The following is a 111,788-nucleotide window of genomic DNA, read 5'->3' as shown; positions in this document are numbered from 1 at the left end:
ACGTGGGAGAAGTAGTTCTTCTCCAGTTCCGGCGGCGTTACGAACAGTTCGCGCACGTGAACCTGGTGCGGATTACGCGCCTTCACCTTGTAGGAGCAGAGGATGAACAAGGGCACCATCACGGTGCGCGACCAGTAGGACACCTTGTCCAGATGAAAGGGGAACCACTTGGGCAGCAGCATGATCTCCACCGGAATGAAGGGCACGCCGCGCCAGGGAATCTGCTCGAACATGGCCAGCATGATGCGGGTGAACACGTTGGCCTTGGCGGCGCCGCCCTGGGCCAGGATCCACTCGCGCGCCTTCTGCATGTGCGGCGCGTCGATGGAATCGCCCGCCATCTTCAGGGCGTAGTAGGCCTTGATGGTGCAGGAAATGTCGCCGGCCCCGCCCTGGAACAGCGGATAGCTGCCGTCCTGGCTCTGCCAGCGGCGCAGATAGTTGGCGATCTTGGCCTGCAGCGACTCGTCGATGTCGGCCATGTAGTGCATCATCAGGATGTACTCGGAGGGGATGGTGCAGTCTGCCTCCAGTTCGAACACCCAGTGCCCGTCGCCCTGCTGCAGGGACAGTAGGTGGTCCTTGGCGCGGCTGATGGCGCCGTCCAAAGGCGCCTGCTTGAATTGTTGGTACATGCCCGCGAAGGCGGAATCCAGGCCAGCAAATGTGCTTGTGTCTTTCAGCATGGGTAAGGTCCTCTTAATGGCTGGAATGGCTTCTCAAAGATTGATCTGATTTGGCGAGGGCCAGGACCTGCGGGTCCGGCGCCGGCAATCCGGAGGCCGCCACGGCAAAGGCGGCTCGCAGCAGCAAATCGCTGCGCCGGGTCAGGCGGCTGACGATGATGGTGGTTTTCACGCTGCGCCGCGTGATCTTCACCTGGGCCGACTCGCTGAAATGGATGTTCTGGTTGATCTTGCGCAGGGTCAGCACCGCCATGCCCAGTGCCCACAGGCAGAATTCCCGCAGGCCGGTCTCGTGACTGGGGATCAGCAGGGTGTATTCCAGGGCGTTGTGCAAATGCGCGTGGGCGATGCCGATCAGGTCGCGGAAGCCGGCGCAGAAACGCGCGTCGCCGTGGCCGGGCCGAAGCGTGGACAGATCGAAGCCGTGGGCCTGGAATATCTCCCGCGGCAGCCAGCACACCTCGCGGCCGTGGTCGTCCCAGAGGTCCTTGAGGATGTTGGTCATCTGCAGGCCTTGGCCGAAGGACACGGCCAGACGCATGAGCAGTTCGCGATGGACGGCGATCTCCGGGGAATAGTGGCAGAACAGCCGGGTCAGCATCTCGCCCACCACGCCGGCGACGTAATAGCAGTAGTCGCTCATCTCGTCCATGGTGGCGAGGCCGTGGCGCAGGTCGCGATCCTGGAATTCCGCCATGCCCTTGCCCATAATGCGCACGCAAAGGGTCAGGGCGTCGCGCTGGGCCGCTTCGAACTGGTGGGTGATGGCGATGACGCGGGGAATCAGCCGGATCAGCTCGTGCTCGGCGGGAATGGTCTGCTCCGAGAGCAGGGGCGCGAGATCAGCGGCCAGCGCCGCCGGATGGGCATCGCCCGCCACCACGGCGATGAAGCGCTGGCAGAACTCGCGCTTCTGCTGAGAGCTGAGCGCCACCTCATCCTCGATGGTGTCGACGATGCGGCACAAGAGATAGGCATTGGACACTGGCTTGGCCAGGCCTTCCGGCAACTGCGGAATGGTCAGGGCGAAGGTGCGCGAGACGCCTTCAAGCAACTCGGCTTGCAAGGCATCGTCCGGCAGCGCGTCCAGGCGCGCGGGGTCCTGATTCAAGGTCTGGCTTCCGTTCATGCGGCTCCGATCGTCTTCGCGCGCCCGAGCGGCGCGCCGCTCATGCCAGCCCGGCGGGCCCGCGGCGTGCTGTTGCGGAAACACCCAATCCGCTTTACGAAGGTCTGAAATGTCTGGGTCGCCATAAAAGTCAGAAAATTCTATCGTTTTCCGCTAAGGGATCAAGTTGTGTTGTATTTTAGCGAATAAATTTGGAGTAAAATACAACTAATCGAGGTTTTTTTGTTCTATCATATGGCCAGGCGTGGAAACTGGGTCCCGAAGGCGCTGATTCTCCTTTATAAAATAAGGGTTTATCAGAGAGGCTAAAATTTCGGGATGCTGCCAGCGAACCGAACCAGGGCGGGGAGCAGCATGGCCACAATGGTAAGACCACGCGCAATCGAATCAGGTCTAAACAGGAGATAACACAAATGAGCGTTCCATTACGTCAACAGATCAGCGTCGCCAGCTATCTGCTCAAGCAGAAACTGAAGGGCGTGCGCCGCTATCCTTTGGTGCTCATGCTGGAGCCGTTGTTTAGATGCAACCTGGCCTGCGCCGGCTGCGGCAAGATCGACTACCCCGACGAGATCCTGAATCGCCGCTTGAGCGTGGAGGACTGCCTGGCGGCAGTGGACGAGTGCGGCGCGCCCATCGTCTCCATCGCCGGTGGCGAGCCGCTGCTGCACAAGGAATTGCCCCAGGTGGTGGAGGGCATCATCGCCCGCAAGAAGTATGTGTATCTGTGCACCAATGCGCTCCTTCTGAAGAAGCGCATGGACGACTACAAGCCGTCGCCCTACCTGACCTTCTCCATCCATCTGGATGGCAACCAGGAACGCCACGATGCCTCGGTGTGCCAGAGCGGTGTTTTCGACCGCGCGGTGGAGGTCATCAAGCTGGCCATCGAGAAAGGCTTCCGCGTCACCGTCAACTGCACCCTGTTCCAGGGCGAGTCGGCGGAAGAAGTGGCGGAATTCCTGGATTACACCAAGCAGCTGGGTGTCGAGGGCGTGACCATTGCCCCGGGCTTCAGCTACGAGCATGCCCCGCTGCAGAACATCTTCATCAAGATGCGCGAGAGCAAGGAACTGTTCCGCAAGGTGTTCAAATTGGGCAAGGGCCGCGACTGGAAGCTGAACCACTCCAGCCTCTATCTGGACTTCCTGGCCGGCAACCAGAGCTACAACTGCACCCCGTGGGGCAACCCGACCCGCAACATCTTCGGTTGGCAGAAGCCCTGCTACCTGCTGGTGGATGAGGGCTACGCGCCCAGCTTCAAGGCCCTGATGGACGAGACGCCCTGGCACAAGTACGGCAACTCCAAGAACCCCAAGTGCGCCAACTGCATGGCCCACTGCGGTTTCGAAGCGACGGCGGCGGAAGACTCCATTCGCAACCCGCTCAAGGCGGCCTGGGCGGCCATCCGCGGCCCGCGCACCGAGGGTCCTATGGCGCCGGAGCCGGTGCCGGAATGGGAGGTCAAGCAGCCCGAAGGTGAGGCGGTTCCGCGCCCGGTGATCCCGATCCGCGCGATCGATTAAACAGGACGATGCCTCCGGCCCGCTTCCCGTTTTTCGGGGGCGGGCCGTTTTTTTGACTGACCTGTCCCGGCTTTCAATGGCGCCCTCCCTCCTGCCGTCCGCCGCGGCGGCCCTGATCTGGACCGCAACCCTGCTTTTGCCCTGGCGTCCTTGGCGCAACGGGGAGATTCTGGAGCCATCGCCAGACGCCCCGGCGTCTTCCGATGAAATCACCGTGCTGATTCCAGCGCGAGACGAGGCCGAAGTCATCCAGTCCACCCTGGAAGGCCTCGCCCAGCAAGGAGGGTCGCCGCGGGTCATTCTGGTGGATGACGGTTCCAGCGACGGCACTGCCGACCTTGCCAGCCAGGTGCCGGGCCTGGACCTGAGCGTGCTGGCCGGCGCGCCGCTGCCGGAAGGCTGGAGCGGCAAGCTGTGGGCTCTGGAGCAGGGCTTGCGCAAGGTGGAGACGCCTTACACTCTGCTGCTGGATGCGGATATCCACCTCGCCCCCGGCATGCTGGCCGCCCTGTTGGAGCGCATGCGGGTCGGCCCTGTTTTCGTGTCCCTGATGGCCAGTCTGCGCATGGAGACATTCTGGGAAAAGCTCCTGATGCCGGCGTTCATCTATTTCTTCAAACAGTTATATCCCTTCCGCCTGGCCAATTCCGCCAATCCACGCTTCGCCTCGGCAGCGGGGGGGTGCATTCTGGTGGAAACCGGCGTGTTGCGCGAACTCGGCGGCTTCGACGCGATCCGCGGCGCCATCATCGACGACTGCACCCTGGCCGCCAAGGTCAAGCAGGCGGGCTACCGTACCTGGACAGGGCAGTCTCACGGCGTGGTCAGCCTGCGCGGCTACGGTGACCTCGAGCCGATTTGGGAAATGGTGGCGCGCACCGCCTTCACTCAGTTGCGCTACTCGATCACCCTGTTGGCAACCTGCACCTTTCTGATGGTGTTGATGTTCTGGGGGCCGGTTGCTGGCTTGGCCGCCGCAGACCCCATGGCGCGAAGTCTCTCCGCATTGGGGCTGGCGGGCATGCTGGTCGCGTATCTACCCACGCTGAATTTCTACCGGCGCAACCCCCTTTGGGCGCTCGCCATGCCGGTGATCGCCAGCCTCTACCTGGCCATGACCTGGACATCGGCCCTGCGCTATTGGCGGGGCGAGCGCAGCCGTTGGAAGAACCGGGTTTATTCCCGCGAGGCTTGAGGGCACAATCGCAATCGGGCGGGCCGCTGCCCGGTTGGCTGCGGCCCTTCTCCAACACCAGTCCGAAATGAGTCCTGCCCATGGCCGCTCAGTACCGATTTCCTGACAACTTCTTTTGGGGCGCCGCCACTTCCGCCCATCAGATCGAGGGCTCGCCCCTGGCCGATGGGGCAGGCCCAAGCCACTGGCATGTGTTTGCCCAGGAGCCGGGCCGCATCGCCAACGGCGACACCGCCGAGATCGCCTGTGACCACTATCGCCGCTACGGGGAGGACGTGGAACTGATGCGGCGCATGGGGCTGAAGGCCTACCGCTTCAGCGTGGCCTGGGGCCGCGTGTTTCCCGAGGGGCGCGGCCGGCTCAACCAGAAGGGGCTGGATTTCTATTTGAAGCTGGTGGACGCCCTGCTCGATGTGGGGATCGAGCCCTTCCTCACCCTTTATCACTGGGATCTGCCGGCGGCGCTCGAGACTCAAGGCGGCTGGGCGAACCGCGACTGCGCCGACTGGTTCGCGGATTACGCCCAGACCTTGTACCGCGCGCTGGAAGGACGGGTGCGTTACTGGACCACCCTCAACGAGCCCTGGGTGGTGGTGCACGAGGGCTATGTGAAGGGGACTCATGCGCCGGGAAAGGTTTCCCTGCGCGAGGCGCCGCAAGCCACCCACAACCTGCTGCGTGGGCACGCCCTGGCAGTGCAGGCCTTCCGAGCCGACGGCAAGGGGGAGATCGGGCTGGTGGTGAACCTGGAACCCAAGTATTCGGCTTCGGAGGAAAGGGCCGACCGCGAGGCCGCCAACCGCGCCCATGTCTACATGAACCAGCAGTATCTGGACCCGGTGCTTCTGGGTTCCTATCCGGAGGAAATGGCCGAACTGTTCGGGAGCCACTGGCCGCAATTTCCGCCTGAAGACCTGCGCCTGCTCCGGGAGCCATTCGACTTCCTTGGCATCAATTACTACAGCCGCTCGGTCAACCGGGCTGAACCGGCGGAGGCGCTGACCGGCGCCGCGCCGGTGCGGCAGGCCGCCGAATACACCGAAATGGGCTGGGAAGTGTACCCCGATGGGCTGCGGGAAGTCCTGGCCTGGGTGAAGCGCCGCTACGGGGAAATTCCGCTCTATGTCACGGAAAACGGCGCGGCGTTCGCCGATCCGCGCCCAGTTGGTGGCCGTATTGACGATCCACGCCGTATTGATTATTTGCGTACCCATCTGCGCGCCGCCCATGCCGCCATTGCGGCCGGCGTGGACCTGCGCGGCTATTTCGCCTGGTCCTTGCTGGACAATTTCGAGTGGAGCTTCGGCTATTCCAAGCGCTTCGGGTTGGTGCACGTGGACCCCGATACCCTCGTCCGTACCCCCAAGTCCAGCGCCGACTTTTACCGGGAGGTCATTCAGTCGGCGGGAGAAGTTTTGCAAAAGGACTGATCATTTCTTTCTTTGACTTGTCTAAGTAATGGGGCGTATGCGCTAGTCGCAGAACCGCACTACAGTTCAAATGCAGCCGGAAGCCACAGAGCGCGCCCGGTTGCATCCGCTGAAGGAGGACCCAGTCATGTTCCTTAAGCTAAAGAAAGATGGTCATCTGGTGGAAGTGTTGAGCCTCAACGACCTAGTCAATCCGACCCATACGACGGTGGTGGGGCGTCTGCATTATGGCGAAGAAATGCAGGACCCCGACAAGTTCACCAAGTCCGACCTGCAATTCCAGTCGGGCGAGGAACTGCCCCGTTGCTGGTTCGATGTTCACTACCGTGACCAGGAGCTGCGCAAGTAAGCGCGGACCTCTCCCGCGCGCCGGCGCTGGCGGGAGCGGGCTCCGATGAATGCCGGCCCACGGGCGGTTGATCCGCCAAAGCGGCCTGAACACAGGCCCACGCTAGCCGGAAGGCTAGCTCCTGCAGCCATGAACTAGCCGGAAGCCAGACGATGCGCTTGCCGCGTCGTCTCCGGCAGCCGGTAGCGGGGCGTGCAACGCAATACCCAGTCGATCGCAGATTCCAGGCCCACGCGGTGCCCGGGGGAAACGAACAGGGGCCGGGTGCCCCTACGTGTTCTCAGCACCGCGCCAATGATTTCCTCCTTGTCCAGCAAGTAGGTCCAGTTCCCTCTCTCAATGCCCGGATCCTCGAAGGTGCCGGTCAGCCGTGATTTGGCCGCGCCGATGGTGGGGATGCCCACGAGGACGCCCAGATGGCAGGCGATGCCGAAGCGTCGGGGGTGAGCAAGGCCCTGGCCGTCCACTAGGATCAGGTCGGGCGCATTGTTCAGCATGTCGAGGGCCGCGAGCAGGGCGGGGATCTCCCGAAAGGACAGCAGGCCCGGAATGTAGGGGAACTGGGTGGGCAGGCGCGTCACCGCCTGATCGACCAGTCGGAGGGAGGGAAATTCCAGCATCGCCACCGCCGCGCGGATGATGTTCCCATTCTCCTCGAAGCCGCAATCTACCCCAGCTACGCGGGTCACCTCGCCGAAATCGTCGCGGGCGACCACGGTATCTCTCAGCTGCTTCTGAAGTGCAATGGCCTCGCTCGGCGTCAGGTTCCAGGGGTGCTGGATGCTCATGGGCATTTGAGGTGTGGAAACAGACTAGCTTCGATCGTCTGGTGGTTATTAATTTGAACAAAGGGATTGTACAGCCCACGACGCCTATCATCCGCGGCGGTCCTCGATTTCCCTCCAAGAAAACTTTTTCGGCGCTCAAAGGTCGAAAAAAGTGAGGCCGCGGAGTAGCCTAAAGTCATGATTTAATGAGAGCTTCTCGGCCGGCATCGCCTGTTGTCCGACTGGAGGCCTTTCATGCAATCGCCCAGACCGCTCGTGTACACCCTGCCATGCCGCTTCCTGATAGGTGCCCTGGTGCTGGTTTTGGCGCTCGCCGATGCTGCCGAACCCGCCGGATCAAGACAGGATGCTCTACTGGACCCGGACTCTCCGGATTATCGAACGCCACGCGCGGGGGAGGGCTTCCGGACGAGCGTGTTCGGCGAGGAGATCACGGTGCCGGAGCGCGACCTGCGCCACATCAACGCCTGGAAACTGGGCGTGCAGATCGAGACTCCGCAACCGGACGACCGCTTGGCGCTTCCGGCGGGGGCGCTTTACTTCTGGCGCCAGCCCGATAGCCAGCACCTGTACCGCGCTGAAATCACTGGCGTCTACAACAACGTGTTCTGGGGCGTGAAGCCGGAGGATTGGGGCAACTTTGAGGCTGGCCTGACCTTCAACAGCTTCACCCTGCCCTCGGCCTGGAACGAGGTCTATGACGGCATCAAGGACAGCCAGCAGGAAATCTACTGGGGCTATGTGCGCCCAGGCCTGAGTCTGGGCCTGCGCGAACAGTTGGACGAGGAGCACCCGGATAACATGTGGCAACTGAGCTACATCCTGGAGCCCGGCTATTTCTACTCCGGCCGCAGCGGTTCCACCAGCCCCGACATGGTGCTGCCAAAGAGTACTTTTGAATTGCGCAATCGGCTGAGCTTCCGCTACGACGCGATCGAGCGCAATATCCTGTCCCTGCCGCACGCGGGCTCCGCATTCGGCGCCGACTTCGTGTACGGATACCGCGCCAACTGGGCCGATTGGGGAACGCCAGGGCTCTCTTTCAATGGCGGCGAAGGGCAGAATTACGTCAACTTCAACGCCTATTGGGTGGGTGCGGGCGGCGTGCCTTTCGTCGACAGCGACCGTCATCGTCTCGTCAGTTGGGTGCACGCGGGAGTCGGGCACAATCTCGACCGTTTCAGTGCCACACGGGTGGGCGGCGGCCCCAGCGCCATGGGCATGGAGTTCGGCTCGTCCGCCATGCCGGTGCTGCCGGGAACATCCATCTGGGAGTTCTATCCCGAACATTACGCGATCGGGGCGCTGGAGTACCGTTATGAGCTCACATGGTTCAGCTATCTGACCGCCCACGGCGGGGTCGGCTATCTCGATCCCTACCGCCCCAGTTCCACCGGCACACTGGCACGTTCCGAGGAATTGCTGCCCTGGATGGGCGCGCGGCTCAGCACCGGCTTCCTTGGAGACAGCATGCTCATGCTGGATTACGCCCACAGCTTCAATCTGGTCAACGAGGGCACGCGGGGTGGCAATGAAATCATGCTGTGGCTCAGCGGGGAGTTCTAAGGGAGTTTGAATGAAGTTAGCCTTCTCAATTTGACGTTTCAGATCCCCAAGAGATAGGTACTGGCGACAAGAGGCGTATCTTTCGTGAATATGCGCTTCGCTTCGTTCAGCACATCCTCGGTGGTTTGGGTAGCTTGGGATGCGTTTGCGAGTCCCCGCGTAAGGCCATGAAAAATCGCGCTGGGCCAATCGGCGTCAAACAAACCTCTGCCGACCGATCAGCCAAACAAGCAGCCGTATAAGTCCCAATTTCCGACATCAAGCATCCCGGCAAGGCCTCGCATCACAGGGTTCGGTTCATAGCCGTGCCACTTCAAGTCATTCCTTATCCAGAAAAGCCCGCACGTGTTTGTCGTGCGAACGAAGACCGTTTCGGTAAGTGGGCTGTCAAGGGTTTTTCTCGATTCACAGGGCTTACGCAATTCGGTAAATGCCTCTGGCCTCTCCTCCGTCGCAACTTGGTTGAGTTGGATGATGCCATTAGGTCGTGCGGACGGCAGGACGCGAATCGGTTGCGGTGAACAGACCCAGTTGATGCGATTTACTTCGTGTAGCGCATCCTATGCCGTCTTCTTCGACGCTGAAGCCTCTTGAGACGGATACCACTCGCCATTTCAGATCACGGCTTACCTAAATATTGCGGGGTTAGCCGCCGCTATCCAAACCGATTTGTGTGCCTCGAAACGGCCTAAAAAATAAAAAGCCTTCTACGTAAATTTACTCGTGTGGGACTTATGCTTTTTATAGATCCTTCTAAAACTTCGCTCCTACCTTACCTATGGGCGAAAATACTAATCTTAATTATTATACTTCGAATTTGATTGAAATGACTATGGTTGATATCAACTCATCTGATCCTAAGCCAAGAATAATTTGCATGACGCCGGTCAGGAATGAGTCATGGATACTGGAGAAATTCCTGGGCGCCGCCAGTCTGTGGGCTGACGACATCATTGTAGCCGATCAGTTTTCGGATGATGGTTCACGCGAGATCGCCTCAAAATTTCCGAAAGTTACCCTATTGGAAAATCCTTCCAAGGAATTCAATGAGCCTGCGCGTCAGAAACTGTTGATCGATGCTGCAAGAAAAATCGAAGGGCCAAGATTACTGATTGCACTGGACGCCGATGAGTTTCTCACTGCAAATTTTCATGAGAGCAAAGAATGGAAGTTCATCACGCGAGTTCCGCCGGGAACCGTTATCAGGTTGAAATTGATAAACCTGAAGCCTGATTTGGAAAGATATTGGTCGCCAAGAGTCTATTATGCGCGGGGCTTCATGGATGATGGTAGTGATCATGTTGGTACGATAATTCATAGCCCTCGTATTCCGATACCCTCAGATTCGATGAAAATAGACCTAGAAGAGATCAAGGTTTTGCATTACCAGTATACCGACTGGGAACGCATGGCCAGCAAACACAGGTGGTATCAATGCTGGGAACTCCTGAATCAGCCGGAGAGAAGTGCGTTCGAAATTTATTGCCAATACCATCATATGTACGAAGTGAAGGAATCCAATGTGTTGCCTGTCAAGGATATATGGACCAGATACTACTTGGAGCGGGATATTGATATAAATAACATCAATAAGGAAGGCGTGTACTGGTGGGACCGCGAAGTGTTGAGGTACTTCAAGGAATACGGGACCAGAAAATTCAAGAAACTCGATATCTGGGATGCAGACTGGCAAAGGGTGGTTGAACACTTCAAGATCGAAGGCGTTGCGCCTATCGTTGATCCGCGAAGCATGCTTGATAGACTAATTCATGCCTGGCTGAAATCGGGTAAATACAAAAAGCCAGGGCTATTTAATTTAATCGTTAGGAAAGTGCTGAGGGTCTTGCGCTGGTAGTGCAAGCCTGTACCTTTATGGTGGTGACGACGAAGCTCACTGCCGTATAAACCTTCCACCGGGTCTTGTTCCAGAAATCCGGATCAAAGGCCGCAATCACGAAAACCGTTGGATTGGCAAAGCCACCAATTGCCACGCACCAGCAAGCGATGATCGGAAGCTCGATGCCGACTCCATAAAATCCAAGGTTGAACAAGGCCATCAAGGCATAATCGATATGCGCCCTGATCATGGTCTTGTAATCGACCAGGAATTCCTGATCTATGCCTTTAATCGGAAACCATCGGGCAAAGGGCATGAGCCATGCCGACGCGAGTAGAGCGGTAATGCAGAAAACTGAGCCAACCAGCAATATTTCCATTATCCACCCTTACAAAAAAACAACATAGGATGTGCGGACGCCAGGACGCGCTTCGTGCGCGCCGATCAATTCAATCGGTGCGCATCACTTCGTTCAGCACATCCTATGAAATCTGCCTAGCTTTCCAAAACCTTGGCCTCGTCCCACAAGGCATCCATTTCCGACAAGCTGGCGTCGGCGAGGGAGCGGCCCTGGCTGGCGAGGCGGGATTCGACGTGCTGGAAGCGGCGCAGGAACTTGCGGTTGCCGGCCTGCAGGGCCGATTCCGCGTCCACTTTCAGGTGGCGCGCGAGGTTGACGGCCGCGAACAGCAGGTCGCCGATTTCTTCCTCGACATGCTCCCGTGTACCACCGGCACAGGCGGCGCGCAGTTCCGCCAGTTCCTCCTCGATCTTGGCGAAGACGCCTTCCGGGTCCGGCCAATCGAAACCGACGCGCGATGCGCGCTTCTGCAGTTTCTGGGCGCGCATCAGGGCGGGCAGGGCGGCGGCGACGCCGTCCAGCACGCTCTCGGGGTGTTCGCCAGTCTTATCCTTGTGCTCGTCGCGCTTGCTGTTTTCCCAGTAGTGCAGGCGTTCCTCATCGCTGGCGAACTCCATGCCGGCGAACACGTGGGGATGACGGCGCACCAGCTTGTCGGCGATGGCCCCGGCGACGGCGTCGAAGTCGAACAGACCTTGTTCTTCCCCGAGCCGCGAGTGGAATACCACCTGCAGCAGCAGGTCGCCCAGCTCGCTTTTCAGGTCGTGCAGGTCGCCGCGCTCGATGGCGTCGGCGACCTCATAGGCTTCCTCCAGGGTGTAGGGCACCAGACTGGCGAAATCCTGCTGCAGGTCCCAGGGGCAGCCGTCTTCCGGGTCGCGCAGGCGCGCCATGATGGCCAGCAGGCGCCGGGTGTTTTCCATGACTGCGCTCAGAAGCTGTGGCCGAAGTTCTCGTGGTAGCGTTCGCGGAAGGCCGCCAGGGTGAAGGAGTGGTTCTGGGTGCCGGCGGTTTCCACCTTCACCGCGCCCATCAGAGAGGCGATGCGGCCGGTGGTGGCCCAGTCCATGTCCTGCAGCAGGCCGAAGAGCAGGCCCGCCCGGTAGGCGTCGCCGCAGCCGGTGGGGTCCAGCACGGCCTTGGGCTTGGCCGCGGGAATTTCCAGGCATTGGCCGTCGGTGTAGATGAGGGAGCCGTTGGCGCCTCGGGTGATGACCAAGGCCTTCACCTTCTTGGCCAGTTCTTCCGGCTTAAGCCCGGTACGCTCCTGCATCAGCTGCGACTCGTAGTCGTTGAGGGTGACCCAGGTGGCCAGTTCCACGAATTCCAGCAGTTCCTCGCCATTGAACATGGGCATGCCCTGGCCCGGGTCGAAGATGAAGGGAATGCCGGCGGCGGCGAACTGCTGGGCGTGGGCGACCATGCCGTCCTTGCCGTCCGGGGCGACGATGCCCAGCTTGATGCCACGGTCGGTGGGCACGGTGTTCAGGTGCGAGTGGGACATGGCGCCGGGGTGGAAGGCGGTGATCTGGTTGTCGTCCATGTCCGTGGTGATGTACGCCTGGGCGGTGAAGCTCTCCTCCACGGTCCGAATGAATTCCTGGTTGATGCCGCAATAGGACATCCACTGGGCGTAGGGCTGGAAGTCCTTGCCCACGGTGGCCATGGGCAGCGGTTCGGACCCCAGCAGCTTCAGGTTGTAGGCGATGTTGCCGGCGCAGCCGCCGTATTCGCGGCGAAGGTCGGGCACCAGGAAGGAGACGTTGAGGATATGCACCTGCTCCGGCAGGATGTGGTTCTTGAAGCGGTCATGAAAAACCATGATGGTGTCATAGGCCATGGAACCGCAGATCAAAGCACTCATTGGAGAAATTCCCTTGGTTTGGGGGGCGAAGCCGCCTGATGGAGGAGAGGAAGTCCTTGGGCCGGGCCCGGGGAGGCACGGATCTGGTCTTCTCGATGGTTTTTGTAGTCTATTGAATTGTAATTTCTTTTTGACTCGCGGGAAATGGGCCTGAGCCGGCGTGACCGAGGCCTCAGGCCTGTGGCGGACGGTAGACCAGGTTCAGCCGTCGCGCCGCGCCTACTTCGTCCAGCCGTCGCACGGGCGTGGCATGGGGCGCCGACTTCAGCACTTCCGGCTGCGTGCGGGCTTCGGCCAGAATGGCGGCCATGGCCTCGGCGAAGCGGTCCAGGGTCTCCCGGCTCTCCGTCTCCGTGGGTTCGATCAGCATGCATTCGGGGATGAGCTTGGGGAAGTAGACCGTGGGCGCGTGCAATCCCAGGTCGAGCAGGCGTTTGGCGAAATCGTAGGCGCTGACGTGCAGTTCCTTGGCCACCTGTTTCAGGCTGATGATGAACTCGTGGGTGGCGCGGCGCTTTGGGAAGGCGGGCGTGAAGCCGGCGGCGGCGAGGCGCGCCATCAGGTAATTGGCATTGAGGGTGGCCAGTTCCGCCACCTGGCGCATGCCGTTGCCGCCCAGCATCAGGGCGTAGACATAGGCCCGCAACTGGACGCCGACATTGCCGCCGAAGGCGGTGAGCCGGCCGATGCTCTGCGGGCGGTCCGCCTCGTTCAGCCAGCGGTAGCTCCCGCCGTCGCGCAGCACATAAGGCAGGGGCAGGAAAGGTTCGAGCTTGTCGCCCACGCCCACCGGGCCGGAACCGGGTCCGCCGCCGCCGTGGGGGGTGGAGAAGGTCTTGTGCAGGTTGAGGTGGATGACGTCGAAGCCCATGTCGCCCGGACGGACTCGCCCCAGGATGGCGTTGAGGTTGGCGCCGTCGTAGTAAAGCAGGCCGCCGGCGCCGTGCACCAGCTCGGCGATGGCCTCGATGTGCCGCTCGAACACGCCCAGGGTGGAGGGATTGGTGAGCATGATGCCGGCGGTCTCCGGCCCCAGGGCGGCACGCAGGGCGTCCAGGTCCACGTCGCCCTCCGCATCGGTGGGAATCTCGCGCACGCGAAAGCCCGCCATCACCGCCGAGGCCGGATTGGTGCCGTGGGCCGCATCCGGCACCAGCATTTCCACTCGCCCGAAATCGCCGCGGCTGTCGTGATAGGCGCGGATCATGGAGACACCGGCGAATTCGCCTTGCGCGCCCGCGGCGGGCGCCAGCGAGACGGCCCGCATGCCGGTGACTTCCGCCAAAATGGACTGCAGATCGTGCAGGCAGGCCAGGGTGCCCTGGCCACCGGCTTCCAGCCCCAGCGGGTGGGCCGCCGCGAAGGCGGCGTCGCGCACCAGGGTGTGGCAGGCCTTGGGGTTGTACTTCATGGTGCACGAACCCAAGGGGTAGAAATGGGTGTCGATGGAGAAATTGCGCTGTGACAAACGGGTGTAATGGCGCACCGCGTCCAGTTCGGACACTTCCGGCAGCAGGGGCGCTTGCTTGCGCAGGAACTGCGCCGGGATGCCATCGGGCTCCGGGGCGGCGGCGGGCACTTGGGCGCCACCGCGCCCAGGCCGCGAAATCTCGAATATCAGCATGGGTTCCCTTTCCTAAAGCGTGTCTGTCAGGGCCTGCGCGTAAGCCTCGATGTCCTCGTCGCTGCGCATCTCGGTGACGCACACCAGCAGGCCGTTACCCAGTTCCGGGTAATCGCCGGAAAGATCGCAGCCGCCGAGGATGCCCCGCTCCGCAAGACCCGCCAGCACTTCGCCCGCAGGCCGAGGCAGGCGCAGCGCGGTTTCGTGGAAGAATGGCCCCTGGAACACGGCTTCCACGCCGGGCACGGCGCAGAGCCGGTCTCTCAGCTTGCGGGTGTTCTCATGGCATTGCAGCGCCACCCGCCGCAGGCCGTCCGGCCCCAGCAGCGCCATGTGGATGGTGGCGGCGGTGGCCATCAGGCCCTGGTTGGTGCAGATGTTGGACGTGGCCTTGCCGCGGCGGATGTGCTGCTCGCGGGCCTGCAGGGTGAGGGTAAAGCCCGGCTTGCCCTCCAGGTCCGTGGTGGCGCCCACCAAGCGCCCTGGCAGGTGATGCACCCATTGCTGGCGGCAGCAGAGGAAACCGAAATAGGGGCCACCGCCGGAGAGGGGCGCTCCCAGCGGCTGGCCGTCGCCGCAGGCGATGTCGGCGCCTTGCTCACCCCAGGTCCCGGGCGGCTGCAGCAAGGCCGTGGCAACGGGGGTGACCAGGCCGATGACCAGGGCGCCCAGGCGATGGCTGGCATCGGTCAGCGCGTCCGCATCTTCCAGCAGTCCGAAATAATTGGGCTGGGGTATCACAACCGCGCCCACGGAGCCGGGCTCGAAGCCGTCAAGTGTTTCAGGGGCCATGCGCCCAGTTGCCGGGTCCAGGGGCAGTTCCTGGAGTTCGATGCCCTGGCGTCCGATGAGGGTGGCCGCGACGCGCCGGTAGATCGGATTGACGGTCTTCGGGATCAGCACCCGCCGCGTCTTGGGGTTGGCGCGCAAGGCCATGAGTATGGCTTCCGCCAGGGCCGATGCGCCGTCGTAGAGGGAGGCGTTGGACACGTCCAGGCCCATGAGGCTGGCCATCATGGTCTGGAATTCATACAGCACCTGCAGGGTGCCCTGGGACGCTTCCGGCTGGTAGGGCGTGTAGGCGCTGTAGAACTCGCCGCGCTGGGCGATCTCCCACACTGCCGCGGGGATGTAGTGTTCGTAGGCGCCGGCGCCGGCAAAGCAGGTCAGCGGCCGGTTTTGCGCCGCGCGCCCGCGCAGGTGACGCACGGTTTCCATTTCGCTGAGCCCATCCGCCAGTTGCAGCGGCCCGGCGCGCAGGTTCTCGGGGATTTCGTCGAACAGTTCGTTCAGGGACGCGGCGCCGATGGCCGCCAGCATCTCGCGGACATCGCTCTCGGTATGCGGGGTGAAGGCCATCAGTCGGCGGCTTCCGCCACGGCCTGGTAGCCGGCCGCGTCCAGTAGCGCGTCCAGTTCGGAAAGGTCGGCGGGGCGTACCCGGAACAGCCAGGCGGCGTAGGCGTCCTGGTTCACTGCTTCCGGTGCGTCCTTCAGGGCGGCATTGGCCTCGATGATCTCGCCGGAAACCGGGCTGTAGATGTCCGAGGCCGCCTTCACCGACTCCACCACGGCGCAGGCGGAACCCGCCTTCACCTGGGCGCCGACCGCGGGCAGTTCCACGTAGACCAGATCCCCCAACTGCTGCTGCGCGAAATCGGTGATGCCGACCCGCACGGTGCCGTCGTTTTCGGCCAGAGCCCATTCGTGCGATTTCGCGTATTTCAGATTGCTCGGTAAGTTGCTCATGTGTCCTCGGCCAGGGCAGTGGATGCCTGAAACCTCCCGTGTTCCCTGGGTTTAGGGAGGCAGGCAGTTTGGTTGCGCTTCACGGTAAGTGAAAAAGCGCTTGAGGTAAAGCGCGCCAGGGAAAATCTCGATTGCCTTGCGGTTTCCGCCGGCACACTTCCAAGACGGCGTCTTGACTGTTGGGAGATTCGTCTATGCTTTTGGGTCAATAATATTGTGGGAATTGCGTTAGTCAATGAAGCAGTTGCTGCCTTCGAGCAAGCCTCTCATAGAGCCCGTTGCCGGGTCTTTGCCAGACGCAACACCGGTTGCCGCCGAGCTGGCTTTCTTGGTGGATGGTGAGAGTCGCTGGAACCTGCATCTGAAAGGGCCGGTCAATGGCAGTTTCGATGCTCTTGCTCAGGCGGTGGCGGCCCAGCCGGCCGCTCTGGAGTGGCATCTGCGGCGCATTCATTATTGCTACAGCCTGCGTGACGGCGATGAATTGTACGGGGCGCTGTTGGACCTTTTTATCTTTCTGGAAGGGCGTGGTCACGCTTTGCGGCGCCGCCTCCTGACGGGGGCCCGCGATCTGCTGCGGCCAGAAGATTTCTCCACGCTTGAGCGCAGCCTCATCGCGGGGCGGGTGCCGCCGGAGACCGAGCGTCCCTGTTCGCCTTTCTCGTTATTGTCCGAGGGTTTGCAGGGAAGGCTGGAGTTGGTGACGCCGCTGAGTCCGACAGGCTCAGGCGCCGTTCGCGACGCCTTGGTGGAGGCGCGTGAACATATCGAGTTCAGCCAATTGGAACAGGCGCGAGATGTGCTCGAAGCCGCCTTGCTCAGACAGCCACTGCGCGAAGACTTGCGGCAGGAGCTGCTGGCCTTGTACCGGGCGACCCGCGATGAGGAACGTTTTGTCAGGATGCGAGAGAACCTGCGGGAGGCGTTGGGAACGGTTCCGGTGGACTGGGACTGTCTAGACCGACCTAAAGGGGGAGATCAGCTGTCATGAGTACAAAGCAGGCACAGCCGCTGCACTTGCGGGTCCTGGGTTTCGACGATCGGGCCGTCAACATGTTTCGGCTGTTTTTGAAGGGGCCTTGCCACAACAAAGCGGTCATCGTCGAGGACGATCAAGGAGCCGATGCATTTCTGATCGATGTGGACGGTCAGCAAGGCGTTGCGAGCCTTTCGGAACAGCGCAAGAACCATCCTGATTCCGCGTTTATCGTGCTGTCCATGAAGCGTTACGCGGCCGCCGAAGGCCTCATCTTCGTGCAGAAGCCGGCCAGAACCCGGGAAATGCTGGAGGCCATCGAACAGGTTCACCAACTCGTGGCGGCACGCCGGCTGGTTGAGCAGAGCGCCGGCCTTACCGGTCCCGATCCGGCGATGAAGGTCATCAGGGGCGCTGACCGTTCGGGCCAGGCCGCCACGCACCGGGTCGCCATGATGTTGGACGAGCAGTCCTTTGGCAGTTACCTGGGCCATATGGATGACGTGGACCCCAATGCAAGATGGCAATGGCGAGGACTGTTCATTGATCCGAATCACTACCTGCAGACGCATATCGAGCATGCCGTGAGACAGGCCCTGGAGCACGGCAAGCCGACCCGGGTGGAAACGCGCTGGAAGCCAGTCTACGTCTTTCCCGAACAGCGGCTGATCACGGTCAATGCGGAGGAGGCGCAGATCCGTTCCGCCTGCGGCATTCCCTTCGAACGTATCGTCATCGCCGACGCCTCTGATCCGGAAAGCGGCGCCGAGCTGCAAGTCACCGAACTGGGAGATGCTCAGGCATTGGAGATTCTGAAGGAGGGAAAAGCGGTGCCGATTGAGGCGTTTATTTGGAAGATGGCGCTTTGGACTTCGAAAGGCAGATTGCCCACGGGAATAGACCCCCATCATCCCGTTATCCTTCGCCGCTGGCCAAACTTCACACGCATCCTGATGACACCCCATGCCATGCGAATCGCCGCCATGCTGTGGCAGCGTCCGGCCAGCTTGTTCGAGGTCGCGGCGGCCCTGGACATTCGTCAGCAGTTTGTCTTTGCCTTCTTCTACGCGGCCCAGGCTCTGAACCTTGCCGAAACCCGCGAGGCGACTGCCGTCGAAGTGGCCGCTGCGCCGGCCGTGGCGGCTGAGGAGAAGGCAGAGCGTGCCTCGTTGTTTGGCAAATTACTGAAGCGCCTCAGATTGTCTTAACCAGGGGGACACGGCTGCCATGACCCAGTACAACAAGATCATCTTTACCGGCCCGGTGGGGGCCGGAAAGTCCACCGCGATCGCCTCGCTCAGCGATATTCCCCCGGTGAGCACGGATCAGGCGGCTAGCGATATGACCAAGGAGCGCAAGGCATCCACCACGGTCGCCATGGACTACGGGATCATGAACCTGGCGGGCGGCGAAAAGATCCATCTTTACGGAACCCCGGGTCAGGAGCGCTTCGACTTCATGTGGGACATCCTCACCACCGGGGGCATCGGCCTGGTGCTGCTGCTGGACAACACCCGCGCCGACCCGTTCGATGACCTCAAGTTCTTTACCGGCAAGTTCCGTGACTTCATCCGTGACACCAGCCTGGTCGTGGGTGTTACCCAGATGGATCTGAGCCCAAGGCCTTATCTTGAAAATTACCATGATCATCTGCAGCAGATCGGACTGAAGGCGCCAGTGTTCGAGGTGGATGCCCGCCGCAAACGGGATGTTTCCCTGCTGGTTCAAACCCTGCTTTACGTGATTGACCCGGGACTGGAGGATTGAGGTGGGGCAATTCATCCTGAGCGACGGCTTGTACGTCTATCCCACGCCGGCGGGTACCTATTACGCATTTTCCAGCGCCGCCCGGCAGCCTGCGCAGGAACTGCTACGCGCACTGCTGGCAGAGCCCGTGACGCCGATGTTGACCTTGGACGGGTTGCAGCGCTGGTCGACTTTAGAGGACCCGGATCAGGCGATGTCGCTCCTGCACCACGCTCAGCAGGCTCGCTGGGTGCAAGGCTTCGAAGCGCCATTGCGCTGTCCGAGTCAGGCGGTTGAGGAGAGCGTGCCGCCCCTGCTGGCAGCGCTGTCCAGCCAGGGCAGGGGACTTCTGGCCGATAGTCAGGGTTTCCATCTTGCCTCCGCAGGCTTCCCTCACGAGGTTGCCGAGGAACTGTCGGGCCTGAGCGCAGAACTTGCCAGCATGAACGAGCGACGCTCCGGTCTGCTGCTGAACAACATGGGACTGGCCTCCAGCGCTTGGTCTGTTGCGGATGCCGCCGGGACTTCGCGCCTGGGTTTTTGGCCCATCTACGTGGGGGGCTTGCGCTTTGTCCTCGTCATCCAAGGCGCGCCACGCCTGAACCAGCCCGAATACGTCAGGCTGGTATGGATACTGAACCAGCGATTCAATTCGGCCCTGCCAGTTTCGCAAAGCCATCATTAGATGCGACGCGGCCTTCAGGGTCGGACCTTCCGGTGCCGGGAGCGCACCGGCGCGGCCTTGCTGCCGCAGTAGCCGCGACAGGGCGAATTCCTGGGCGGCGCAAGCCCAAAGACGCCGGAGAGTGTTTTCGGGCTGTTTCAAGGAAGAGTCAAGTTGTTCATTCCTCTGATAATCATCTGAATAGGAATCTTGCCATGCGCGCTGACATGCTCACTTCAATCTTGAACGAACTCAATGGCACCTCTGCCGACATCGAAGCGTCCGGGATCATATCCACCGACGGTCTCGTCATGGCCGCGGTGCTGCCCCAGTCCATGGACGAGGACCGTGTCGGCGCCATGAGCGCCGCCATGCTCTCCCTGGGCGATCGGACCTCGCAGGAGCTGGCGCGCGGAACGCTGGAGCAGGTGCTGATCAAGGGCGACAAGGGATACGTGCTGATGACCTATGCAGGCAAGGAGGCGGTATTGACCGTGATGGCCAAGCCCAACGCCAAGCTGGGGTTGATCTTTCTCGACGTGAAGAGGGCCGCCGAGAACATTGCCACCTTCATCTAGGCCGTTGCCGACCATGCTTGCAGAGAGGAGGTCCTCATGAAGGACATGAACCCCGCCGATATCGTCGGCGAATATCGCGAACAGACCTTGACGTACCACGACGGGACCAGCCGCAAGGTGCTGGTGACGGATATTGAAACGCCCTATCCGGAGGGTCGTCTTATTGTTTCCTGCACCGATCCCGACGGCATCATCACCCAGTGCAATCAGTCCTTTGTGGAGATGTCCGGTTACACCCGGGAGGAGCTGATCGGCATGCCCCACTGTATCCTGCGCCACCCGGACATGCCGCCGGCCGCTTACAAGGACCTGTGGAGCACCGTGCAGCGCGGGGAGAAATGGCAGGGTTTTGTGAAAAACCTGCGTAAGGACGGCGGCTATTACTGGGTCAAAGCAACGGTGGTGCCCAATGTCCGCCAAGGCAAGTTGGTGGGCTTTACCTCTGTGCGCCGCAAGCCCTCGCGCCGCAAGGTGGAGGAATGCATCGCCCTTTATCCCACCCTATTCTGACAACACGGCTGCAACGCCCGGGAGCCCGGCCATGACCTCAATTTTCACCGTCAGTCCAGACTTCACGCCGGATCACCTCTCCGGCTGGTTCATTTTCAACACCTGGCTGCAGAAAGCCATGGACATGCATCTGCACCTGCAGCTTTATGACGATTTCGACAGCTTGCACCGCGCTGTTGCGTCGGACGAGATCGACCTCATTTACGCGAACCCATATGATGCCGCCATGCTGGTGCGTGACAAGGGCTTCAAGCCGTTGGTCAAGCCGGAAGGCAAAGCGGACGAGGCACTGATCGCGGTGAGCGAATCCAGTCCCTTCCAGAGCGTGGAGGACTTGCCGCCGGGAACTCGCATCGCTACCACCGGCGATCCGGATGTGCATCTGATGGGTATGATCATGCTGGAGCCCGCCGATTTGGACGCCGGGTCCGTCAGCCTGAAACACTGCGAGTCGTATGTGCTGGTCGCCAAGGAATTGATCAAAGGGACCGCAGATGCCGGGATTTTCTTGCTGGAGGCCTTTCAGGACATGACGTCCGTCACCCGCAGCCGGCTTCGGGTTCTGGTGAAAAGCCAGATACATGTCGTCCACCACGCCCTGATGATAGGGCCGCGCTTGGCCGCGCACCGAGAGCGCATGGCGAAGGCGTTGACGGAGATGCACACCTGCGAGAAAGGCGCTGGCGTTTTGGCGGAACTCGCATTTCCGCGCTGGGAAGCGGTGGAGGATGAGGACATGGAGTTCATGATCGATCTGATGGATGCCCTCAACACCTGACAGTCGCGGTTGCTCCGCGCCTCGCGGGTCAGCGCCACCCTTCCAGCCCTGCCTTAACCCTGCCGCTTCACCGGGCCGATGTCAGTGCGGTCATCGCAGGGTGCCCGGAGTGGCCTCACCGTGTCGCCTCGGGCCAGCGCTGCGGCATCGTCTGGATCTGATCTTCGCTGTAGCCCAGGTCCGTGGCCCGTTTCACCAGGCTCTGGTAGGTGGCCTCGGGTAGCTGCGGGCTGCGGGCCATGATCCAGACATAATCCCGGGCCGAGCGGCCGATGATGGTGACGGAATAGTCATCGGCCAGGTAGACCACGCGATACTCGGCCTTGAACGGCCACAAAAAGCGCATGCCCCACACCGCATCGCCGCTACCCTCCTCGACAAAACCGGTAGGGTGATAGACCTTGAGGGGGCCGTCGAAGGCGCCCTGGCGGAAGCGGTAGGTGGTCGCGATGCTGCCGTCCGGGTTGCGGGCGTAGGATTCGACGGCGTTGTGGGCGTCGCCGTCGAGGAAGGTCGGGGTGTAGCCGATGACGTACCAGTCACCCATGAAGCGGTCCAGATCGACAGACTTCACGGTGGCGATGGGGGCATTGCCCGCGCAGCCGGAGAGGGCGAGCAGAGCGGGAAGCAAAAGCGAGGCGAGGCGGCGCATGAGTCTGGCTCCGGATGGCAAGGACGCTTGTGAGACAAAGGCCGCGCCAATTGGTTGCGCCAGTGTCTCGCCCTCAGCGGCGGGTATAGCGGTGCTTGATGCCGGCCGGGAAATACTCGGGGTCGGCGAAGGCGCGCAGTTCCACCTGGGGCGTTTGCCGCGCAGCCGGGACATAGTTGGCGAATTCGCTGTTGAGGCGCAGAACCTCGCGCCGGATCGAGTCGGCGATGGCGTCGCCGTTTACCTGGCCCGGCTCCTGGCCCGGCAGCAGTTCCACCACGATGTGCAGCAAGGCCGAGCCGTCGGCGTCGCTGTGGGTCTGCATCACGAACTTGCCGCTGACCGAGCGGCAGATCTCCGGCTGCTCCAGCCCCACCACCACATTCTCGGGGTAGATGTTCGCGCCATAGAAGGAGACGGTGAAATCCGCCCGACCGAACACCCAGGCAAAGGGCAGGGGGTAGCCGTTGTCGCCGGGCCGAAGGCCATATTCCTCCAGGGCGTCGCAGCCGTGTTCGCGGAGGAAGGCCAGCATGGCTTCGTAACTTGCGATGCCGCCCCGGTCGGCGATGTGATAGCGCACCAGGGGCACGCCATTGTCGCAGGTGACCGCCAGGGTGCCGTCGATGACTTCGAGGTAACGGCTCATGGGGTCGTATTGCACCAGCGTAGGCAGGCGGGATTCGCCGAACAGTTCGCGTGCCGCCTCCGGGTGTTGGGCCAGGAAGCGGCGGATGGCGATGCTCAGCGGCGTCTCGTGGCCGAGCACGCCGCCGTCGGCGGTGCCGTAAAGCGAGACGGAGTCGTAGCAGGGATCGGTGGAGCCGATGCGTTCGCCTATGAGGGCGCGCCATTCCTCGCTGAACACCTCGCCGGCAAATACCAGCTTGATGCGGTAGGCAGACCAGTCCACTCCCTGGCTGAGGCCGCTGTCGATGACATCTTTCACGTAAGGCGGATAGCCCAGCAGCACGGTCTGATCGAATTCCGGGGCGAGTTCGCGCACCACCCGCAGGATCTCGTCGGTCTTGTTGCCCGGCGTGGCGACCAGGAGAGGGTAGCCCTTGGTTGCCAGATGCCAGCAGCTGGAGGCGGTATACATGCCGCCCACCCAATTGCCCAGCGGAAAACACACCACCGCCAGGGTGCGCCGCTTGTGGCCGCTGAAACTGTGGCGGAACACCTGCTCGAAGCGCTGCGCCACCTCCAGCTCGTGCACCACCGAACGGGGCCAGAAGGTGGGTGTGCCGGTGGAGCCTGAAGATACCGCGAGGCGGTTGCAGCGACTCAGGTCACCGCGGGAGCAGCGCTCGGGCAGCGAATAGACCTGCATGTAATTGGCCTTGTTCATCAGCGGCAGACGCGCGAAATCAGCCGGCAACTTCACCGATTCCACGGCGAATCCTTGATCGCTGAGGAAGCGGGGGTAGGCGGGCACATCCTTGAGAGTGTGCAGGAAAAGACCGAAAGCGTTGGCGCGCGGATCGCCGTCCCGGTGCTGCGCCATGACGTCGTCCAGCGGGCGGGTGAGGAAGGTGGTGAGGGTGTTGAGCAGTTTACGGGGATGATCGGAATGCATGCGGGTCTCTTGGCTTCCAGCCGGGTTGGGCGGGGCCGGCCTCGAAGGCCCCGCCGTAGCCTAGTTTACGGGGTGGTGAAGTGTTGTTCTTCCTCTTTCAGGACCGTGCGCGCCGCGCCGACCAGCAGCGGGTCGGGCGGGCTCGCCACCTTGGGATTCTTGTCCGGATAGGGCAGCTCATAGAGGAAATGGCGCATGCAGTTGATGCGCGCGCGCTTCTTGTCGTCGGACTTGATGACCGTCCAGGGCGCGTCGGCGGTGTCGGTATTGAAGAACATCACCTGCTTGGCCTCGGTGTACTCGTCCCAGCGGTCCAGGGACTTGATGTCGATGGGGCTGAGCTTCCAGTGCTTGAGCGGGTCGTCGCGCCGTGAGACGAAGCGCCGCAGCTGCTCCTCGCGGCTGACGGAGAACCAGTATTTGAACAGCAGGATCCCGCTGTTCACTAGCATGCGTTCAAACTGTGGCGTCTGGCGCAGGAATTCAAGGTACTCCAAGGGCTTGCAGAATCCCATTACGCGTTCCACGCCGGCCCGGTTGTACCAGGAGCGGTCGAAGAACACCATTTCCCCGGCGGTGGGAAAGTGGGAGATGTAGCGTTGGAAATACCATTGACCCCGTTCCACCTCGGTGGGTTTTTCCAGGGCCACGACGCGCGCGCCGCGGGGGTTCAGGTGCTCCATGAAACGCTTGATGGTGCCGCCCTTGCCCGCGGCGTCCCGGCCCTCGAACAGCACGATGACCCGTTGCCCGGTGGCTTTCACCCAGCTTTGCACCTTGAGCAGCTCGATCTGCAGGTCTTTTTTGTGGCGCTCGTATTCCCGGCGCCGCATGCGCCCCGGGTAGGGATAACCCGCCGGCAGCGGGGCGACTTCGCTGTCCTCGTCGCTACCATGGGGGGCGGTGGCGATCAGATGGGCCGTGGGCTCGTGGCTGATGGCCTCGATTTCCTCGGCGGCTTCCGGATTAGGCGGAATGGGTTCGGCGGGCGCAGCGGATGCTGCCTCGATATCTTCGCCGGTCGCTGCCGCCAGGGGGGGCGGCGCCTTCTCTAGTTTTCTGACTTTGTTAGTGCTCACGAGAGGCTCCACGTTGGTTTCGCTGCCAAGCCTGCTGCTGGCCTGGACCTTCCGCGTTGCATGCGGCGTGGTCCTGACCTTTCCACGGTCGACAGTTTAGCGCGGCTTAAAGCCTGCGGCCAATGTGGACAATCCCCCCGCAGTTGCGTGATAGTTATCGCCGACAACGGCCGCCCTCACGCGGCGCTCCCTTGGACCTGAATATCAGATCCCGCCATGACAGACCACACCACGGAAAGCCTCCGCAACATCGCCCTGATCGGCCAGGCCGGCAGCGGCAAAACCACGCTCACACAGGCGCTGCTCGGCCGCGCGGGCGTCTCCGCCGCCAGCGACAATGATCCTTTGGAGAAGCAACTGGGACATACGTTGGAGGCCGCTCTCTATCATTTCGAACACGGCGGCGCGCGGGTCAACCTGCTGGATACACCCGGCTCGCCGGACCTTTTGGGACGCGCCCTGGCCGCGCTGCCAGCGGTGGAGACGGCGGCCATAGTGATCAACGCCCAGTCGGGTCTGGAGGTCGTCGCCCATCGGGGCATGGAGGCGGCGGCGCGCCAGCGCCTGTGCCGGCTGCTGGTGGTGAACAAGATCGATGCCGGCGAGATCGACCTGGCGGCGCTGCTGGAGGAAATCCGCGAGGTGTTCGGCAAGGAGTGCCTGCCCATCAACCTGCCGGCGGGCGGCGGGGCGCGGGTCGTGGATTGTTTCTTCGCGCCGGGCGGGGAGGAAACCGATTTCTCCTCGGTGGCCAAGGCCCATGGGGAGATCATCGACCAGGTCGTGGAGGTGGATGAGACGCTCATGGCCTTGTATCTGGAGCAGGGGGAGGAATTGCAGCCGGAGCAGTTGCACGACCCTTTCGAAAAGGCGCTGCGCGAGGGCCATCTGATTCCCGTTTGCTTCGTCTCGGCCCGCACGGGCGCGGGGGTAACCGAACTGCTGGATATTCTTGAGCGGCTGATGCCTCACCCGGGCGAGGGCAACCCGCCGCAGTTCCTCAAGGGCGAAGGGCCCGGTGCCGAACCGGTGCGGGTCGCGCCGGATCCGAGCCTGCATGCGGTGGGGCATGTATTCAGGCTGAAGATCGACCCCTTCCTGGGGCGGGTGGGCTTCTGCCGCATGCACCAGGGCAGCCTGTCGGTCAACGGCCAGTATTTCGTCGGCGATGGGCGCAAACCCTTCAAGCTGGCCCATCTGTTCCAGGTGCAGGGCAAGGAGCATCAGCCCTTGACCCACGCCATTCCCGGCGACATCTGCGCGATCGCGAAGGTGGACGAGTTGCATCATGACGCGGTGATCCACGATTCCCACGAGGAAGACCATTACCACCTGCGCTCCGTGGATTTCCCCAGGCCCATGGCGGGCGTCGCCATCGCGCCGGTGCGCCGCGGCGACGAGCAGAAACTCTCCGACGCCCTGCACAAGCTGGTGGCCGAGGACCCCAGCCTGCAGGTGGAGAGCACCGCCGGCGAGACCGTCATCCGCGGCCAGGGGGATTTGCACCTGCGGGTGGCCCTGGACGGCATGAAAGAGCGTTACCACGTGGAGGTGGAAACGCGGCCGCCCAGCGTACCCTACCGGGAAACCATCACCCAGGCGGCGGAAGGCCACCACCGGCACAAGAAGCAGACCGGCGGCGCCGGGCAGTTCGGCGAGGTGTATCTGCGCGTGGAACCCCTGGAGCGGGGGGCCGGTTTCGAGTTCGTGGACGCGGTGGTGGGCGGGGCCATACCCTCCCAGTTCCTTCCCGCGGTGGAAAAAGGCGTGCGCCAGGTGGTCGCCAGCGGGGCCATCGCGGGCTTTCCCATCGAGGACATCCGAGTCACCGTGTACGACGGCAAGCACCATTCCGTCGATTCCAAGGAGGTGGCCTTCGTCGCCGCCGGCAAGAAGGCCTTGCTGGACGCCATCGCCCAGGCCAGACCCATCGTGCTGGAGCCGGTGGTGGAGATCCGGGTCACCGCGCCCAGTTCCGCCGCGGGCGATCTCAGCGGCGACCTTCTTGCTCGGCGTGGCCATGTGAACGGCACCCGCACCTTGGCCGGGGGGCGTGTCCGCCTGTCCGGCCAGGTGCCCCTGGGCGAGATGCAGAACTACCCCTCGCGGCTGAAGTCGCTCACGGCGGGCGAGGGTACCTATGACATGGAATTCCATCATTACGCCCAGGTGCCGGAACAGGTCCAGCATGCCCTGATGAAGGATTTCAGGCCGTCGGAAGACTGATGGGCATGATGCCGCTCCGCCTGCCGTATTTCGATACCCTGCTGACGCTGCTGGATGAGGGTGACGAGGCCGTGACGCAGTGCTTCGGCCGCCATGTGCACTGGGGCTACTGGCCTGAGCCAGCGCTGGCGGACCGAACCTTGCCAGGTTTTGCGGCGGCGGCCGAGGCCTTGTCCCGGCGCGTGGCGGACGCCGCCAAGGTCGCTCCCGGCATGTCCATGCTGGACGCGGGCTGCGGCTTCGGTGGCACATCCCTTGGTATTGCAGAACGCTGCGAGGGAGCGGAGGTGACAGGGCTCAATATCGATGGCCGCCAACTGGTACGCGCGCAGTCCATGCTCTGCGCTTCGGCGCGGGCTCCGGCTTGGGTGCAGGGCGATGCCTGCAACTTGCCATTCGCCGATGGCAGCCTGGATGCCGTGGTGGCGGTGGAGTGCATCTTCCACTTCGGCAGCCGCGCGCGGTTTTTTCAGGAAGCCTTTCGTGTCCTGAAGCCGGGAGGACGCCTGGCGCTCTCGGACTTTCTGCCACGGCCGGCGATGCGTCCGCTGATTCGCGTGGTAGCCTTGTGGCCCGCCCACGCCGGTTTCTATGGCCGCTGCGATCTGGGGCATACCCTGGCCGATTACCGCAAGCTGGCCCTCGATTCGGGTTTCGTGCTTGATACGGTCGAGGACATCACCGACAACACCCTGCCGACCTATCCGGTGTTGCGCGATCTGGCGCAGCAGGTTCGCTGGCCGGGGTGGTCGGCCGCCGTCGAGACGCTCATGGCTGAGTGGGCTAGCCGGATGGGTATTCTTCGCTATTACGTGCTGGGGATGGAGAAGCCGACGAATCCCTGAACCGGCTTGGATGGTCATCGCCCAAGCGAACACTTTAAGGAGGCGGCATGGCGGGGTTTCAAGGGATGTATGGGCGGGCTACGCGGCTGAGCCGAGGGCAGGCTTTGGTCCCGCTGGCGGTGTTTGCCTTTCTGCTTGTCGCGTTTCATGGCGTCTTCGGAGCTTTCTTTCCCAACCGTGGCGGAGGACTCGGCCATGATTACTCCTACTACATGCCGATCCTGTTGGCGGGGGAATATTGGCGGCAGACCAACGGGTTCTGGAGCCTGCCCTGGTTCACGCCCGCCTTCTGCGGCGGTCAGCCGCTGTTGCCGGACCCGCAGTCCTTCTATTACTCCCTGCCTCAGTTCCTGACCGCCTGGGTTGATCCCCTCGCGGCACTCTATCTGACTTTCCTGGTATTCGCCGCCGCCGGTTTCTGGGGCTTTTATTTCCTCGCCCGCCGTGGATTCGACGCCGGCATGGCGGTTTCCTTGCTGGGAGCGGCGCTGTTCATGTACAACGGATTTTTCGTGCACCGGATGCTGATCGGCCACATCACGTTCCACGGGGTGATGTTGGTGCCCTGGGTCGCACTGGCCTTGCTGGGCGGACAAGGTGCCGGCGACGGGAAGGAAACCCGTTGCCTGGTGCCGGGCTTGCTCGCGGGCCTCTGCGGCGCCTATTGGCTTTACGCCGGGATGCTGCACCTGATCATCCCTTCCGTGCTGGCCATCGGCTGCCTGATCCTGATTCGTCAGTTGCGTCGTCCGCTTTCCTGGCGCGCCATCGCCACGCGCGGGGCCATCGCCGCGGGTGTGAGCGCTGGCCTGGGTGCCTTCAAGATCGTGGCGGCGCTGTCCTTCATGCAGCACTTTCCCCGTACCGACTACAGCTTGCCGGGGGTCGATTCCGTGGCGCATGCCCTGTGGTTGCTGGTGCAAACCCTGTTCTTTGCGCCGGCCGGGATTGCCGAGCTGATAGCGCCGGACCTGCGTCAGGTGCAATGGAGGCTGGACCGCCACGAGTTCGAGTTCGGCGTCGGCGTGGTGCCGTTGCTTGCTTTGCTCGGTGCAGCCTGGCACTGGCTGGTGCACCCTATCGGCCGCTCTGCCAGGCTATGGATGGGCGTATCGGCCATGCTGGCGCTGTTGGCGATTCCGCTCGCAGTGAATGTGTATTCACCGGACTGGAATGCCTTCCTGAAGCGGCTGCCCCTGCTGGGTGCCAGCAGCAATCTGTTCCGCTGGTATTTCGTTTATGTTCCGGTCTGTGCCATGGCCACCGTGGTGCTGTTGCAGAAGCTGCCCGCCAGGACCCGGGCTCCCTTGGCGGCGGCGGGCATGGCGCTCACCCTCTTGGGTAATGGCTTTGCCGACCGACGCTTTTACGAGCACGAATCCTATGATCCTGCCCCTATTACCACGGGATGGCTGGATTTGCACCAGTCTAGGGTCGTCCCGGAGATTCGGGCGGTCGATGACGACGGCTTGCCGGGAAAACGTCATTTCCCCAACGATCCGCTGGTGAGCGGCGTCTCCGGGTTCCCCTGCTACAACCCGGTCTTCGGTTACAGGCTGGAGAACCTGCCCGTAAAGCAGTTGACCGAGGGCCCGATCGACCGCGTGCAGGGCGGGAGGCTGAATCTGAAAAATCCCGCCTGCTATGTGTTCCCGGAGGCCAATGGCTGCGAGCCGGGCGATCATTTCCGGGAGACCGAGCGCGCCGAGCTTCTGGCGTTCGCACGCTACCGCCCGATTGCATTTGAGCGCCCCACGGCGCAGCGCGTGGCTGAAGGGATCAGCGCATTAACCCTGGTTTTCTGCGTGGGCGTGCTGCTGTGGCACGGCATACTGGCCGCCGTTTCCTGGATTCGTCGGCGTCCGCTGTGGATCAATCCGCCGCCAAGCTCTTGATGTGATTGCCACCTGTTGCGCATTGCGGGCAACAGTGTTTCCCAGACTGAGCTATTTGCCCCCCCGACGCAGATGGTAGACTCAATTTTCCACTATTAAGCTCGGTAAAAGCGCGACGCTCAGCGCCCCTTCTGCCGAAGAAGAAACCAATCACGCAAGGAGACTTTGATGACCCACGAACTGCCCCCTCTGCCCTATGCCAAGGATGCCCTGCAGCCGCATATCTCGGCAGAGACCCTGGAGATTCACTACGGCAAGCACCACCAGACCTACGTCACCAACCTGAACAACCTGATTCCGGGTACGGAGTTCGAGAACCTGTCCCTGGAGGAGATCGTCAAGAAATCCACGGGCGGCATCTTCAACAACGCCGCCCAGATCTGGAACCACACCTTCTACTGGAACAGCCTGTCCCCCACTGGTGGCGGCGCGCCGACCGGTGAACTGGCCGCCGCCATCGAGAAGGCTTTCGGTTCCTTCGACAAGTTCAAGGAGGAGTTCACCAAGTGTGCGGTTACCACCTTCGGTTCCGGCTGGGCCTGGCTGGTCAAGAATGCCGACGGCAGCCTGGCGCTGGTTAGCACCAGCAACGCGGGCTGCCCGCTGACCAGCGGACAGACCCCGCTGCTGACCTGCGATGTGTGGGAGCATGCCTATTACATCGATTTCCGCAACCTGCGTCCCAAGTACCTGGAAGCCTTCTGGAGTCTGGTCAACTGGGAGTTTGCGGCGAAGAACTTCGCGGCCTGAGTCGTCATTAACCCGGCCCTTAGTGGCCGGGTTAATGCGGGGCAAGGATGTCCCGGCGCGGCGACTGGCCGTGTCAGCCAAGGTCGGGCGCGTACCGACCTTGGCGTCGGCCCGAAATACCAGACGGGTATTTTTGGGCCTGATCAATAAGACCCAAGGCGCCTGACCGGGCACGTTCGACAGTGCGCTCTGTTCGTTATTGAGCGGCTGACACGCTGCAACAAGCGGCCCTGCGCTTTCGAGCCCAGGGCCGTTTGCATTTCCATGCCGTTCGCGCCGCTTTACAATGCGGGGGCGGGCCGCCTTCCGCTTCAAGCCTTATGCTTCTCCTTTGGAAAAATCCGAACTCCTCAAGCAGCTTCATATCGACCGCAAGGAATTCCAGGCGCCCGGAGGCAAAGCCTCCTGGCTGCCTTGGATGCTGCTCTCGGCGGCCGTGGCCGTCGGGGCCTGGTGGCTGTTCGGGCGTGATGCCCCGATCCATGTGAAGACTGCCGCCGCGGTGCTGGAAAGCTCGGGTCCCGCTTCCATCCTGGATGCCACCGGATACGTGGTGGCGCGCCGGCAGGCCACCGTTTCCGCCAAGATCACGGGGAAAATCGAAGCCATCTACATCGAGGAAGGTCGGCGGGTGCAGGAGGGCGAGGTGCTGGCCCGGCTGGACCCGGTGGATGCCAAGGCGCAATTGGCTCTGAGCCAGGCGCAGCGCGACGCCGCGCGCTCGCAGTTGGAGGACTTTCAGGTACAGTTGGAACAAGCGCGGCGGGATTGGGCGCGGTTGCGCGACCTGGCCGCGCGCAAGCTCGTCAGCGCCCAGGCGGCCGAGCAGGGGCGCGTCAGCGTGGATTCCTTCAAAGCGCGCCTGGCCACCCAGCAACTGCAGCTGACGGTGGCCGAACAGGGCGTGCGGGTGGCGCAGGTGAATCTGGACAACACCGTCGTGCGCGCGCCGTTTTCCGGCGTCATCGTAACCAAGGCAGCCCAGCCCGGCGAGATCGTCTCACCCATGTCCGCGGGCGGCGGTTTCACCCGCACCGGCATCGGCACCATCGTCGATATGGATTCCCTGGAAATCGAGGTGGATGTCAACGAGTCCTTCATCGGCCGCGTGAAAGCCGGTCAGCCGGTGGAGGCGCGCCTCAATGCCTACCCGGATTGGTCCATACCCGCCGAGGTCATCGCCATCATACCCACGGCCGACCGCACCAAGGCCACGGTCAAGGTGCGCATCGCCCTCAAGCAAAAGGACCCCAGGATCGTGCCCGACATGGGCGTCCGTGTGGCGTTTCTGGAGGAGCCGCAATCCCTCGCCTCCAAGGCGCCGCCCGCGGTGCTGGTGCCGGCTGCGGCTTTGGTGGGCGAGGGCGATGCCTCCGCCGTGTTCGTGGTGAAGGAAGGCAGGGCGCAGCGCCGCGCCCTGACCCTGGGCGAGGCCGTGGGCGGGAGTCGGCGCGTGCTGGCCGGCCTGCGTGGCGGCGAACAGGTCGTGCTTTCACCCGGCGCGGACCTGCGGGACGGGCAATCGGTGCAGGTGGAGTGAGCCATGTCCGGCGATGAGAGCCTGATTCTGATACGCGGTGTGACCAAGGCCTACCGGCGCGGGACTGATACCGTCGAGGTGCTGCACGGCATCGATCTGGATATCGCGCGCGGCGAATTCGTCGCCCTCATGGGGCCTTCGGGCTCGGGCAAGACGACCCTGCTCAATTTGATCGGTGGGCTGGACACCCCTTCCGCCGGCAGCATCGAGATCGCCGGACAGCGCATCGACCGGCTCTCCAGCGCGGGCCTGTCGCACTGGCGAGCCGCCCATGTGGGCTTCGTGTTCCAGTTCTACAATCTGCTGCCCGCCCTCAGCGCGCAAAAGAACGTGGAACTGCCCTTGCTGCTGACCCGGTTGAGCGCGGCCCAGCGGCGGCGGCATGCGGCGCTGGCCCTGGAACTGGTGGGGCTTTCCGATCGCGCCGGGCACAAGCCGGGGGAACTGTCCGGCGGTCAGGAGCAGCGCGTGGCCATTGCGCGCGCCATCGTCACCGATCCGGCCTTGCTGGTGTGCGACGAGCCCACCGGCGACCTGGACCGCAAGACCGCCGACGAGATCCTGGGGCTGCTGCAGATGCTCAACCGCGAGCATGGCAAGACCGTGGTCATGGTGACCCACGATCCCAAGGCCGCGGAATACGCCGGCCGGCAACTGCATCTGGATAAGGGCACCCTGGCGGAGCAAGGGGCTTCGGCGGGGGAGGCGTGAAGTTCCTTCCGCTGCTGTGGTCGGGCCTGTTTCGCAAGAAGACCCGCACCCTGCTGACCCTGCTCTCGGTAGTGGCGGCCTTCATCCTGTTCGGTCTGCTGCAGGCCGTCAGAGTGGCGTTCGACGCCGGTGCCGATGCCGCCGACGCCAAGCGTCTTTTGACCACGGCCCGCTACTCCATCATCGACCCCTTGCCCCTGGCGCATCTCGGCAAGATCGAGCGGGTGCCAGGCGTGGTGGCCGTGGCCTATGCCAACTGGTTCGGCGCGAAATACCAGGACCAAAGCAATGCCTTCCCGGTGTTCGCCGTGGATCCCGCGCGCTATCTGGACATGTACCCGGAATTTCGGATCGACCCGGCTCAGCGGGCGGCCTTCGAGGGCACGCGCACCGGCGCAGTGGCAGGCGTCAGGCTGGTGCGGCGATTCGGCTGGAAACTCGGCCAAAAGCTGCCCATTCGCTCGGAGATCCATGCCCAGCGCAACGGCGGGCTGGATTGGGAGTTCGAACTCACGGGGGTGCTCGACGCCGAGGACCCGGCCCAGCAGGGCAACACCGACGTGGTGCTGATCAACAACGCCTACTTCGACGAGGCGCGCCGCACAGGCAAGGGCAGCACCGGCTGGTATATCGTCCGCATCGCCGATTCCGGCCGCGCGCGCGAGGTGGGCGCCGCCATCGACCGGCTGTTCGCCAATTCGCCCGATGAAACCAAGACCCAGCCGGAGAAGGAGTTCGCCCTGGGTTTCGCCAAGCAGATCGGCGACATCGGCGCCCTGGTGACGCGCATCCTGGCCGCGGTCTTTTTCACCCTGCTGCTGCTCACCGGCAATGCCATGGCCCAGTCGGTGCGCGAGCGCATACCCGAGTTCGCCATCCTCAAGACTCTGGGCTTCAGCGACGGCAAGGTGGCGGGCTTGGTGCTGTCGGAGGCCTTGCTGCTCCTATTGCTGGGTGGCGGGTTGGGCATGCTGCTGGCGACCCTGATGCTGCGCCCGCTTAACGCGGCCACGGGCGGCAAGTTCCCACCTTTGTTCGTGAGTCCTGCCACCTGGGGACTGGCCGCTGCGATCCTGCTGTCCCTGGCGCTGGCCATCGGGCTGCCGCCAGCCTGGCGCGTGCGCCGGTTGCGCATCGTCGATGCCCTGCGTGGCGGATGATGTGGCCGTCCATGCCTGAAACCGGGGGAGCCCATGGGTAGCTTGCGCCAGGTGCTGGCCATCACCTGGATGAACCTGCGCAGCGTGCCGCAGCGGCCGGGGGCTTCCCTGGTGGTGATCGTCGGCATCGCCGGCGTGGTGGCGGTGCTGGTGTCGGTGCTGTCCATGGCGCAGGGCTTTCGTCACACCCTGGCCAGCACCGGGCGGCCCGACCGCGCCATCCTGCTGCGCTCGGGCTCGGATGCCGAACTGGCCAGCAGTATTGCGCGGGACCAGGCGCAGATCCTGGCCAACACGCCGGAGATCGCCCGGGATTCGCAAGGCCAGCCCCTGGCCTCCGCCGAACTGGTGGTGGTGGCGGATCTTCCCCGCCGTGACACCGGGACGCCTAGCAATGTGCCGTTTCGCGGCGTGCAGCCGGCGGCATTTGCCATCCGTGATGAACTCCGGCTGGTCCAGGGGCGCCGCTTCGGCGCGGGTCTCCGCGAGGTGATCGTGGGCCAGAAGGCGGCGCAGCAGTTCCAGGGGCTGGAGGTGGGGGCCCGCATCGACTTCCGCGACAGCGACTGGGAGGTCGTGGGCATCTTCGCCAGCGGCGGCGATGTGCACGAGTCGGAGGTCTGGGCGGACGCGGAGACGGCGGTCTCGGCCTTTCGGCGACTGGGGTTTCAATCGATGACCGCCAAGCTGGCAATAACCGACGATCTGGATGCGCTACGGCAGCGTATCGATGCGGACCCCCGGTTTTCCATCAGCGTGCTGCGCGAACCCGAATATTACGCCAAGCAGTCTCAGTTGCTGGGTACCCTGATCAACGTGCTGGGCTACACCGTGGCCAGTTTCATGGCCATCGGCGCCATGTTCGGCGCGCTTAATTGCATGTACTCCGCGGTCGCCAGCCGCCAGGTGGAAATAGGCACCCTCAGGGCCATCGGCTTTGGAGCGGCTCCGGTGGTCGTTTCGGTGATGGCCGAGGCCCTGCTGCTGGCCCTCATCGGAGGGACCGCGGGTGGGGCTCTGGCTTATCTGTACTGCGACGGAGCCAGTCTTTCCACCCTGAATTTCGAGACTTTTTCGCAGGTTGCATTCGATTTCCGAATCACGCCAGCCCTGTTGGGGCAGGGCGTGCTCTGGGCACTGGCGATCGGACTTCTGGGGGGCTTGCCTCCGGCCATTCGCGCGGCTAGATTGCCAGTTACGGAGGCATTGCGGTCATCCTGATCTACGAAGAGAAGGCCAAATAGGCTGTCAGGCCCGTGACGCCGGCGGCCGACAGCTTGATTTCCTGCTACACGCCGCTAAACTCCACCGGAATCCCCATGCGGTCGGGCCGAGGATCTTCAGGCCCCATCTACAGCGCAGAAGCGTCTGCCGCAGTCCCGCGCAGGCGGTCCATCTTCCAGGGGATATGCTACCTCATTGGTCAAAATCCGGCTGGCCTCGCCACGCCCTACGAAGAACTCATCATGACTATGCGAAAACTCGGATTCGTTACGCAGCTGTTTTTCATCAGTTTCTTTGTGTTTCTGGCGATGCAGCGGCCGGCGTTGGCGGAGGGTAGCCGATCGCTCTACCCCGCGACCTATCCCGCAGAAGGCTCACGCGCCAACCTGGACATTCGGCCCAATGAGCGCTATCTGGGCAAGATCGTTCGTCAGACGTTTCTTTATGTCTACGCGCGAGCGGGAGAATACATCCTGGTAGGCTCCAGCAACCGCGGCGCTGGCGGTGACGTGCTGGTCTACAATCCTCATGGTTTCGGCACGCCGGGTGACGAGCAGATTCCTGCCAGTGCGGACTTCGCCTGCTCTTCCGACTCGCCGCCAGAAGGCTCGTTCGGCGGTGCCGGGCGGGGTATCATCGACAGCCGTGCACAGGAGCTCGCTGGGCCTAACAGTGCCGACGGGTCGGGAACTGTGAACGGCGGGTTTGCGCCCTGTGCCTACCGGGCGCCTTCGGATGGCATCTACGGTGTGCGGTTCACGCCGGCCACCTCCGGACAAAGCGGGCCCAACGGTGACATCAGTTCCACATTGCCAAATACGGTGTCCGTCGCGGCCTGGGATGTGACGGTTCGCGCTAACGCAGGTTCCACCGCGGACAGCAATGGCCGTCTCTTTACATACGCCTGGGTCGCCAGTTCCGGCGATGCTGTCGGTGAGCCGATCTATTCGACCCACTATTTCGTTACCCTGGACGGGTACCGCTACTCGGAATTCATGCGCGGCCTTGATCCTATCGGCTTTGCCCTTTACGGAAATCTTTACGGCTTTCTCGACAACGGCCAGCCCCTGCTCAAGGATATCCGCGGACAGGAAGACCTGGTTACGACTCTTCCGGATGGCGTGACGACCCAGACCCCGCAGTTCCCGATCTTCTTCAGTGACGTTAGCGCTACCGGTCCCAACAACGCAGAGGTCGAGACCGTCCTCGGTGCGCTGGATATACCCGCATCACCTAAGGATCCGTTGGTCACCAATGTGACGTTTACCGGAGCCCAGGGCGGTGCGGTCACGACACCGGGCGTGGGCGGAAGCTTCCAGTTCGACACCCTCAATACCCAGAGCTATGAAATCGTGATCAGCCGCGACGGGGTCGATTTCGATCCGGACAGTTCCGGCAACAGGGTCATCTCAGGCATCGCCGGCACCGGCACCCAGACGGCCGAGTGGGACGGCAAGGACAACGCTGGCAATAGTTTTCCCTCCAGCGCCAGCACTTACTCTTACCGCGTATTCGGGCGCAATGGCGACATCCACATGCCCATCATCGACCCGGAGAACAATCCTGGCGCGGGTCCGCAGGTGACTCGACTCAACGGTGCCGTAAGTCCCAGCACCACAGTGTTTTACGACGACCGCGGCTACCGGACCCAGAGCGGTGCCCTGGTAGGTGTGTTGAACGGAACCCTTTGCGATACCGGCACGCCGGCGGGTCCCACGGTACCCGTCAGTCTCACCGGCGTGGATTCAACAACCGCCTACCGCAACTGGGAGCCGGGCGCAAATGTGGCGCTCGACTGCGTCCCTGGCTCCGGCTGGGGTGACGCCAAGGGCGTGAACCTGTGGACCCATTACGCCAGTCCGGCCGCCGAATCGACGCTGGTGATCCGCTCCATTGCGGTGGACGTGGGGACCTCCATAACCGGTCCCAGTAGCGCGGCGAGCAGCACCGCGGTCTCCGGCACATTCAGTTTTTTCAACAACGGTTCCAATCGGGCCGAGAATGTGACTTACGGGATGAGTCTGCCCGCGGGCCTCGGAACCGTTACGTTCGGCAATCTGCCCAGTGGCGCCAGTGCCAGTTATAACAATGCCACGGGCGTGGTAGCCCTGTCCGGGCTGCCCGCGACCCTGGAGCCGGGGCAGACCATTCCCTTCATGTCTTACAGCTTCATTGCTCCCCTCACCGGTCCGGTGGTGGTGACGACCAATGTCGCTACCAGCTCCAGTGACACGTTCCTGGACAACAATTCCGCCACGTTCAGCATCGGCGTGGGGCCCACCGATCCCTATGTGAAGATCAGCGCGCCGGCGGCGGTTACCGCGGGTTCGACGGTGGAAGGCGTTCTCACCTTCGGCAATACCGGCGGAGAAGCGGCGACGGGTATCACCTATGCGGCTAGCTTTGGCAATGCCGCGTATTTCCCGCCCAGCGTGAGTTTCACCGGGCTTCCCGATGGCGCAAGCGCCAGCTATGACCCTGCCACGGGTGTCGTGACCTTCACGGGGCTGCCCGGCACGCTGGCGGCCGGCCAGATCATCAACATCGGCTTCAGCTACACGGCGCCAGGGGATGGGGCGGTTCCCATTGCTGCCAGCATTACGACCACGTCCAGCGATGCGAACCCGGGTAACAACAGCGCCAGTGCAACCGTGCTGGTCAGCGACGATGCCGGCAAGGCCACGCAGGATCCGTTGATCCTGACCGCGGGGCGCACTGTGGCCTGCTGCGGGCGGCCAGTCGTTCTCAAGGTCAAGGGCGGCAGCATCAAGGGCGGCGTGCGCTACAAGGTCAAGGCAAGTGGCGCGGCCAGTTGCAAGCTGGTGAAGTCCGGATCCAAGACCTATGTGAAGGTCTTCGGTCCGCGCGGTGGCGGTTCCTGCACGGTAACCGCCACCCGCAAGGGCAACGGTACCTATAACCCTGTGACATCCAACTCGGTGGTGATAAGGCTGCGATGAAGGAGTGGCAGTGGGGCCGGCCGATTCGACGGCCCAGCCCCAGCGTCGGTGCCATCGCTGCGATGGCGGCTTACAACGAGCCGGAATGGCTCCAGGAACGAAGAACCGCAATCATGAACAGAACGCTAGTGAACGCTTTTCGATCGGTCGCTGCCCGCCGGGTGGCTCTGCTGGCCTCCGCGCTGTTGGCGCCAGGCATCGTGGGGGCTGCCGAAGGCGCTGCGCCGGCCAAGGCGCCAGGCCCGATGGATTGGACCGGGCTCTATGTGGGCATCAGCGCCGGCGCCATCTTCAACGACTCCGACTTGAAATCGAACCAGCTTGCCCTGGTCGAAGACCCGTGCAAGCGCGACATCCATTCCACCAGTTTCCTGCCCGGTGCGCACGTGGGCTATTTGAAGCAGTTGGAGAACAAGTTGGTGCTGGGCGGCGAGGCGGACTTCACCTATCCCGATAGCAGCGGCTCCGCGGATTGCCCCTGCTACAACTCGACCTTCGACCGCTTTACCGTGAAAAACCGGATCCAGGGTGCACTGCGCGGCCGCCTGGGTTATTCCCTGGACTACAACCTGATGCCCTATATCACGGCGGGAGTCAGCTTTGCCGATACGGCCCTGCAATACGTCAACGAGCACGGCGACTCCTATTCGCAGAACAGCGCGCAGACCGGTTGGGTATTGGGCGGCGGCATGGAATATGGCTTCCAGGAGCATTTCTCGGTGCGCGCCGAGTATCTCTACACCGACTACGGCAACGCGCTGAATACGCGCCTGCCGGTCATCACCGGTTTCAGCGACCCCAACGGTCAGGCCGAGGCGGATCTGCGCACGCACACGGTGCGCGCGGCCCTGAACTACCGTTTCTGACGCGCAAGTCGGGCGGAAAGCTGGAGTAGCGACATGGCGACGGTACTGGTGACGGGTGCCAATCGCGGCATCGGTCTGGAATTTTGCCGCCAGTATGCGGAAGCGGGCTGGAAGGTGCTCGCCTGTTGCCGCAATCCTTCGGCGGCCCATGAGTTGCAAGGCCTGGCGGCGCGCCACTCCGGTGTGAGCGTGCATGAGCTGGATGTGGCTCGCTTCGGGCAGGCGGATACTCTAAGTGCTCAACTGGGCGGAGAGACCATCGACGTGCTGCTGGCCAATGCGGGGATCTACGGCGATCACGACCGCCACGGATTCGGGGCGTTGGATTACGGGCGCTGGCAGGAAACCATGACCGTTAATGCCCTGGCTCCGGTAAAGCTGCTGGAGGCTTTCCTGCCCCAGTTGCAGCGCAGTGAACGCAAGCTGATGGTCGCCATCACCAGCCTGATGGGCAGCATGGCGGATAACCGCGGCGGCGGCGCGCTTTTCTACCGCTCCAGCAAGGCAGCCCTGAACGCCGCCATGCGCACCCTCTCCATCGACCTTCGCCCGCGCGGCGTGGGCTTCATCATCCTCCACCCGGGCTGGGTGCAAACGGACATGGGCGGGCTCCAGGCACCCACCTCCGTGACCGAAAGCGTGGCTGGCATGCGCAAGGTCATCGACGAATTCCAGATGGGTGACACCGGATGCTTCGTCAATTTCAGGGGTGAAACCCTGCCGTGGTGAGGTCGGTTCCGGGCCGCCGCGCATTTGAAAAAAGCACCTGCATTGCATACTCTTGAGTCAGCAAGTAAGCGCTACCAACACCATTGAGGCCCGCCATGCACAGCAAGCTCAGTTCTTTCCTGCTCGCGCTCACCCTGATGAGCCTGGGTTCCGTTGCATTCGCCCAGAATTACTACGGCGATCCGACAGGCACCATGGCGCCGGCTGCCAGCAACGTCAGGACACAGCCTCCACAGATCTACGGCGAAGGCGTCGGGCTCAAGTTGGGGTCTGGATTGGCCAACATGACCCTGGGCTGGATCGAGGTGCCCAAGAACATTATCAACACGTCCAATCAGGTGAATTTGGTTCTGGGGTTCACCGGCGGGTTGGCAAAGGGCGTTCTGCACATGCTCGGCCGCACGATCGGCGGTACCGTCGATCTGCTGACTTCGCCATTTCCGCTCAAGCCTATCGTTCAGCCGCCTTTTGTGTGGGAGAATTTCGAAGTGGAGACCAGTTATGGTCCCTCCTTCAAACCCCAATAGTGAGAACTGGTGCCACGACAACGAGGCAAAGGCCGCCTGGACTACACGGCCCGGAGGGAAGTCCAGGAGCAGCTGTTCATCCTTTCCAGGGCCATACAGCAGAGCCCTAACGCACTCCTGATTGCGCGGGTCGACGGTTTCGTCGAGTACGTGAACCCCAGTTTCACCCGCCTGACCGGCTATACCGCCGAAGAGGTCATGGGGCAGCAATCCTCTGTGTCCCCCTTCGCCGGACCAATCGGCACGCAGTACCGCAACCTCAAGGGCACCTTGCGCGAAGGGCGCACCTGGCGAGGCGAGGTGGAGGGCGAGCGCAAAAACGGCGAACGCTACTGGGTCCAGGAATCCATCAGTCCCATTCTCAGCCCAGAGGGTGAGGTCACCCACTTCCTGGTCATACGCCAGGATATCACCCAGCAGAAGCTCGACCATGCCGCCCTGGAGGAAAGCGAACAGCGTTTCCGCCAGGTCGCGGAGATGACCGGGGAATGGCTGTGGGAGCAGGACACGGACGGGCGCTACATCTATTGCAGCGGCGCGGTGTCCGAAATCCTGGGTTACCGTCCCGAGGAAATCATCGGGATGCGCTATTTCGACCTCCTGATGCCCGAGGACAACCTGCGCTGGCAACAGGAATTCCCGGAACTGGTGGAATCCTGCCGGGGTTTTTGCCGCCTGCTCAACCACTACCGGCACAAGGACGGGCATGAGGTGTTCACCGAATCCACCGGTGAGCCGGTGCTGGACCCCAGCGGCCGCATCATCAAGTGGCGCGGGGTCGATCATGACATCACCGCCCGCAAGCATTATGAGGATGCCCTGAGGTTGCGCAACCGCGCCATCGAGGCCGCCAGCGTGGGTATCTGCATCGCCGATGCGCAGCATCCGAACACGCCCAACATCTACGTCAACCCAGCCCTGTGCCGCCTTACCGGCTACAGCAAGGACGAATTGATGGGCCAGAACATGCGCATCCTGCACGGTGAGGAAACCGACGCCACCGCGCTCAGGGAGATACGTGGCTCCCTGAAAGAAGGGCGCGGCTGCGAGGTGGTGGTCCGCAATTACCGCAAAGGCGGTATCCCGTTCTGGAACGAGCTTCTCATCGATCCGGTGCACGATGCCAATGGCCGCCTGACGCACTTCATCGGCATCCAGGCCGACGTGACCGAGCGCCTCCGCGCCGAGAGCGAGCGCAAGGAACTGGATATCGCCCGCCGGATCCAGTTGTCGCTGCTGCCCAAGGCGCCGCTGCGCACCCGGGGGGCCGAGGTGGCCGGGGTATGCCTGCCGGCCAGTCACGTGGGCGGCGATTACTATGACTTTTTCCAGTTCCAGGACCATCTGGACGTGGTCATCGCCGATGTGTCCGGTCATAGCGTGGGCGCCGCCCTGATCATGGCGGAGGCCCGCAGTACCCTCAAGGCGGCCACGCGGAACGCGGAGAACGGCGGCATCGACCATGGCCCGGGCGACGTGCTGAGGGTCCTGAATGAGCTGCTGTACGAGGATCTGGACGGCGCGGATCTCTTTATTTCCATGTTCTACCTGCGCTATGACTACGCGCGCCGCGTCCTAAGCTACGCCAATGGAGGCCACAATCGGCCCTTGCTGCTGCGCCAGGAAGCGCCTAGCTGCGAGCTCTTGGATACGGAGGGGCTGATCCTGGGCGTCAGCCCGACGGTGGATTTCGAGGAGAAGCAGGTGGCGCTAAGCCCCGGGGACCGGGTGCTTTTGTACACGGATGGCATTACCGAGGCGCAGAGCAGCGAAGGGGAGTTTTTCGGCAGCGCGAGACTTTGCGAGATGTTCGTGTCCCACCGGGACAAACCGCCGCAGGAGGTGGTGGAAGCCCTGTTTTCCGATCTGCGCGCGTTTCTCGGCGGCAAGCCGTTCAGGGACGACGTGACCCTGGTGGTGCTGCAGGCCGGGTCCGAGGCCACTTTAGAGCCAGCCTGATCTGCGCGTGTTGTCGCGCGTCGCCGATTTTTGGGAGAATAGTCGCCTTTCGCGCACCTGCCCGGAAGCAGGGGGTGCGCCCAACGCCGAGGCCGGCCCTGCTGGCCCGTTCATCTGATTTCCATCCTGTCACGCGGTCGGGGCATGTCGAATTTGCACAAGGGGACGCTGGTGGACTGGAAGGATGAGAAGGGTTTCGGCTTCGTGCGCCCGGAGGGCGGCGGCCGCGACTACTTCGTTCACATCAGCGCATTCCGCAAGGGCATGCTGCGCAGGCCGGCGATCGGCGATGTCGTGCATTTCCAGCCCGCCGAGCCGGCGCGGGGCAATCGCCAGCGCCGCGTCGCTCAGGCCTACATCGAAGGCGTGCAGTACGTGGACCCCGACGCCAAGCCCACGCAACTGCAACTTTTCCTGCAGCAGGCGCTGGTGGGGCTGCCCGTCCTGTTCTCGCTTTACATGATCTGGTTCACCGGCAATCCGATTCCCCTGGGCTCGTACATGTTCATGAGCGTCCTGACCTTGATGATCTACGGCGCGGACAAGAAGCACGCCCTGCTCAACCGTTGGCGCGTGCCGGAGTCCTACATGCACCTGCTGGAACTGTGCGGTGGTTGGCCAGGCGCGCTATTGGCGCAGACCAGTTACCGCCACAAGGTCAAGAAGCCATCCTACCAGCGCATCTTCTGGGGCATCGTGATCCTGCACGGTTTGGCCTGGCTGTACTTCTTCTATCGCCAGGTCTTTGCCGCCGTCTGAGGCGCTGACGGAGCGGTTCGCACGCATGCCGCCGCTGGTGGATATCCATACCCATGGTGCAGGGTGTATTGGTGCGGTGCGGGTCGTAAGCGTGGAAGCGGGTGGCCCGCTGCCTGCCAAGACCGAAGGCGTTTATCTTGCCCTTGGCGTGCATCCCTGGCATACGGGTGCCGCGGACCTGGAGGAGCGGCTGGCCTGGGTGGCGAGCCAGTGTACCCGTTCCGACGTGCTGGCTGTCGGCGAATGTGGCCTGGATCGCCTGCACGGTGCTGCGCTATCGGTGCAGATGGAGGCCTTTATGCGGCAGATTCACCTGGCCGAGAGCTTGGGCAAGCCGTTGATCATTCATTGCGTCCGCGCTTTCAGCGAACTCGTCGGATTGAAGCGGAAGCTCCGGGTCTCGGTGCCCATGATCGTCCATGGCTTCAATCAGCGCGCGCGCATCGGCCAGCAATTGCTGGCGGAGGGTTTCTGGCTCTCCTTCGGCGCCGCGCTGCTCGAGACCCGAAGCGCCGCCGCTGCCCTGTTTACCGAGGTTCCGGCAGACCGGCTGTTCCTGGAAACTGATGCGGCGTCCCTGGAGATCGGGGCAGTCTACGCCGCCGCCGCCAGGCTGCGCGGTGTGGTTCCGGATGAATTGCGCGCCGCGATCTGGAAGAATTTTCTGACGGTATTTCCCCATGAGTGAAAGAGCTTGGCTTTCCCGCACCGAATTGCTGATCGGCAAGGCGCGCCTGGAGCGCCTGGAGCGGGCTCATGTGCTGGTGGTGGGCATGGGGGGCGTGGGCTCCTATGCGGCGGAGTTCATTTGCCGAGGCGGCGTCGGCGCCATGACGATCGTGGATGGCGACACCGTCGATCCCAGCAACCGCAACCGTCAGCTGCCCGCGCTGGCCACCACCCACGGTCTGCCCAAGGCCGATTTGATGGCCGAGCGCCTTCTGGCCATCAACCCGGGCTTGAAGCTGACCGCCATCCGCGAATTCCTGACGCCGGGTCGCGCGGCGGAACTGTTAGCCCAGGATTACGACTACGTGGTGGACGCCATCGACAGCATCACGCCGAAGGTCACGTTCATCAAGACTGCCTACGAGCATCGCGCCCGCCTCATCAGTTCCATGGGCGCGGGCGCCAAGCTGGACCCGACCCAGTTGAGGGTGGCGGATATCGGCAAGACCTATAACTGTCCCTTCGCCAAGTACGTGCGCCACCGCTTGAAGAAGCTGGGCATCCGCCATGGGGTGAAGACGGTGTTTTCGCCGGAAATGCCGATCAAGGAGTCCCTCATGCTCACCGACGGCTCCCACTTCAAACGCTCGGCCTACGGCACCATTTCCTATTTGCCAGCCGCCTTCGGCGGCGTGTGCGCCTCGGTGGTGATCCGGGATTTGATGGGGTGCGATGCTTGAGCCCCGCCTTCATCAGCCCCTGAATTGATCCTTTTCCTGCCTGAGGGTGGCGAACACGTGCCAGTCCGGGGCGTCTTCGGACAAGCCAACATGCTGGCGGATTTCTGCGCTGCGCGGACGCAGGAAGGGGTTGGTTTCGAGTTCTTCGCCCAGTGTGGAGGGTACCGTTGGCTGCCCAAGGGATCGGAGCGCCGCCACCGACCGGGCACGCTCCTGCAGTGCCGTGTTTCCGGGTTCGACGCTCAGCGCGAAACGGGCATTGGCCTGGGTGTACTCGTGGGCGCAGTAGACGCGGGTGTCAACCGGCAAGGCGGCAAGCTTGCCCAGCGAGTCCCACATTTCGCTGGCGCTGCCTTCAAACAATCGGCCGCAGCCCAGGGCGAACAGGGTATCGCCGCAGAATAGTGCCTTGTCGGCGGCGAACCAGTAGGCCCCATGTCCACGGGTGTGGCCCGGCACGTCCAGCACCTGCGCCTGTGCTTCGCCCAGCTTCAGCGTATCGCCGTCGGCAACTTCCACATCGAGTCCGGGAATGCGCGCACGATCTCGCGCCATGCCGACGATGAGGCAGCCGGTGTGGCGTTTGAGCTCCATATTGCCGCCCACGTGGTCGCCGTGGTGGTGGGTGTTGAGTATATGGCTGAGCCGCCAGTGGCGGCGGTCCAACTCGTCCAACACGGGGCCGGCTTCGGCCGGGTCTACAGCGGCGGTGTGGCCGGTGCCGGGATCGTGCAGTAGGTACACGTAGTTGTCCTGCAGCACTGGTATCTGCAAGATCTCCAGCATGTCAGCCACCCTTGAGCAGTTGGGCGATGTCGTCCTTGGAGAATCCGATCTTGCGGGCTACCCGGTCGGCGTGGCTGACCTTGGAAATTCCCTCGATCAGCCGGTAGGTGGGATTCTCGTCCCTGAATTCCACCTGGCGGGCTTGGCCGATGCCGCGGGCCTGGAAGTGTTCAACCAGTTCGTGGTTGTGGGTGATGAGCAGGGTGGAATTGCCTTTTTGGCGGAAGCCGTCGAGGATATCGGTGGATATCTCGATCTTCTCCTTGTGGGTCGTGCCTTCCGACAACTCGTCCATGATCACCAGGCTATGGGCGGAGGCCGCAACAAACACTTCCTTGGTGCGCTTCAGTTCGGTGCCGAAGCGTCCTTCCCCGTCGCTGAGGTGACTGGTCTCCGGCACTTGGTAGAAGATGCGGTCGGCGACCGTCACCTCCGCCTGCTCAGCCGGCACATAACAGCCGGCCTGAGCCAGCAACTGGCTTTGCGCCAGGGTTTTGCAGAAGGCGGTCTTGCCCCCACTGTTGGGGCCGGTAATGAAGGTGAGTCGCTCGCTCTGGAGATCGATATCGTTGCCTACGTAATCCTCATTGCCATAGGCCAGGATCGGGTTGCGCAGCCCCTGCCAGAGGGCTGTATTGCGCTTGCTTTCTACGATTCTGGGCAGGGTCACCGGATGTCCGAACCCCTCCTTGAAGCTTAGAAACGCCATCAATTCATCCAGAAGGCCTAGCGCATCCAGTGCATTCTGCCCTTCAACGGATGCCTTGAAAATCTGCCGCAGCGGATAGATGAAGCCGTCCCGGTCGAAGCTGCCGACGATGGGGGCGTAGGCGATGAGGGCAATGGGCAGCACGAACAGCCAGAACACCGGTGCGACAGATGCGGCCATATCCAGCAGCAGGGGCACGAATTCCAGTGCCAGCAGCACCAGGATCAAGGTCAGGCTGAGTCCCACCGGCTTGAACAGCGAAGGGCGGAACTTGAGAGCCGGCAGATACCAGGGCTTTTCCGCCCGGGTGAGGATTTTCTTTTCGGTGCGGTAGGCCGGGCCGAGCATCAGGGTATGCGCTCTGGAGCCGCGGAAACCCTTGACCGTGTCCATCAGGCTGCGCAGATAGGCGCTCTTGGGCTCCGGCAGGTGTTCCACCTGAGCGACCAGGTCCAGCATGAACTGGGTGCCGCGCTTGTAGGTTTCGTAGCCGTAGCCGCCCAGTTCCAGCTCGTGGGCGGGGGAGGAGGCCATTCCGAGGAAGCTGGCGAACAGTAGGTCGTAGTAGTCCTTTTCCCGGCGTGAGGCGTGCAAGATCAGCGATTGCAGAGCTTCGCGCAGCGCGGAATCCTCTTCGAGCTCCCTCAGGGCTGCCTGCTTCGCGTCGATCAAGGGCTTGCCTGTCAGGGGGTCGGCGAGGGAGCGGTACAGACTCGCCTGGCCGATACGGGTTGCCGTGCGGTTCAGGGTTTCGAACAGCTGCTCCACCTCGATGGTGCGGAAGGTGATGGCATCCAGGACACCGCTTTCCGCGCTAGCAGCGAGTTCCAGAGGAACCTTGGGCGGCGCCTTGGCGTCGGACTGCAGGAGGGTAGGGTAGGGCAGGCTGATACGGTCGCTCATGGGCATGCGGCTCTTGAGGTTTTGCTGCCGGTCTTTTTACCCGCAAGCTTGGACAAAAGCAAAACTATTGACCGTTGATGAAAGTCCGAAAATTCCTTGGCAGAGAGAGCCGGATTCCGGAGTCTGCCTGCAATCGCCAAAGTCGGATGCGCGCCACTTTTTGCGTGCACCGCGAGCTCTGCCGAGACTTTTGCCTTTCGGCCTGGAAAATCTGCAATACGTTTCGCGCTTGCATTTGGCGTTGTAGGCCCCCTTTGGTATCGCCTGAGCACCCCAAAAACCGATAAACTACGCGATTCGATATTTCCCGCTTTTCCGGCGGGCAGCGACCCGTTGAATTGAATCGGAGCAATGGATACATGAAAGGCACTTTCGAAACATCTGCCGGCGCCAATCTGGCGCTTGGGGTTCCTGGCTTCAGCTATGCCGATCTCTACGATCCGCGGAAGCTCGCGGAACTGCTGGACGTGTTCGACAGTAGCGCCCGCGCAGCCGATGCCGAGCTCTTCGCCGAGTTCGAGGCGTATCGGGCCTGCCAAGGCGAAGGCCTGACGCCCGAGCAGATTTCAGCCCTTCTGGTCAAAATGGCTCCCCTGGTGGGCGGTTTCATGGCCCAGCTGTTCGATGTGGGCTCGGAGCGCAGCCGGCATATGCAGGCTGCCGAGGCAGAATTCGATGGCGTGTTCCGCTTCCGCAGCGAGGTGGTGGGCAAACTGGCCGCCCGCTACAAGGGCGAAAAGCTGGAGGATTGGGATGCAGGCGCTGTCTGCGCCCGTTTCGACGCGCTCGTGGCCGCCCTGCTGACGCAGGCCGAACTGGATTGCGATCGCGAGGCGGCTATCGCCGGGCTGGGCGTCGATCTGCTCGTCCGTGCGTCCGGGGAACTTGGTGACGTGTCCCCGATTCGCGCGCGCTTGAATGCCTCGGCGGACGCCAAGGCGCAGTTCGCCACCGCCCTGGCTCAGGACGATGCCGGCCTGGTTTCCGAATTGTTCGATGCCCTGTGCCGCTGGGCGTTTCTTGCCGCGCGCCTGGAGTCGCTCAAGCCGCAAGTCGCCGGCTGGATGAGCTTCAAGGTGCCGGAGAAGACCGATTTCGGGCATCTGGTGGAGCACGCTTCCATCGAGCAGCACGGCTACAAGGCTTGGGCCATCGAGCCGGAACACCTGCGCCGCCGCGACGGCTTCGCCCTCACCGATCCTCGTTTCGGCGAGCGGGAAGTGAACTACGAAGTGGATCACTGCATCTACTGCCACGACCGCGACACGGATTCCTGCTCCAAGGGCATGCGTAACAAGAAGGATGGCAGTTACAAGACCAATCCCCTGGGCGTGACCATCACCGGCTGCCCGCTGGAGGAGAAGATCTCGGAGATGCACCTGCTCAAGCGCCAGGGCGACAACATCGGCGCGCTGGCCCTGGTGGTGATCGACAATCCCATGTGCCCCGGCACCGGCCACCGCATTTGCAACGAGTGCATGAAGGGGTGCATTTACCAGAAGACCGAGCCGGTCAACATCCCGCAGATCGAGACCAACGTGCTTACCTCGGTGCTGTTCATGCCCTGGGGTTTCGAAATTTACAGCCTGCTGACACGCTGGAACCCGCTCAACGTCAAGCGTCCGGTGGCACTGCCCTATAACGGCAAGAAGGTGCTGGTGGCAGGCATGGGTCCGGCGGGTTATACCCTTTCCCACTATTTGTTGAATGAAGGCTTTGCCGTGGTGGGCATCGACGGCCTCAAGATCGAACCGCTGCCCAAGGAACTGACCGGCGAGGGCCCGACCCCGCCCAAGCCCATCCGCGACTTCAGCGAACTCTACGAGGACCTCGACAAGCGTGTCATGCTCGGATTCGGCGGCGTCGCCGAGTATGGCATCACCGTGCGCTGGGACAAGAACTTCCTCAAGGTGATTTACCTCACCCTGCTGCGCCGCAAGGCCTTCCGTTGCTACGGCGGCGTGCGTTTCGGCGGCACGCTGACGGTGAATGAAGCCTGGGACTTCGGCTTTGACCACATCGCCATCGCTTCCGGCGCGGGCAAGCCCACGGTCATCGATCTCAAGAACAACCTGATCCGCGGCATCCGCAAGGCCTCGGACTTCCTCATGGCCCTGCAACTCACCGGTGCCGCCAAGGAATCGACCCTGGCCAACTTGCAGGTGCGCCTGCCCGCCGGCGTGATCGGCGGCGGCTTAACCGCCATCGATACGGCCACGGAACTGCTGGCCTACTATCCGGTTCAGGTGGAAAAGATCCTGCACCGTTACGAGAAACTCAGCGCCATCTACGGCGAAGACGTGGTGCGCAACCGCTACGACGAAGAGGAAAACCAGATCCTGGACGAGTTCCTGGCCCACGGCCGGGCTATCCAGGCGGAGAGGCAGCGTGCGGAAGCCGCTGGCGAGAAGCCCTTCTTCTATCCCTTGTTGAAGGCGTGGGGCGGCGTGACCCTGTTCTACCGCAAGGGCATCAAGGATTCCCCCGCTTACCGGCAGAATCACGAGGAAATCGCCGAGGCCTTGGACGAAGGCATCTGGCTGGCGGAAGGCATGAGTCCGCTGGAAGCGCTGGAAGACCCGCACGGCCATCTGCGGGCGGTGCGGTTCGAGCAGCTTGAGGAGCAGGAAGGCCGCTGGCGCAAGACCGGCGAACTGGAAGTGCCGGTGCGCAGCCTGTTCGTGGCGGCGGGGACTTCGCCCAATACCATCTACGAATCCGAGCACCCGGATACTTTCGTGATGGACAAAAAGTTCTACCAGCGTTACGAGCCTTCCATAGCGGCGCAGGGCATGGAGTTGCAGCCCATGGCCGACGAGCCGCAGCCCAAGCTCGGCAAGCCAGCGCCGTTTACCTCCTATGACCGCAACGGACGGTTCATCACCTTTTACGGCGACAACCATCCGGTCTACGCCGGCAATGTGGTGAAGGCCATGGCCAGCGCGAAGGACGGCTACCCCTACGTGGTCAAGCTGTTCGAGCGCGAACTGGCGTCCCTGGATATGGCGAAGCAGCACGAGCGTGACACCGAACTGACCAAGTTCCAGCTACGCCTGGACAGCGCATTCCTGGCGCGGATCGTGGAAATCCGCCGCCTGACGCCCACCATCATCGAGGTCATCGTCCACGCGCCAATGGCGGCCAAGCATTTCTGCCCGGGCCAGTTCTACCGCGTGCAGAATTTCGAGGCGCTGGCGCCGGTGGTGGACGGCACCGTGCTCGCCACCGAGGGCCTGGCCCTGACCGGGGCCTGGGTGGACAAGGAGCATGGGCTGATTTCACTGATCGCCCTGGAGATGGGAAGTTCCACCCGGCTGTGCGCCACATGGAAGCCTGGCGATCCGCTGGTGGTGATGGGCGTCACCGGCACGCCCACGGACATACCCTCGGGCAAGACCGTACTGCTCATCGGCGGCGGTCTTGGCAACGCGGTGCTGTTCTCAATCGGCAAGGCCATGCGCGCGACCGGCAACCAGGTGATTTACTTTGCCGGCTACCGCAACCGCGAGGACGTGTTCAAGGAGGAGGACATCGAGGCGGCCTCGGACCTCATCGTCTGGGCGGTGGACAAGCGCGAGGGGAATACCGCCATCGAGCCGCGGCGTCCGCAGGACAAGACCTTCGTCGGCAATATCATCGAAGCCATGCTGGCCTACGCCAAGGGCGAACTGGGCTCCACCCCCATCCACCTGGACGACGTGGATCACCTCATCGTCATCGGGTCGGACCGCATGATGGCGGCCGTGAAGGAAGCCCGCTACGGTGTTCTCGCGCCCTACCTGAAGAAGCATCACGAGGCGGTCGGCTCCATCAACTCGCCCATGCAGTGCATGATGAAAGGCGTGTGCGCCCAGTGCCTGTGCAAGCACGTGGACCCGGAGACCGGGGAAGAGTATTTCGTCTATTCCTGCAACAACCAGGATCAGGATCTGGACAAGGTCGACTTCACCAACCTCAACGCCCGGCTGCGGCAGAATTCCGTGCAGGAAAAGCTGTCGTCCCTGTGGTTGGAACACCTGCTGGAGAAGCGAGGCATCGATGCGGCGTGAGCGTAATCATCTGAGGCTTGCGCTCGGCCTCCAGCTACCCTGATTTTTGATATTAGGGCTTCCAGTTTCCGAGTGGAGCCTGCCGGCTTTTCGTTCTACTCTGGTTCCCATGCTCCGCGTGGGAACCTTTTCCCTTGCTTATCCCGACTTCCATTCACCTGGCGCAAGCCCCTCCAGCGTCCAGTCTCCGATGGCATAGCGAATCAGGCGCAGGGTGGGAAAGCCCACGGCTGCCGTCATGCGCCGCACCTGCCGGTTACGCCCCTCGCGCAGGGTCAACTCAATCCACGAAGTCGGGATGGCGGCCCGATAGCGTATCGGCGGATCGCGCGGCCAGATTCCTTCGGGCTCAGGTATCAAACGGGCTTTCGCGGGTTTTGTCGGGCCGTCGTTCAGTACGACGCCATTGGTGAGTCGGTTCAGGGCCGATGCATCCGGTATGCCCTCCACCTGTGCCCAATAGACCTTGGGCATCTTGTGCCGTGGGTCGGCGATGCGAGCCTGGAGACGGCCGTCGTCGGTCAGCAGCAGCAGGCCCTCGCTGTCCCGGTCCAGGCGACCGGCCGGGTAGATTCCCGGAATTTGGATGAAGTTAGCGAGGGTCGCGCGTCCGGCTTCGCGGTCGGTGAACTGCGTCAGCACCCCGTAGGGTTTGTTGAAGAGGATCAGGAGGGGCAATTGAAGGGGCGACGACCGGGGACGTGATTGTTGGTCCGGCCTGGCGTTACCAGCAGTTTGCCTGACTCGCGCTCTTGACCCCCGCATTCGTGTAACTCAGGGTTCCGCAAGGATCGTTGGCCTGATCCGTGCCGCTCTTGGGGGCAGCCTGCACCGTGTAGGACATGCCATCGGTTGCGATGGTTGCGGACAGCGTATAGCGTGGATTGGTCGTTGGATAGTCTGTGATGGGCAGCGTCGGGTTGGCATCGTCAGCGGTTCCGCACAGGTTGTCAGCGCCCTTGCTCTTGTAGCAGTTATTCTCGGTGAAATACCGCTCCAGGAAATTGGCGTCCTGGGTGATGGCTCCCTCGGCATCCGCCCTGTGGGTCTTACGAATCTGATTGCGATAGCCGGGCAGGGCGATCGACGCCAGGATGGCGACGATCGCTACCGTAATCATCAACTCCACCAAAGTGAAGCCTCGGATTGGTGAACCTGCCCGTCTCGTGTTTCTCATGTCTGTCTCCGAGCGTTTACTCAGCGAATCTGGCGCCAGGACAAGCGCCCGTGTGCCTTGCTGCAGGCTTCCTTCTGCGTGAACAACTCGCCGCTGGAACCGCTGACGTACTTGGTTTCGGTGCAGGCACCGCCACCGCCAGCTCCGCCAGTGCCGCCGCCGTACATTGAATCTTCTACCACGGCGGGCGTCTTGATGATACCGACCGGGGACTTGACGCCGGAAGCCGCTCCGACACTTCCGGTTGCCGAGTTCACGAGGACATAGTCCTTGGCATTGACCGAGCCGCTGTTATTCAAGTCGAACGAATTATTGAGACGCCCGCCAGAGTTGGCGTCCAGTTCCATTAGCCATGATGAACCGCCGAAGGTACAGGGGTCTGTCGAAGGAATCAATGTTGGGAAAATGATCCGGTCGCCTCGCAATAGCGGGTTGCTCACCACGCGTTCTCCATTCGCCGTGCCAGGCGGTGGCGGTGTCAGCAGGTCTATGTACCAGCCCTTCTTATCTGTTGTTCCTGTGCCATAGATAAAGGAATTGTCGGTCGTAACGCGAACCGGGTTTTCGGTAAGTTCGGTACTGCATGATCCATCCGGGTTGCGCAAGCACGTTCCTGCAATCAACTCGTTTGTGATTTGCTGCTGCTGAAGCACCGTGCGTCCGCTTACCCTGCCATCGCAGTCCGCCGCGTCGGCGGTTCCGGGGGCGGGCGTCGGCGTCGGCGAAGTGACGGTGATCGGCTTGTTGCATTTGTCCCAAATTCCGTAGAAGGTCTGCACCTGCGGGCTGGCAGGTAGGATGTTGTCACCCACTTCAAAGTACTTGCCGGTGCCGAAGTAGACGTTCACGCCGCTGGTTTGTCCTCGTCCGGTGGCGCGCCCTACCTGCGGTTTGACCGAGATGGGCTGGGAAGCCGGCGTGCTGGCCGTGTCCTTGGCCTGGTACAACGGATTGCATGCGCTGCTGCTCGCGCAGGTAGTCGTGCTGTAGGCCACTCCCCAGTCGGAGGTGGATGTGCTGTAGATGTTGAATTTCCACATGTTGCCGCGCAGGTCGCCTGCATACACGAAGTCGGCGATCCTATCGTTGTCCAAGTCAATCACAATGGGCGCGGAAAGACCATTGCTGCCGGTGGCGCCGGTGTCGATCTTTTTGATGATGGCGCCGGTTGCCACATTAACGATGTATAAAACAGCCTTTCCTGACGCACTGTTATAGCCATTGCCGAATATGGCTCCCCAGTCACCATTGGCGAGGCGCACGATGGTCGCCTGAGTCATGGCGATGCCCATGTCGGCATCGGAATTGTCGGTAAACTCCCACAAAACCTTCGTGGTGCCAAAGGCATCAGGATCCGTCACATCCAGCGCGAACACACCTTTACCGCCAGCGCCTGTGGTGCCGATCAGAATGGTATGCCAGGAACCACTGTAATAGGCATCTCCGCTTCGGGCAGAACCGTCCACGAAATACGTGTGTGTATAGCCTTGCGCTGAGAGTGTCTTGAGCGTAGTGGAGATGACCGAGTTAGGGACATAGGCAAAGATTTCCGTGCCTCCCGAGGTCGTGCTGTTCGTGGCGTCAAAGCCGTGCAGCATGCCATCGTTGGCGCCAACGTAGAGCACGGGGCGGCGGTTCTTGTAAGCATCGCTGCTGCGGAAGGTGACATAGGAAGTGCCTTCGGTCGACGGGAGGCTCTCGTAACCAAAGGACCGTGTACCGACGAACCAGGGGTCTGAGTTCACTACGTCACCGAGCAACACATCGCGCGCGCGGAATGTGCCCCCGGAATGGGTGGTCTCTTTGGACTGATCGCCCCTCAAGTAATCGACAATGTCAGCTGTGCCGAGGGTCGTTTTCTGCGTGGTGCTGAGAGTGCCAGATCCAGTTCCGGGACAACCGGTAGCGTCCCAGCAAAAGCGAATACCGCCACTCGTGGTCGGATTGTAAGAATAGATTTTCCGGGTGCTGGCGGACGGTATGGCTCCACTTCGGTTGGTCGTCCACGCCTGGCTTCCGACGCTGCCGTCCGCGTTGAGCACAAAGGCCCGCAGTTCGCCACTCCAGTCGCCGCTGTTGAAGCGAGCTTGATAGATCAGGGTATCCGTGCCTGCGAACGTCGAATTGGCGGCTACCGATGACGAGGATGTATTGCGACGTACAATCTCCGAAAAGGCCGCGTCCAATTGCTCCTTGAGCCTACCGGCATTGGTCACCAGGAAATAGCTGTCCGGGGTACCTGCCACGGCCGTATCCCACTCGCCGGCATCGAGCCGGTTGTTGCTGTTGGTGTCGAAGAATCCCCCCCATTTGGCGGCGTACCACAAAGGATCATGGGCGATGAAGGCGGCGGACGGATTGGTTCCGGGGGTGAAGTTGCGGGTGGTGATTAACGGCAGGGCGGCGCCCGACGTATTCGGGGTGTCCAGAAAATAATCCACGTCACTGGTGGTGTCGGAATCGCGCACCTCTAAATAAGTGCCGTCTGTCGTGGAGCCGGAGATGACATAGCCCATGTGCTGGATGCAACCCCCAGCCGCATAGCCCGAGGTCAATTTCACATCCAAGGTGTTATCGGATTTGGCGATCAACTCATATTCCACGATGGCGTCCATGTCGTGGTCCGAGCCATATTCCGAGTCCTCGTAATTGATTCGGAACTTGGCGTAGGCTCGCCCACCATTCACCGTGGCGTCCTGGTTGGTGGCATCAGTATTCTTGATGGTGTCTACATAAAAATCGACGATGGTGTTGGTCGGCTGATATTGACCAGAGGCCGTGTTGATCGTCCCGCAGCCACCCACGGTTTTGCCAAAGGGAACCAAGGTTATGATCCTGCCATTGACCGGCAGTTGCAGGCGCGGAAGCGGCGACGCCAGCGCCACGCTGAAAGTGTCGGTCTTCTGGTTGCCGGATGCTGAATTCAGGTCGGTGGTCTTGCCATACAGGGCAACGCTGGCGGCGTAGAACCCTCCCTGTTGCGTGGGTTCTTCTGGCGTCAGGCCACGGATGTTGCCGAAGCTGCTCACCGTCTTGGGCGTGGGCGCGCCGTCGAAGGTCGAACCGGACTGTCCGATGAACAATGACGGCGTAGCCGAGCCATACTCGCCGGTCCAGATGGTATTGCCCAGCGTCTGGACATTGAGGCCCGTAAGACTTCCCGTGTAGGTCGCGAAGTAGGTGCCCGGCACCTGGTCGGTATCGAAGTTCGGGTTGATGTCGCTGATCACCAACTGGGACGGCCTGGAGCAACTCGGGAAACCGGGATCCGTTGCATCGCTTGGATTACGGTAAGGATTCTTCCAGCTCGGGAGAGGTAGTCCCAGGGTCGTATCGTCCGTGCCGGTGCTTGCTATCGAGAAGGCCGTAGTGGGGCTGATGGGGTTGGCTGCGAAATAGCGCAAGCCCTCGTACATGATCTCCCCTATCGGGTTACCCCACATTCGGCATCGGCCCTCGGCCAGGGGCGCACTGACCTCCGGAACGCCACAACTTTGGTCGTAGGAATAGCTGGAACCAAAACCAACGATTTTGAGCTTGTTGATGGTCTGTATGACACCGTTAACGCTGGTGCTGAACTGCCCGGTAGTCGTATTTATCTCCTGGTCGGCAGAATGAGCACTGTCCGCCAAATAGGAGATGTTCTTGCGCAGTACGCCGCCGGACGTATTCTTGGCATAGGAGCCGGTCATCAGCCCGAACGCCATGCGATTGCCTTCGCCATATTCCTGAAGGATACCGCTCGGCTTGTGAACACTGGGCGAAGACGTGTTGGATGGGTAGCCACGGCATTCGCTCTCCAGCAGGCCGCTGACGCAGGCTTTTACGCGCACCACATAGTCAGTCATGGCCGAGGTGGGCAAGGTGACGCTATAAGTCGTTTGCGTCAGCCCGATGAACGATCCCGAAGGCACCTTGACCCAGGTGTTGCTGCTATCCGGGCCATTCCACCAGAGGTAGTAATTGTCTCCGCCGCTGGCTTCCTGATGTCTGAATTTCAGGGTGTGCGTACCTGCCGTCAGGGAAATCGTACCTTTGTGATCCTGACAGTTGCAGTTGCCGTGACCGCCATACCAACTGGCAACGACGGTTCCGTCGATGATCACGTCGACGGCGTCGTCACCGTCCACGGCAAATTGATAAGAGCCACTCGTTGAAACCAGTATGGATCCCGTGAAAATGTTGAGATAGTAATCGTCGTCTCCATACGGGTTGCCGCTGCCGTCAATACGACCATTGCTCGGTGTGCCCGAGCCTTGCTGATGGGATGAATTGGCAAACAGCGTCTCCATCGTGGCGAATCCGCTGGCATCACCGGCGTAGCCTGTGTACGTTCCGCTGGAATTCGCGCAAGTCGCGCGTGAATTGTTCCCTGTAGCGCACTCGACCCCCGCCACTGGCCGTTCGATGGAAAGCCATTCCCAAACCCGATAGGTCGTATCCGTAAGGACTCGCAGCAACGGTAGCCCCGAGTTGGAACTGCATCCTGGATCGGAATTGCCCGATGGGCACAAAAGCGTGGTATTGGCGAACAAATGCCGGGTGCCCGCGGCTGGTAGGCTCAGGGGCGTGTATTCCGTGATGTTGTAACCGTCGATCGTGGTGCTGTTGTATTCCTTGCCCCAGCTATGCGCATCCTGGGGGATGTAGGACCGTTCAAGAACGGTTTCCGTGGCGCTGTCCGTGCTGCGGTAGCCGCCATACAGAACCCGCCTGAGAGCATCCATGCGCGACATGGTGAGGTAATTTAGAAAGTCGCCGCTCCAGCGGCCGGTCGAACTGGTGCACTTTTTGGTCAGGGTATTTTCCACGGGCGTGAATACGCCAGAACTGTAGCTATAGCACTTGTGGGAGTCGAAGTACCCGTAGTAGTCGATGGCGGGCTTGTAGTGAATGTCCAGCGCGCCATCGCCATTGATATCCGAGGCATCGTTGTAGGCTTCGTAGTAAAGCTTGTGGTCCCGCTCCATGGTTATCAGGATCAGCGGAGTGGAACTTTGCCCCAAGTAGAGCGGCGTCTGCGCAATGGTCCCCGCCATAAGGCCTGTTTGAAAGGCGCATAGGAGCAAGGCCAGCGCGCTGCAAGCAAAAGCTGAGTTGCGCGAACTAAACGGTAAACGGATGCTGCTCATGACTGCCTCCACCGCGACGGGTGTCAAGCTAAGGCCTGTAAACGGATTGCAAAATGGTTACTGCCGTCGTGGTGCCGCCCACGGCGCGCGTCGTGACCCGGTAATACATGTCTGGCTCGGCCCCGGCTACCACGTCGCTCTGGTCGGGCACCTGCTCGATGACGTATTCGGGGCGTCCTGCCACGCTTGCGAGGTCGGTTCCGGTAAAGGTGCGCTTGTCTGCGGCTTGCCAGAAGCTGTCCGTCAATACCGTGGGCGGGCACGCATTCAGGAAGAGCCCCGGGTTGGCGTCGCTTGCGGTCACGCAGTTGTAGACCAGGGACGATGACTGGGTCTTGAGGATGTTCTCGGCGCTCCGCAGGGCGGATTCCGCGGCCTCGAACGAGATCGCACGATCGCGCAGATTACCCGCCATCTTCTCCTCCAGGGACGTGGCCTGCATCGCCGAGATTCCGATCAAGGTCAGCACCAACAGGAAAAGCAGGCTCACGACCAAAGCCGCGCCAGTCTGGCTGCGATGCGTTTTCGGAAATGCATACATGGCGGTATCTCGCTAGGGCAATCGGTTGCGCAGGCCCACCGTGGCGCTGAACGTGCGCACCAGTCGGCGGTCAGTGGCAGAGCTGCCGTTAAAGGTGTAACTGCGCGCAGCCGAGGCCAGGTTGTCCTCGATTGTACGGACCGTCACCACAAGCCGTACGGCAACCACCTGCGGCCAAACGGCGGTGGGCGCATCCACAAACTGATTGGCGGCACCGTCCGAATCCACATCGAGACCATAGGTAACCTGCAAATTTTCAATGCCTTCAACCAGTTCCATGGGGTTGTTGCCGCCTGTGGCGCTGTTATTGTCCAGGCGGTAAAGCGCCGGTTGCCCGGCCTCGTTCAGTCTCACGTAATAGGTATAGGATCGGTAGCGCAGGATTTCCGAGTCAATGGGGTACGGATAGCGGCCCAGGGTGTCGCTATCCGTACCTTCCAATGAGTTTTGCGAGCTGTCCGAAGCGGCGCGGAACACGTGCGATGTTGAACAGTCCGAGATGACCAGCGGCGTACCAGCCGTCGTTCCTGCGCCTACCGTGATATCGCAGGAATTGCCGGCGGCAATCATCCCGGTTGGGTTGACGCCCGTCATGGGGCTGGTCGTGCGCCCGCCGCAGGATTCGGCGAACTGAACGGAAAAAGCGTCAGTTCCGCGCACCACGGAAGTAAGCTGGTTACTGGCCAACGTGGATGAGATTGCGGGACTCGGGTTGGTATACGTGCCGGCCGTATTGTTATCTCCCCCCGTGACCGGTGAGGCCACCACGACATTGGTTGGAAGAGCCGGGGCGCTAGTGCCGGTCAGCGGCAGAGAAATCAGCGGGGCTTTGGCGATGACGCGAAGCTTGGTTACGGCCGAGTTGCACCCGACGTAACCCGCCTGGCGCAGATCGCGGGTCATGACGTCCAAAGCGAAGCGGCCATTTTCCTGCAGCCTGGATTGCGCGTCCTGCACGCGGTAGGTCTGTTTGTTGGCGAGATAGATTTGTCCCGCACCGGCGGCCAAAACCAGGCTCAGAACCAGGGCGACCATGATCTCGACCATGGTGATCCCGCGTTGGCATGACTGAGCGGAATTCGTTGGTGTCTTGAGCAGCTTCGTCTTCATGGCCAGAAACTCGTGACGAAGGTCTTGGTCACCGCGGCACCGTTTTCACGGTCCGTCCAGGTGACCTTGATGGCGTAGATGTTGCCGGTGCCGTCGCATGCGGCTGTTGTGGGGGTGGCGTCAACACAGACGACGCCCGTTCCGCCTGGCAGGATGGTGGTGATCGCTTGCCGCCATTCGTAAAAGTCGCGGCTGGCCATGTCTGCCGGCGTGCAATCGGTGCAAGTCGGCGCGCTGGAAGGCATCGAAGGGTTATTGTAATTTGCAGCAAAAACACCGGCCGGATTGGCCCGCATGCGGTCCGCCAAATCGTAAGCGATCTGGGTCGCCTGCGAACGCAAATAGGCGCTGTAGTTGTTGCTAAGCCCTGTCATCTGCAGCGCCGCCATTCCGAGCAGGCCGATGGCCAGCACCAGGACCGAGACCAGCACTTCCAGAAGCGTGAAGCCGCCGTTCAGGCGATTCATGTGGCTACCTCCACGACAGAGATTCATGAACAGGTTAGGGTGTCCCCGCTGCCCGCGGCGCGCAGGCGGCCTGTATTGGAGAGAATGAGTCCCTTGGCTTTTGATAGTCCGCGGTCATCACAAAAGCTCATGGTCCCGGAATATCCGGTAGCGAAGCCATGTCCGTCAAACGTTACACGGTTTCGACTGCCAAAATTGAGGCTGTTGATGCCCGACAGGGGCCCGTGGATTCTCAGAATCTGGTCGCCGCTGTCGACTGTGCCATTCCCATTTGTGTCGGCGAACACAATCCAGCCGCTCAGCCAGGCGACGGTAGAGTCACATCCGGTTCCGGCGGTATTCCGCTTGCACAAAGTTACAGGGGCGCCACGTTTTACCGCTTCGCTTCGCGCCAGGTTGAACTCGGTGACCATGTCGTTCACGGCCGTGGTCAGGCGATTATTCTGGATCAATTCGCGGAAACTGGGCACGCCGACTGTCAACACCGTGGCTGCGACGGCGACGGTGACCATCAACTCGATCAGCGTGAAACCTGTGTCAAATCTTTGGTTTTTCATGAGCCTTATATATAGCAGCGATTCAGTTCTATCCGCACGCTTTTCTGACGAGCGGTAGCAAATCTGCGACGAGCGGTAGTAAGCAACGAAGTCAGACGACCCGGATTGCATCCCGATGGAAGCCAATGGCAATATCGTACATCCAACACGTCAAGGCGGGGCGCAGGGTAGCCTGAACCATGAATACAGATGAAATTTCCAAGCGCCTGAAAATCGGTGGCGCTATCGTCGTGGGATTCCTCGCGGGCAAGTTTGCCGCGAGCTTGGGCGGCGCACATGCGTCAGAGTTCTTCATTGGCGGTTTTGGGCTCGGTGTTATCCTGACCCAGGGAGCCTTCTGGATGTTCGACAAGCTGACGGGCAAGGAACCGCCCTTCTGAGCCAGGCCTCGGACGGCTTGGCGCCGCCTTCCAGTCGCCGTGCCGGCGTTAGACGGCGTAAACGATTTCGGTTAGGATACCGCTCTTGGAGGGCTGGTAGAGTGGTTGAATACACCGGTCTTGAAAACCGGCAGGACTTAACGGTCCTCGTGGGTTCGAATCCCACGCCCTCCGATGAGTTGCTGTTATCTGAGCTTGTTCAGGTGTTGCCGGCCGGCTGCGGTGGCGGCTCTTATTCCGATTGGGCGGCGTTTTAGCGAGCTGCGTCTTATGGTGAATGTTCTACTGGTCGACGATCACGAACTCGTGCGGACGGGGATAGAGCATTTGCTGAGGGAAAGCAACGGGATCGATGTGGTCGGCGTAGCCTGTTCGGGCGAAGAGGCGATCGACCAGGTGGCGAAACTTCAGCCCGATGTGGTCCTGATGGACATCAATATGCCGGGCATCGGTGGTATCGAGGCCAGCAAGAAGATCAGCCGGCGCTTCCCCGATGTGAAGATCATTGCGCTCACCGTCCATGCCGACGGGCCTTTCCCGCAACGGCTGTTGAGTGCTGGAGCGCACGGGTACATTTCCAAGAGTTCGCCAGTCAGCGAACTGGTAAGCGCCATCTGGAGCGTCTATAACGGTAGACGCTATCTAAGTGCAGACGTCGCCAGCGAATTGGCCTTCGCCAACATCCACGGAGTAAACGACTCGCCTTTCAACCAGTTATCGCAACGTGAGCTGCAGGTGGTGACCATGACCTTGCAGGGCAAATCCATCCAGGAAATGTCCAAGCTGCTTGCGATCAGCGTTAAGACGATCAGCACCTATCGTTACAGGGTTTTTGACAAGTTGAGTGTCAAGAACGACGTGGAATTGACCCGTCTCGCGACCAAGTACCGTCTGATTGATGACGCCGCATCGGGCTCATGAGCCCGATGCCTTGCTTTCTGCCTCGGTGGTGGAATTGGTAGACACAAGGGACTTAAAATCCCTCGCCTTTACCGGCGTGCCGGTTCGATTCCGGCCCGAGGTACCATACTAAACAGAGACTTGGGATTGGTCTCCGGATTCTTTGATCGGACCGTGTCCACAAAGTGTCCACATTTACAGCTGAAGGCCTTGCAGGGGATTTAGCCGGGCCGCTTCTTCCAAATGTTCTGGAGCCAGGTGAGCGTAACGCATGGTCATCGTCAGCGTTCCGTGTCCCAGGATCCGCTGCAACGCCAGAATGTTCCCCCCGTTCATCATGAAGTGACTCGCGAAGCTGTGTCGCAGTACGTGTGTCATTTGTCCTTCCGGTAGTCTCAGTCCAGCTCGCTCAACTGCATTCCTGAAAGCGTCATAGCATGGCTTGAACAGTCTGCCGGTTCGGGCGGTATGAATGGTTTCGTAGAGTTCGGCTGTGATGGGTACGGTCCTGATTTTGCCGTTCTTGGTTCCCCAGAAGGTGATGCGATAGCGCTGCACTTGTTCGGAGCGAAGTGACTCCGCTTCGGTCCAGCGTGCGCCAGTGGATAAGCATACGCGGGCGACTTTGGCGGCATCGAGGTTTCTGGATTCGCTGAGGGCCGTGAGTAGCGCGGCGATCTGTTCTCTCGTCAGATAGGTGAGTTCGCGTTCGTCGATCTTGAGTTGGCGGATCCGTGATACCGGATTCCCGCCTTTCCATTCGCCGAGTCGCTCCAGTTCGTTGAATAGGGCTCGCAGGTATGCGAGGTCATGATTGAGCGTGTTGGCGGATGTTCCTGCCTTCAGACGTTCTGCCCGGTAGTGGGTGAAGTCATGGGCGGTGAAGGTGTTGGCTGAGGGGTTGCCCAAGGCCTGGGCGATTCGCAGCAGCTTTCCTCGACGGGCTTTGCCGTCTTTCAGGTGTATGCCGTGCAGGGCGAACCATCGGTCGATTAGTGCTGATAGTCGGCGGCTGTCTTTCTTGGGTGGTTCCCATTCGACGCCCTGGACATGCTTAATGGTTTGGAATGCTTCGAAGCGCATGGCTTCGGCCTTCGTCTTGAAAGTCTTGCGTATGCGCTTTCCATCGCGGCCTGACGGCCGCATGTCGACGCGCCAACCCGATGCAATTTTCTTAATTGCCATTGCCGAGAAAGTAAGTATTTACATGGGGCTGTCACTAGATATTCACAAAACCTGTGGATAACTTGGTGCAAAACTCGTGGTTTTCCCCAGTTAACTACAGATTTTTTCAAGACTGCCGTTAAACTGCGCAATTTTTTGCCAATTATTTACCTTGACAAATCATGCGGTTATGCAAGGTATTGACTTTCTACTGTAGTTTTTGGCCTACACACTTTTTTGTATTTTTGGTTGTGGATAGTTGACTTACGCCGCTTTGCCAATCAGTCGCCTGAGGCACAAGCCTTTCTCAATGTGCTGGCGCAAGTCTGATTCTGTGAGGTTTCGGGATCGGTAGTAGCGGACGATGTCTTCATAGCAGTCCAGGCGCTTAAGCTGCTTCATGACCTGGGGGGCTGTGTGGTGGTGCCTAGCACAGAGCGAGACGAGGTTGCCGACCAGGAACGAGATGTTCTTGCCGATGGCCGAGTCGTCTTGCTTTTTTTTTCTGCGCATATAGACCCCATTGGGTGGTAGGTAGAACTCGGCCTCTTCGAGGAAGAGCTGCCAGGCCGGGTCGATGTAGACGCTGGAGTGGTCGAGGCGGTTGCGGTTGAGGGCATAGCGCCAGATGTCGGTGAGGTGAGCCGTGACCTGGTGGAAGGCTTCGAGGGTTTCCTCCATGCCTTCGCCGATCTCGCGAATGATGCGGTGGTGAAGGCGCATTTCGATGCGCCAGACTGGCTTTTCCGGGTTGTACTGGCCGAAGGTGTAGGCTTCCCAATAGCGCTGGAAGTAGTCGACTTTGTCGCGGGTCTGGATTTCCTTGGTCTTGTCGTAGATGCAGGTTTGCAGGGCGTTGGCTTTGCCGAACATGTAGGTTTCGGCTTGGGTCTTGCCGTATTTGACGGCAATGGTGCTGAGGTCGTCGAATTGGAAGTCGACGATGCCGTCGTAGGAGCGAACGGCCCGGGCATAGGTGGAGAAGCGTTCCTGGAAGTCCTGCGGCGGCTGCCAGTTCTGGACGTCCAGGGCCAGATGGACGGCGACGCCGGCCGCTTGGTAGTCGGTGAGGATGTTGTGGGCTATCAGGTCCAGGGTGTCCTGGATCTGCTGGATTCCCCGACCGGCGATAAAGTGCGGGCTCAGTTCGATTTTGAGGTGGCTGCCGGGCTGGTCTTCTTTGCTGTAGTAGCTGGCGATGAGGATGATGACGCCGAGGTCGTTGTTTTGCAGTTTGTAGCGGTAGCCGGAGATCTTGGCCATCTTGCCACTGTGCCAGATTTCGCCAAATCCGCTTTGGAAGCGGAACAGGCCGTCTTCCAGGGAGTTCTGGAGTTGTTCCAGGAGGTCGGGCTTGAGGCTGCCGTTGTAGAGTTGCTTGACGGTGTCGACGGAGCTGCCGCAGACAAGGATCTTGGTGAGGTCTTTGATGCCGGCCCGTGATTCGAAGATCCGGCCTTTGGGGTCACCTTTCAGGTCTTGTTCCAGGGAAAGTGGGGAATGTCGGTTCCAGAGTTTGCCTTTGGCCATGGTCGTTGCTCCTAGGGTTTAACGTTCAAGTTTTGGGTTCGGGCCGCTGTGCGGCTTTATAGCGGTTGAATTGCGGTTGGGGCGTTTTTCATCATTAACGTGTTACAAGCACGTTGGCTTGGGCGCCCTTCCTCGCGGCTTCCCTCCCTGTTCTCCTTTTGCGGCCTGCGAAAGGGGTGCGCGGGGGGCCTGGCTCCGCTGCTCCTCGTACCTCGTCACAGCGCCGCCAGGCCCCCGCGCTTGCTTTCTTTCGGTTTGCCGCAGCCGACGATGCGGCCCGGTGCGCCGTTGTAGTTGAGGCGCAGGGTGCAGTTGCCTTTGTAGTGGACGGTGTAGCCCATGTCCTTGAGGTCGGAATCCCACAGGTCCCAGGTGGCGGTGTCGCTTTCGGCGTGGATCAGGTAGCGCTGGGCGCCCTGGTTGCCGAAACGTCCGCGCAGGACGAGCTGAAAGCCGGCTAGTGGGTCAGGTGAGCCAGTATTCGTCCCACCAGCCACAGCAGTGCCAGGAACAGGAGAAGGCGCAGGACCAGGGCGCGCAGGATCCACAGGAGGAGGGTTGCCAGTGGCCGCAGGGCCATGGTCGCGGTCGAGGATACGAGGGCGGCCGTTATAGAGTACAAAGCCAACAACCAGGGTGAGAATTCCCAGTAGCAGTAGTACACGAGGATTCGCCAGGAGCGAGACGCCTGCAATCGTGTCTGTGTGAGTGCCTGTCGCTGTGCTGTCATACAGTCTCCAAACCACCGGCTTGATTTTGCGCATGCGCAGGTTAATGAAGTCGGACGCGGATTTGCCGCCGTCCTCAGCCATGTGGAAGCCTTCGAGGTAGCGGCCCTTGATGCCCACCATGGCTTGGTTCTTGTGCTTGAAGGCGCCTTCAGCACAACCCCGTATGTCCTTGCGTATCTTGTCAATATTCGGCGTAGTAAGGACGAGATCCCAGCCGTAATGGCGGTGCATTTCAAAGGCGGTGTTCCAGTCGTAGGGTCGATTGTCGGCGGTGGCGGCTTCTAGTCCACCGGGATAGTCGAGTTGTTTGAGGTCGGCGTCTTTCCAGCTCTGAGGCCAGATCATTTGCGCTTCATCGAGGATCATGAAGGCGCCATGGGGCAGCCAATGCCACCAGCGGGCGAGCTTGGCGCGGTTGTCGGCGGCCTGGGGGTGTTCGGTGGTGGGCAAGTGGATGAGTTCGAAGCTGTCGGGGATGTCGCCGAGGGCATCGCGGATGCGTTCGATGTTATCGAGGCCCCGGATGTTGGTGACGACTACGCGCCCGGCCTGGGCAGCGGGAATGAAGTCGTCCATGACGGCGCCGGAGGTCTTGTAGGAGCCCGGGGGGCCCCAGTGGATCTTGATGCTCATAGAAAGGGGATGAAGCGCATGACGTACTTGGTGACCAGGGCAGTCAGGACGAGGGTGAGGGCCTGGGGGAATTGGAAGTAGCTGAGGAGGCCGGTGACGTCGGAGGGCATGGCGGCAAAGGCGCTGTTGAGCTGGCCGACGAGGTTGAGGTCGAGGATGATCTGCTTGGCGATGTCCCAGGCGAAGCCTAATGCCCAGATGGAGAACTTGAGGCCTTCGAGGGTGATGTATTCGATGAGCTTGGCGAAGGCCCAGACGGCGAAGTCGTAGATGCCTTGGGTGATGAAGTCCCAGACGCCTTGGAAGAAGGCGACGATGGAGGCGAGGATGCGGCTGAGGATCGCGCTCATCGCAGGATCACCGCGAGGGAGACGACGGAGGCGATAAACAGGACGACGCTGCCAATGAAGGCGACGTTGCCGAGGAAGCGGGCCGGGCAGAGGTCGACGAGGGTGCCGAGGATCTCGAATTGCCAGCCACTGGAGCAGACGAAGCTGCCGGAGCCGTTGAAGGCGAAGAGGCTGTAGGCTTCGCCTTTGATCTGGTCGAATTTGTCTTTGAGGGCCTGTTTCTGTTCGTCGATCTTTTGTTGCATGCCGTCGGGGGCTGGGGTGGAGGCCGGGGTGCGCTGGAACGCGGCGGTGCCTCCGGTGTCTTTCTGGAGTTCGTCCTTGATCTGGCCAAGCTCGCCTTTGATGCCTTGGGCGGTGCCTTCGGTGGCAAGACCATCAGTGGAGCCGGTGCCGTCGCCCGCGGATGAGCCGGTCCCTTTGACGCTGCCTTGGCTGTTGCCGGTGACCTGGGTGACGCCGTTGCCGGAGCCGGGGGCGCTAAGGTCGGTGGTGCCGACGGTGGAGGTGGCGCCGTCTGAGTTGGGAACGGTGCCTTTGACCTTGGCGGTACCATCGCCGGCGAGGCTGACGGTGTACTTTTCGCCGGTGGGTCCGGTGCCGGAGACGCTTGTGCCGTCGGCGGATCGGGTAAATGGGGCGGGAACCGACGAGGCGCCGCCGATGCAATCGGGATCTCTTGGGTTGTCGCTGAAGGCGTTACCGGAGCGGATCGGGGTACATTTGCCGTCGCTCGGCCACTTAGCCGCTGGCGGGTCGCTCAGAGAGCAAGAAGAACCACTATATCCGGGAGGACATGAGGTCCCGCTAGGATTGTTTTGATAATACGAATTATAAGAACCTGCGTAGCAGTGGAAATAGACAGTCCCATTTGCGCCTACGCTGTCTATGACACCGCCCTCCCAACATGAAGGGCCTGAACAGTAACCAGAGCCAGCAACGGGACACCATCGCGTAAGAGCGTCCGCCGCTGAAAGCCCAGCAGTTCCCAAGGCGGTGTACGTTGGAGTGCCCGAGGTGTTCGTTGGGGGCGTGTTAGGTCCTGGCCACGCAGAAGGCTTGGCCGGATAGGCGTTATCACCAGACCCGACCGGAAGCTGTGAGCAGGCGCCGTCGTTGCAGAGTTCGAGCGATTTGACTTGGCTTCCAATGGGGGCTTTGCCGGGGCCGCCGTTGGTGAGGCCACCATCGGGGCCAGGGGGCAGCGGGTCGCATTGGTTGGGCTCGCCGGGTGCACGGGAACAGGTGATGTCGATGACGAGCATGGCCCAGGCGGGCTGGACCGGAAGGCCTGCGCTCAGGATGAGCAGGAGCAGCAGGAGCGGGTTCGTGTGCCGGGTCTGCCGGTAGATCTGTGCGACCAGGCTGCCGAGGGGATACGGTAGGCAGTGGCGCAGCCGATAGAGCAGGCGTGTCAGTTGATAGAGCGGCCCGACCAAGACGGGCCGCTGCGGTTGGTTGGGGTGAACAAGGGCGAGGGGGTCCCCGCCCTTGCTGTTCCATCGGTGTATAGCGCGCATATAGCACCTTTGGTTAGATCGAGGTCGTTCGGACGCCGCCCACGAAGCACAGCGCCCAGACGAGGCCTATCGCGATGGAGGCTGCAATCATCATGGGGGTGCTCCTGGTTTAGAGCTTCTTGACGATGCCGATGACCAGGCCCACAACGACCAGGGCCGCGACGGCGCCGATGACGTAGCCGCCAACGGTTTCTCCGGTGGTCGTGGCGCTGGTGATGGCGGTCTGCACGCCGGTGGTGTCCAGGGCGGCATAGACCGGGGTGAGGGCGGAGGCAGCCAGGGCGGATGCGCCGGCGCCGAACTTGATGGCTTTGTTGCGGTACTTCATTACTTGAGTCTCCTCAGTACGTTGATGATGAGGCCGACACCTGCGCCGGCCGCGAATATTGAGAGGCCGCCAAAAAACATCCATTCGACGGTCTCCCAATCTATCCCCCCGTTTTCCAGCAGAACGGTCAGTTGCGGTTGCTGGCTGGCGTCGAGGAGGAAGCCATTGACGGTGCTCCAGGTCCCTCCGGTGCACACGAGTTCTCCGGCCGGGCCGTTGGCGACGGTGCCGGTGGAGCAGATGGGTACGTTGACGAGCTGGCCGATCATCCCTGGGTGCCGGTTTTGGCCGGGGCGCTGGTCGGGGTCGGGCTGGCCGCAGCGGGGCCAGGTTTGGATTCGGTTGTCTTGGGGTCCGTGCCGCCGAGCTGGAACAGCTGGTGCAGCCGGAACTTGTCGAGGCGGTTGTCGCCCTGGATGCCGGTGACGCGGAATTGGGCTTTGTCTTGGGCGCCACGGCGCAGATCCAGATCGATGAGGTATTCGCCGGGCATGGGTTTGTCCTGGAGCAGGGCGAAGACTTCGTAGTTCATGCGGAACTTGATGACTTCGAAGCCGATCTGGTTGGGGTTGCGGCCTGAGGTCTGTTGGGCGACATAGAGGCGTCCACCTTTGTTGCCTTCCATGTCGTAGCGGGTGGCGCTGAGGACGAGGCCTAAGCTGGAACCGGTGATGGGTTGGCCGAGTGCGCTTGGATCGCTGTTGGCCGGGGCCTTGAGGGGACTGGCCGGGTCGACGCCAAACAGCTGGTAGAGGCGCTCGGCTTGCAGGGGGCCGGTGTTGCGGACGGAGACGGCGGTTTCGTTGTCACTGTCCTGGCCGCCGCGTTCAATGTCGATGAGGATCTCGTAGTCGCCGGGCAGTTGCTTTTCCTTGAGTTGGTCGAAGAGCTCGAAGGGCATCTTGAGCTTTTTGACTTCCAGGCCGATGTGGTTGTCGGCGCGGTCCTGGCTTTGTTGCAGCAGGTAGAGGCTGCCGCCTTTGGCGCCGTCGACGGAGTAGCGGTTGGCGCCGAGGAGTAGGCCGTTGATGACGATTTGCATGGTGGTGGTCCTGTGTATTGCGCTGTTCGAATCGCTTTGTCTGCCGGTCAGCGCGTATCGCGGCAGCGCGAGATAGTGGAGAAATGAGTAAGTAATTGCGCGGAGTGATGGTCGGGGTCGATCTTGATAGGATTCGCTCCGTCCGCTCTTCCTCCCCGTAGAGCGGGCAGTGGGTTCTGAAAAGCCTTCCCGGGTTTCGTCGGGCCTACAGATAGCGCATCTAGCCTAAGGGTGTCCCTCGATCGCATACGTGTATCAGGGGATGGGTGACGTCCCGATCGAACTGTCCTCGTTGGGACGTTGCCCCCTTTTTTTCCCTCTCTGAATTCCCTTTCCAGCCTCTGTAGTGCGGCCCTGTCCACAGGGCACACAGCCGCCTGCGCTTCGCTCCGGCCCCGGCGCTCGGGGGCATTGCTGGCGCAGCCCCCGCGCCGGGCTGCGGGCTGTGCACTTGTGGACAGGCCCCAGGCTTCTTGCTCAGTCATGTTCGGGCTCCGGTAGGTGCGCCCAGCGCTGGACCTTTGCGGGCATGCCATCGACGTAGTACCAGTCTTCGCCGTCGTGGTAGCCGAGCCAGGTGGGTTCGTCTGCGTCGGGGTGGTGGACGAGGACGGTGGTGTCGCTGTCGGGCTGTTCGGCTACTGCCTTTTTCCAGTGGATCGTGGAGTTGCTCATGCGGGGAGCTCCTGGCGGCTTGCGGCTGGACGTATGGCGGCTTGGCCGTTTTCGGTTTGGCAGATGGAATAGATGGGCTGGATGACTTGGCGCTCGGCGCCATTCCACCAGACGTTTTGCGGGCGGTAGATCTGGCAGGTGGCGCCGGCGCGGTTGCCGCGCGGGTCGTAGTGATGGCAGGTTTCGCAGGTGTTCATGCGGCTTCCTCGATGGGTTCAGAGGTGAGGGCGTCGACCTTGACGAGGGCGCGGTCGATGATCTGGATGCGGTTTTCGTAGTAGGCGCGGACTTTGTCTTCGAGGCAGCCGGAGGCGATGAGGTCGTTGCAGATGGCCCGTTCATGGGCGAGGCCTGCCTTGATGACGAAGTACTCGGCTTTGTTGAGCAGTGGGGTGTTCATTTCAGGAGCTCTTCGCAGAAGCGCTCGAAGCTGAGCAGGCGGATCTCGCTCGTGTCGGGCCAGCGGATGAGGTAGGCGACCTGGCACTTTTCTAGGACGTGGACTTCGCGGCCGCTGCGGGTGTGGGTGACGCGGAGCGGCATCTTGGGCTTGACCAGCCGTAGGTGCGGTATGGCGTTCATGGTTCAGGCGGCCTGGCTTCCGGAGTTGAGGCGGTTCATAGGTAGGTCTCCTCTTCGAGGGCCTGCTTCCAGAGTTGGGCCACGTTGATGAGGCGGTGCTTGCCGAAGATGCGGGAAGGGAGGTAGCCGCGTTCGACCTGGGCATCGACGATGCCGGGCGCCAGGCCGGTGAGTTCGGCGTAGCGCTGGCGGGTCATATACGGGACAAGCAGTTGCAGGGGTGGAACGGCCGGGACAAGTGCTTGACTGGATATTGGTTCTTCCATACGCTCGCCTTGAAGTGTCGCTATGGGGCTGCATTGGGCAGCACTAAAATAAAAGTAACTTAGTTATTTTTACTTGGTAAAAATGATAGCGTAGCTTTAGTCTTTGTCAAGTAAAAATGAATAGGTTTTTTGGACTTAATGAAGCTGAAAGAACGCTTTCTTGCGGTGTTTCAAGCGTCTCAACTGTCTTACCGAGACCTTGAGTTAAGAACCGGGATTGATCGCTACCGGTGGCAGAACCTTATTAACAAAGAAAATCAAAAGGTTACAGAAGAGCATCTGGAGGCAATCGCAACTGTCTGGCCCGAATACAAGTACTGGATAGTTTTCGGAGAAACGTGCCCTGAAATGGGGCAGGTAAGCCCAGAGCTTGAGGAAGTCAGGAAAAAACTAGGTTAGGGTGGCGGATCGCCAACAGATGGGGTCGGGGGTGGGAAAAAATGGAGCATCACAACAGACGCCAGGCAGCTGTTCTGCACGCAATGTTCATCGCCTACGATGAATCCACGCGACAACGTTAAGCCTCACCATCAAAGGGAGTCACGATGGCAAAGTTTCTCAACACAAGCGCGACAAACTACTTTCTTGAAGAGCTCATAAAGGGCGCCAAAGATCGACTTTTCCTCATCAGTCCATTCCTTCGCCTTAATGAAAGGATCAAGGAACTTCTTGAAGACAAGAATCGCCTTAAGATCGACGTTCGCGTAGTCTACGGGAAGAGCGAACTGCAGCCGGAAGAAATCAAATGGCTGAAGGAGCTTACGTATCTTCGAACCAGCTTTTGCAAAAACCTACACGCAAAGTGCTATCTCAACGAGGAGATATGCATAATCACAAGTCTGAATCTTTACGAGTTCAGCCAAGTGAATAACAACGAAATGGGCGTTCTCATACGCCGATCTGAAGACCAAGAGTTATACAAGGATGCATACGAAGAAGCGCAGCGGATCATCCGTATTAGCGATGAGATACGCATATCAGTGGAAACGGTAGAAAAGGACGCAGAAACAAACGTTGAAACTGATGATTCAGCGCACGATAAACTAACCACTTCCAAACTGGCTCAGAAAATTGGAGTGAAAACAAGTGAGCTAATGGAAAGGCTGGTAACGTCAGGATATCTCGAAATACGGGACGGAAAAAACTACATCACCGCAAAGGGAAAAGAAGCTGGAGGAGAGTTCCGAATGAGTCCGAAGTATGGGCCTTATTTTCTGTGGCCTGAGACTCTTTCTCTGTGAAATGACAAGTTTAATAATTGACTTGTCGTTGCTATATAGAGTTTTTTCTGAATGAAACCAAGAAACAGAAAAATTAGGGCTGGCTGGATTGCCTATATCAGAGTTCCGGGACTAAATAATAAAGACGTAGATGAACCGCAGCTACGGGTTCCTATTGAGAAGAGTGATTTAAGTATAAAGTACGTCGCGGTTAGGGTGGCATCAGATATACCAATACCGTTAAGCCCGAGCTTGCTTTTTTATACGGTTGAAGGAGGTAAAGGTCTTCCGCCAACAAAAGTTCATAAACTTCATCCAGATGAGCCAGAGGGGGCATGGATAGAAGTGATTGTGGTTAAGTATTTCGATATAGATAAAGAACTGCTTGAGCGGTTTGGTAGAAGTAAGGGCCAAGATTATGCCGAGATTGATAAACTCTTGGGTGAGAAAATAGACAGTGAGCTAAGTGATGTCGGAATGCTAATTGGTGGGCAGATCGCTGTCTCCTTCGATGAGAACTTCCCTGATCTTCGTGGTGTTGCGCATTCTTATTGGTGGAGTGAAAGTGAGCCGCCTAGAATAGTATATGGGATTCAAGTACATAGATATGTTGTACCTTTTGTGTATTATGATAGAAGCCTGGGTCTTGAGTTGCTACGACGTATTGCGCCAACTGGACTGGATCACACTAATCATACCAAGAAACAAAGAATGCAATTAGGGTTGGCGGCATATTGGTTATTGACTATGCCAAGCCTTCCGGCTAAATCAAGTCAGCGTTTCATTCACTATTTTTTGGCGTTAGAGTCGCTTTCAAATTTGTTCGATAAATGTAGCAGTAAAAAGAGCAAGGCTGTTGATAAGATAGAAAAGGCAGTATTAAGTTGCTACAAAGAGGAAGAGGAAATTATAGAGGCCTGGAAGGCGCTCAAAGAAAAAGCGCTGAACCTAACTCTAACTGAAAGGTTCGAAAAACTCGTGCTAAAATACGAAAAGGTAACAGTTAGTGACGACATGAATACATTTCGGGAGCTGAATAAAATTAGAAATAACCTAATGCATTCTAGAATTGCTAAGATCCCAGTGCGTCATAAGGGGTTTGCTGTAGAGGAAAAGGCCAGGTATCTGGTTGTAAAGTACATGCGTCTTATATATGGCGACATGCATAATAAAGTATATGGACTAACGACGGGTGGATTAAGCTAGGGAATAAGAGTCTGGTTTGGACGTTTTTCGTTCTGTTTCTGAGAATTTTAGCCATTTTAGGTCACCTACGCCCGCAGCCCGGCGCGGACTATGTCCACAAATTGTCCACTTCCATAGCGGGCGGTTGCACCCGAAAAGCCAAAGTTCATCGCCTAACGCCTTGAGTTTCTCGGCTATTGCGGTTTATAGCGGCGGATTTTAAGGGTCTTAAAATCCCTCGCATTTACCGGCGTGCCGGTTCGATTCCGGCCCGAGATATCATAAAAAAACAATAGTCTGCAGAAATGCGGGCCTTTTTGAGTCGGACTCCGGCCAGTGGGGGCCCGTCCTTCGTGCCGATCTGGCGGTATCACATAGCCGCTGCGCGCTATGGTAGCGATCATGCTGCGATGCAAACACGCAATCCGCTGGGGGCCTTGTGGTCGAGGTTCGCTCGATGCCAGAACATGGTGCTGCAACTAGCGCTTTCTGGGGAACGGGCCGGAGGTCCCCTCGGTGCGTCGCAGGCGTTCGTCTTCCAACTGCCGTTCTATTTCATCCCTGTCCATGCCCAGCATGGCCAGGGCTTCTGCCGCCATGAGGAGGCTGGCCTCGAACATTTCCGGCACGACCTGACTGGCTCCCGCATTCACAAGGGCGATGCAGTCGCCGTGATCGCGGGTGCGGACAATGATCGGCAGGCTATAGCCCAGGGCGCGAATCTGCCCGATGACCCGTTGCGCCTCTTTCAAGGACTTGAACGTCAGTATGGCCAGGCGCGCGCAGTCAATGTGGCAGCGCCGCAACATATCGATGCGCCCGCATGAGCCATAGATCACCGCGTCACCCATGGCGCGGCCGAGTTTCACCTGTTCGGCGTCGATCTCCAGGGCAATGAAGGGAATGCCGTTGCTGTTGAGGAATTTTGCGACCATCTGGCCGACCCGTCCGTAGCCCGCGAGGATAACGTGGTCCTTCAAGTCCGCCCGGTTTTGCTCCGAGGCGTCTATCTTCAGCGATGCCTTGCTGCCGGCGAGGCGCGCCAGAATGTCCGTGATCTGGCGGCTGTTGCGTATGAGGAAAGGGCTGAGGGCCATGCTGGCGATTGCTACCAGGAGTACGCGCGCGCTGATGCCAGGGGTAAGGAGTCCCGCCTCGGTGGCCAATGCGATCAAGGCGAAGCCGAATTCGCCTGCCTGCGCCAGGGCGAGCCCGGTTTGGGCCGCCGAGCCGAATGGTTCGCCGATCAGCAGGGCCGACAGGGTGGTCAAGAGTGTCTTGCAGAGCACCAGCAGAAGCGTGCAGGCCAGGAGCGAAGGCCATTCGCCAAGGTGTGTCGCAAAGTCCAGCTTCATGCCGATGCCGACGAAAAACAGCCCCATCAGGAGGTCACGGAATGGGCGAATATCCAGTTCGACCTGGTGGCGGAATTCGCTTTCTCCGAGCATCACTCCAACGCTGAATGCGCCGAACGCCATGGACAGCCCCACGGCATGGGTAAGAAAGCCCGTCAGCAGCACGATCACCAGGGTGGTCAGGACAAAAACCTCCTGGGATCCCGTTTTCGCCACCTCTCGGTATACCCGAGGCAGGGCCCAGTAGGCGACGCTTTGCAAGATCGCCACGAGGAGCAGGGCGCGGCCCAAGGCGAAAGCGACCAATCCGAAATCCGGGAATGCCTCTGTTCCGCCCAGCACTGGCAGCAAAATCAGCAAGAGCACCGCGGCGATATCCTGAAAGAGCAGCACACCCACAGCCAAGCGGGCATGGTGTTGCTGCTGCAAGTTGAGTGCGTGGAATTCCCCGGCAACGATGGCTGTGGACGACATGGCGAGCGCAGCCCCGATAACCAGCGCCACTAGTGCCGGGTAATCCTGGGACGACATTATCCCGCTCAGCGCGGCCGTGGTGAGGAGGATCTGCAGGGAGCCCAGACCCAACACAGGCCGCTTGAGCTGAAGGAGCCGGGGCAGTGAAAACTCCAGTCCGAGTTCGAAAAGCAGGAAGCTTACGCCCAGGTCGGAAATGAAGTGGATGTTGTCGCTGTCCCTGACCCAGTCGAGCCCATGGGGTCCGATGATGGCCCCGGACAGGAGGAAGGCCAGAAGGTCCGGTACCCGAAGCCGCCGGCAAGCGAGGATGCTGATCAGAGAGGCGGTCAGGATCACCAGCAGTTCAACGAAGAAGGCGGGCTGTTTCCACTCGACCATGGGACGCTTTGCTCCGGACCGTTTGGGACCTCCCTCGTAGTTAGCCGCCGATTTCCACGTAAACAAGGGAACACGCCATTCGGTGGCTAGAGTCCCCGATGTTGATGAAAATCCTTCGGATCGCACTAAGGCGTTTCTGGTGACCTCCCTCTATGGCCAATCATATCTTCATTTGGGTGCGGAGCGTCAAACGGACAGAGCCGCCAGATCAGGCCGAGAGGCCGGCCAGTCCGAATGCCGGCTCCGTCAGCGCCCCGGCCTCAAGCGTCCTCCGTTGCTTGTCCTGAACGCCGCGACTCGCGGATGACTGGCGACGCGAAGCTTCAACCCAAGCCATCCAGGTGTTGTGCATAAGCATGGCAACAGTCACCGCGCCGACGCCACCGGGCACCGGTGTGATGAAGGAGGCGCGTTCGGCGGCCGTTTCGAACTCAACGTCACCCACCAGGGCGCCATCGACCCGATTGATGCCGATGTCGATGACGACGGCGCCGCGTTTGATCCAGGCGCCTTTGATCTGGCGCGCCGATCCGATGGCTGATACTACCAGGTCGGCATGCTTCAAAGCGGCAGGCAGGTCGCTGTGGCGGTGGCAGACAGTTACCGTTGCGTGTGCTGCAAGCAGAAGCATTGCCAGGGGTTTCCCGACACAGGTGCTGCGGCCGATGATGACGGCGCGCTTTCCGGCGGGGTCGAAATCGATCTCCTCCAGCAGGCGCATCACGGCGAGTGGGGTGCAGGGCCGAACTCCAGGCTGCCTCTGGATGAGCAGGCCGGCATTCAGGGGATGCAGCCCGTCTACGTCCTTGGATGGCTCGATGGCGCCGATCACGGCCATCGGGCTCAAGTGCGCCGGCAGGGGCAAATGCGGCAGTATGCCGTGCACCTTGGGGTCGCGATTGAGCTGATGTATCAAGTCGATCACTTCATCTTGGGGTGCCGATTCCGCCAGCAGGTGCTCCCGATAATCAAAGCGCAGGGTCTGGGCGGCCAGCTTTTTCCTGCGGATATAGACACTGGATGCGGCGTCGTAGCCTACCCGGATCACTGCAAGCCCCGGCACGCCGCCCGAGACGGTCTGGTGTCGCGCCAGATCCTGCTGGATTTCCTGCATTAGCTTTGAGTGAAGTCCGTTGCCGTCGATCAAGTGTGCGCTCATGGTGGTGCCTCCTGAGGCGGGCCTGCCGGACAGGTGCGGCATGAGTTTCCCGTTGGGCTGAATGCTCCCGCTGCCGAGGCCATTGCGCAATGACAATCTGCCCTCGTTTTCCGCCTTTCGAAACGTACGGACGGACAAGGCGCGTGGACGTCCATATGCTGCCAAGCCGTGCCGCCGGGCGTGTTAGACTTGAACGGTCGGCGCGATCAGGGCTTTCAGGTGCACGAAAGTCGCTGCTTCCGGCCGCCAATTGATTTTTTGGCGCTTGTGGGTGATTTTTTCGTTCTCTACACGGAACCGACTGCATGTCTCTGCCACCCAGGGTTTTCGTGGCGCAAATTCAGGCCGCGCATCCCTTATGACACTTCAAGTCCTCCGAGACGAAGCCTGGTTGCACTGCGTCAATGCTTGTAGTCGCGGCCCCGCCAGTATTCGAAAAAAACGCATTGTTGGGCTGGAACCGGAGGGCGGCTGGTTAGCAGCCCCGTGCGCGTCGAGTATCGAATGTCTCCGTTGAAGTTTTTGCCTGGAATCATCGTCGGGCAGGCCGCCACCGCGGCCCTGGTGGTGGCGGCCATGAATTCCGCGGAGGACGATCATCAGGCCGTGCTTCTGGCCATTGCGCTGATCATCGCTCTGATGCTGGCGCTGTGGTTCGCGGCCCTGGGTGAGCACATCCGGAAAGACGCCCTGCTGGCGGCCAAGGACGAATTTGCCCGCGAGCGGGAGCGCATCATCGTCAGCGCGGAAGTGGACAAGCGCAGCATGCTCGAGCAAACCCATCAGCGCATCGTGGCGGAAACCCGCCGTGCCCATTCCCGCGCCAATCTGAAAGTGGGGCTGGCCCTGGCGGGACTGGCCGGAATTGGCGCCTTGCTGCTCGCCATCGAACTAGTCTCGTTCGGATTGATGACGCTGTCAGCCACCGGTGGCCTGCTGGCGGGGTATGTCATCCGCGCCCGGCAAGACGGCGTGCGCAGGCGGCTGGAGCTGCGTGAGATGAAGCCCGGCGTGATGCTTGAACACAAGGGCAAGGCCGGCGACAAGGCCTTGCCCTCGAAAGGTTCAAAGTAGGTGGGGCGTCGAAACGCCCTCGCAGGGTTGGCTTACCTGTCCGAGAGGACCGGGCGGTATCAGCCCTGAGCCTGCGATTGCGTGGTTTCGGCGCTTTCCGCCCCGAAATAGGTCTTGGCCAGGGCATCGTGAATCTCGCCTAGCTTGATCTGCAATTCGTCTATGAACAGCATCAGTTCTTCCTGGCTCAATTCCTCAGGCTTGGCTTCATCGATCTGGCGCTTCAGCGGCAGCAGGGCGTCCAGGATAGCCGCGCTGCGGGGCAGGCGAGAGAGGCAATTGCGCACGGTGCACAGGCAGTAGTAGAACGCTCTGGGAAACTCGGAGTCCTGAAGCAGGAACTTGAGGACCGCTTCGCGTCGAACCGCCGCCTGCATATGGCGGCGGTACATCTGATAGGCGGTGAGAGACTTCAGCACGCTCATCCACAGGATGTTTTCGAAGGGCTTGAGCACGTCCGACGGGTCCTGGGACAGGCTGGACGAGCGCACGTCGATGATGCGGGTGGTCATGTCCGCCCGCTCCAGATGGCAGCCGATGGTCATGAACTCGAAGCCGTCATCGTGGCTCATGCCGCCGGCTAGGACACCGGAGATCATCTGGATGCTCAGGACCACTTCATTGAGAAACGCATAGCGCCACTTGGGCGACAGACCGCCACTCAGGTGCGAGCGCGCCTTGAGGTTGAGGTCGTTGATCTGTTCCCAGGCTTCGCGCGGGATGATGTCGCGGACCGTGCGCGCATTCTCGCGGGCGGCGCGGATGGAGGACAGGATGGATCCGGGGTTTTCCTCATCCGCCAGCATGAATTTGACCACATGTCCTTCGGCGGCATCCGGGTATTTCTTGTAGAACAGCTCGTCGCTGCCGGTAATGGCGATCAGCGAGGCCCAGCCAGGCCGGACGTGCTTGGGCAGGTCGAGAATCAGGCTGCCGTTCACGCTCACCAGGCGCGCCGTGCTCTCGGCGCGCTCCAGGTAGCGCGCCATCCAGTACAGGTGTTCCGCGACGCGGGACAGCATGGCCATCAGGCAGCCTCCCAGTCCACGATCCAGGTATCCTTGCTGCCGCCGCCCTGGGATGAGTTGACCACGGTCGACCCCTTCTTCAGGGCCACTCGCGTCAGGCCGCCATTGGTCACATAAATGTCCTGCCCCGACAGGATAAAGGGGCGCAAATCCAGGTGGCGTGGTTCAACCAAGTGGTCGATCAGGGTAGGGGCGGTAGACAGGGAGAGCAGGGGCTGTGCCATATAGTTTCTGGGGTCGTTGCGGATCAGGCGAGCGAACTGTTCGCGCTGTTCGGTGCTGGCGGCGGGTCCGATGAGCATGCCATAACCGCCGGATTCGTTGGCCGGTTTCACCACGAGTTTGTCCAGATTGGCCAGAACATACTCGCACTCCTCGGGAATGACGCAGCGGTAGGACGGTACATTCGGCAGAATCGCGTCCTCGCCCAGGTAGTACCGGATGATATCGGGAACGTAGGTGTAGACCACCTTGTCGTCGGCAACGCCCGCGCCCGGTGCGTTCGCCAGGGCCACATTGCCTTTCTTCCAGGCGCGCATCAGGCCTGGCACGCCCAGGGTGGAGTCCGGGTGGAAGGCTTCGGGGTCGAGGAACAGGTCGTCGATGCGCCGGTAGATCACATCCACTTTGGTCAGGCCCTCGATGGTGCGCATGTAGACGCAGTCGTCGTCGCCGACCACCAGGTCGCGTCCTTCCACCAGTTCCGCGCCCATCTGCTGGGCCAGGTAGCAGTGCTCGAAATAGGCGGAATTGTAGATGCCCGGTGTGAGCACCACCACGTTGGGACGCAGTTTTTCCGGCGCCAGGGATGCCAGGCACTGATAGAGCTGGGACGGGTAATCGTCCACCGGCACGATGGCGTAGTCGTCGAACAATTCCGGCAGCACGCGCTTCATCACCATGCGGTTTTCCAGCATGTACGAGACGCCAGAGGGCACCCTAAGGTTGTCTTCGAGCACGTAAACCGTGCCGTCACGATCTCGCACCAGATCGGAGCCGCAAATATGTGCCCAGACGCCGCGCGGCGGGCTGATGCCGACGCATTCGGGGCGGAAGTTCTGCGAATCGGCGAGCAACTCGGCGGGAAATACGCCGTCCTTGACGATCTTCTGGTCGTGGTAGATGTCGTCGATGAACAGGTTGAGGGCCCGGACCCGCTGCTTGAGGCCCGCTTCGATACGCTGCCATTCGCGCAGGGTGATGATGCGCGGGATGATGTCAAAGGGCCAGGCGCGGTCGATGGAGCCTTCGGCTTCCGAGTAAACGGTGAACGTGATGCCCATGCTGAGGATGGCGGCGTCCGCCGCCGCCTTGCGTTCCTGCAGTTCAGCTTCCGTCAGTCCGTCCAGGTGGCGCAGCAGATGATTGGCGCCGGGCCGGGGATCGCCGGCAAAGGTTATCAGCTCGTCGTAGAAGCCGTTGACGGGGTAGTCTTTCCAAGTGATGGTCATTGTGTGGCCTCGGCTCACAGAGGTTCTTCCCTCAGGGTTATAGCATGGGTTCTTCAATACCTAAGGCAAGAGCCGCGCCAAACCCCGCACGGCTTGCCGTATTCCCGTTTCAGCACGGGCAGCCGTGGCGAAAATCAACGGAGTGCCAAGGCGACAGGCGCGGCAGGCATTGGGTTCGACAGGTCGATTACGGTGCCTACGGACTGAGTTAAGGGCGCTGATGGCAGCTTTTGAGGCCGCGCCGGCATTGGCTTGGCACGAAGGCTGCCAACATCTGGTGCGGACGCGTCCATGATGGTGCGCCGGGTCCGGGCTTGATAAATCCGGACTCAGGGGTGAATATGCGGCCTTTGAGTTCAATTCCCCGAAAGGTTGGGGCGACATGACATATTGCCTGGCGATCAAAGTAAACGATGGGCTGGTACTGGCCTCTGATTCACGCACCCATGCTGGCGTCGATTATGCGAGCGTCTACAGCAAGATGCACCGTTTTGAACTGCACAACGACCGTTACATGGTGCTGCTCTCCGCCGGCAGCCTGGCCACGACCCAGGCTGTGGTGAATTTCATCCGCCGTGACCTGACCAACCCGGGCGCATTGAGCAGCCTCAATACCGCGGCCTACCTGTTCGACGCTGCTGCCTACGTGGGCGAGATCAGCGTACGGGTTCAGGAGCAACATTGGTCGGCCATGCAGCGCGCGGGCTTCGTCTCGGATGCGACCTTCATCCTGGGCGGACAGATTCAGGGGCAGCCCCATGAGATCTACCTGATCTACCCCCAGGGCAATTACATCACCGCCTCCCCGGATACCCCTTATCTTCAGATTGGCGAGACCAAGTACGGCAAGCCCATTCTGGACCGTATGGCGTGCCCGGGCACGACCCTCGAGGATGCCGCCCGCTGCGCCCTGGTGTCGCTGGATTCCACCATGCGCAGCAATATTTCGGTAGGCCCGCCCCTGGAGGTGAGTATTTACCGGCGGGACACCTTTACCAATGGGCATTACCTGAGCTTGGACACCAACTGCCCGTTCTATGCAGACATGCAAAAGCAGTGGAATGAAGGAATCCGTCATGCTTTTGGCATGCTGCCGCGGTTTGACTGGGAAAAGCCCGCCTGAGTTCTTCGCGGTATCGGATTCCGCCGGCCGGTAAGTCCCCCGTCTTGAAGGAGTAAGGATGCCAACCATCTATGACCTGAAGCCGCGCTTTCAGTCATTGCTGCGACCGCTCACGGCGAGGCTGGCCCAGCGGGGTATCACCGCCAACCAGGTCACTATCGCGGCGGCTGTCCTGTCTATGGCGGCTGGGCTGGCGGTGGCGGTGCAGCCATCGCAGCGCTGGCCCTACCTGCTGCTGCCGTTGGTGCTTTTCCTGCGCATGGCCCTCAACGCCATCGACGGCATGCTGGCCCGCGAGTACGCCATGAAGTCCGACCTGGGCGCGGTGCTGAACGAGTTGGGTGATGTGTTTTCCGATATCGCGCTCTATGCGCCCCTGGCGCGTCTGGAAGGGCTCAGTGGCGCGTGGCTCTGCGCGTTTCTGTTATTGCTGGTGATCAGCGAGATGACCGGCGTCGTGGCTGTCCAGATCGGCGCCAGCCGGCGTTACGACGGACCCATGGGAAAGAGTGACCGGGCCTTCGCGCTGGGCGCTCTGGGATTGGCTTTTGGCCTGGGGCTCACGCCGGGTGCCTGGCTTGATGGGTTTTTTGCCCTGCTCTGCCTGCTGTCGATACTGACCATCGTCAACCGTGCCCGCAAAGGCCTGGCCGAGGTTAGCCGGTGAACGGGCTTGCGGTCAGCCCGGCGGTTGCCTGGACCCTCGGCGGCATCTTCGCGCTGCTGGCTTTCTCCTCGCTGCTGACGACCTTCCTGCAAACACGGAACCCCGCTCGTGACTATGGCGAGCTGCGCCAGCGGGTCCGGTCCTGGTGGGTGATGGCCGGGGTGTTCACGGCTGCGCTGGCCCTGAACCGGGGGCTTTCCCTGGTGTTCTTCGCCTTCATGAGTTTCCTGGCCTTGAAGGAATACTTCAGCCTGATTCCAACCCGTCGGGCCGACCGCCGAGTGCTGTTCTGGGCTTATCTCGCGATTCCCCTGCAGTACTACTGGGTCGAGAGGGAATGGTACGGCATGTTCATCATCTTCATCCCGGTGTATGCCTTCCTGTTCTTGCCCATGCGCATGGTGCTCATCGGCGAGACCCAGGATTTCCTGCGGGCGGCGGGCACGCTGCACTGGGGGCTTATGACCCTGGTCTTCAGCATCAGCCACCTGGCGTTCCTGCTGGTGTTGCCCGGAGCGAACGCGGCCGGAGCGGGGGGCGCCGGCCTGGTGTTGTTCCTGGTGCTGCTGACGGAAAGCAATGACGTGGCCCAGTATGTCTGGGGCAAGCTCCTGGGCCGGCACAAGATCATCCCCAAGGTCAGTCCCAACAAGACCTGGGAGGGCTTTCTCGGTGGCTTGGCCACGACCGTTTTGTTGGCTCTGGCCCTGGCGTCCCTGCTGACACCCATGGGACTGCCCCAGGCGGCGGCCGCCGGCGTGTTGATCGGGCTTGCAGGCTTCATCGGCGATGTGGTGGTTTCCGCCATCAAGCGCGATATCGGCGTCAAGGACAGCGGCAGCATAATACCGGGACACGGCGGCATCCTGGATCGCATCGACAGTCTCACCTACACCGCGCCGCTGTTCTTCCATTTCGTGCGCTACCTGTACTTCTGAGCGATGACGCGCCTGCTCCGATTCGGATTTTTCGCCCTGTTCGTGCGCTTTCTGGTGCTGGTGGTTCTGGGGCTGAGCGTGCGTCAGCGTCAGCGATTACCGGCGACCGGACCGGCCATCGTCTGCGCCAACCACAACAGTCACCTGGACACCCTGGTGCTGATGAGCCTGTTTCCGCTCGCCTTGCTGCCGCGTCTTCGGCCCGTGGCGGCGCTGGATTACTTTCTGCGCAACCGGGTGCTGGCCTGGTTCGCCCTCAACATCATCGGCATCATTCCTCTGGAACGAAAGCCCCGGCGGGGCGTGGATCCCCTGGCGGGCTGCGTCGAGGCCCTGGAGCGTGGCGATATCCTCATCCTGTTTCCGGAAGGCAGCCGGGGCGCGCCGGAGAGCATGGCCCAGTTCAAGAGCGGCATCGCGCACCTGGCGGAACGGGTTCCGGAGGTGCCGGTCGTTCCGGTATTCATGCACGGCTTGGGCAAGGCCCTGCCCAAGGGCGAGGCCATCTTGGTGCCCTTTTTCTGCGACGTGTTCGTGGGTGAAGCGCTGGCCTGGAGCGGGGGTAGGCGAGCCTTCATGCAGGAACTCGAAGAGGCGGTGCAGGCGCTGGCCAGCCAGGGCCGCTTCCCGGACTGGCATTGAGGCCGTTGGCTTCCGGTCTTAGGCTCGCCGCTGCCGGTAAATGGCTCATTTCCCACCCTAACGCTCTGATCCATGGTACGGTAAATGTCACAGGGGCGTCTCTCCGGATCGACCGTGCGTGCGACCGGACCCGAGGCGCTGAACGGGTTGTACAGGCATTCAGCGGAGTTACAAGCATGAGCGATATTGATGGTTGGTTGTTGCAGGTCACCAGCGGTGATCCGCGCGATGGCGAGCAGCAGGTAGATATGTATGCGGCCTGGGAGACGTCCGAGGATGCCGCCGCGGCCCTCGTGACCAAGACTTTTGCTCTGGCAGAAGATCAGTTGGTGGCGGTGGTGGACACGCTCCCGGCGGAAGCGCTGACCAAACTGGGCCTGTCGCCGGGGCAGGCGTGTCCGTTCGTGGAGGAAGCGATCTCCGAATGATCCCCCAGTCAGGCGGGCGCGCGGTGATGGCAGGCCTGGAAGAAACCCGCGACTGGGCGGCTTGCCGCGAGGCTGCGCTGCCTTACTCTTACGAACGTTTCGCGCGGGCCAAGGTCTTCGTGTTCCGCAAATGGGTGGAACTCGCGGCGGAACGGCGCATTCCGGTGCCCACCGATCTCTCCGGATCCTGCAAATTCGGCTCCTTGTTCATGAATCGGGTGTTTGGCGGCGCGTTGCGGGGCCATTACCAGCACCAATACAACCTCATTGAAGGGCGTATCGTCGATTTAAGCCACGACGCCGTCGATGTGGGCCGCATGCACGATCCCTACCTCAACGAGCCCGGTTTTTTCGATATCCCCGAGCAGCGCGCGTCCCTGAGCGGGTGCTTGCCACGGGTCGAACGCTGGGCGTTGGAATTCCTGGCGGAGATCCAAGCGGCCGGTCAGGCCTGAGGGCAGCCGCAAATCCCGATCCCCAGGTGGCCCGCGCGACAGCGCCGAAACCTTGAATTGCTCGGCGTCCCGCGGCCTGTAGCCGCAAAGGCTCAGGGTTGGACGTCGGAAGCGGGATTCCGTTGCAGGGTGACGTGGAGGTCCTGTTCCGCCTGCTCGAGCGTCATGTGGCGGATGTCCTTGCCCAGGACATAGTAGATGACGTATTCGCAGATGTTGCAGGCGCGGTCGCCGATGCGCTCCAGTGAGCGCGCAACCCACATCAGGTTGAGGGCCACCGGGATCTGCCTGGCGTCCTCGGTCATCGTAGCCAGTTGTTCGCGCATGATGTCCTGGTATTCCAGGTCGATCTGGCGATCGTTCTGCTTGACGCGCATGGCCATTTCTACGTCCAACCGAGCCATCGCATCCAGTGCGTCCTTCAGCAGTTCCCTGACGTGTACGCCGAAACTGTCGATGGCCGCCAGTTGCTGCTTGCGCGGATAATAAGTGGCCAGATGCAGGGTGCAGCGCGCGATGCGCTTGGCATCGTCACCGATCCGCTCCAGGTCGGTAATGGTTTTGATCACCGCCATCATCATGCGCAGGTCGCTCGCGGCCGGCTGGCGGCGCGCCAGCACCCGTGTGCATTCCTCGTCAATGGCAACTTCCAGGGAATTGACCTTGTAATCGTCACGGATCACCTGCTCCGCAAGGGCCGTATCGCCCTCCGTCAGCGACTTCATGGCCTGGGTGATCTGTTCCTCTGCCAAACCGCCCAAGTTGAACAGGCGACCCTGTATCCCGGCCAGTTCCTCGTCGAACTGGCGGGACGTGTGCTGCCTGCGGCTTTGAAAGTCACTGGAACTGGTCATTTCGGTCCCTGCAAATCGGTTGGATGGGCGCTTCATGCCCCAGCTTAATGAATTTACCCGCATTGACAAGCCCTATTATGGCAGCCCGGCGCGCAGGCCTTATGATCGGGGTGAGCGCTTTCCTGGTCTGAGTATGAGGGACCGTCCTTGGTATCCGTCCCTGGCTTCCGTTTCAAACGTGAGGGATTGCTCTTGCACACATAGGGTGAAGCAGGAACATGACGGCATGATGACAGCGTCACCGGGGGTGTTCCTTCTTTTCGGTATTTGAATTCGGCTTGGCCTGGCTTTATGCTTGCCGTCGCTTTCGGGGGGGGCGGACCAGCGCCGGCGCTCGAAGCCGTTGTTCAACATGTGGGATCAGTGTATTGAGATTTCGAGGGCATATCGCCGCTGTCATAGCGGCGTGGATGATTGGTACGGCCGCAGCGCAGACGCCGCCCGAAGTGCAGCAGATTCAGGACGAATGGGCCGAGGTATTTTACAAATTGCCCTCCAGGCAGCAGGTCGCTCCGTTCAAGGCTTTGCTGGAGCGCACGCAGGCGCTCCGCGAGCGCTACCCGGATCGAGCCGAGCCCCTGGTGATGCAAGCCATCATCCTGTGCACCCTGGCGGCGTCAGATTGGGGCTTTGATTCCCTCAGCCGGCTGCAGGACGCGCGCGAGCTCCTTATCCAGTCCATCGACCGGAACCCCCGCGCGATGGAGGGCACGGCCTTCATTACCCTGGGCAATCTCTATTTCCGCCTGCCGGGTTGGCCCATTTCCTACGGTGACGACGAACTCGCCCTGCATTACCTGGAATCTGCGGCCAAGATGTTTCCCGATGCCATCGACGTCAATTTCTTCCTAGGGGACTACTGGCTGCACGAAGGCGAATATGAGAAGGCGCTGAGCTATTTGCAGAAAGCCGACCAGGCACCGGTGCGCCCTGGACAGCGGCTTTCGGACGAGAAGCTCAAAGAGGAGCTGCAGGCTTCCCTCGAAGCCGCCAGGAAGCGCTCCGGATCCCGCGGCGACTTTTTCTCGTCCCTGTTGCCTTCCACCCTGGGAGAGCAGAGCACCAAGGCTTCGCGCGCGGAGCACTGAGCAAAAAAAAGCCCACCTTGTGGGTGGGCGAACGCTGAAGATAGGAAGGAGTCATGCTCTTCACTGTTATACAAAGCATCATATGTGCCACAATAATTATAAAATAAAAACAATACTTTAAAATTAATTGCCGGATACGCTCGTTACACGCTTGAACGGTTTTTGTGCGATTTTGCACAATAATGGCACCGGAAACGGGAGCTGGTTCTTAGCGACTGCCTAAGCGTTCGGCGTACACGGTGATTTCTTCGCGGTCGTGATACAACTGCCGCGCACGCAGACGGAAGGGTACCTCCGCGGCATCCAGGGATTCAGCGATCCGCTCCAGGCAAGCGCGCACCTCGTCATAGCGCTTTTTCATGGGCAGTTTCAGGTTGAAGATGGCGTACCGGCAATGCCGCCCGGCGAGCCAGCGGGCCGCCAGGGCGGCGATGCGGGCGGGCTGCTCCACCATGTCGCAGACCAGCCAGTCCACCGGTTTTGGCGGCAGATAGCGGAAGCCGTCCACCCGCAGATGCTCGACGATGCCCGATTCCAGCAGTGCCGGGTCCATGGGGCCATTGTCGATGGCGGTGACGCGTATGCTGCGGCGCACCAGTTGCCAAGTCCACCCCCCTGGCGCCGCGCCCAGATCGACGGCGCGCATGCCGGGCTGCAGTGCCTTGTGGTTCGGGCCGAGGAAGGTGAGGAAGGCTTCCTCCAGTTTCAACGTGGACCGGCTGGGCGCCGAACGCGGAAACTTCAGCCGCGGGATCCCCATGGGCCAGGGCGAGGCATTGCCGGGATGGGAGAGCCCCACATAAGCGTTTGAGGAATCCAGGAAGAAGATGTGCAGGCGCGGTGCTGACTGCCGCCCTCCCGCCAGGCCTGCAGCCTGTGCCGCGGCGCCGAAGGGCGTGCTGAACTTGCGCACGAACACCGACAGTTCCTTGGCCTCGTTGGTGTCCGCCGTTTCCAGGAGAATGTCGGAAAAGGGGCCGCCCAGACTTCGTGCGGCCGAAAGCAACGGGGTGATTCGGTCCGTGACTGGCAGTTGCGAGATCAAGGGCAGGGCGAAGACCCACTGACGTGGGAAGATCAGGTCGGCGAAGCGCAGTTCTTCGCCTAGCGTGGACACCTGCGCGGTATCATAGGGCGAGAACAGCACATAGCCGGACTTGTCGCTGGTTTTGCAGAATCCTTCGATATGCAGGGCACGCGCGCGATTCTGGATTTCAGCGGCGCATTCTTTTTCGAAGCCTGCTCGGCAATACAACAGCAGGAGTTCGGGCGGGTTCGGGCGCGGCTGAGTCAAAGCAGTTGCAGTAAGGCAAGATCACGAAGCGCGCTATGCTACCCCACGCGGGCGCGGGCGTCGATTTCAAGACTTGCGCTCGCGGATTATAATCCCCGCCTGCGCGAAGGGGCAGGCAGTCCAGCTGCCTGCATTGCGGCCTGTTGTGGTTGCCCAGAGCCAGCTGACGGGTGTCAATGATGCCGCCGCACCCAGAGAATACCTGAACGAGGAGACCGCCATGAAATGGACCATCGCAGCCACGGGGCTCACCGCGGCGCTCGGCCTGTTGGCCTATACCAATCCAGACCTGAAACACTACGATGATTTCATCAACCGCGAGATCATCGAACAGGCCCGGCAGCAGAACAATCCACTGGTCGCCACCCTCGGTAACTTGTTTGGCGGCGTCGCTTCCAGCTTGGTGGTACGCCAGACCGAGCGCAGAAACTACCTGTTTTTCAGCACGTACCAGACTACCATGGGCAAGGAGAATCTCCGGGCGGTGGGTGTTCTCAATGATTTCATCATCACCGAGAGGCCCGACTTCAAGGGGAGCCGATGAACCAGCCTGCCGGGGTAGCGCGGGGATGACCAGCGTCGAGTTTGCCTATGCCACGCACCCGGGGCGAAAACGTTCCCTCAACGAGGACAGCCTTTGCATCGAGCCTGAGCTGAGTCTCTGGGCCGTGGCTGATGGTATGGGTGGACATGCTTCGGGGGAGGTGGCCAGCGGCCTGGTTGTGCAGGAGCTGCCGCGCCAGATTCGTGAGGGCAAGGCACTGGCCAGCGCGATACTCGACACGCACCGCGCCATTCACCGTGCGGCCGGGCTGGGGCAGGGCGGGCATGACATGGGCTCCACAGTGGTCGCGGCCCGACTTCGCGGGTTGTCCTACCAAATTGCCTGGGTCGGGGACAGCCGGGCCTATCTTTGGAACGGGGCCCTTCGGCAGTTGACCCGCGACCATTCCTATGTCCAGTTGCTCTGGGAGGCGGGCCTGATCGAAGAGGCGGACATGGCCAGCCACCCGGGGCGCAACGTCATCTCCCAGGCATTGGGGGGCTCCGAGCACCAGGAGATCAAGGTGGATGTGGTGTCGGGCGAACTGTCGCCGGGCGATTCGCTGCTGCTGTGTTCCGACGGCCTGAATTCGGAGGTGCCGGACGCGGAAATCGCACGGATCCTGTCGTCCACACCGAACACGAGCGCGCGAGTCGACCGGTTGGTGGATGCAGCGCTGGAGGCGGGCGGGAACGACAATATCACGGTGGTGCTGCTGACGGCCCGGAACGGCCGCGCCTTCGATTAGATCAGCTTTCGCTCGCGAAACCAGGCCACCGCGTCGGCGAAAGCCTGGCGTGTTGGCGTGGGCACAAGGCCCAGCTCCTGCTGAATGCGCGAGGAGTCGCCGCGCTTGCCGGAATTGAGCAGGCGTATGGAGTGGTAGTTGAAGCGCGGTGCCTTTTGGGGGAAGAAGCGCTTTTCGATGGGGTCCTTGATGCGCGCCACCTGCTGCATCACGCGAGGCGAGATGGCCAGCTTCGGCATGGGCGCCCCGGTTAGTTCGTGCAGCCAGGTGAGTATCTGCTTGAGGCCGTGATATTCGCCGGTCACCAGGTAGCGTTCGCCGCGCTCGCCTTTCTCCATGGCCAGCAGCAAGGCCTGCACCACGTCCTGGGCCGGGACGAAGTCGAAGGCGCCCGGCACGTAGGCCGGCATGCGGCCCTGGGCAAAGTCCAGAATGGTGCGGCCGACCAGGCTGGGCCGGAAGTCCCAGGGGCCGACGATGGCCGCCGGGTTCACGATGGTCACGTCCAGGCCGCGAAGGGCTTCCAGCAGCACGTCATGCTCTGACACCGCCTTGGTGCGCTCGTAGTCCGAGGCCAGTTCGAAGGGGCTGACGCTCCAAGATTCGTCCGAGGCGCCTTCGGGATTGATGCCCACCGCGCCGAAGGAACTGGTATGCACCACCCGCCGCACGCCTGCGCGCCGCGCCTCCTGCATCAGCTTGCGGGTGCCAAGAACGTTGACGTCGAACAGTTCCTGGCGGTCGCCGTCGCGGATGCTGACGAAGGCGGCGGTGTGGTAGACCTTCTCGATGCCATCCAGGGCGGCGCGGATCGAGGCGCGATCCCGCAGATCGCCGCTGGCGCGTTCCACCGCCAGGCCTTCCACCGCCGTCTGCGGGGTGTGCGGACGCACGAATACCCGGACCTTCTCCCCGCGCGCCAGCAGGCTGCGCACCAGATTGGCACCCAGGTGGCCGGTGGCGCCGGTGACCAGCGTCGTCATGGTGGCGTACCTTTTGGCCTAGCCGGCCTCGGCCGCGAGAGGGTTCGAATATTCCTCCCATTTTTCCAGGGTCAGCTTCTGGAAATGGCGGATGGCCGGGTTCAGTTCGATCTGGGCGCTGTCCGGATGGCGCTCGAAGCCTTCCTGCTCCAGTTCCAGGGCCCACTGGTCCTCCGCCAGCAGCGGCTCGATATAGGCCTTGTTGGTGATCCACAGAATGGGCTTGCGCAGGACTTCCGGCATTTTCCAGTTCACCAGGGGGATGTGGATGGGACCGAACAGGAACACGAAGAAGCAACGCGTGGTGCGCTCGTCCTCTGGCAGCATGAACAGCCAGTGGATGTACTTGCCGCCGATGTCCGAGCCCTGGTAGGGATAGTCGTACCATATCTCGATGTCCTTGAGGTCGCGCGCGCCCTTCTCCATGAACAGCTTGGCCACCGCTCCTTCGTTGAAGCGGGTGTCGTAGTAGACCCGGATGGCGTCGCCCTCGCGCTTCCAGTCGCGCAGCGTCGGCTTGACGAAGGGCCGCTTGTGCCGGTGCAGATACTCGTGATTGAAGTCGCACACGTTCTCCACGATCATGGAAAAGTGTGCCTTGATGGTGACGTCGATGGGAAAGAAGGGCCAGGGTTCGGCGCATTCCAGCTGCGGGATGTGGGGCAGGCTCACGCTGTCGGCCAGTTCCGGGTCGCCCGGAAACAGCCAGATGAAGCCCCAGCGCACTTGCACCGGGTAGTGCCGCAGCCGGATCTTGGGCAACTGCGAGCGGCCGCTGCCCAGTTCGTGGGAAATTTCCACGCAGCGCCCGCAGCCGTCGAACTTCCAGCCGTGATAGCTGCAGACCAGGTTGCCGTCCTCCACGAAGCCCTTGGACAAGGCAAGCTGGCGGTGGGCGCAGCGATCCTCGACCGCGTGCAGGCTGCCGTCGGCGGTGCGGTAGAGGGCGATATCCTGTTTCCAGAACCGCACCTTTCTCACTTCCCCCGGCTTCAGGTTGCGCTCCAGTTCGACCGCGTACCAATAGTTGCCGCTGGGGCCGGCGGTGCGGGCCTGACGGCGGCGGGGCATCTCCTGTGGCGTGGCGTTCAAGGCTTTGTGTCTCTCGGTCTGGCGTTGGCGGATCAACCCGTGAGTATATCGGAGCGTTCCCGGAGGGGCCACGAAAAATCCCGGCCGAACATCGGCGGATTGCGCCGGTCGAAGGCCTTGAATTCCCCGTCGGGCCGGACCGACTGATCCCAAGAACTGGCATCCATGAAAATCTACAGTCTGCACCGCCGGCAATTTCTGCCCATTACGCCCGAGGAAGCCTGGCCGTTTTTCTCCACGCCGCGCAACCTGGAGCAGATCACGCCGGCCTTCCTGCGCTTTGGCATTACCTCCGAGGTGCCCGAAGACATTTATCCGGGGCTGATCATCACCTATCGCATCGCCGCCGTGGCGGGGATCCCGATGACCTGGGTGACGGAGATCAAGCATGTGATTCCGCTGCGGCAATTCGTCGACGAGCAGCGCATCGGTCCCTACCGCTTCTGGCACCACCTGCACCGTTTCGAGCCGGTACCCGGCGGCATCGAGATGGAGGACCGGGTGTACTACGTCATGCCCTGGGGCTGGCTGGGACGTCTGGTGCACGCGCTGTTCGTGCGCCAGCGCCTGGAGGCCATCTTCGATTTTCGCCGCGACTATCTGGCGCGCTTTTTCGGCTGCTGAGGCGCCGGCCGCCGGCGCGCCAGTTCGTAGACCAGGATGGCGGCGGTGGCGGAGACGTTGAGGGACTGGATCTCGCCCGCGCCCTGGAGCATGACCGTCGCTTCGCATACGGCGAGGGTCTGCGGCGGCAGGCCATGTTCTTCGTTGCCCAGCACCAGGGCCAGGGGGCGATCATCCAAAGGCAGTTCGTCCAAGGGCTGGGCTGTTTCGGTGAGGGCCGTGCCCACCACGCGGTAATGTTGCTGCAGGCGTTTGAGGCTGCGCGGCAGGTGGCGCAGGCGGTGCACATCGATCAGGTCCAGCCCGCCTTCGGCCACGCGGTAGGCGGCGTCCGAGGGCGCGGCCTGTTCCGGGTGGTCCGAGATCACCAGGTGCTTGATGCCAAAAAACCCCAGGGTGCGGGCGATGGCGCCCAGGTTGTGGGGATTGCCCACCCCGTCCAGGATCAGGATCGGCTCCGCGCGCTGGGCCCAGCGTTCGGCCTCGGTGAACTGCAGATCGTAAACCGGGCGCGGAATCGCCGCCGCCACCACACCGCCATGCAGAACGGTGCCGGCCACCTTGGCCAGTTCCTCGGGGCTTACCAGCCGGTAGGGCCGGTGCAGCCGCGCCAGTTCGGAGCAGATGGGGCCGACGGCGGCCTTCAGGCGCTCTTCATAGTACAGCCGCATGATCCGCTGCGGTTCGTGCCGGAACAGGGCACTCACGGCAGGGAGACCGGCGATCTTGGCCAGTTTCTCGCCGGCGTCCGCTTCCGTGGGCGTCTCGCGCCGGGATGCTTGCGGGGCTTCGCGCCGCGGCGCGGGTCTGGCGTTGGTTTTCGCGGGTCGTCGTGGCTTTTTCGGGTTGGAAGGCATGCTGGAGGCCGGTCGATGAAAATGCTCAAGTTTCGCACGGCGGGCGCCTTCGGCGCGATGCCGGGCTTGTGAAATCCTGCCGCATGGGTTTAATTAGGGCCTTTGACGCCTGCCGTCGACAACGCACGAGATACGCCATGTTCATTGCCATGAACCGCTTCAAGATCACCCCGGGTAAGGAGACCGAGTTCGTCGAAATCTGGAAGAACCGCGAAACCTATCTGGACGAGGTGCCCGGTTTCAAGGAGTTCCATCTGCTGCAGGGACCGGCCAGTGAGGAATATTCCCTGTTTGCCTCCCATTCGGTCTGGGAGTCCCGCGAGGCTTTCGAGGCCTGGACCCACTCCGAGGCATTTCGCAAGGCCCACGCCAATGCGGGCGGCGCGAAGGGCGTCTACATCGGCCACCCCAATTTCGAAGGGTTCGAGGCGGTGCTTTAAACCGGCCGGCTCAAGCCCAGGAGTGTTTGCCATGCCCCCGAAGAAAACCACACCGGATCAAGCCAAACTGGACCGCGTGGTCGCCGAGGCCCGCAAGGCGGCGGAAGAACGCGAGCGCGGCTACCGCGAGCAGGCCCTCAAGCTCTATCCCTGGGTCTGCGGACGCTGCGCCCGGGTGTTCGACCTCAAGAACCTGCGCGAACTCACGGTCCATCACCGCGACCACAACCATGACAACAACCCGCCGGACGGCAGCAACTGGGAGCTATTGTGCTTGTACTGCCACGACGAGGAGCACTCCCGCTACCTCAACGCGGACCGCTACGGGCGCGAAAAGCCGGGCGCGCGGGCGGATGGCGGCGGCTCCCACAAGCCCTTCGCCGATCTGGCGTCCCTGTTGAAGAAGGACTGACGCACTCCGCCGCGAGGAAGGTGGTCTCAGCCGAAGTAATGCAAGGCGCCCAGCAGCGGGGCGCGGGGGTTCAGGGCCAGCTTGACCGGCATCTTGGCCATCACCGGCGCGAAGCGGCCCTTGGCGGTGAAGGCGCGCAAGAACTCGCCGGATTCCAGCAAGGGGCGGATCTTAGGGCCAATGCCCCCGCCGATGAACACGCCGCCCGTGGCGAAGCATTTGAGGGCCAGGTTGCCTGCTTCGGCTCCGTATAGCTCCGTGAACAGGCGCACCGCCTCGCGGCACACCGGGTCTTCATCCCCCACGCCCAGTCGCGAGATCAGCGCATTGCGGTCCAGGCCCGAAGACGGTTGGGAGGCTGCCGGCACGGCCGGGCAGGGCGGCGCGTAGCCGCTTTCCACCAGGAAATCGTATAGATGGCTGAAGCCCGGCCCCGAGAGGAGGCGCTCCCAGCTCACATGCTCCGGGTAGAGACCGCGCAGAAAGCCCAGCAGCCGCAACTGCTGTTCGGTCTGCGGCGCGAAATCGCTGTGACCGCCCTCGGTGGCCATGGCCCGGTGTTTTTCACCGTCCCAGTAGAGGATGGCCTCACCCAGGCCCGTGCCCGCGGCGATGACGGCGATGTTGCCCGGATGCGGCTCAGCATCCGGGTTCAGGTCGACGAAGTCCTCGTCGTCCAGGTGCAGCATTCCTAAGGCCATGGCCTCCAGGTCATTGAGCAGCCGCACCTGGGGCGTGCCCAGCTTGGCCTTGAGTTCCTCGGCGTCCAGCACCCAGGGCAGGTTGGTTGTGACGCAGCGCTGCTGGACCACAGGCCCGGCCACGCCGAAGCAGGCGCTGGACAGACCGGGCTGATGCGCCAGAAAGAGATCGAGGATCGCGTCGAAGCTCGGATATTCGCCGCTGGCGAAGGTTTCCTCGCGCAGACAGTGCAGGCTGCCGTCCGCCTGCCGCTGCGCCAGAGTCAAGACCGTTTTGGTGCCGCCGATGTCGCCAGCCAGAATCATGGATGTCCTCACGTTGTGCGGATGGAGCCGCCGAGCAAGTGGATCAAAGCGTCCAGTATACCGTTAGCCACGGCGTGAGGCGGCATCTGGTAGAAGGCCTGCCAGGCCAGGGAGACGAATTCCTCGTAGCGGCCCTCGTGCTCTGGGTGGTTCTGCAGCCAGCACAGCCGCACCGCATGGCCGATGAGGATGTCGGTGACCAGGGTGTCGTCCACTCGCAGGCTGGGATTGTCACGGAACACCGAAGCCAGCGCCGACAGGGCTTCCACCGTCAGTTGCCGGTAGACCGGGGCGTCGATCTTGTTGAGCACATGGCTCACGTGCAGCTTGAAAGTCTGCTCCCCCGGCGTCATCTGCGCGCGTATGGATTCGCTGTCCAGGCGCCGCTTGCCGTTAATCTTCTCGCCCAGCATCAACCCATGGCAGCGCTCCAGCAGCAGCCAGACGCCGCGGTAGAAGGCGTCGCTTTCCCGCCCCACGGTGCCCTGGCGCTCCCGCCATTCATACCAGTCCTCGGCCTGCCCGCGGTCCCTGGGGTCCATGGAGGCGGGGAAGCGGCCCGAATGCAGTTCGCGCTGGGCGCCCTCGTAGTGCAGGCTCTCCACCTGGCCCAACTGGGTCTGACTGTCGCCATAATCCTCAAGGGTTTTCTCCAACTCCTGCGCCAGACGGTGCGGGGGCATGGTCAGCACCTCGCTGAAGGCCTGGTCCAGAGAGCCGCCCGAAGCCCGCTTCTGCCGGGCCACGAGGAGTTGCAGGATATGGCCGACGCGGATGGTGCTCATGTCGGTGAACAGCTCCGGCCGGGTCTTGATCAGCAGCCCCAGATTGAGGATCAGCTCCTGGATGATGATGTGCTGGCTGGTGTCCTGGGTGTTGAAGTTGCGGATGGTCTGCAGGATTTCCCAGGAGTCGGCGGGACGCCGGAGGGTGGCCTTGCCGCTGTAGGCGCGTCCCACGGTCAGGCCGTGCTGGCGCACCAGGATCTCGGTGGCTGCCTGTTCCAGATTGATGTCGTACTTGCCCAGGAGGCCCGCGCAGCGGCGCACGATGTACCAGGCGTGGCGGTCGCCGGCGCGGGTATAGACCTCTTCCAGCAGGTCGCGCACCCGGGCCGGACGTCCGTCCTGGCCGCGCAGGCCGGTGTCGAAATCCAGCCCGTGGCGGGAAGTCAGCAGGCTCAGGGCCTCCAGTTGGGCGTGCAGGTTGGGGTTGTGGCGCAGTTCCTCGGTCAGCCGCCGGTCATCGCCTAGTTCCCACTCCGTCAGTTGCACGCTGTCCAGGGGCGTCGGCGGCTCATCGGTTTGCGGCAGGGCATGGGCGAAGGGCCGCTCCGTGTCCTCCCATTGCGGCTGGGAGAAGCGGAAGTCGTGTAAATAATCGATCTTCTCACGGCAGCAGGTATCGAGGAATTCCGCCAGACTACCCAGCTTCGCCTTGAACCCCCCAACCGTGCCTTCCTGCAATTGAGCGATGAATTGCAAGAGCATGGCCCCGTCCTCGCCTTCCAGCATGTTCTGCTTGACGTTGATGGCCATCAGCGGTGGTGCCTCATGCCGCCAGTGCCGCGCGATGTAAGCCAGTTCCGTGCGCAGGCGCTGGATCAGCAGGCGGTTGTCCATGGCGATGTAGAAGCCCTTCTGGTTCATGAACTGGGGGAGGAACAGCAACGGCTCGCCGGCCAGCAGGTACAGCCTGGACGTGGACAGGGGTCTGAGCTTTCGCAGTGGACGGCCAGTGAGGCCCATGCGGTCGTTGCGCCCCACCTGGGCGTAGGCGGCGGCCAGTTCGCCGGCGTCGCGCACCTGGACCGGAGCGATCTCGGCCAGGGTCTGCGCGGCGATGCCATGGCCGGCGAGAGCTGCCTTCACCGTCTCATCATCGGCCAGCAAGGCCAGTTGCACCGTGCGGTTGCCGGCGCGGGCGGCTGCTCGATGCCGGCCCAGCGGATCGATGTCCTCGGCCGTGATCAGCCCGTCCTGCAGCAAGCAGCCGAGGATGTAGAGGCTCTGCGCCCAGACCAGGGGTATATTCTCATTGGGTACGCGGGTCTGGCTGTGCGGTTCGCGCCGCTCGGCGTCCAGGCTTTCCCGGGGTACCCGGTACAGTTCCGGCAGCAGGCGCTCGCCGCCGCGCCCCACCAGCAGGTCTTCCAAACGCTGACGATAGCCGGCGGCGGCCTCGGCGCGGCCCGCCAACTGGTGATTGACGAGCAGATAGGTGAAGAACAAGGGCCACTCACACTCGATATCCTTGAACTCCCTCAATTCGTGGGGCTCGTAGTGGAGCCGGTTGTGGTCCTCGATCACGGTCTGATGGCCATCCAGCAGGAAGCGCTTGCAACCGTAGCGGCCTTCCAGCTTTTCCACGATCAGGCCTTCGGTCTTCTCGCGCAGCGCCGGGTCGTCCACCGCGAAGGCGGGAAAGCCGGTAATGCTGAGGACGGCGGCGTCCACTTCCTTGGACAGGGATTCCCTGGGCAGCAGGGCTTCCAGGGAGATGCGGGTGCGGGCGATGTCGTCGGCCACCACGTGGACGATGGCCGCCTGTCCGCCTTCGGCGCCGAAGAGGTTGCAGCCGGCCATGGCCTCCAGAGCCGCCTTGGCCATGCCCATGGAACTGGCGTTAAGCTCCGCCACGCCGTGGTTCAGCTTGTTGCCGCGCTCCCAGATGCCGTAATCGGGCGTGCGATAGGCCCGGCTAATGTAGTGCACCAGGTTCTGCACGAAATTGACCTCGTCCAGGGTGAACACGATGCGCAACCCCGAGGCGGTCATCTGGGCGAGCATGAGCAGGAACAGGGATGTGGCGTCCAGTTGCAGATGCCCCCATTCGTTGTCGCCCACCACCACCTCGCCGCTGCTGGTCTTGTACTTGGCGTGCAAGGCGTCCAGAGGGTTCTGGCTGTGCTTGAACTTCTCCACCTTGGGTGCCTGCCGCATCATGGCGGTGAGCAGGCCGCGCATCAGCTTGACCGTGCTTTGCTCCAGCAGATAGGCGCGGTCGCGCTGGGAGGGCTGCTTGCGCATGGCCAGCGCCAGGCCCCAGGCGGCGAGAATGCTGTAGACGTTGTCGCGCACCCAGGCGTCGGTGTAATCGCCGTGGGTGGTGACGGCGGTGCTGGCCGGCAGCAGGCCGCTGATCCAGTCCTGGCGGTCTAGGATGATGGTGCGGACTTGCCGGAAATACTGGTTCAGCGCGTCGAGGGTCGGTTCAGGCATGAGGAGGTTCACGACAATTTGTCATAGTTCGGTGCATGGCGCGCGCAAGGCTGGTGCGATGGGTTCCCGGTCTGCGCCTGTAGCGGTTGCGCCGAGGCATGGCGGGCATGCGTCTGGAAACGCCTGTTCTTCGGCTTGTTCGGAGAATGCTCGCCGTGCCGGGTTCTCCGGAGTGCGGTGCTCCGCCTCACAGTGGACTTATTCAGCGATTCCTGTCAAGAAGCGAAGCAATAGCCGGGCCACGGACAAAGCTGCCCGGCCGTCAGAAGAGGTCCACGGAACCTGGGGAGACGCTGGTTTCCTGCACCGTGCCGTCGGCAACGAGTTCCTCGTAGAATACCAGCCGATTGCGACCGTTGCGCTTGGCATGATAAAGGGCCTTGTCCGCATTGCCCAGCAATAAGGTCGGATTGCCGATGCGTTCTAGCCCGGCGACGCCGATGCTCATCGTGACCCGGCCGACCTGGGGGAACGGGTGATGCTCCACCGCGCTCCTGAATCGCTCGAAGGCGGCTTTGGCGCCCGCGCGGTCGTGGGCGCTGATGATCGCCACGAATTCCTCGCCGCCGAAACGGAACAGCAGATCATCGGCCCGGAAGGAGCGCTTCATGATCTGGGATACCAGGATCAACACTTCGTCGCCATAGATATGGCCGAAGCTGTCGTTGACGCGCTTGAAATGGTCGATGTCCATGACCGCCAACCAGGACGGTGGGCCGAATTCCTGCCGCTTGCGCCGGTCCGAACCGTGGAATGAACTCGACAACTCCACTGCCATCATATCGAGAACCCGGCCGATCTTGTCATCGAAGGTCTTGCGGTTAAGCAGGCCCGTCAGTTTGTCGCGCTGGCTTTCCTCGAGCAGTGCGTAATAGTTGTGGAAGACCCGCAGGACGCCTTCGACCAGTTGATATTCGAGAGAATTGGGCTGCGAGCCTTCGGCGATGAGTACGTATCCCAAGATCATGTCGTTGGCCAACAAGGGATAGACCGTTCCGAAGTTTTCTTCGCCTATCAGGGCGACCCGACGGCGGGTTGCCTTGGCCTGCTCGATAGCGCCCCAGACACTGGGTGAAATGCCTTGGGGCAAGGGAGACAGCAGGCCGGTTACGTGGCAGGCCCGCGACACACCCTCGGCGTCGCGCTCGTAGCCCCGGATCTCGTAGCTCCCGTTCTGTTCCGACAATGTCAACAGCTTGATGCTGCGGAGTTTGAGCATCTCCTCCAGGGATTTCAGCAATCCCATTTCCAGCAGCTCGAAGTCGCGCACAGCAGTGAGGGAAGCCAACTGCTGCATTGCTTTGTTCATGGTCACGGTGTTCTCCGGCTTGCGCGCCTGCCCTGTTTCATGCGCCCAGAAACCAAAGAGGCCCCTGTTTCGATATGACTGGGGTTGGCGCGACTGCGCCCGGCCATTCCGCTGCTTCCAAGCCAGTCAGGAATTGCAATGCATCCGCCTTTCCCCCGAGATCACTCGGGCGGGTTGATGTTAGCTAAGTGTAGTCGCGCGGGCTTCAAATGCAGCTTTTATCTGAGCGCTACAAGGCCGCGGGGCGGATGCGATGTCGCTGACTTCACGTGGGTTTTGCAATTACCGTCGTTGATCGGTTACCCTTTTGCGCCCGTGATTTTCACGGCAATCGCTAGCCGTCAGGGTCTGAAAGTCCGGCCCGACGATCCTTCCAGTTTCGAGAGCGAGTTGCATGAAGTTTCTTCCCTCCCGTCAGGCCAAAGTGGCCGCTGCAACGTGTTTGATCCCATTGTGGCTGGGCGCTTGCGCCACGGACACCCCGACGGAAGAGCGCCCGGCCGTCGCGACGACGGCTCCGGATCCGAGGGACCCCTGGGAGGAGTGGAACCGGGATGTCCAAGGGTTCAACGACGGCGTCGACGAATACGTGATGCAGCCGGTCGCCAAGGGCTACAAGTACGTCACGCCGGAATTCGTGGACACGGGCATCACCAATTTCTATAGCAATATCAACGATATTTCCGTGTTTCTCAATGACTTCCTGCAGTGGAAGCCCATGCAGGGCGGGGAGGACATGGGGCGCTTCCTGATCAATACGACCGTGGGCGTTGGCGGATTCATCGACGTGGCGGACTACCTGGGTTTGTCCAAGCACCGCGAGGATTTTGATCAGACCATGGCGGTGTGGGGCATTCCTTCCGGTCCGTATCTGGTGCTGCCCTTCTTCGGGCCCAGCACGCCGCGCGGCGTGGGCGGACTGGTGGGCGACAGCGCCACCAATCCCATCAACTATGTGGCGCCTGGCGTAGTGCCGCTGTTGTCGGGAACCCTGCGCGTCACCGACCAGGAAGCCGACAACAAGAGCGGCTACAAGGTGCTGGACGCCGCCGCCAAGGACCGTTACGAGTTCCTGCGCAACGCCTATTTCCAGGAGCGCGAAACCAAGATCCACGATGGCAATCCGCCCCTGGACGTGGACTTCGAGCACGCGGAGCAGGAAGTGGACGAGGAACTGGAGAAAGAAAGCGCCAAGCCTGCTGCACCCGAGCCGGCCCAATAAGCCGATGGCCGGCCAAGCGGGCTCCGGCCGCGCGCCGGGGGCCAAGCACTATCTCGAAGTTCCCTACGCACAGAAGGATCAAGCCAAGGCTCTGGGCGCCCGCTGGGATCCGGCCCGCAAGAAATGGTACGTGCCAGGCGGGATCGACTTGGCCGCGTTTTCCGCCTGGATGCCGGCGGGTGCCGGGACTCCCGACGTGGACCATTCTCCGGCTGCCAAGCCAGCTCCGGGCGGCGTGGTCACCATTGCCCATACCGCGCCGGCCGACCCCCATTTTGTTCCTTACGACGGCGAAGCACCGCCCTGGGAGTAGAGTTCAGTGCAGCGCCTTCTCCCAGCGGCTGACCACGGCGGTGGCGATGCTGTTGCCGAGCACATTGGTGGCGCTGCGGCCCATGTCTAACAACTGGTCGATTCCCAGCAGCAGCAACAGGCCAGCCTCCGGAATCTTGAACATGGACAGGGTCGCCGAGATCACGATGAGCGACGCCCTGGGCACTCCGGCCACGCCTTTGCTGGTGAACAGCAGCACCAGCAGCATCAGCAACTGATCGCCCAGGGGCATCTGGATGCCGTAGGCCTGCGCGATGAACAGCACGGCGAAGGTCATGTACATCATGCTGCCGTCCAGGTTGAAGGAATATCCCAGGGGCAGCACGAAACCGCACACTCGCTCCTCGCAGCCGAAGCGTTCCAACTGCCGCAGCAGCATGGGGTAGGCGGCCTCGCTGCTGGCGGTGCCGAAGGCGAGCAGCATGGGCTCGCGGATATGCCGAAGCAGCGAGCCTATCCGCCTACCCAGGAACAGATAGCCGGCCAGTCCCAGCACGCACCAGAGAAGGAACAGGGCCAGGTAGAACTCGCCAATGAACACGCCGTAGGTGGCGAGGACACCCAGCCCTTGTTTGCCGATCACCGAGGCGATGGCGGAAAAAACGGCCACGGGCGCAAAATGCATCACGTAGCTGGTGACCTTGAGCATGATGTGGCCCAGGGCATCCAGCGCATGTACCATGGGTGCCGCCAATTCGCCCAGCTGGGCGCAGGCGACGCCGAAGAAGACCGAGAACACCACGATCTGCAGTATCTCGTTCTGCGCCATGGCCTCGGCGATGCTCTTGGGCACGATATGGGCGACGAAGTTGGCGAGCGAGGGTGCCGTCTTGGCCAGCCCGCTTTCGCTGTCTGCGGGAGGAAGTTCCAGGTGCATGGCTTCGCCGGGTGAAAACAGGTTCACCAGCAGCATGCCGAGCAGGAGGCTGAGGACCGAGGCCGAGAAGAACCACAGGATGGCTTTGCCGCCTATGCGCCCGACGCTGCGGCCGTCGCCCATCTTGGCCATGCCCACCACCAGGGTGGCGAATACCAGGGGCGCGATGATCATCTTCACCAGGCGCATGAACACATCGGTGAGGATGCCGAACAGCTCCAGCAGCCCCGATAATACCGGGTGTGCTCCCGCCTCTCGGCCATCGCCGAAGCTCAGGTGCAGCAGCTCGCCGGCGGCTACGCCCAGGATCAGGGCGAGCAGGACATACAGGGTCTGGCGATTGGAGGGATGGGTGTGGGAATGGGCAGGGGCGGTCATGGGGTTTGCGGCGTCTGCGGAGGGAGCCCCATTCTAGCGCGAAAGCCGGTGGCGACGCGCAGACCGTGCCGCTTACAAAATCAGAACCGATGCGAGGTGGAACATGCAAGTACGCTGGATTTTGACCGAGGAAGAGTTCGACGCCGGCATGGAGGAAGGCTACTGGGTGGAGAAGATGCGACCCTTCCTCGGCCAGGTGGGGGAGCAGCGGGAGGGTGATGGGATGGTTGAGTTCGGGGATTCCATCTACCGCATCCCCGATTGTCACCTTCAGGCGATTTAGCGCAGAATTAGGGTTCTTTCCTGCATTGGAGTCGCTCAGCGAAGGCTATTTGAATCCGGTTCTCGCACCGGAAGGCGAGATACTTTTCTTTGCGTGGCCAAAGAAAAGTATCCAAAAGAAAGGCCACCCGACAGCCGCGAAACCTCTTGCGCTTCTCGCTTGCCGGGTGGGTCGGCAGAAGGGCAATCCATTGCCCTCCGCCGCCGCGGCTCGTTCCTGAATCGCCCCGCTGGGCTTATCCACCCGTCAAGCTGCGATGCTCAGCGCGGCTGAATGGGAAATCAAGCGCGCAAATAGCTCGAGAGCACGAATAAGGAAGTTGGTTTGGGTCAGATCCATGGCCCGCGCCATGCCGCCGCCCATTGAGGGCGGCGGCGATGAGGGTCTCGTTTCAGCCCGCGAAGCCGGTCTTCAGCCGGTCCATGGCCTTTTCCAGGTTGGCCATGCTGGTGGCGATGGACAGGCGCGCATGGCCGGGGCAGCCGAAAGCCGAGCCGGGAACGATGGCCACGCCCGCCTGTTCGATCAGGCGCTCGGAGAGCGCCACGTCGTCCGCCAAGCCCATGCGGTCGATGACCGCCTGGATGTTGGGCAGCACATAGAATGTGCCGTCGGTTTCCACGCAGGACACGCCGTCCATCGCGTTCAGCGCGCCCACCACGAAATCGTGCCGTTCCTTGAAGGCCTTGACCATGTGGCGGATGAAGGACTGGTCGCCGTTGAGGCCGGTTTCCGCCGCCACCTGGGAAATGGAGGTGGGGTTGGAGGTGCTCTGCGACTGGATGTTGCCCATGGCTTCGATCAGCCGCTGCGGACCCGCCGCATAGCCGATGCGCCAGCCCGTCATGGAATAGGCCTTGGACACGCCATTCAGCACCATGGTCCTGTCGTACAGGTCGGGACAGGCGTTGAGGATATTGCTGAAACTGCCCTCTTGCCAGACGATGTGTTCGTACATGTCGTCGGTGGCGATGATCACATCCGGGCAGCCTCGCAGCACTTCGCCCAGGGCCTTGAGTTCGTCCAGGCTGTAGGCGATGCCGGTGGGATTGGACGGGCTGTTGATGACGAACAAGCGCGTCTTGGGGGTCAGGGCGGCCTTCAACTGCGCCGGGGTGATCTTGTAGCGCTGCTCCTGCGTGGCGGAGACGATCACCGGCACGCCGCCGGCCAGGAGCACCATGTCCGGATAGGACACCCAATACGGTGCCGGGATGATGACCTCGTCGCCGGGGTTGATCAGCGCCTGCGCCAGGTTGTAGAAGCTCTGCTTGCCGCCGCAGGACACCAGCACCTGCTTCACGTCATAGTCCAGCCCGTTTTCCCGCTTGAACTTCGCTACAATGGCCTTCTTCAGTCCGGGCGTACCCTCCACGGCGGTGTACTTGGTGAAACCGTCGTTGATGGCCTTGATGGCGGCCTGCTTGATGTGGTCCGGGGTATCGAAATCGGGTTCGCCGGCTCCCAGGCCGATGATGTCCTTGCCGGCGGCGCGCATGGCGTTGGCGCGGGCGGTCACGGCCAGGGTGGGGGAGGGCTTGATCGACTGTACGCGGTCGGAAAGTTGTATGCTCATGGGTGGTCGAGGTGGTTCCCGGGGGTTGGTATGAAAGAATTGGCGTCCAAGTGGCAGCAATCGCACATGATACAAGATGAGCCCGCCCCCCTGAATCCTTCCCGGGAAAAAAAGTTCATATTGCACAGTCGCTTCCAGCCCGCGGGCGACCAGCCGGAGGCCATCCGGCAGTTGGTGGAAGGGCTCGGCGACGGCGAGTTGCACCAGACTTTGCTGGGCGTGACCGGCTCGGGCAAGACCTTCACCGTGGCCAATGTGATCGCGCAGGTGCAGCGGCCCACCCTCATCATGGCGCCCAACAAGACCCTGGCGGCGCAGTTGTATGGCGAGATGAAGGAGTTCTTTCCGGAGAACTCGGTGGAGTACTTCGTCTCCTATTACGACTACTACCAGCCGGAGGCCTACGTGCCTTCGTCCGACACCTACATCGCAAAGGACGCCTCACTCAACGAGCACATCGAGCAGATGCGATTGTCCGCCACCAAGGCGCTGATCGAGCGGCGCGATACGGTGATTGTGGCGACGGTGTCCGCCATCTATGGCTTGGGTGAGCCGGCCTCGTATTTCAGCATGGTGCTGCACCTGGTGCGCGGCGACCTGATCGACCAGCGCACCCTGCTGCGGCGTCTGGCGGAACTGCAGTACACGCGCAACGAAACCGAACTGCGCCGCGCCACCTACCGCGTACGGGGCGAGGTGATCGACATCTACCCGGCGGAATCGGAGAAGGAGGCGCTGCGGGTGGAGTTGTTCGATGACGAGATCGAGCGCCTGTCCCTGTTCGATCCCCTCACCGGCGAGATCCTCTCGCGCATCGCCCGCTACACCGTCTATCCCAAGACCCACTACGTGACCCCCAGGGAAAAGCTGCTGGCAGCGGTGGAGGAGATCAAGGTGGAGTTGAAGCAGCGCCTGGAGGAACTGCGCTCCCTCAACAAGCTGGTGGAGGCCCAGCGCCTGGAGCAGCGCACCCTGTACGATCTGGAGATCATCATCGAGGTAGGTTATTGCTCCGGCATCGAGAACTACTCCCGCTATCTCTCCGGGCAGCAGGCGGGCGAGCCGCCGCCCACCCTGTTCGATTACCTGCCGCCGGATTCCCTGGTGGTGATCGACGAGAGCCACGTCACCATCCCGCAGATCGGCGCCATGTTCCGCGGCGACCGCTCGCGCAAGGAAACGCTGGTGGAATACGGCTTCCGCTTACCCTCGGCGCTGGACAACCGGCCCCTCAAGTTCGAGGAGTTCGAGCAGCGCGCGCCGCAGCGCATTTACATTTCCGCGACCCCCGGCCCCTACGAGCGCGAGCATTCCGGCGCCATCATCGAGCAGGTGGTCAGGCCCACCGGCCTGGTTGATCCTGAGGTCGAGATCCGGCCCGCCACCACCCAGGTGGACGACCTGCTGTCCGAGATCCGTCAACGCATTGCCAAGGAAGAGCGGGTGCTGGTGACCACCCTCACCAAACGCATGGCGGAGGATCTGACCGAATACCTGCTGGACCACGACGTCCGCGTGCGTTATCTGCACTCGGACGTGGAAACCGTGGAGCGCGTGGAGATCATCCGCGACCTGCGCCTGGGCAAGTTCGACGTGCTGGTGGGGATCAACCTGCTGCGCGAAGGCCTGGATATTCCCGAGGTGTCTCTGGTGGCGGTGCTGGACGCGGACAAGGAGGGCTTCCTGCGCTCCACCGTGTCGCTGATCCAGACCATCGGCCGGGCCGCCCGCAACATCCATGGCAAGGCGATTCTCTACGCCGATCAGATGACCGGCTCCATCGAGCGTGCCCTGGAGGAAACCAGCCGCCGCCGGGAAAAGCAGACCGACTTCAACCAGCGCATGGGCATCACCCCCAAGGGCGTGGTGCGCGACGTCACCGATATTCTGGAAGTGCCGATTCCAGGCGCCGGCGCGCGTTTCGCGCCCAAACCCAAGACCAAGGTGGCGGAGGAATCGGCGGATTACCGGGCTCTCAAGCCGGCGGAGGCGGCCAAGCTCATCAAGAGCCTGGAGGAGAAGATGTACGCCCATGCCCGCAATCTGGAGTTCGAGGATGCCGCCCGCTTGCGCGACCAGATTCGCCAGTTGCAGGACGAGGCCTTCATCGAGGGCGCCTAGCGCGGATCGTATTGCGAACACTGCGTGGTGGCAGTAATCAAACAGCTACAAAAGTTGTGCTGACCGCGGCCCAAATCTTCAGAATCAAGTGCGCCCGTCATATGGCCAGCAAATCGTCGCGGAAGTTCGCCTCAGGCGTCTTTAGCAAGATCGGCCATACCCAGGCCGCAACGCGGACAGGCCAAAGGCCGATAGATCACTGGCTCTTTATCCCATGCGTCTCGGTATTGCTGAAGGGGCTGAATCCGCTGCAAAGGCCGGTCTCTACGGCAGCGCGGGGAGCGTCAAGGACTTCCCGGGAAAGCAGCAGGGGACCGGCCTTCCGTACGAGATTGGTCCGGTCCAGCGGTCGTTCCGGCCTTTTCTCAAAGGCTCAATTCAGCAGTTCGGTCGGGATGTTGCCCCCGTTGTCGGCCAGTTTTTGCATGACCGTCTTGTGCAGCCACATGTTCATTTGTGCCGAGTCTTCCATCTTCGACGCCGGACACCCGAGTTCGGTGGCCAGTTCCTTGCGGGCGGACAGGCCGCTGTCGAGGCCTAGCAACTTCATCAGATCGACGATGGAGGTCTTCCAGTTGAGCTTCTCCGCGTGGGAGGCGGCGAGACTTTCCAGTTTGGCTACCACATCCACCGGGCTGATGGAGGAAGGCGCCGCGGCAGGTGCGGCCTGGGCCTCCGGCGCTGCCGCGGCTTCCGCGCTGCCGATGCCCAATTTGGATAGAATCGAACTGAATAGGCTCATAGAATCGCCCCCTTTGCTGTTTGGTTGGCTGGTCCGCTGACGGACCTTCTGTCGGCTTCCGCCCTATGCAAAAAACGACTTGATGCGTTCGATGGAATCCGTGACCGTGGTCTTGAAAGTCGCGAGAGACGCTTCGGCTTCTTTTTGAAAGTCTTCCCAGGCGTCCTCGGCTTTGTCCTTCCATTCAGCCAGTGTTGCTTCGCCTTCCTCGCACTTGGAGCGCAGCGCGTCCATCGCCTCGCCACACTGAGCCTTTACTTCATCGGTGGCGCCTTCAGCCTTCTCCGCCAGCGAGTTCATTTCGCCTTTCCATTCCTCGATCTGCCCTTGCAGTTTGGCAATCAGTTCGTTCTTGTCGGCCATGGTTATTCTCCCGTCATGTCAGTTGGGTTCAGGGCGTCGCGCCACAGGGCGACTGAGGGCATCTTAGGGGCGGTTTGTTTCAGTTGTCCATTCATTTCGCGGACGGTAGACCAAGGAGCACGGAGTTGACAGAGTGGAGCGGCCTCCGTCCCGCAAGTCCGTGCGCGCGCTCGTCCTTATCAGGCTGCCGGCCGGCGCCGCCCGACCTATACGGCGCATCAGTGCCTAGCTCAGCAAGCAAACCGCAGCGGGGCGCGGCGCCGACTCACTCCGATGGATGCGACCAACGCTTGTTGCCGGAATGCTGATCTGTATGTTCAGTATGTGTGGTCACCATCACTGGCGGCGTTTTGCATGGAACATAACCTTCCCTGGCAGCCAAGACAGCAGAGTCCATCAGGCCTAGGCTTTGCCCGCCCCAAAGATACGCGGGCCGTATGCGTCTGCCTCGTGGTCCAATCCAATGGGGCAATTGCATCATTCCCTTGTGTGATATGGCTCAGTTTTTGGGGAAAAGTCGGGCATTAAAACCGTACAGATCGCATTGGTATTGGTGGGGTACGCATGTTGCTTAGTTATGAAGGCTGCGGCCTGTGTGGCCGGAGGCTAGATCATAAAAGTAATCCTGATAGGAGACCTACTACATGCGTTCTTCAAACACTTCCAATCGCCGCGCGCAAACTTTTGCACTGACCATACTCGCCGCTTGCGGCCTGGCCGTGAGCGGGTTCGACAACGCCGAGGCCCGCAGCCGGCATCATTATGACCATGAGGGGTATGGCCTGCATTCCCTCCACGGCAACTACGGCTTCGCGGCCCAGGGAATCTTCGATGCCAATTTCGATGCGGTGAGCAAGGCGACCACCGGGGCCATGGCAATCCGGGTCGGTGTGTTCAGCTTTGACGGCGAGGGGAACTGCAAGATCCACAGCATGGCCAACAAGGCCGGGCTCAAGACCGCCGTGGCGCAGGACTCCAAGGACACCGACACCTGCACCTACAGCGTGGACGAGTTCGGCACCGGCATGGTGGACGCCACCTTGTGGGGAACCTCGTTCAAGACCTTTTTTGTGATCGTCAACGACGGCGACGAGTTCATGTTTACCCGCCGTGAGGGCACCGATGATGTCGGCGGTGCCAACCTAATCTATGCCGTGGGCAAGCGCCAGTAAGGCTCAGACAAATTTCCGGTCGCCAGGGAAGGCGGCTTCCTCCACCCGCGCCTATCGGTACTTATTCCTCAAGCCCATCGTGGTGTTGATGTTCCTCGGCACCATGCTGCAACTGCTTCACGCCCACGCCGTGCTGGTAGACCATCAGCCCGCCCAGGTCGGCGCCGAATACCAGGCAAATCAGCATCACCCCGGCCAACGACAGATGCAGGGTCTGCGCCATCAGGGAGAAGCGCCCGCGACTGAACAAACGCCACACGGAGAGCACTAGCGAGAGGCTGGCCACCGTCAGGCCCAGCCTTCCGTGCCAGGTCATGGTGTCGTGCACGTCTTCGCCATGTGGGACGATGTCTTCCGCGATCAAACCTGCCCCGGTTGCAAGCACCGCCGCGATCGTGCCCAGATACAACATCCAGCTGGCGACTTCTCGGATGGGTTCCCGATGACGAATGGCGCCGATCAGTTCCAGCAGAAAGAAGGCAAACAAGAAGGCGATGGGAAAGTGCACCAGCATGGGGTGCTGGTTCAAGGCCAGGCCTTGAATACCAGGAAATAGTTCCAGGGAGTTCCCCGGTTCCATGAACCGGTCGACCTGATGCAACAGGCTGTCCAACAGGCCCAGCAGGCCACCCCCGGCTTCGTCGGCACCGCCATGGATGGAGGGGATCATTGCAAACCAGTCGGAGGCTAGGGCGGTTTCGTACACGTGGGCACCATTCGTTATTGAAATACTTCCACAAGCGCATGCGACGCGGCTTGCGTGACTGTTAGTCCGGCTTGGAGGCCGCAAGTTTCGCAGAATCGCGTGAAAACATGAACTGCGATTTCCAGGTGAGACTGGTCTATTCGCGCCAGTCCCGAATTTTCGTAGAATCCCGGAAAATGGAACAAGAATGACTGGGGGCGCCGTGCTCGTTGATGCGGTACGCTTGGACGGCGGAGTTGTGACGTGCGGGAACCCAAGCGGGAGGTGCTGTGTGGTGGCTTCCCAGGTGTCTGGCCGTGTCCTGTTCCTGCTGAGTGTCGGTCCCGCTGTCGGCGTCTGTGCCCCGGTCTTCCGGCTTTCTCCCATACTCGATTCCGACAGTCCCCGCGATACCATCGATTCGATCGAGGGTACGGTGCCGATCGATCGTTTCACCCTCAGTGCCGCCAACAAGTCGGATCTGGACAAGGTCTTGCGAGACCTTCCCGGCGTTACTTTGTCATGCTGCCAAGCCTGTCGACAGTGTGGGACTGGATGGCAATTTCTTCCAAGGCCTGACGCGTGCCAAGATCGACAGCCGGTGCATTCGGCCCGTTCTCATGGACGACCTCAGTGCCTATGGGCACACCGAGACCTGGCTGGGACAGCAAACCCGGTCAGGCTTTCCCTGGTCTCGGAGTCCAGTCTGAAACTGGGCTATCACCGATCCGCAGCGCGAGTGTGTATGCGCGGGATCACCGGCGAAGGCTTATTGGATTGGTTCCGCCTTGACGGGGCTGCCAGCACTCGTTATATTCGTCGCTCTTGAATCCGGCGCAATTGGATTCGAGCCGGGGTGTAGCGCAGCCTGGTAGCGCACCTGTATGGGGTGCAGGTGGTCGGAGGTTCGAATCCTCTCACCCCGACCAATTAAATCAAGAAGTTCCAAAAGAAAGCCCGGACCCCATCCGGGCTTTTTTCAATTGCAGCCCCATTTTGAATGTTGCTAGGCCGAATATGGACACAAATAGGCGCCAGCAAAATGGTTGAGCGGTCTGAAATGGTGGGCCTACGGGACTGGGTCTGCAACTCTGTCCCGGATAGATGATCTCTCGCGCATTCCGGGGCTCCCCGGGTCACCGGAGCGTGCGGCCGCGATATCAGCAAGTGGAGTTTCCCAGAAGAAGGGCCGGGCGTCTGAGTGAATTCAGCACGAATGGCGGAGTGCCGCAAAGCGCGAGGCCATGTCGGCCTTGCGTGCGATCATCTTGTCCGCCAGCGCGCTGCTGCCGCCCTGTTCCATGATCACTTGGCGAATGCGCGTATCAGGGATGCCCGTGACTACGTCGATAGCGCGGCGGAGCGTCTCATCGTCCATGTCGCCGAAGAGCCGCAGCGCATGCGGGTTGTCGGAATCGCAGCGCAGCCTTTCAAACTCGCCGACCTGAACGCCGAACGCCTTGCCCTTGGGGTCGCCCTGGGCGCGGAATTCCAGTGCGCCGCCCAGGTCGAGCGCTACGACCGTGCCGTTGATGACACCCAGGTTATCGCCGTCAAAGCCGGCCACGTCCCAGTTGGCCGTCCAGGCATGCACGCCGAACCACTGCTGCGCCTGCAGGCGCTCGCCCTCGTCCAGGCGGGAGACGTGCTTCCTGTCCAGGGTGACCCATTCGGTGGCGATTTGCTCGGGAGCCAGCGTACGCCGGTAGTTTAGCGTAGGGGCACCGGTGAGCCGGTAGAGCATCGCCGCGATTATTTCATTGCGGGCGTGGGCAGGCGTCTCCAGCGTCTTCACGTAGAAGCGCCGGCCGGTCTCGTCTTCGTAGATGCCTGCTGGATTGCTGCCCAGCGGGCCACCGACCCGACGCATCAGGCGGGTGTCGAGCGCCGGTTCGTCAGCATACACGGGTGAGCCTCAGGCTCAGGGAATGGCAAGGGTCCGGCGCACCACTGCCAGTTGCGCCGGTGTCTCGATCGCTCCCCGCCGCGCCAGGCGCACCTGGCGGATCGCCGCGTCCGGCGGCATGCCCAATTCGACCAGAAGCCGTGCGGCGATCATCCCGGCGCGCCCAAGGCCTCCCTTGCAGTGCACCAGCACATCGTTACCGCCTCGCAGCAGTGCCCGGATATGGGGGCCTTCGGTCTGCCAGTGCTGCTCGAAAATCTCCGTGGGCACCGAGTAATCGACGATGGGCAAATGCCGCCACTGCATGCCCCGGCGTTGAACCTCCTGCCCAAGATGAGGAACCTGGAGTGCGACCAGTTCGGTGGGCTCGACCAGGCTCAGGACCAAGCTTGCGCCCCAGGCCGCGATGGCATCCAGATCCAGTGCCAGGTCCCGTGCCCAGGCGCCGGTGCTTGCAGCAGGGTCATGCTTGCCTGGGCAGAAGGTGATGCCGATACGGCCATGCGCAGGGCTGGCCTGTACTTCGGCGATCTGGATGGGATGGGTGTGGCTGGTGCGTGCGGCGCTCATTTGATTTCGCGAGGCTGGTCTGGTGGTGGATCTTGTACTCTGGTCTCTGTCGCGCAGAAAGTCGCCGAGACTGGCGGCGCAGTATGGCAATGGGGAGCGTCGATCTGTCTCGTCGTTTGGCGGAGTCACCGCATCCTTTACCTCGACGGCGCCAGCTGAAACCAGGCTCGTTGGTCTGGCCCATCGGTATCAGAGTGGTTTGAGTCAACTCCTCCGGTACTTCGATTCGGCGTCACTGCGGGCGACTTCGTAGAGGGCATCCCAACCCCGCTGTATTTTCTGGGCCTTGGTCTCCCATGAGTCAGCGGTCTCGTTTCCCACTGCGTCGCGGGCGGCGGCAATGGCGTCATCGGGCAGCAGGAATTTGACGCGCACGAAGGTCCTGTTCAGCGCATCGAGCGCCTCCGTTGCCGCCCGCAAGACCTCTTCCGGCGGCTTTCCCCCCTCACCCTTGCCGTACTCGACACGTGAAAGCGCACGGCTGGCCAATTGCAACGCGGAAAACAAGTCCTGATAGGCCTTGAGGCGCTCCTGGTAGGTGATGGCATTGAGGCGGTGATCAGCGTAGTACCAGCCGATGGTGAAACCAAGCAGAATGAACAAGAGGCCAAAGCCGAGTGCGGCTGAGAGGGTCATCATCGGAATGCTGCCGGCGGGTTCAGGTAAAGAATCATCCCGTTCTTAGCGTGACAGCAGGATCGCGGCGGTAGGGAGATACCAGTAAAGGCGGCCGTCCTGGGAGACGCAGCCACCACGCACGTACTGGATCATGTCCCGCTGCAACCAGGCGGGCAGGCAGGTGAATTCCAACTGCATGCAGAATGAGATGAATTCGGCCAGTTGCGCCGCGGCGTCGGGCTCGAACATGCCAGTCAAGTCAATAGGCGTCGGCAGGAACTGGACCTCCGGTTCCACGCCCTGCGCCCGCAGCCCTTGCACCACCTCATGGCTGCTGACGGCATTGTTTTGCAGCATGGGCGTCGTGCGCTCCAGCAGATTTTCGAACAGCGGAAACATGGCGTGCACCCCATAGGGTCCGCCGATGAAGGCCAAGGCCAGGCCACCCTCGATCAGCGCCGTCGCGGCATGCAGCATGTGCAGTGCGGGATCGGGCATCCAGTAGAGGCTGTGGGAGAACAAGACCAGATCGAAAGCCTGCGTCAACGGGGTATCCAGGCGAAACGGCTCGGCATGGATGGCGTGTTCGATACCCAGGCCGGCGAGAGTGCCTGCAAGTTGTTCCAGATGCCGGGGATTGGGTTCGAACGCCACATACAGGCCGGGACGGATTCCCCCATTCTGCCGGTAGCTCTGGATCACCTGGCCAGTGCCGGCGCCGATGTCGAGCAGGCGGAAGCCATCCCGCAGCCTGCTTCGGGTCACGCTCAGCAGCGTGTCGAGCATCTGCGGGTATTCGAGGGAATGGTCCACGAAGACCGCAAAGGTTTCGGCGTAGCGGCGCGGGTCCAGGGAGGGGACGGGAATCCGGGTCATAGAGGACTGATGGCTATGCGAAGCTACGGGTTGGGTCGAACTGTCGGGCTGACGCAAGCACGTTCCGCAACTCACCCCTCGAAGGTATTGCAAGCCTGGACCGCGCCGGCCTTGAAGCCCCGCTGAAACCAGCTTGCGCGTTGCTCGGCGCTGCCGTGGGTGAAGCTCTCCGGCACGACGTAACCCTGTCCGCGCCGCTGCAAGGTGTCATCGCCCACCGCGCTTGCGGCGCGCAAGCCTTCTTCGATATCGCCGG

Annotated in this window: 109 protein-coding genes and 3 tRNA genes (2 of these 112 running past the window's edge); 56 read left to right on the top strand and 56 right to left on the bottom strand. The window is 61.6% G+C overall.

Annotation, left to right across the window (positions count from 1 at the left end; translation table 11 throughout):
* Positions 1-635, bottom strand: the start of a protein-coding gene (shc, locus tag EK23_RS03055; protein ID WP_235281903.1) for a squalene--hopene cyclase. Its footprint begins 1,294 nt before the window's first position; 635 of the gene's 1,929 nt are visible here — the first part of the coding sequence; its start codon is at positions 633-635; the stop codon falls past the left edge of the window.
* A gap of 64 nt (positions 636-699) precedes the next feature.
* On the bottom strand, positions 700-1,815 hold the full coding sequence (locus EK23_RS03050) for a phytoene/squalene synthase family protein (protein WP_045223738.1): 1,116 nt from the start codon (positions 1,813-1,815) through the stop codon (positions 700-702).
* A gap of 413 nt (positions 1,816-2,228) precedes the next feature.
* Here EK23_RS03050 and hpnH point away from each other — a divergent pair, with 413 nt between their 5' ends.
* The 4 genes from hpnH to EK23_RS03030 all read left to right on the top strand — a co-directional run bounded on the left by hpnH (position 2,229) and on the right by EK23_RS03030 (position 6,315).
* Positions 2,229-3,341, top strand: coding sequence for an adenosyl-hopene transferase HpnH (hpnH, locus tag EK23_RS03045; RefSeq protein WP_045223737.1), 1,113 nt, complete (start codon positions 2,229-2,231; stop codon positions 3,339-3,341).
* A 52-nt stretch (positions 3,342-3,393) separates the two neighbouring features.
* Positions 3,394-4,536 (top strand): glycosyltransferase, encoded by a 1,143-nt coding sequence (locus EK23_RS03040; protein WP_235281888.1) that lies wholly within the window; start codon positions 3,394-3,396, stop codon positions 4,534-4,536.
* Between the two features lie 80 nt (positions 4,537-4,616).
* Positions 4,617-5,966, top strand: coding sequence for a GH1 family beta-glucosidase (locus EK23_RS03035; RefSeq protein ID WP_045223735.1), 1,350 nt, complete (start codon positions 4,617-4,619; stop codon positions 5,964-5,966).
* A 127-nt stretch (positions 5,967-6,093) separates the two neighbouring features.
* Complete coding sequence (locus EK23_RS03030) at positions 6,094-6,315, top strand: hypothetical protein (protein WP_045223978.1); 222 nt, start codon at positions 6,094-6,096, stop codon at positions 6,313-6,315.
* 134 nt (positions 6,316-6,449) lie between these two features.
* Here EK23_RS03030 and nfi read toward each other — a convergent pair whose 3' ends face one another.
* Positions 6,450-7,103, bottom strand: a complete 654-nt coding sequence (gene nfi, locus EK23_RS03025; protein WP_235281887.1) for a deoxyribonuclease V — start codon at positions 7,101-7,103, stop codon at positions 6,450-6,452.
* Between the two features lie 234 nt (positions 7,104-7,337).
* Here nfi and EK23_RS03020 point away from each other — a divergent pair, with 234 nt between their 5' ends.
* The gene (locus EK23_RS03020) at positions 7,338-8,669 is read left to right on the top strand and encodes a hypothetical protein (RefSeq protein ID WP_045223733.1); all 1,332 of its coding nucleotides are present in this window, start codon (positions 7,338-7,340) and stop codon (positions 8,667-8,669) included.
* A gap of 832 nt (positions 8,670-9,501) precedes the next feature.
* Complete coding sequence (locus EK23_RS03015) at positions 9,502-10,524, top strand: glycosyltransferase family protein (protein WP_045223732.1); 1,023 nt, start codon at positions 9,502-9,504, stop codon at positions 10,522-10,524.
* On the opposite strand, the gene EK23_RS03010 is transcribed toward EK23_RS03015, so the two are convergent.
* The 6 genes from EK23_RS03010 to gcvH all read right to left on the bottom strand — a co-directional run bounded on the left by EK23_RS03010 (position 10,493) and on the right by gcvH (position 16,103).
* The gene (locus EK23_RS03010; protein WP_045223731.1) at positions 10,493-10,885 is read right to left on the bottom strand and encodes a hypothetical protein; all 393 of its coding nucleotides are present in this window, start codon (positions 10,883-10,885) and stop codon (positions 10,493-10,495) included. The genes EK23_RS03015 and EK23_RS03010 overlap by 32 nt on opposite strands.
* A gap of 116 nt (positions 10,886-11,001) precedes the next feature.
* Entirely contained in the window at positions 11,002-11,790 is a 789-nt protein-coding gene (mazG, locus tag EK23_RS03005; protein ID WP_045223730.1) for a nucleoside triphosphate pyrophosphohydrolase, read from the bottom strand.
* A gap of 8 nt (positions 11,791-11,798) precedes the next feature.
* Entirely contained in the window at positions 11,799-12,731 is a 933-nt protein-coding gene (locus tag EK23_RS03000) for a carbohydrate kinase family protein (protein WP_045223729.1), read from the bottom strand.
* A gap of 172 nt (positions 12,732-12,903) precedes the next feature.
* Positions 12,904-14,355 (bottom strand): aminomethyl-transferring glycine dehydrogenase subunit GcvPB, encoded by a 1,452-nt coding sequence (gcvPB, locus tag EK23_RS02995; protein ID WP_045223728.1) that lies wholly within the window; start codon positions 14,353-14,355, stop codon positions 12,904-12,906.
* Positions 14,356-14,367: 12 nt separating this feature from the next.
* Positions 14,368-15,714 (bottom strand): aminomethyl-transferring glycine dehydrogenase subunit GcvPA, encoded by a 1,347-nt coding sequence (gene gcvPA / locus EK23_RS02990; RefSeq protein ID WP_045223727.1) that lies wholly within the window; start codon positions 15,712-15,714, stop codon positions 14,368-14,370.
* Complete coding sequence (gcvH, locus tag EK23_RS02985) at positions 15,714-16,103, bottom strand: glycine cleavage system protein GcvH (protein WP_045223726.1); 390 nt, start codon at positions 16,101-16,103, stop codon at positions 15,714-15,716. Before gcvH ends, gcvPA begins: the two co-directional genes overlap by 1 nt.
* A 235-nt stretch (positions 16,104-16,338) precedes the next feature.
* Between gcvH and EK23_RS02980 the strand changes: the two genes are divergently transcribed.
* The 7 genes from EK23_RS02980 (at position 16,339) to EK23_RS02950 (ending at position 21,355) form a co-directional block, all read left to right on the top strand.
* Positions 16,339-17,094, top strand: coding sequence for a type IV pilus assembly protein FimV (locus tag EK23_RS02980; protein ID WP_045223725.1), 756 nt, complete (start codon positions 16,339-16,341; stop codon positions 17,092-17,094).
* Positions 17,091-18,287 (top strand): DNA-binding transcriptional response regulator, encoded by a 1,197-nt coding sequence (locus tag EK23_RS02975; RefSeq protein ID WP_045223724.1) that lies wholly within the window; start codon positions 17,091-17,093, stop codon positions 18,285-18,287. The genes EK23_RS02980 and EK23_RS02975 overlap by 4 nt, the downstream gene beginning before the upstream one ends.
* 19 nt (positions 18,288-18,306) lie before the next feature.
* Positions 18,307-18,846 carry a GTP-binding protein gene (locus EK23_RS02970; RefSeq protein WP_045223723.1) on the top strand — a complete coding sequence of 180 codons (540 nt, stop codon included), beginning with the start codon at positions 18,307-18,309 and terminating at the stop codon, positions 18,844-18,846.
* Position 18,847: 1 nt separating this feature from the next.
* Complete coding sequence (locus EK23_RS02965; RefSeq protein WP_045223722.1) at positions 18,848-19,510, top strand: hypothetical protein; 663 nt, start codon at positions 18,848-18,850, stop codon at positions 19,508-19,510.
* Positions 19,511-19,704: 194 nt separating this feature from the next.
* Positions 19,705-20,067 (top strand): roadblock/LC7 domain-containing protein, encoded by a 363-nt coding sequence (locus EK23_RS02960; protein WP_045223721.1) that lies wholly within the window; start codon positions 19,705-19,707, stop codon positions 20,065-20,067.
* A 36-nt stretch (positions 20,068-20,103) separates the two neighbouring features.
* On the top strand, positions 20,104-20,577 hold the full coding sequence (locus EK23_RS02955) for a PAS domain-containing protein (protein WP_045223720.1): 474 nt from the start codon (positions 20,104-20,106) through the stop codon (positions 20,575-20,577).
* 31 nt (positions 20,578-20,608) lie between these two features.
* Entirely contained in the window at positions 20,609-21,355 is a 747-nt protein-coding gene (locus EK23_RS02950; RefSeq protein ID WP_045223719.1) for a phosphate/phosphite/phosphonate ABC transporter substrate-binding protein, read from the top strand.
* A 115-nt stretch (positions 21,356-21,470) separates the two neighbouring features.
* On the opposite strand, the gene EK23_RS02945 is transcribed toward EK23_RS02950, so the two are convergent.
* The 3 genes from EK23_RS02945 to ppk2 all read right to left on the bottom strand — a co-directional run bounded on the left by EK23_RS02945 (position 21,471) and on the right by ppk2 (position 24,665).
* Positions 21,471-22,007 carry a lipocalin family protein gene (locus tag EK23_RS02945; protein ID WP_045223718.1) on the bottom strand — a complete coding sequence of 179 codons (537 nt, stop codon included), beginning with the start codon at positions 22,005-22,007 and terminating at the stop codon, positions 21,471-21,473.
* A 73-nt stretch (positions 22,008-22,080) separates the two neighbouring features.
* A complete protein-coding gene (locus EK23_RS02940; RefSeq protein WP_045223717.1) occupies positions 22,081-23,586 on the bottom strand; it encodes a phenylacetate--CoA ligase family protein in 1,506 nt (501 codons plus the stop codon).
* Between the two features lie 65 nt (positions 23,587-23,651).
* Positions 23,652-24,665, bottom strand: a complete 1,014-nt coding sequence (ppk2, locus tag EK23_RS02935) for a polyphosphate kinase 2 (protein WP_235281886.1) — start codon at positions 24,663-24,665, stop codon at positions 23,652-23,654.
* 216 nt (positions 24,666-24,881) lie between these two features.
* Between ppk2 and fusA the strand changes: the two genes are divergently transcribed.
* The 16 genes from fusA (at position 24,882) to EK23_RS02855 (ending at position 44,225) form a co-directional block, all read left to right on the top strand.
* On the top strand, positions 24,882-26,891 hold the full coding sequence (gene fusA / locus EK23_RS02930) for an elongation factor G (RefSeq protein WP_045223716.1): 2,010 nt from the start codon (positions 24,882-24,884) through the stop codon (positions 26,889-26,891).
* 5 nt (positions 26,892-26,896) lie between these two features.
* Entirely contained in the window at positions 26,897-27,736 is an 840-nt protein-coding gene (locus EK23_RS02925; protein ID WP_235281885.1) for a class I SAM-dependent methyltransferase, read from the top strand.
* A 47-nt stretch (positions 27,737-27,783) separates the two neighbouring features.
* A complete protein-coding gene (locus tag EK23_RS02920) occupies positions 27,784-29,631 on the top strand; it encodes a putative glycosyltransferase family protein (protein WP_145998539.1) in 1,848 nt (615 codons plus the stop codon).
* 168 nt (positions 29,632-29,799) lie between these two features.
* A complete protein-coding gene (gene sodB, locus EK23_RS02915; protein WP_045223713.1) occupies positions 29,800-30,381 on the top strand; it encodes a superoxide dismutase [Fe] in 582 nt (193 codons plus the stop codon).
* Positions 30,382-30,712: 331 nt separating this feature from the next.
* Complete coding sequence (locus tag EK23_RS22985) at positions 30,713-31,921, top strand: efflux RND transporter periplasmic adaptor subunit (RefSeq protein WP_200892058.1); 1,209 nt, start codon at positions 30,713-30,715, stop codon at positions 31,919-31,921.
* 3 nt (positions 31,922-31,924) lie between these two features.
* Positions 31,925-32,632: an ABC transporter ATP-binding protein gene (locus EK23_RS22980; RefSeq protein WP_045223711.1), complete on the top strand. Its 708-nt coding sequence runs from the start codon at positions 31,925-31,927 to the stop codon at positions 32,630-32,632.
* Positions 32,629-33,792: an ABC transporter permease gene (locus tag EK23_RS02900; protein WP_045223710.1), complete on the top strand. Its 1,164-nt coding sequence runs from the start codon at positions 32,629-32,631 to the stop codon at positions 33,790-33,792. The genes EK23_RS22980 and EK23_RS02900 overlap by 4 nt, the downstream gene beginning before the upstream one ends.
* Positions 33,793-33,825: 33 nt before the next feature.
* Positions 33,826-35,013, top strand: a complete 1,188-nt coding sequence (locus EK23_RS02895; protein ID WP_045223709.1) for an ABC transporter permease — start codon at positions 33,826-33,828, stop codon at positions 35,011-35,013.
* A 245-nt stretch (positions 35,014-35,258) separates the two neighbouring features.
* Positions 35,259-37,976 (top strand): DUF11 domain-containing protein, encoded by a 2,718-nt coding sequence (locus EK23_RS02890; protein WP_145998538.1) that lies wholly within the window; start codon positions 35,259-35,261, stop codon positions 37,974-37,976.
* A gap of 113 nt (positions 37,977-38,089) precedes the next feature.
* Positions 38,090-38,842, top strand: a complete 753-nt coding sequence (locus tag EK23_RS21440; protein ID WP_158002433.1) for an outer membrane protein — start codon at positions 38,090-38,092, stop codon at positions 38,840-38,842.
* 33 nt (positions 38,843-38,875) lie between these two features.
* Entirely contained in the window at positions 38,876-39,571 is a 696-nt protein-coding gene (locus EK23_RS02880; RefSeq protein WP_045223707.1) for an SDR family oxidoreductase, read from the top strand.
* 95 nt (positions 39,572-39,666) lie between these two features.
* Complete coding sequence (locus EK23_RS02875; protein ID WP_052807866.1) at positions 39,667-40,098, top strand: exosortase system-associated protein, TIGR04073 family; 432 nt, start codon at positions 39,667-39,669, stop codon at positions 40,096-40,098.
* A gap of 9 nt (positions 40,099-40,107) precedes the next feature.
* Positions 40,108-42,057: a PAS domain S-box protein gene (locus EK23_RS02870; protein ID WP_052807865.1), complete on the top strand. Its 1,950-nt coding sequence runs from the start codon at positions 40,108-40,110 to the stop codon at positions 42,055-42,057.
* Positions 42,058-42,201: 144 nt separating this feature from the next.
* Positions 42,202-42,816, top strand: coding sequence for a DUF1294 domain-containing protein (locus tag EK23_RS02865; protein WP_045223706.1), 615 nt, complete (start codon positions 42,202-42,204; stop codon positions 42,814-42,816).
* A 25-nt stretch (positions 42,817-42,841) separates the two neighbouring features.
* Positions 42,842-43,504 (top strand): TatD family hydrolase, encoded by a 663-nt coding sequence (locus EK23_RS02860; RefSeq protein WP_045223705.1) that lies wholly within the window; start codon positions 42,842-42,844, stop codon positions 43,502-43,504.
* A complete protein-coding gene (locus tag EK23_RS02855; RefSeq protein ID WP_045223704.1) occupies positions 43,497-44,225 on the top strand; it encodes a tRNA threonylcarbamoyladenosine dehydratase in 729 nt (242 codons plus the stop codon). Before EK23_RS02860 ends, EK23_RS02855 begins: the two co-directional genes overlap by 8 nt.
* 12 nt (positions 44,226-44,237) lie before the next feature.
* Here the strand turns inward: EK23_RS02855 and gloB are convergent, their stop codons facing one another.
* Positions 44,238-45,011 (bottom strand): hydroxyacylglutathione hydrolase, encoded by a 774-nt coding sequence (gene gloB / locus EK23_RS02850; protein ID WP_045223703.1) that lies wholly within the window; start codon positions 45,009-45,011, stop codon positions 44,238-44,240.
* Between the two features lies 1 nt (position 45,012).
* Complete coding sequence (locus tag EK23_RS02845) at positions 45,013-46,623, bottom strand: MutS-related protein (RefSeq protein ID WP_045223973.1); 1,611 nt, start codon at positions 46,621-46,623, stop codon at positions 45,013-45,015.
* 359 nt (positions 46,624-46,982) lie between these two features.
* Here EK23_RS02845 and EK23_RS02840 point away from each other — a divergent pair, with 359 nt between their 5' ends.
* A complete protein-coding gene (locus tag EK23_RS02840; RefSeq protein WP_045223702.1) occupies positions 46,983-50,672 on the top strand; it encodes an FAD-dependent oxidoreductase in 3,690 nt (1,229 codons plus the stop codon).
* A gap of 138 nt (positions 50,673-50,810) precedes the next feature.
* Here EK23_RS02840 and EK23_RS02835 read toward each other — a convergent pair whose 3' ends face one another.
* Genes EK23_RS02835 through EK23_RS02805 form a run of 7 tightly spaced genes read right to left on the bottom strand, consistent with a single transcriptional unit; the run spans position 50,811 to position 59,782 of the window.
* Positions 50,811-51,350, bottom strand: a complete 540-nt coding sequence (locus EK23_RS02835) for an rRNA large subunit pseudouridine synthase E (RefSeq protein ID WP_045223701.1) — start codon at positions 51,348-51,350, stop codon at positions 50,811-50,813.
* A gap of 46 nt (positions 51,351-51,396) precedes the next feature.
* Entirely contained in the window at positions 51,397-51,849 is a 453-nt protein-coding gene (locus tag EK23_RS02830; protein WP_045223700.1) for a type IV pilin protein, read from the bottom strand.
* A 20-nt stretch (positions 51,850-51,869) separates the two neighbouring features.
* Positions 51,870-56,981 (bottom strand): PilC/PilY family type IV pilus protein, encoded by a 5,112-nt coding sequence (locus tag EK23_RS02825; protein WP_082053875.1) that lies wholly within the window; start codon positions 56,979-56,981, stop codon positions 51,870-51,872.
* 28 nt (positions 56,982-57,009) lie between these two features.
* Positions 57,010-57,522, bottom strand: a complete 513-nt coding sequence (locus EK23_RS02820) for a pilus assembly PilX family protein (protein WP_045223699.1) — start codon at positions 57,520-57,522, stop codon at positions 57,010-57,012.
* Positions 57,523-57,534: 12 nt separating this feature from the next.
* A complete protein-coding gene (locus tag EK23_RS02815) occupies positions 57,535-58,632 on the bottom strand; it encodes a PilW family protein (protein ID WP_045223698.1) in 1,098 nt (365 codons plus the stop codon).
* Positions 58,629-59,099 (bottom strand): type IV pilus modification protein PilV, encoded by a 471-nt coding sequence (gene pilV / locus EK23_RS02810; protein WP_045223697.1) that lies wholly within the window; start codon positions 59,097-59,099, stop codon positions 58,629-58,631. Before pilV ends, EK23_RS02815 begins: the two co-directional genes overlap by 4 nt.
* 23 nt (positions 59,100-59,122) lie before the next feature.
* A complete protein-coding gene (locus EK23_RS02805; RefSeq protein ID WP_145998537.1) occupies positions 59,123-59,782 on the bottom strand; it encodes a GspH/FimT family pseudopilin in 660 nt (219 codons plus the stop codon).
* A 53-nt stretch (positions 59,783-59,835) separates the two neighbouring features.
* Between EK23_RS02805 and EK23_RS02800 the strand changes: the two genes are divergently transcribed.
* The 4 genes from EK23_RS02800 (at position 59,836) to EK23_RS02785 (ending at position 61,063) form a co-directional block, all read left to right on the top strand.
* Positions 59,836-60,036, top strand: coding sequence for a hypothetical protein (locus EK23_RS02800; RefSeq protein WP_045223695.1), 201 nt, complete (start codon positions 59,836-59,838; stop codon positions 60,034-60,036).
* A gap of 87 nt (positions 60,037-60,123) precedes the next feature.
* Positions 60,124-60,210 (top strand) — tRNA-Ser (locus tag EK23_RS02795).
* 96 nt (positions 60,211-60,306) lie between these two features.
* The gene (locus tag EK23_RS02790; RefSeq protein ID WP_045223694.1) at positions 60,307-60,957 is read left to right on the top strand and encodes a response regulator; all 651 of its coding nucleotides are present in this window, start codon (positions 60,307-60,309) and stop codon (positions 60,955-60,957) included.
* Positions 60,958-60,976: 19 nt separating this feature from the next.
* Positions 60,977-61,063 (top strand) — tRNA-Leu (locus EK23_RS02785).
* Between the two features lie 68 nt (positions 61,064-61,131).
* Here the strand turns inward: EK23_RS02785 and EK23_RS02780 are convergent.
* The 13 genes from EK23_RS02780 to EK23_RS23215 form a co-directional block, all read right to left on the bottom strand.
* Positions 61,132-62,121: a phage integrase gene (locus EK23_RS02780; RefSeq protein WP_045223693.1), complete on the bottom strand. Its 990-nt coding sequence runs from the start codon at positions 62,119-62,121 to the stop codon at positions 61,132-61,134.
* A 243-nt stretch (positions 62,122-62,364) separates the two neighbouring features.
* A complete protein-coding gene (locus EK23_RS02775; RefSeq protein WP_045223692.1) occupies positions 62,365-63,630 on the bottom strand; it encodes a phage replication initiation factor in 1,266 nt (421 codons plus the stop codon).
* 215 nt (positions 63,631-63,845) lie between these two features.
* Positions 63,846-64,994, bottom strand: coding sequence for a zonular occludens toxin domain-containing protein (locus EK23_RS02770; protein WP_052807862.1), 1,149 nt, complete (start codon positions 64,992-64,994; stop codon positions 63,846-63,848).
* Positions 64,991-65,344, bottom strand: coding sequence for a DUF2523 family protein (locus tag EK23_RS02765; protein ID WP_052807861.1), 354 nt, complete (start codon positions 65,342-65,344; stop codon positions 64,991-64,993). The genes EK23_RS02770 and EK23_RS02765 overlap by 4 nt, the downstream gene beginning before the upstream one ends.
* The gene (locus tag EK23_RS23225) at positions 65,341-66,864 is read right to left on the bottom strand and encodes a hypothetical protein (protein WP_145998536.1); all 1,524 of its coding nucleotides are present in this window, start codon (positions 66,862-66,864) and stop codon (positions 65,341-65,343) included. Before EK23_RS23225 ends, EK23_RS02765 begins: the two co-directional genes overlap by 4 nt.
* 109 nt (positions 66,865-66,973) lie before the next feature.
* The gene (locus tag EK23_RS02750; protein ID WP_045223689.1) at positions 66,974-67,192 is read right to left on the bottom strand and encodes a major capsid protein; all 219 of its coding nucleotides are present in this window, start codon (positions 67,190-67,192) and stop codon (positions 66,974-66,976) included.
* The gene (locus EK23_RS23220; protein ID WP_045223688.1) at positions 67,192-67,461 is read right to left on the bottom strand and encodes a hypothetical protein; all 270 of its coding nucleotides are present in this window, start codon (positions 67,459-67,461) and stop codon (positions 67,192-67,194) included. The genes EK23_RS02750 and EK23_RS23220 overlap by 1 nt, the downstream gene beginning before the upstream one ends.
* Positions 67,458-68,234 carry a hypothetical protein gene (locus EK23_RS02740; RefSeq protein ID WP_045223687.1) on the bottom strand — a complete coding sequence of 259 codons (777 nt, stop codon included), beginning with the start codon at positions 68,232-68,234 and terminating at the stop codon, positions 67,458-67,460. The genes EK23_RS23220 and EK23_RS02740 overlap by 4 nt, the downstream gene beginning before the upstream one ends.
* A 477-nt stretch (positions 68,235-68,711) precedes the next feature.
* Positions 68,712-68,909 carry a hypothetical protein gene (locus EK23_RS02735; protein WP_045223686.1) on the bottom strand — a complete coding sequence of 66 codons (198 nt, stop codon included), beginning with the start codon at positions 68,907-68,909 and terminating at the stop codon, positions 68,712-68,714.
* The gene (locus tag EK23_RS02730) at positions 68,906-69,106 is read right to left on the bottom strand and encodes a hypothetical protein (RefSeq protein ID WP_045223685.1); all 201 of its coding nucleotides are present in this window, start codon (positions 69,104-69,106) and stop codon (positions 68,906-68,908) included. Before EK23_RS02730 ends, EK23_RS02735 begins: the two co-directional genes overlap by 4 nt.
* Complete coding sequence (locus tag EK23_RS02725) at positions 69,103-69,309, bottom strand: hypothetical protein (RefSeq protein ID WP_045223684.1); 207 nt, start codon at positions 69,307-69,309, stop codon at positions 69,103-69,105. Before EK23_RS02725 ends, EK23_RS02730 begins: the two co-directional genes overlap by 4 nt.
* A complete protein-coding gene (locus EK23_RS02720; protein WP_045223683.1) occupies positions 69,306-69,491 on the bottom strand; it encodes a hypothetical protein in 186 nt (61 codons plus the stop codon). Before EK23_RS02720 ends, EK23_RS02725 begins: the two co-directional genes overlap by 4 nt.
* 35 nt (positions 69,492-69,526) lie before the next feature.
* Positions 69,527-69,757, bottom strand: a complete 231-nt coding sequence (locus EK23_RS23215) for a hypothetical protein (protein WP_045223682.1) — start codon at positions 69,755-69,757, stop codon at positions 69,527-69,529.
* Between the two features lie 138 nt (positions 69,758-69,895).
* Here EK23_RS23215 and EK23_RS02710 point away from each other — a divergent pair, with 138 nt between their 5' ends.
* From EK23_RS02710 to EK23_RS02700, 3 genes are all read left to right on the top strand, one after another.
* Positions 69,896-70,156 carry a helix-turn-helix domain-containing protein gene (locus EK23_RS02710; RefSeq protein ID WP_045223969.1) on the top strand — a complete coding sequence of 87 codons (261 nt, stop codon included), beginning with the start codon at positions 69,896-69,898 and terminating at the stop codon, positions 70,154-70,156.
* A 146-nt stretch (positions 70,157-70,302) separates the two neighbouring features.
* Entirely contained in the window at positions 70,303-70,998 is a 696-nt protein-coding gene (locus EK23_RS02705; RefSeq protein WP_045223681.1) for a phospholipase D family protein, read from the top strand.
* A 51-nt stretch (positions 70,999-71,049) separates the two neighbouring features.
* Positions 71,050-72,183: a hypothetical protein gene (locus tag EK23_RS02700; protein ID WP_145998535.1), complete on the top strand. Its 1,134-nt coding sequence runs from the start codon at positions 71,050-71,052 to the stop codon at positions 72,181-72,183.
* A 458-nt stretch (positions 72,184-72,641) separates the two neighbouring features.
* On the opposite strand, the gene EK23_RS02695 is transcribed toward EK23_RS02700, so the two are convergent.
* Positions 72,642-74,372: a cation:proton antiporter gene (locus EK23_RS02695; protein ID WP_045223679.1), complete on the bottom strand. Its 1,731-nt coding sequence runs from the start codon at positions 74,370-74,372 to the stop codon at positions 72,642-72,644.
* A gap of 208 nt (positions 74,373-74,580) precedes the next feature.
* The gene (locus EK23_RS02690; protein WP_082053916.1) at positions 74,581-75,531 is read right to left on the bottom strand and encodes a bifunctional 5,10-methylenetetrahydrofolate dehydrogenase/5,10-methenyltetrahydrofolate cyclohydrolase; all 951 of its coding nucleotides are present in this window, start codon (positions 75,529-75,531) and stop codon (positions 74,581-74,583) included.
* Positions 75,532-76,035: 504 nt separating this feature from the next.
* Between EK23_RS02690 and EK23_RS02685 the strand changes: the two genes are divergently transcribed.
* Entirely contained in the window at positions 76,036-76,605 is a 570-nt protein-coding gene (locus EK23_RS02685; RefSeq protein ID WP_045223678.1) for a hypothetical protein, read from the top strand.
* Positions 76,606-76,664: 59 nt separating this feature from the next.
* Here the strand turns inward: EK23_RS02685 and EK23_RS02680 are convergent, their stop codons facing one another.
* Together EK23_RS02680 and EK23_RS02675 are read right to left on the bottom strand one after the other, a co-directional pair.
* The gene (locus EK23_RS02680; protein WP_200892057.1) at positions 76,665-77,633 is read right to left on the bottom strand and encodes an alpha-E domain-containing protein; all 969 of its coding nucleotides are present in this window, start codon (positions 77,631-77,633) and stop codon (positions 76,665-76,667) included.
* The gene (locus EK23_RS02675) at positions 77,633-79,084 is read right to left on the bottom strand and encodes a circularly permuted type 2 ATP-grasp protein (RefSeq protein ID WP_045223677.1); all 1,452 of its coding nucleotides are present in this window, start codon (positions 79,082-79,084) and stop codon (positions 77,633-77,635) included. Before EK23_RS02675 ends, EK23_RS02680 begins: the two co-directional genes overlap by 1 nt.
* 382 nt (positions 79,085-79,466) lie before the next feature.
* On the opposite strand from EK23_RS02675, the gene EK23_RS02670 reads away from it, so the two are divergent.
* From EK23_RS02670 to EK23_RS02645, 6 genes are all read left to right on the top strand, one after another.
* Positions 79,467-80,207, top strand: coding sequence for a proteasome-type protease (locus EK23_RS02670; protein ID WP_045223676.1), 741 nt, complete (start codon positions 79,467-79,469; stop codon positions 80,205-80,207).
* Between the two features lie 58 nt (positions 80,208-80,265).
* The gene (locus EK23_RS02665) at positions 80,266-80,874 is read left to right on the top strand and encodes a CDP-alcohol phosphatidyltransferase family protein (RefSeq protein WP_045223675.1); all 609 of its coding nucleotides are present in this window, start codon (positions 80,266-80,268) and stop codon (positions 80,872-80,874) included.
* Positions 80,871-81,812 carry a phosphatidate cytidylyltransferase gene (locus EK23_RS02660; protein WP_045223674.1) on the top strand — a complete coding sequence of 314 codons (942 nt, stop codon included), beginning with the start codon at positions 80,871-80,873 and terminating at the stop codon, positions 81,810-81,812. Before EK23_RS02665 ends, EK23_RS02660 begins: the two co-directional genes overlap by 4 nt.
* Before the next feature lie 3 nt (positions 81,813-81,815).
* Positions 81,816-82,454 (top strand): lysophospholipid acyltransferase family protein, encoded by a 639-nt coding sequence (locus EK23_RS02655; protein WP_045223673.1) that lies wholly within the window; start codon positions 81,816-81,818, stop codon positions 82,452-82,454.
* A gap of 176 nt (positions 82,455-82,630) precedes the next feature.
* The gene (locus tag EK23_RS02650) at positions 82,631-82,882 is read left to right on the top strand and encodes a hypothetical protein (protein WP_045223672.1); all 252 of its coding nucleotides are present in this window, start codon (positions 82,631-82,633) and stop codon (positions 82,880-82,882) included.
* Positions 82,879-83,337, top strand: a complete 459-nt coding sequence (locus tag EK23_RS02645; protein ID WP_235281883.1) for a transcriptional regulator — start codon at positions 82,879-82,881, stop codon at positions 83,335-83,337. The genes EK23_RS02650 and EK23_RS02645 overlap by 4 nt, the downstream gene beginning before the upstream one ends.
* Before the next feature lie 92 nt (positions 83,338-83,429).
* Here the strand turns inward: EK23_RS02645 and phoU are convergent, their stop codons facing one another.
* Complete coding sequence (phoU, locus tag EK23_RS02640) at positions 83,430-84,191, bottom strand: phosphate signaling complex protein PhoU (RefSeq protein WP_045223671.1); 762 nt, start codon at positions 84,189-84,191, stop codon at positions 83,430-83,432.
* Between the two features lie 410 nt (positions 84,192-84,601).
* Between phoU and EK23_RS02635 the strand changes: the two genes are divergently transcribed.
* Complete coding sequence (locus EK23_RS02635) at positions 84,602-85,279, top strand: tetratricopeptide repeat protein (RefSeq protein WP_052807859.1); 678 nt, start codon at positions 84,602-84,604, stop codon at positions 85,277-85,279.
* Between the two features lie 208 nt (positions 85,280-85,487).
* On the opposite strand, the gene rlmM is transcribed toward EK23_RS02635, so the two are convergent.
* Entirely contained in the window at positions 85,488-86,573 is a 1,086-nt protein-coding gene (gene rlmM, locus EK23_RS02630) for a 23S rRNA (cytidine(2498)-2'-O)-methyltransferase RlmM (protein ID WP_268748157.1), read from the bottom strand.
* A gap of 220 nt (positions 86,574-86,793) precedes the next feature.
* Here rlmM and EK23_RS02625 point away from each other — a divergent pair, with 220 nt between their 5' ends.
* Positions 86,794-87,117 carry a DUF4359 domain-containing protein gene (locus EK23_RS02625; protein WP_145998534.1) on the top strand — a complete coding sequence of 108 codons (324 nt, stop codon included), beginning with the start codon at positions 86,794-86,796 and terminating at the stop codon, positions 87,115-87,117.
* Between the two features lie 25 nt (positions 87,118-87,142).
* Positions 87,143-87,865, top strand: coding sequence for a PP2C family protein-serine/threonine phosphatase (locus EK23_RS02620; protein WP_045223669.1), 723 nt, complete (start codon positions 87,143-87,145; stop codon positions 87,863-87,865).
* On the opposite strand, the gene sdmB is transcribed toward EK23_RS02620, so the two are convergent.
* Together sdmB and sdmA are read right to left on the bottom strand one after the other, a co-directional pair.
* Positions 87,862-88,848, bottom strand: a complete 987-nt coding sequence (gene sdmB / locus EK23_RS02615; RefSeq protein ID WP_045223668.1) for a sterol demethylase protein SdmB — start codon at positions 88,846-88,848, stop codon at positions 87,862-87,864. The two genes, EK23_RS02620 and sdmB, sit on opposite strands and share 4 nt — an antisense overlap.
* Before the next feature lie 18 nt (positions 88,849-88,866).
* Complete coding sequence (gene sdmA / locus EK23_RS02610) at positions 88,867-89,940, bottom strand: 4beta-methylsterol monooxygenase (RefSeq protein ID WP_235281882.1); 1,074 nt, start codon at positions 89,938-89,940, stop codon at positions 88,867-88,869.
* 165 nt (positions 89,941-90,105) lie between these two features.
* On the opposite strand from sdmA, the gene EK23_RS02605 reads away from it, so the two are divergent.
* Positions 90,106-90,564: an SRPBCC family protein gene (locus EK23_RS02605; RefSeq protein ID WP_045223666.1), complete on the top strand. Its 459-nt coding sequence runs from the start codon at positions 90,106-90,108 to the stop codon at positions 90,562-90,564.
* On the opposite strand, the gene EK23_RS02600 is transcribed toward EK23_RS02605, so the two are convergent.
* Positions 90,537-91,421: a TrmH family RNA methyltransferase gene (locus EK23_RS02600; protein ID WP_045223665.1), complete on the bottom strand. Its 885-nt coding sequence runs from the start codon at positions 91,419-91,421 to the stop codon at positions 90,537-90,539. The two genes, EK23_RS02605 and EK23_RS02600, sit on opposite strands and share 28 nt — an antisense overlap.
* A 137-nt stretch (positions 91,422-91,558) precedes the next feature.
* On the opposite strand from EK23_RS02600, the gene hmuQ reads away from it, so the two are divergent.
* Both hmuQ and EK23_RS02590 read left to right on the top strand, forming a co-directional pair.
* Positions 91,559-91,861, top strand: coding sequence for a heme-degrading protein HmuQ (gene hmuQ, locus EK23_RS02595; protein WP_045223664.1), 303 nt, complete (start codon positions 91,559-91,561; stop codon positions 91,859-91,861).
* A gap of 31 nt (positions 91,862-91,892) precedes the next feature.
* The gene (locus EK23_RS02590) at positions 91,893-92,273 is read left to right on the top strand and encodes a YajD family HNH nuclease (protein ID WP_045223663.1); all 381 of its coding nucleotides are present in this window, start codon (positions 91,893-91,895) and stop codon (positions 92,271-92,273) included.
* 26 nt (positions 92,274-92,299) lie between these two features.
* Here the strand turns inward: EK23_RS02590 and glk are convergent, their stop codons facing one another.
* From glk to EK23_RS02575, 3 genes are all read right to left on the bottom strand, one after another.
* The gene (gene glk, locus EK23_RS02585; protein ID WP_045223662.1) at positions 92,300-93,280 is read right to left on the bottom strand and encodes a glucokinase; all 981 of its coding nucleotides are present in this window, start codon (positions 93,278-93,280) and stop codon (positions 92,300-92,302) included.
* Positions 93,281-93,288: 8 nt separating this feature from the next.
* Entirely contained in the window at positions 93,289-96,501 is a 3,213-nt protein-coding gene (locus tag EK23_RS02580) for a phosphorylase b kinase regulatory subunit alpha/beta (RefSeq protein WP_045223661.1), read from the bottom strand.
* Positions 96,502-96,763: 262 nt separating this feature from the next.
* Complete coding sequence (locus EK23_RS02575; RefSeq protein ID WP_145998533.1) at positions 96,764-97,810, bottom strand: GGDEF domain-containing protein; 1,047 nt, start codon at positions 97,808-97,810, stop codon at positions 96,764-96,766.
* A 394-nt stretch (positions 97,811-98,204) separates the two neighbouring features.
* Here EK23_RS02575 and EK23_RS02570 point away from each other — a divergent pair, with 394 nt between their 5' ends.
* Complete coding sequence (locus EK23_RS02570) at positions 98,205-99,032, top strand: MlaA family lipoprotein (protein WP_097990824.1); 828 nt, start codon at positions 98,205-98,207, stop codon at positions 99,030-99,032.
* 4 nt (positions 99,033-99,036) lie between these two features.
* Positions 99,037-99,345, top strand: coding sequence for a DUF5710 domain-containing protein (locus EK23_RS02565; RefSeq protein ID WP_045223659.1), 309 nt, complete (start codon positions 99,037-99,039; stop codon positions 99,343-99,345).
* Positions 99,346-99,348: 3 nt separating this feature from the next.
* Here EK23_RS02565 and EK23_RS02560 read toward each other — a convergent pair whose 3' ends face one another.
* Positions 99,349-100,620 (bottom strand): dicarboxylate/amino acid:cation symporter, encoded by a 1,272-nt coding sequence (locus EK23_RS02560; RefSeq protein ID WP_045223658.1) that lies wholly within the window; start codon positions 100,618-100,620, stop codon positions 99,349-99,351.
* Between the two features lie 103 nt (positions 100,621-100,723).
* Here EK23_RS02560 and EK23_RS02555 point away from each other — a divergent pair, with 103 nt between their 5' ends.
* Positions 100,724-100,903, top strand: coding sequence for a hypothetical protein (locus EK23_RS02555; protein WP_045223657.1), 180 nt, complete (start codon positions 100,724-100,726; stop codon positions 100,901-100,903).
* A 391-nt stretch (positions 100,904-101,294) separates the two neighbouring features.
* Here EK23_RS02555 and EK23_RS02550 read toward each other — a convergent pair whose 3' ends face one another.
* Positions 101,295-102,479, bottom strand: coding sequence for a pyridoxal phosphate-dependent aminotransferase (locus EK23_RS02550; protein ID WP_045223656.1), 1,185 nt, complete (start codon positions 102,477-102,479; stop codon positions 101,295-101,297).
* Between the two features lie 66 nt (positions 102,480-102,545).
* On the opposite strand from EK23_RS02550, the gene uvrB reads away from it, so the two are divergent.
* Positions 102,546-104,600 carry an excinuclease ABC subunit UvrB gene (gene uvrB, locus EK23_RS02545; RefSeq protein WP_045223655.1) on the top strand — a complete coding sequence of 685 codons (2,055 nt, stop codon included), beginning with the start codon at positions 102,546-102,548 and terminating at the stop codon, positions 104,598-104,600.
* A 373-nt stretch (positions 104,601-104,973) separates the two neighbouring features.
* On the opposite strand, the gene EK23_RS02540 is transcribed toward uvrB, so the two are convergent.
* On the bottom strand, positions 104,974-105,342 hold the full coding sequence (locus tag EK23_RS02540) for a DUF3597 domain-containing protein (protein WP_045223654.1): 369 nt from the start codon (positions 105,340-105,342) through the stop codon (positions 104,974-104,976).
* A gap of 63 nt (positions 105,343-105,405) precedes the next feature.
* On the bottom strand, positions 105,406-105,705 hold the full coding sequence (locus EK23_RS02535) for a sll1863 family stress response protein (protein ID WP_045223653.1): 300 nt from the start codon (positions 105,703-105,705) through the stop codon (positions 105,406-105,408).
* 644 nt (positions 105,706-106,349) lie between these two features.
* On the opposite strand from EK23_RS02535, the gene EK23_RS02530 reads away from it, so the two are divergent.
* Positions 106,350-106,877 carry a hypothetical protein gene (locus tag EK23_RS02530; protein WP_045223652.1) on the top strand — a complete coding sequence of 176 codons (528 nt, stop codon included), beginning with the start codon at positions 106,350-106,352 and terminating at the stop codon, positions 106,875-106,877.
* A gap of 61 nt (positions 106,878-106,938) precedes the next feature.
* Here the strand turns inward: EK23_RS02530 and EK23_RS02525 are convergent, their stop codons facing one another.
* The gene (locus EK23_RS02525) at positions 106,939-107,583 is read right to left on the bottom strand and encodes a DUF2231 domain-containing protein (protein ID WP_235281881.1); all 645 of its coding nucleotides are present in this window, start codon (positions 107,581-107,583) and stop codon (positions 106,939-106,941) included.
* 831 nt (positions 107,584-108,414) lie between these two features.
* Here EK23_RS02525 and EK23_RS02520 point away from each other — a divergent pair.
* Positions 108,415-108,491: transfer RNA gene (locus EK23_RS02520), tRNA-Pro, on the top strand.
* A 278-nt stretch (positions 108,492-108,769) separates the two neighbouring features.
* Here EK23_RS02520 and EK23_RS02515 read toward each other — a convergent pair.
* From EK23_RS02515 to ypfJ, 5 genes are all read right to left on the bottom strand, one after another.
* Positions 108,770-109,468, bottom strand: coding sequence for a hypothetical protein (locus EK23_RS02515; RefSeq protein ID WP_045223651.1), 699 nt, complete (start codon positions 109,466-109,468; stop codon positions 108,770-108,772).
* Positions 109,469-109,483: 15 nt separating this feature from the next.
* On the bottom strand, positions 109,484-110,038 hold the full coding sequence (locus tag EK23_RS02510; RefSeq protein WP_045223650.1) for a cyclin-dependent kinase inhibitor 3 family protein: 555 nt from the start codon (positions 110,036-110,038) through the stop codon (positions 109,484-109,486).
* 204 nt (positions 110,039-110,242) lie between these two features.
* Positions 110,243-110,677 carry a hypothetical protein gene (locus EK23_RS02505; RefSeq protein WP_045223649.1) on the bottom strand — a complete coding sequence of 145 codons (435 nt, stop codon included), beginning with the start codon at positions 110,675-110,677 and terminating at the stop codon, positions 110,243-110,245.
* Positions 110,678-110,719: 42 nt separating this feature from the next.
* Complete coding sequence (locus EK23_RS02500) at positions 110,720-111,532, bottom strand: class I SAM-dependent methyltransferase (protein WP_045223648.1); 813 nt, start codon at positions 111,530-111,532, stop codon at positions 110,720-110,722.
* Positions 111,533-111,603: 71 nt separating this feature from the next.
* Positions 111,604-111,788, bottom strand: partial view of a KPN_02809 family neutral zinc metallopeptidase gene (gene ypfJ, locus EK23_RS02495; protein WP_045223647.1) — the 3' portion only. It continues 676 nt past the right edge of the window; only the last 185 of its 861 coding nucleotides appear in the window; its start codon lies beyond the right edge, outside the window; the stop codon is at positions 111,604-111,606.

It is taken from the genome of Methyloterricola oryzae (assembly GCF_000934725.1).
GTDB lineage: Bacteria > Pseudomonadota > Gammaproteobacteria > Methylococcales > Methylococcaceae > Methyloterricola > Methyloterricola oryzae.
The sequence above is the reverse complement of the archived record's forward strand: the minus strand, read 5'-3'. Positions and strand labels throughout refer to the sequence as shown.

Excerpts from the sequence above, each read along its gene's own strand:
- EK23_RS02625 (WP_145998534.1), top strand. The coding sequence starts at position 86,794 with ATGAAATGGACCATCGCAGCCACGGGGCTCACCGCGGCGCTCGGCCTG.
- EK23_RS02970 (WP_045223723.1), top strand. The coding sequence starts at position 18,307 with ATGACCCAGTACAACAAGATCATCTTTACCGGCCCGGTGGGGGCCGGA.
- gloB (WP_045223703.1), bottom strand. The coding sequence starts at position 45,011 with ATGCTGGAGATCTTGCAGATACCAGTGCTGCAGGACAACTACGTGTAC.
- EK23_RS02830 (WP_045223700.1), bottom strand. The coding sequence starts at position 51,849 with ATGAGAAACACGAGACGGGCAGGTTCACCAATCCGAGGCTTCACTTTG.
- EK23_RS02770 (WP_052807862.1), bottom strand. The coding sequence starts at position 64,994 with ATGAGCATCAAGATCCACTGGGGCCCCCCGGGCTCCTACAAGACCTCC.
- EK23_RS03015 (WP_045223732.1), top strand. The coding sequence starts at position 9,502 with ATGGTTGATATCAACTCATCTGATCCTAAGCCAAGAATAATTTGCATG.
- EK23_RS02750 (WP_045223689.1), bottom strand. The coding sequence starts at position 67,192 with ATGAAGTACCGCAACAAAGCCATCAAGTTCGGCGCCGGCGCATCCGCC.
- EK23_RS02500 (WP_045223648.1), bottom strand. The coding sequence starts at position 111,532 with ATGACCCGGATTCCCGTCCCCTCCCTGGACCCGCGCCGCTACGCCGAA.
- EK23_RS02890 (WP_145998538.1), top strand. The coding sequence starts at position 35,259 with ATGACTATGCGAAAACTCGGATTCGTTACGCAGCTGTTTTTCATCAGT.
- EK23_RS02820 (WP_045223699.1), bottom strand. The coding sequence starts at position 57,522 with ATGTATGCATTTCCGAAAACGCATCGCAGCCAGACTGGCGCGGCTTTG.
- EK23_RS02895 (WP_045223709.1), top strand. The coding sequence starts at position 33,826 with ATGGGTAGCTTGCGCCAGGTGCTGGCCATCACCTGGATGAACCTGCGC.
- fusA (WP_045223716.1), top strand. The coding sequence starts at position 24,882 with ATGACAGACCACACCACGGAAAGCCTCCGCAACATCGCCCTGATCGGC.
- EK23_RS02695 (WP_045223679.1), bottom strand. The coding sequence starts at position 74,372 with ATGGTCGAGTGGAAACAGCCCGCCTTCTTCGTTGAACTGCTGGTGATC.
- EK23_RS02875 (WP_052807866.1), top strand. The coding sequence starts at position 39,667 with ATGCACAGCAAGCTCAGTTCTTTCCTGCTCGCGCTCACCCTGATGAGC.
- EK23_RS02665 (WP_045223675.1), top strand. The coding sequence starts at position 80,266 with ATGCCAACCATCTATGACCTGAAGCCGCGCTTTCAGTCATTGCTGCGA.
- hpnH (WP_045223737.1), top strand. The coding sequence starts at position 2,229 with ATGAGCGTTCCATTACGTCAACAGATCAGCGTCGCCAGCTATCTGCTC.
- EK23_RS03000 (WP_045223729.1), bottom strand. The coding sequence starts at position 12,731 with ATGAGTGCTTTGATCTGCGGTTCCATGGCCTATGACACCATCATGGTT.
- EK23_RS02670 (WP_045223676.1), top strand. The coding sequence starts at position 79,467 with ATGACATATTGCCTGGCGATCAAAGTAAACGATGGGCTGGTACTGGCC.
- EK23_RS23225 (WP_145998536.1), bottom strand. The coding sequence starts at position 66,864 with ATGCGCGCTATACACCGATGGAACAGCAAGGGCGGGGACCCCCTCGCC.
- glk (WP_045223662.1), bottom strand. The coding sequence starts at position 93,280 with ATGATTCTGGCTGGCGACATCGGCGGCACCAAAACGGTCTTGACTCTG.
- EK23_RS02510 (WP_045223650.1), bottom strand. The coding sequence starts at position 110,038 with ATGAGCGCCGCACGCACCAGCCACACCCATCCCATCCAGATCGCCGAA.
- EK23_RS03010 (WP_045223731.1), bottom strand. The coding sequence starts at position 10,885 with ATGGAAATATTGCTGGTTGGCTCAGTTTTCTGCATTACCGCTCTACTC.
- EK23_RS02950 (WP_045223719.1), top strand. The coding sequence starts at position 20,609 with ATGACCTCAATTTTCACCGTCAGTCCAGACTTCACGCCGGATCACCTC.
- EK23_RS02925 (WP_235281885.1), top strand. The coding sequence starts at position 26,897 with ATGATGCCGCTCCGCCTGCCGTATTTCGATACCCTGCTGACGCTGCTG.
- EK23_RS02635 (WP_052807859.1), top strand. The coding sequence starts at position 84,602 with ATGATTGGTACGGCCGCAGCGCAGACGCCGCCCGAAGTGCAGCAGATT.
- EK23_RS02535 (WP_045223653.1), bottom strand. The coding sequence starts at position 105,705 with ATGGCCGACAAGAACGAACTGATTGCCAAACTGCAAGGGCAGATCGAG.
- EK23_RS02800 (WP_045223695.1), top strand. The coding sequence starts at position 59,836 with ATGAATACAGATGAAATTTCCAAGCGCCTGAAAATCGGTGGCGCTATC.
- uvrB (WP_045223655.1), top strand. The coding sequence starts at position 102,546 with ATGATACAAGATGAGCCCGCCCCCCTGAATCCTTCCCGGGAAAAAAAG.
- EK23_RS02960 (WP_045223721.1), top strand. The coding sequence starts at position 19,705 with ATGCGCGCTGACATGCTCACTTCAATCTTGAACGAACTCAATGGCACC.
- EK23_RS02540 (WP_045223654.1), bottom strand. The coding sequence starts at position 105,342 with ATGAGCCTATTCAGTTCGATTCTATCCAAATTGGGCATCGGCAGCGCG.
- EK23_RS02620 (WP_045223669.1), top strand. The coding sequence starts at position 87,143 with ATGACCAGCGTCGAGTTTGCCTATGCCACGCACCCGGGGCGAAAACGT.
- EK23_RS02690 (WP_082053916.1), bottom strand. The coding sequence starts at position 75,531 with ATGAGCGCACACTTGATCGACGGCAACGGACTTCACTCAAAGCTAATG.
- EK23_RS02555 (WP_045223657.1), top strand. The coding sequence starts at position 100,724 with ATGCAAGTACGCTGGATTTTGACCGAGGAAGAGTTCGACGCCGGCATG.
- hmuQ (WP_045223664.1), top strand. The coding sequence starts at position 91,559 with ATGTTCATTGCCATGAACCGCTTCAAGATCACCCCGGGTAAGGAGACC.
- EK23_RS02920 (WP_145998539.1), top strand. The coding sequence starts at position 27,784 with ATGGCGGGGTTTCAAGGGATGTATGGGCGGGCTACGCGGCTGAGCCGA.
- EK23_RS02605 (WP_045223666.1), top strand. The coding sequence starts at position 90,106 with ATGAAAATCTACAGTCTGCACCGCCGGCAATTTCTGCCCATTACGCCC.
- mazG (WP_045223730.1), bottom strand. The coding sequence starts at position 11,790 with ATGGAAAACACCCGGCGCCTGCTGGCCATCATGGCGCGCCTGCGCGAC.
- EK23_RS02720 (WP_045223683.1), bottom strand. The coding sequence starts at position 69,491 with ATGAACGCCATACCGCACCTACGGCTGGTCAAGCCCAAGATGCCGCTC.
- EK23_RS02730 (WP_045223685.1), bottom strand. The coding sequence starts at position 69,106 with ATGAACACCTGCGAAACCTGCCATCACTACGACCCGCGCGGCAACCGC.
- EK23_RS02590 (WP_045223663.1), top strand. The coding sequence starts at position 91,893 with ATGCCCCCGAAGAAAACCACACCGGATCAAGCCAAACTGGACCGCGTG.
- EK23_RS23215 (WP_045223682.1), bottom strand. The coding sequence starts at position 69,757 with ATGGAAGAACCAATATCCAGTCAAGCACTTGTCCCGGCCGTTCCACCC.
- EK23_RS02855 (WP_045223704.1), top strand. The coding sequence starts at position 43,497 with ATGAGTGAAAGAGCTTGGCTTTCCCGCACCGAATTGCTGATCGGCAAG.
- EK23_RS02775 (WP_045223692.1), bottom strand. The coding sequence starts at position 63,630 with ATGGCCAAAGGCAAACTCTGGAACCGACATTCCCCACTTTCCCTGGAA.
- EK23_RS03035 (WP_045223735.1), top strand. The coding sequence starts at position 4,617 with ATGGCCGCTCAGTACCGATTTCCTGACAACTTCTTTTGGGGCGCCGCC.
- EK23_RS02600 (WP_045223665.1), bottom strand. The coding sequence starts at position 91,421 with ATGCCTTCCAACCCGAAAAAGCCACGACGACCCGCGAAAACCAACGCC.
- EK23_RS02575 (WP_145998533.1), bottom strand. The coding sequence starts at position 97,810 with ATGAACAAAGCAATGCAGCAGTTGGCTTCCCTCACTGCTGTGCGCGAC.
- EK23_RS21440 (WP_158002433.1), top strand. The coding sequence starts at position 38,090 with ATGAACAGAACGCTAGTGAACGCTTTTCGATCGGTCGCTGCCCGCCGG.
- EK23_RS02955 (WP_045223720.1), top strand. The coding sequence starts at position 20,104 with ATGAAGGACATGAACCCCGCCGATATCGTCGGCGAATATCGCGAACAG.
- EK23_RS02645 (WP_235281883.1), top strand. The coding sequence starts at position 82,879 with ATGATCCCCCAGTCAGGCGGGCGCGCGGTGATGGCAGGCCTGGAAGAA.
- nfi (WP_235281887.1), bottom strand. The coding sequence starts at position 7,103 with ATGAGCATCCAGCACCCCTGGAACCTGACGCCGAGCGAGGCCATTGCA.
- EK23_RS02780 (WP_045223693.1), bottom strand. The coding sequence starts at position 62,121 with ATGGCAATTAAGAAAATTGCATCGGGTTGGCGCGTCGACATGCGGCCG.
- EK23_RS02975 (WP_045223724.1), top strand. The coding sequence starts at position 17,091 with ATGAGTACAAAGCAGGCACAGCCGCTGCACTTGCGGGTCCTGGGTTTC.
- EK23_RS02725 (WP_045223684.1), bottom strand. The coding sequence starts at position 69,309 with ATGAACACCCCACTGCTCAACAAAGCCGAGTACTTCGTCATCAAGGCA.
- EK23_RS02580 (WP_045223661.1), bottom strand. The coding sequence starts at position 96,501 with ATGCCTGAACCGACCCTCGACGCGCTGAACCAGTATTTCCGGCAAGTC.
- EK23_RS03030 (WP_045223978.1), top strand. The coding sequence starts at position 6,094 with ATGTTCCTTAAGCTAAAGAAAGATGGTCATCTGGTGGAAGTGTTGAGC.
- sodB (WP_045223713.1), top strand. The coding sequence starts at position 29,800 with ATGACCCACGAACTGCCCCCTCTGCCCTATGCCAAGGATGCCCTGCAG.
- gcvPA (WP_045223727.1), bottom strand. The coding sequence starts at position 15,714 with ATGGCCTTCACCCCGCATACCGAGAGCGATGTCCGCGAGATGCTGGCG.
- EK23_RS22980 (WP_045223711.1), top strand. The coding sequence starts at position 31,925 with ATGTCCGGCGATGAGAGCCTGATTCTGATACGCGGTGTGACCAAGGCC.
- phoU (WP_045223671.1), bottom strand. The coding sequence starts at position 84,191 with ATGACCAGTTCCAGTGACTTTCAAAGCCGCAGGCAGCACACGTCCCGC.
- pilV (WP_045223697.1), bottom strand. The coding sequence starts at position 59,099 with ATGAATCGCCTGAACGGCGGCTTCACGCTTCTGGAAGTGCTGGTCTCG.
- EK23_RS02680 (WP_200892057.1), bottom strand. The coding sequence starts at position 77,633 with ATGGCCATGCTGTCCCGCGTCGCGGAACACCTGTACTGGATGGCGCGC.
- EK23_RS02945 (WP_045223718.1), bottom strand. The coding sequence starts at position 22,007 with ATGCGCCGCCTCGCCTCGCTTTTGCTTCCCGCTCTGCTCGCCCTCTCC.
- gcvH (WP_045223726.1), bottom strand. The coding sequence starts at position 16,103 with ATGAGCAACTTACCGAGCAATCTGAAATACGCGAAATCGCACGAATGG.
- EK23_RS02655 (WP_045223673.1), top strand. The coding sequence starts at position 81,816 with ATGACGCGCCTGCTCCGATTCGGATTTTTCGCCCTGTTCGTGCGCTTT.
- EK23_RS02790 (WP_045223694.1), top strand. The coding sequence starts at position 60,307 with ATGGTGAATGTTCTACTGGTCGACGATCACGAACTCGTGCGGACGGGG.
- EK23_RS02740 (WP_045223687.1), bottom strand. The coding sequence starts at position 68,234 with ATGCAAATCGTCATCAACGGCCTACTCCTCGGCGCCAACCGCTACTCC.
- EK23_RS02550 (WP_045223656.1), bottom strand. The coding sequence starts at position 102,479 with ATGAGCATACAACTTTCCGACCGCGTACAGTCGATCAAGCCCTCCCCC.
- EK23_RS02880 (WP_045223707.1), top strand. The coding sequence starts at position 38,876 with ATGGCGACGGTACTGGTGACGGGTGCCAATCGCGGCATCGGTCTGGAA.
- EK23_RS02815 (WP_045223698.1), bottom strand. The coding sequence starts at position 58,632 with ATGAAGACGAAGCTGCTCAAGACACCAACGAATTCCGCTCAGTCATGC.
- EK23_RS02735 (WP_045223686.1), bottom strand. The coding sequence starts at position 68,909 with ATGAGCAACTCCACGATCCACTGGAAAAAGGCAGTAGCCGAACAGCCC.
- EK23_RS02865 (WP_045223706.1), top strand. The coding sequence starts at position 42,202 with ATGTCGAATTTGCACAAGGGGACGCTGGTGGACTGGAAGGATGAGAAG.
- EK23_RS03020 (WP_045223733.1), top strand. The coding sequence starts at position 7,338 with ATGCAATCGCCCAGACCGCTCGTGTACACCCTGCCATGCCGCTTCCTG.
- EK23_RS02860 (WP_045223705.1), top strand. The coding sequence starts at position 42,842 with ATGCCGCCGCTGGTGGATATCCATACCCATGGTGCAGGGTGTATTGGT.
- EK23_RS02700 (WP_145998535.1), top strand. The coding sequence starts at position 71,050 with ATGAAACCAAGAAACAGAAAAATTAGGGCTGGCTGGATTGCCTATATC.
- EK23_RS03050 (WP_045223738.1), bottom strand. The coding sequence starts at position 1,815 with ATGAACGGAAGCCAGACCTTGAATCAGGACCCCGCGCGCCTGGACGCG.
- EK23_RS02980 (WP_045223725.1), top strand. The coding sequence starts at position 16,339 with ATGAAGCAGTTGCTGCCTTCGAGCAAGCCTCTCATAGAGCCCGTTGCC.
- EK23_RS02940 (WP_045223717.1), bottom strand. The coding sequence starts at position 23,586 with ATGCATTCCGATCATCCCCGTAAACTGCTCAACACCCTCACCACCTTC.
- EK23_RS02570 (WP_097990824.1), top strand. The coding sequence starts at position 98,205 with ATGAAGTTTCTTCCCTCCCGTCAGGCCAAAGTGGCCGCTGCAACGTGT.
- EK23_RS02565 (WP_045223659.1), top strand. The coding sequence starts at position 99,037 with ATGGCCGGCCAAGCGGGCTCCGGCCGCGCGCCGGGGGCCAAGCACTAT.
- EK23_RS02505 (WP_045223649.1), bottom strand. The coding sequence starts at position 110,677 with ATGATGACCCTCTCAGCCGCACTCGGCTTTGGCCTCTTGTTCATTCTG.
- gcvPB (WP_045223728.1), bottom strand. The coding sequence starts at position 14,355 with ATGCTGATATTCGAGATTTCGCGGCCTGGGCGCGGTGGCGCCCAAGTG.
- EK23_RS02530 (WP_045223652.1), top strand. The coding sequence starts at position 106,350 with ATGCGTTCTTCAAACACTTCCAATCGCCGCGCGCAAACTTTTGCACTG.
- EK23_RS02685 (WP_045223678.1), top strand. The coding sequence starts at position 76,036 with ATGTCTCCGTTGAAGTTTTTGCCTGGAATCATCGTCGGGCAGGCCGCC.
- sdmB (WP_045223668.1), bottom strand. The coding sequence starts at position 88,848 with ATGACGACGCTGGTCACCGGCGCCACCGGCCACCTGGGTGCCAATCTG.
- EK23_RS02825 (WP_082053875.1), bottom strand. The coding sequence starts at position 56,981 with ATGAGCAGCATCCGTTTACCGTTTAGTTCGCGCAACTCAGCTTTTGCT.
- EK23_RS02765 (WP_052807861.1), bottom strand. The coding sequence starts at position 65,344 with ATGAGCGCGATCCTCAGCCGCATCCTCGCCTCCATCGTCGCCTTCTTC.
- EK23_RS02710 (WP_045223969.1), top strand. The coding sequence starts at position 69,896 with ATGAAGCTGAAAGAACGCTTTCTTGCGGTGTTTCAAGCGTCTCAACTG.
- EK23_RS02560 (WP_045223658.1), bottom strand. The coding sequence starts at position 100,620 with ATGACCGCCCCTGCCCATTCCCACACCCATCCCTCCAATCGCCAGACC.
- EK23_RS23220 (WP_045223688.1), bottom strand. The coding sequence starts at position 67,461 with ATGATCGGCCAGCTCGTCAACGTACCCATCTGCTCCACCGGCACCGTC.
- EK23_RS02675 (WP_045223677.1), bottom strand. The coding sequence starts at position 79,084 with ATGACCATCACTTGGAAAGACTACCCCGTCAACGGCTTCTACGACGAG.
- EK23_RS02845 (WP_045223973.1), bottom strand. The coding sequence starts at position 46,623 with ATGAGCGACCGTATCAGCCTGCCCTACCCTACCCTCCTGCAGTCCGAC.
- EK23_RS02650 (WP_045223672.1), top strand. The coding sequence starts at position 82,631 with ATGAGCGATATTGATGGTTGGTTGTTGCAGGTCACCAGCGGTGATCCG.
- EK23_RS02840 (WP_045223702.1), top strand. The coding sequence starts at position 46,983 with ATGAAAGGCACTTTCGAAACATCTGCCGGCGCCAATCTGGCGCTTGGG.
- EK23_RS02705 (WP_045223681.1), top strand. The coding sequence starts at position 70,303 with ATGGCAAAGTTTCTCAACACAAGCGCGACAAACTACTTTCTTGAAGAG.